Annotated in this window: 93 protein-coding genes and 3 pseudogenes (2 of these 96 cut by a window edge); 2 read left to right on the forward strand and 94 right to left on the reverse strand. The window is 30.3% G+C overall.

Annotated features, from left to right (window positions below):
* The 46 genes and pseudogenes from OREMA_RS0108655 to OREMA_RS18360 all read right to left on the reverse strand — a co-directional run.
* On the reverse strand, window positions 1-3,095 hold the 5' portion of the coding sequence (locus OREMA_RS0108655) for a DUF726 domain-containing protein (protein ID WP_018248875.1). Its footprint begins 631 nt before the window's first position; the window shows 3,095 of its 3,726 coding nt (coding positions 1-3,095); the start codon lies at window positions 3,093-3,095; the stop codon falls past the left edge of the window.
* 567 nt (window positions 3,096-3,662) lie between these two features.
* The gene (locus OREMA_RS17500) at window positions 3,663-4,241 is read right to left on the reverse strand and encodes a GGDEF domain-containing protein (RefSeq protein ID WP_018248876.1); all 579 of its coding nucleotides are present in this window, start codon (window positions 4,239-4,241) and stop codon (window positions 3,663-3,665) included.
* A gap of 253 nt (window positions 4,242-4,494) precedes the next feature.
* Window positions 4,495-5,781, reverse strand: a complete 1,287-nt coding sequence (hflX, locus tag OREMA_RS0108665) for a GTPase HflX (protein WP_018248877.1) — start codon at window positions 5,779-5,781, stop codon at window positions 4,495-4,497.
* A 327-nt stretch (window positions 5,782-6,108) separates the two neighbouring features.
* The gene (locus OREMA_RS0108670; RefSeq protein ID WP_018248878.1) at window positions 6,109-6,813 is read right to left on the reverse strand and encodes an ABC transporter permease; all 705 of its coding nucleotides are present in this window, start codon (window positions 6,811-6,813) and stop codon (window positions 6,109-6,111) included.
* Entirely contained in the window at window positions 6,806-7,465 is a 660-nt protein-coding gene (locus OREMA_RS0108675) for an ABC transporter permease (protein ID WP_018248879.1), read from the reverse strand. The genes OREMA_RS0108670 and OREMA_RS0108675 overlap by 8 nt, the downstream gene beginning before the upstream one ends.
* The gene (locus OREMA_RS0108680) at window positions 7,462-8,604 is read right to left on the reverse strand and encodes a betaine/proline/choline family ABC transporter ATP-binding protein (protein ID WP_018248880.1); all 1,143 of its coding nucleotides are present in this window, start codon (window positions 8,602-8,604) and stop codon (window positions 7,462-7,464) included. Before OREMA_RS0108680 ends, OREMA_RS0108675 begins: the two co-directional genes overlap by 4 nt.
* A 54-nt stretch (window positions 8,605-8,658) precedes the next feature.
* Window positions 8,659-9,558, reverse strand: coding sequence for an ABC transporter substrate-binding protein (locus OREMA_RS0108685; protein WP_018248881.1), 900 nt, complete (start codon window positions 9,556-9,558; stop codon window positions 8,659-8,661).
* Between the two features lie 58 nt (window positions 9,559-9,616).
* Window positions 9,617-11,101, reverse strand: a complete 1,485-nt coding sequence (locus OREMA_RS0108690) for a phytoene desaturase family protein (protein WP_018248882.1) — start codon at window positions 11,099-11,101, stop codon at window positions 9,617-9,619.
* A 17-nt stretch (window positions 11,102-11,118) separates the two neighbouring features.
* Window positions 11,119-11,376 carry an isoprenylcysteine carboxylmethyltransferase family protein gene (locus tag OREMA_RS0108695; RefSeq protein WP_276324744.1) on the reverse strand — a complete coding sequence of 86 codons (258 nt, stop codon included), beginning with the start codon at window positions 11,374-11,376 and terminating at the stop codon, window positions 11,119-11,121.
* A 274-nt stretch (window positions 11,377-11,650) separates the two neighbouring features.
* Complete coding sequence (locus OREMA_RS17505; RefSeq protein ID WP_018248884.1) at window positions 11,651-13,189, reverse strand: aldehyde dehydrogenase family protein; 1,539 nt, start codon at window positions 13,187-13,189, stop codon at window positions 11,651-11,653.
* 13 nt (window positions 13,190-13,202) lie between these two features.
* Window positions 13,203-14,726: a phytoene desaturase family protein gene (locus tag OREMA_RS0108705; RefSeq protein WP_018248885.1), complete on the reverse strand. Its 1,524-nt coding sequence runs from the start codon at window positions 14,724-14,726 to the stop codon at window positions 13,203-13,205.
* Window positions 14,727-14,780: 54 nt separating this feature from the next.
* The gene (locus OREMA_RS0108710) at window positions 14,781-15,404 is read right to left on the reverse strand and encodes a methyl-accepting chemotaxis protein (protein ID WP_018248886.1); all 624 of its coding nucleotides are present in this window, start codon (window positions 15,402-15,404) and stop codon (window positions 14,781-14,783) included.
* A gap of 45 nt (window positions 15,405-15,449) precedes the next feature.
* Window positions 15,450-16,661, reverse strand: a complete 1,212-nt coding sequence (locus OREMA_RS18355; RefSeq protein ID WP_018248887.1) for a PDC sensor domain-containing protein — start codon at window positions 16,659-16,661, stop codon at window positions 15,450-15,452.
* A gap of 387 nt (window positions 16,662-17,048) precedes the next feature.
* Window positions 17,049-18,152 (reverse strand): FprA family A-type flavoprotein, encoded by a 1,104-nt coding sequence (locus OREMA_RS0108720; RefSeq protein ID WP_018248888.1) that lies wholly within the window; start codon window positions 18,150-18,152, stop codon window positions 17,049-17,051.
* 292 nt (window positions 18,153-18,444) lie between these two features.
* Window positions 18,445-19,092, reverse strand: a complete 648-nt coding sequence (gene pdo, locus OREMA_RS0108730; RefSeq protein WP_018248889.1) for a protein disulfide oxidoreductase — start codon at window positions 19,090-19,092, stop codon at window positions 18,445-18,447.
* A gap of 241 nt (window positions 19,093-19,333) precedes the next feature.
* On the reverse strand, window positions 19,334-19,582 hold the full coding sequence (locus OREMA_RS0108735; RefSeq protein ID WP_018248890.1) for an AbrB/MazE/SpoVT family DNA-binding domain-containing protein: 249 nt from the start codon (window positions 19,580-19,582) through the stop codon (window positions 19,334-19,336).
* Between the two features lie 100 nt (window positions 19,583-19,682).
* The gene (gene hcp / locus OREMA_RS0108740; protein ID WP_018248891.1) at window positions 19,683-21,308 is read right to left on the reverse strand and encodes a hydroxylamine reductase; all 1,626 of its coding nucleotides are present in this window, start codon (window positions 21,306-21,308) and stop codon (window positions 19,683-19,685) included.
* Window positions 21,309-21,330: 22 nt separating this feature from the next.
* Window positions 21,331-21,945 carry an NAD(P)H:quinone oxidoreductase gene (gene wrbA / locus OREMA_RS0108745; protein WP_018248892.1) on the reverse strand — a complete coding sequence of 205 codons (615 nt, stop codon included), beginning with the start codon at window positions 21,943-21,945 and terminating at the stop codon, window positions 21,331-21,333.
* A gap of 612 nt (window positions 21,946-22,557) precedes the next feature.
* The gene (locus OREMA_RS0108750; RefSeq protein ID WP_169331534.1) at window positions 22,558-23,538 is read right to left on the reverse strand and encodes a tyrosine-protein phosphatase; all 981 of its coding nucleotides are present in this window, start codon (window positions 23,536-23,538) and stop codon (window positions 22,558-22,560) included.
* Window positions 23,539-23,799: 261 nt separating this feature from the next.
* The gene (locus OREMA_RS0108755; protein ID WP_018248894.1) at window positions 23,800-24,330 is read right to left on the reverse strand and encodes a flavin reductase family protein; all 531 of its coding nucleotides are present in this window, start codon (window positions 24,328-24,330) and stop codon (window positions 23,800-23,802) included.
* Window positions 24,331-24,527: 197 nt separating this feature from the next.
* Window positions 24,528-25,382, reverse strand: a complete 855-nt coding sequence (locus tag OREMA_RS0108760) for a 2-oxoacid:ferredoxin oxidoreductase subunit beta (protein ID WP_018248895.1) — start codon at window positions 25,380-25,382, stop codon at window positions 24,528-24,530.
* Complete coding sequence (locus OREMA_RS0108765; RefSeq protein WP_018248896.1) at window positions 25,382-27,079, reverse strand: 2-oxoacid:acceptor oxidoreductase subunit alpha; 1,698 nt, start codon at window positions 27,077-27,079, stop codon at window positions 25,382-25,384. The genes OREMA_RS0108760 and OREMA_RS0108765 overlap by 1 nt, the downstream gene beginning before the upstream one ends.
* Before the next feature lie 64 nt (window positions 27,080-27,143).
* On the reverse strand, window positions 27,144-27,362 hold the full coding sequence (locus OREMA_RS0108770) for a hypothetical protein (protein ID WP_018248897.1): 219 nt from the start codon (window positions 27,360-27,362) through the stop codon (window positions 27,144-27,146).
* Between the two features lie 17 nt (window positions 27,363-27,379).
* Entirely contained in the window at window positions 27,380-27,601 is a 222-nt protein-coding gene (locus tag OREMA_RS0108775; RefSeq protein ID WP_018248898.1) for a hypothetical protein, read from the reverse strand.
* Window positions 27,602-27,632: 31 nt separating this feature from the next.
* Window positions 27,633-27,986 (reverse strand): encapsulin-associated ferritin-like protein, encoded by a 354-nt coding sequence (locus tag OREMA_RS0108780; protein ID WP_018248899.1) that lies wholly within the window; start codon window positions 27,984-27,986, stop codon window positions 27,633-27,635.
* Between the two features lie 210 nt (window positions 27,987-28,196).
* Window positions 28,197-28,541, reverse strand: coding sequence for an STAS domain-containing protein (locus OREMA_RS17515; protein WP_018248900.1), 345 nt, complete (start codon window positions 28,539-28,541; stop codon window positions 28,197-28,199).
* Between the two features lie 20 nt (window positions 28,542-28,561).
* Complete coding sequence (locus tag OREMA_RS0108790; RefSeq protein WP_018248901.1) at window positions 28,562-30,553, reverse strand: FapA family protein; 1,992 nt, start codon at window positions 30,551-30,553, stop codon at window positions 28,562-28,564.
* The gene (locus OREMA_RS0108795) at window positions 30,546-31,790 is read right to left on the reverse strand and encodes an ATP-binding protein (RefSeq protein ID WP_018248902.1); all 1,245 of its coding nucleotides are present in this window, start codon (window positions 31,788-31,790) and stop codon (window positions 30,546-30,548) included. The genes OREMA_RS0108790 and OREMA_RS0108795 overlap by 8 nt, the downstream gene beginning before the upstream one ends.
* A complete protein-coding gene (locus tag OREMA_RS0108800; RefSeq protein WP_018248903.1) occupies window positions 31,774-33,420 on the reverse strand; it encodes a PP2C family protein-serine/threonine phosphatase in 1,647 nt (548 codons plus the stop codon). Before OREMA_RS0108800 ends, OREMA_RS0108795 begins: the two co-directional genes overlap by 17 nt.
* 156 nt (window positions 33,421-33,576) lie before the next feature.
* Complete coding sequence (locus OREMA_RS0108805) at window positions 33,577-33,837, reverse strand: hypothetical protein (RefSeq protein WP_018248904.1); 261 nt, start codon at window positions 33,835-33,837, stop codon at window positions 33,577-33,579.
* Window positions 33,838-34,094: 257 nt separating this feature from the next.
* Window positions 34,095-35,351 carry an HD-GYP domain-containing protein gene (locus tag OREMA_RS0108810; protein WP_018248905.1) on the reverse strand — a complete coding sequence of 419 codons (1,257 nt, stop codon included), beginning with the start codon at window positions 35,349-35,351 and terminating at the stop codon, window positions 34,095-34,097.
* A gap of 56 nt (window positions 35,352-35,407) precedes the next feature.
* Window positions 35,408-36,664 carry an HD-GYP domain-containing protein gene (locus OREMA_RS0108815; RefSeq protein WP_018248906.1) on the reverse strand — a complete coding sequence of 419 codons (1,257 nt, stop codon included), beginning with the start codon at window positions 36,662-36,664 and terminating at the stop codon, window positions 35,408-35,410.
* A gap of 24 nt (window positions 36,665-36,688) precedes the next feature.
* Entirely contained in the window at window positions 36,689-37,030 is a 342-nt protein-coding gene (locus OREMA_RS0108820) for a hypothetical protein (RefSeq protein ID WP_018248907.1), read from the reverse strand.
* A 176-nt stretch (window positions 37,031-37,206) separates the two neighbouring features.
* On the reverse strand, window positions 37,207-39,225 hold the full coding sequence (locus OREMA_RS0108825) for a methyl-accepting chemotaxis protein (RefSeq protein WP_018248908.1): 2,019 nt from the start codon (window positions 39,223-39,225) through the stop codon (window positions 37,207-37,209).
* Between the two features lie 141 nt (window positions 39,226-39,366).
* Window positions 39,367-40,203: a CheR family methyltransferase gene (locus tag OREMA_RS0108830; RefSeq protein ID WP_018248909.1), complete on the reverse strand. Its 837-nt coding sequence runs from the start codon at window positions 40,201-40,203 to the stop codon at window positions 39,367-39,369.
* A 65-nt stretch (window positions 40,204-40,268) separates the two neighbouring features.
* A complete protein-coding gene (locus OREMA_RS0108835; RefSeq protein ID WP_018248910.1) occupies window positions 40,269-40,916 on the reverse strand; it encodes a hypothetical protein in 648 nt (215 codons plus the stop codon).
* 14 nt (window positions 40,917-40,930) lie between these two features.
* Complete coding sequence (locus OREMA_RS0108840) at window positions 40,931-41,131, reverse strand: aspartyl-phosphate phosphatase Spo0E family protein (RefSeq protein WP_018248911.1); 201 nt, start codon at window positions 41,129-41,131, stop codon at window positions 40,931-40,933.
* Window positions 41,132-41,478: 347 nt separating this feature from the next.
* On the reverse strand, window positions 41,479-42,528 hold the full coding sequence (locus OREMA_RS0108850; protein WP_018248913.1) for an IS30 family transposase: 1,050 nt from the start codon (window positions 42,526-42,528) through the stop codon (window positions 41,479-41,481).
* Between the two features lie 194 nt (window positions 42,529-42,722).
* Complete coding sequence (locus OREMA_RS0108855) at window positions 42,723-45,884, reverse strand: BTAD domain-containing putative transcriptional regulator (RefSeq protein WP_018248914.1); 3,162 nt, start codon at window positions 45,882-45,884, stop codon at window positions 42,723-42,725.
* Between the two features lie 245 nt (window positions 45,885-46,129).
* Window positions 46,130-47,485 carry a putative bifunctional diguanylate cyclase/phosphodiesterase gene (locus OREMA_RS17520; RefSeq protein ID WP_322785789.1) on the reverse strand — a complete coding sequence of 452 codons (1,356 nt, stop codon included), beginning with the start codon at window positions 47,483-47,485 and terminating at the stop codon, window positions 46,130-46,132.
* Window positions 47,471-47,638 (reverse strand): annotated as a pseudogene (locus OREMA_RS19380) (hypothetical protein); the annotation flags it as partial. The pseudogene OREMA_RS19380 and the gene OREMA_RS17520, both read right to left, overlap by 15 nt.
* 26 nt (window positions 47,639-47,664) lie before the next feature.
* Window positions 47,665-48,207, reverse strand: coding sequence for a PAS domain-containing protein (locus OREMA_RS17525; protein ID WP_018248916.1), 543 nt, complete (start codon window positions 48,205-48,207; stop codon window positions 47,665-47,667).
* 856 nt (window positions 48,208-49,063) lie between these two features.
* Window positions 49,064-52,219, reverse strand: a complete 3,156-nt coding sequence (locus OREMA_RS0108865) for a BTAD domain-containing putative transcriptional regulator (RefSeq protein ID WP_018248917.1) — start codon at window positions 52,217-52,219, stop codon at window positions 49,064-49,066.
* A 204-nt stretch (window positions 52,220-52,423) separates the two neighbouring features.
* Entirely contained in the window at window positions 52,424-55,588 is a 3,165-nt protein-coding gene (locus OREMA_RS0108870; RefSeq protein WP_018248919.1) for a BTAD domain-containing putative transcriptional regulator, read from the reverse strand.
* Between the two features lie 39 nt (window positions 55,589-55,627).
* Window positions 55,628-58,789, reverse strand: coding sequence for a BTAD domain-containing putative transcriptional regulator (locus OREMA_RS0108875; RefSeq protein WP_018248920.1), 3,162 nt, complete (start codon window positions 58,787-58,789; stop codon window positions 55,628-55,630).
* Between the two features lie 108 nt (window positions 58,790-58,897).
* Window positions 58,898-59,491 carry a helix-turn-helix domain-containing protein gene (locus OREMA_RS18360; protein WP_018248921.1) on the reverse strand — a complete coding sequence of 198 codons (594 nt, stop codon included), beginning with the start codon at window positions 59,489-59,491 and terminating at the stop codon, window positions 58,898-58,900.
* 903 nt (window positions 59,492-60,394) lie between these two features.
* Between OREMA_RS18360 and OREMA_RS0108890 the strand changes: the two genes are divergently transcribed.
* Entirely contained in the window at window positions 60,395-60,643 is a 249-nt protein-coding gene (locus OREMA_RS0108890; RefSeq protein WP_018248922.1) for an AbrB/MazE/SpoVT family DNA-binding domain-containing protein, read from the forward strand.
* 249 nt (window positions 60,644-60,892) lie between these two features.
* Here the strand turns inward: OREMA_RS0108890 and OREMA_RS19430 are convergent.
* The 5 genes and pseudogenes from OREMA_RS19430 to rd all read right to left on the reverse strand — a co-directional run.
* Window positions 60,893-61,021, reverse strand: a pseudogene (locus OREMA_RS19430) (diguanylate cyclase domain-containing protein); the annotation flags it as partial.
* Window positions 61,022-61,164: 143 nt separating this feature from the next.
* The gene (locus tag OREMA_RS0108895; protein ID WP_018248923.1) at window positions 61,165-62,100 is read right to left on the reverse strand and encodes a DUF1722 domain-containing protein; all 936 of its coding nucleotides are present in this window, start codon (window positions 62,098-62,100) and stop codon (window positions 61,165-61,167) included.
* A 91-nt stretch (window positions 62,101-62,191) separates the two neighbouring features.
* Complete coding sequence (locus tag OREMA_RS0108900) at window positions 62,192-64,117, reverse strand: methyl-accepting chemotaxis protein (protein WP_018248924.1); 1,926 nt, start codon at window positions 64,115-64,117, stop codon at window positions 62,192-62,194.
* A 165-nt stretch (window positions 64,118-64,282) separates the two neighbouring features.
* On the reverse strand, window positions 64,283-64,657 hold the full coding sequence (locus OREMA_RS0108905; protein ID WP_018248925.1) for a desulfoferrodoxin: 375 nt from the start codon (window positions 64,655-64,657) through the stop codon (window positions 64,283-64,285).
* 67 nt (window positions 64,658-64,724) lie between these two features.
* A complete protein-coding gene (gene rd / locus OREMA_RS0108910) occupies window positions 64,725-64,883 on the reverse strand; it encodes a rubredoxin (protein WP_018248926.1) in 159 nt (52 codons plus the stop codon).
* 235 nt (window positions 64,884-65,118) lie between these two features.
* Here rd and OREMA_RS0108915 point away from each other — a divergent pair, with 235 nt between their 5' ends.
* On the forward strand, window positions 65,119-65,538 hold the full coding sequence (locus OREMA_RS0108915) for a bacteriohemerythrin (RefSeq protein WP_018248927.1): 420 nt from the start codon (window positions 65,119-65,121) through the stop codon (window positions 65,536-65,538).
* A gap of 80 nt (window positions 65,539-65,618) precedes the next feature.
* Here OREMA_RS0108915 and OREMA_RS18365 read toward each other — a convergent pair whose 3' ends face one another.
* The 43 genes and pseudogenes from OREMA_RS18365 to OREMA_RS0109150 all read right to left on the reverse strand — a co-directional run.
* Window positions 65,619-66,446: a PAS domain-containing protein gene (locus OREMA_RS18365; RefSeq protein ID WP_018248928.1), complete on the reverse strand. Its 828-nt coding sequence runs from the start codon at window positions 66,444-66,446 to the stop codon at window positions 65,619-65,621.
* Window positions 66,439-69,003 (reverse strand): diguanylate cyclase, encoded by a 2,565-nt coding sequence (locus OREMA_RS18370; RefSeq protein ID WP_018248929.1) that lies wholly within the window; start codon window positions 69,001-69,003, stop codon window positions 66,439-66,441. The genes OREMA_RS18365 and OREMA_RS18370 overlap by 8 nt, the downstream gene beginning before the upstream one ends.
* A 499-nt stretch (window positions 69,004-69,502) precedes the next feature.
* Complete coding sequence (locus tag OREMA_RS0108935) at window positions 69,503-69,703, reverse strand: hypothetical protein (protein ID WP_018248931.1); 201 nt, start codon at window positions 69,701-69,703, stop codon at window positions 69,503-69,505.
* Between the two features lie 151 nt (window positions 69,704-69,854).
* Window positions 69,855-70,346, reverse strand: a complete 492-nt coding sequence (locus tag OREMA_RS0108940; protein WP_018248932.1) for a ferritin family protein — start codon at window positions 70,344-70,346, stop codon at window positions 69,855-69,857.
* A gap of 115 nt (window positions 70,347-70,461) precedes the next feature.
* The gene (locus tag OREMA_RS0108945; protein WP_018248933.1) at window positions 70,462-70,773 is read right to left on the reverse strand and encodes a hypothetical protein; all 312 of its coding nucleotides are present in this window, start codon (window positions 70,771-70,773) and stop codon (window positions 70,462-70,464) included.
* 137 nt (window positions 70,774-70,910) lie between these two features.
* Window positions 70,911-71,099 (reverse strand): hypothetical protein, encoded by a 189-nt coding sequence (locus OREMA_RS0108950; RefSeq protein WP_018248934.1) that lies wholly within the window; start codon window positions 71,097-71,099, stop codon window positions 70,911-70,913.
* Window positions 71,100-71,114: 15 nt separating this feature from the next.
* The gene (locus OREMA_RS0108955; RefSeq protein WP_018248935.1) at window positions 71,115-74,606 is read right to left on the reverse strand and encodes a UvrD-helicase domain-containing protein; all 3,492 of its coding nucleotides are present in this window, start codon (window positions 74,604-74,606) and stop codon (window positions 71,115-71,117) included.
* Window positions 74,607-77,534, reverse strand: coding sequence for a PD-(D/E)XK nuclease family protein (locus OREMA_RS0108960; RefSeq protein ID WP_018248936.1), 2,928 nt, complete (start codon window positions 77,532-77,534; stop codon window positions 74,607-74,609).
* Between the two features lie 720 nt (window positions 77,535-78,254).
* Entirely contained in the window at window positions 78,255-80,792 is a 2,538-nt protein-coding gene (gene pglZ, locus OREMA_RS0108970) for a BREX-1 system phosphatase PglZ type A (RefSeq protein ID WP_018248937.1), read from the reverse strand.
* 124 nt (window positions 80,793-80,916) lie between these two features.
* Window positions 80,917-82,275 (reverse strand): plasmid pRiA4b ORF-3 family protein, encoded by a 1,359-nt coding sequence (locus OREMA_RS0108975; RefSeq protein WP_018248938.1) that lies wholly within the window; start codon window positions 82,273-82,275, stop codon window positions 80,917-80,919.
* 136 nt (window positions 82,276-82,411) lie between these two features.
* Entirely contained in the window at window positions 82,412-85,915 is a 3,504-nt protein-coding gene (gene pglX / locus OREMA_RS0108980; protein ID WP_018248939.1) for a BREX-1 system adenine-specific DNA-methyltransferase PglX, read from the reverse strand.
* 287 nt (window positions 85,916-86,202) lie between these two features.
* Window positions 86,203-86,505, reverse strand: coding sequence for a nucleotidyltransferase domain-containing protein (locus OREMA_RS0108985; RefSeq protein WP_018248940.1), 303 nt, complete (start codon window positions 86,503-86,505; stop codon window positions 86,203-86,205).
* Window positions 86,505-86,906 (reverse strand): nucleotidyltransferase substrate binding protein, encoded by a 402-nt coding sequence (locus OREMA_RS0108990; protein ID WP_018248941.1) that lies wholly within the window; start codon window positions 86,904-86,906, stop codon window positions 86,505-86,507. The genes OREMA_RS0108985 and OREMA_RS0108990 overlap by 1 nt, the downstream gene beginning before the upstream one ends.
* Before the next feature lie 223 nt (window positions 86,907-87,129).
* Window positions 87,130-90,723: a BREX system P-loop protein BrxC gene (brxC, locus tag OREMA_RS0108995; RefSeq protein WP_018248942.1), complete on the reverse strand. Its 3,594-nt coding sequence runs from the start codon at window positions 90,721-90,723 to the stop codon at window positions 87,130-87,132.
* A gap of 43 nt (window positions 90,724-90,766) precedes the next feature.
* Window positions 90,767-91,348: a DUF1788 domain-containing protein gene (locus tag OREMA_RS0109000; protein WP_018248943.1), complete on the reverse strand. Its 582-nt coding sequence runs from the start codon at window positions 91,346-91,348 to the stop codon at window positions 90,767-90,769.
* A gap of 110 nt (window positions 91,349-91,458) precedes the next feature.
* Window positions 91,459-92,061, reverse strand: coding sequence for a DUF1819 family protein (locus OREMA_RS0109005; RefSeq protein WP_018248944.1), 603 nt, complete (start codon window positions 92,059-92,061; stop codon window positions 91,459-91,461).
* A 393-nt stretch (window positions 92,062-92,454) separates the two neighbouring features.
* On the reverse strand, window positions 92,455-92,694 hold the full coding sequence (locus OREMA_RS18375) for a hypothetical protein (protein ID WP_018248945.1): 240 nt from the start codon (window positions 92,692-92,694) through the stop codon (window positions 92,455-92,457).
* Window positions 92,695-92,748: 54 nt separating this feature from the next.
* Window positions 92,749-93,165, reverse strand: a pseudogene (locus OREMA_RS0109015) (head-tail connector protein); the annotation flags it as partial.
* A gap of 41 nt (window positions 93,166-93,206) precedes the next feature.
* Window positions 93,207-93,416, reverse strand: a complete 210-nt coding sequence (locus OREMA_RS0109020) for a hypothetical protein (protein WP_026188953.1) — start codon at window positions 93,414-93,416, stop codon at window positions 93,207-93,209.
* A gap of 360 nt (window positions 93,417-93,776) precedes the next feature.
* A complete protein-coding gene (locus OREMA_RS17555) occupies window positions 93,777-94,100 on the reverse strand; it encodes an HK97 family phage prohead protease (RefSeq protein ID WP_018248948.1) in 324 nt (107 codons plus the stop codon).
* 198 nt (window positions 94,101-94,298) lie between these two features.
* Window positions 94,299-96,194 carry a hypothetical protein gene (locus OREMA_RS18845; RefSeq protein WP_018248949.1) on the reverse strand — a complete coding sequence of 632 codons (1,896 nt, stop codon included), beginning with the start codon at window positions 96,192-96,194 and terminating at the stop codon, window positions 94,299-94,301.
* On the reverse strand, window positions 96,187-97,071 hold the full coding sequence (locus OREMA_RS0109035) for a leucine-rich repeat domain-containing protein (protein ID WP_018248950.1): 885 nt from the start codon (window positions 97,069-97,071) through the stop codon (window positions 96,187-96,189). The genes OREMA_RS18845 and OREMA_RS0109035 overlap by 8 nt, the downstream gene beginning before the upstream one ends.
* Before the next feature lie 1,392 nt (window positions 97,072-98,463).
* Complete coding sequence (locus tag OREMA_RS0109050; protein WP_018248952.1) at window positions 98,464-98,643, reverse strand: hypothetical protein; 180 nt, start codon at window positions 98,641-98,643, stop codon at window positions 98,464-98,466.
* 132 nt (window positions 98,644-98,775) lie between these two features.
* Entirely contained in the window at window positions 98,776-98,940 is a 165-nt protein-coding gene (locus tag OREMA_RS18850; protein ID WP_018248953.1) for a hypothetical protein, read from the reverse strand.
* Between the two features lie 52 nt (window positions 98,941-98,992).
* Window positions 98,993-99,517: a ferritin family protein gene (locus tag OREMA_RS0109060; protein ID WP_018248954.1), complete on the reverse strand. Its 525-nt coding sequence runs from the start codon at window positions 99,515-99,517 to the stop codon at window positions 98,993-98,995.
* A 35-nt stretch (window positions 99,518-99,552) separates the two neighbouring features.
* Window positions 99,553-99,978, reverse strand: coding sequence for a hypothetical protein (locus tag OREMA_RS0109065; RefSeq protein WP_018248955.1), 426 nt, complete (start codon window positions 99,976-99,978; stop codon window positions 99,553-99,555).
* Window positions 99,979-100,093: 115 nt separating this feature from the next.
* Window positions 100,094-100,936, reverse strand: a complete 843-nt coding sequence (locus OREMA_RS0109070; RefSeq protein ID WP_018248956.1) for an ABC transporter permease — start codon at window positions 100,934-100,936, stop codon at window positions 100,094-100,096.
* Window positions 100,929-101,696 (reverse strand): ABC transporter ATP-binding protein, encoded by a 768-nt coding sequence (locus tag OREMA_RS0109075; protein ID WP_018248957.1) that lies wholly within the window; start codon window positions 101,694-101,696, stop codon window positions 100,929-100,931. Before OREMA_RS0109075 ends, OREMA_RS0109070 begins: the two co-directional genes overlap by 8 nt.
* A gap of 12 nt (window positions 101,697-101,708) precedes the next feature.
* Complete coding sequence (locus OREMA_RS0109080; RefSeq protein ID WP_018248958.1) at window positions 101,709-102,698, reverse strand: ABC transporter substrate-binding protein; 990 nt, start codon at window positions 102,696-102,698, stop codon at window positions 101,709-101,711.
* Window positions 102,699-102,812: 114 nt separating this feature from the next.
* The gene (locus OREMA_RS0109085; RefSeq protein ID WP_018248959.1) at window positions 102,813-103,439 is read right to left on the reverse strand and encodes a tetratricopeptide repeat protein; all 627 of its coding nucleotides are present in this window, start codon (window positions 103,437-103,439) and stop codon (window positions 102,813-102,815) included.
* A 150-nt stretch (window positions 103,440-103,589) separates the two neighbouring features.
* Window positions 103,590-104,141, reverse strand: a complete 552-nt coding sequence (gene pssA, locus OREMA_RS0109090) for a CDP-diacylglycerol--serine O-phosphatidyltransferase (protein ID WP_018248960.1) — start codon at window positions 104,139-104,141, stop codon at window positions 103,590-103,592.
* Entirely contained in the window at window positions 104,134-104,775 is a 642-nt protein-coding gene (locus OREMA_RS0109095; protein WP_018248961.1) for a phosphatidylserine decarboxylase family protein, read from the reverse strand. The genes pssA and OREMA_RS0109095 overlap by 8 nt, the downstream gene beginning before the upstream one ends.
* A gap of 386 nt (window positions 104,776-105,161) precedes the next feature.
* Entirely contained in the window at window positions 105,162-106,004 is an 843-nt protein-coding gene (gene dapF / locus OREMA_RS0109100; RefSeq protein ID WP_018248962.1) for a diaminopimelate epimerase, read from the reverse strand.
* A gap of 166 nt (window positions 106,005-106,170) precedes the next feature.
* Window positions 106,171-107,652 (reverse strand): tetratricopeptide repeat protein, encoded by a 1,482-nt coding sequence (locus OREMA_RS0109105; RefSeq protein WP_018248963.1) that lies wholly within the window; start codon window positions 107,650-107,652, stop codon window positions 106,171-106,173.
* 360 nt (window positions 107,653-108,012) lie between these two features.
* The gene (locus OREMA_RS0109110) at window positions 108,013-109,296 is read right to left on the reverse strand and encodes an alpha-amylase C-terminal beta-sheet domain-containing protein (RefSeq protein WP_018248964.1); all 1,284 of its coding nucleotides are present in this window, start codon (window positions 109,294-109,296) and stop codon (window positions 108,013-108,015) included.
* Between the two features lie 625 nt (window positions 109,297-109,921).
* Window positions 109,922-110,101, reverse strand: coding sequence for a hypothetical protein (locus tag OREMA_RS0109115; RefSeq protein ID WP_018248965.1), 180 nt, complete (start codon window positions 110,099-110,101; stop codon window positions 109,922-109,924).
* Complete coding sequence (locus OREMA_RS0109120) at window positions 110,091-110,573, reverse strand: hypothetical protein (RefSeq protein ID WP_018248966.1); 483 nt, start codon at window positions 110,571-110,573, stop codon at window positions 110,091-110,093. Before OREMA_RS0109120 ends, OREMA_RS0109115 begins: the two co-directional genes overlap by 11 nt.
* Before the next feature lie 77 nt (window positions 110,574-110,650).
* The gene (locus OREMA_RS0109125) at window positions 110,651-111,487 is read right to left on the reverse strand and encodes an Rpn family recombination-promoting nuclease/putative transposase (RefSeq protein ID WP_018248967.1); all 837 of its coding nucleotides are present in this window, start codon (window positions 111,485-111,487) and stop codon (window positions 110,651-110,653) included.
* A gap of 127 nt (window positions 111,488-111,614) precedes the next feature.
* Window positions 111,615-111,806: an RHS repeat-associated core domain-containing protein gene (locus OREMA_RS18855; RefSeq protein WP_157280055.1), complete on the reverse strand. Its 192-nt coding sequence runs from the start codon at window positions 111,804-111,806 to the stop codon at window positions 111,615-111,617.
* A 356-nt stretch (window positions 111,807-112,162) separates the two neighbouring features.
* Complete coding sequence (locus tag OREMA_RS0109135) at window positions 112,163-112,453, reverse strand: hypothetical protein (RefSeq protein ID WP_018248969.1); 291 nt, start codon at window positions 112,451-112,453, stop codon at window positions 112,163-112,165.
* A 35-nt stretch (window positions 112,454-112,488) separates the two neighbouring features.
* Window positions 112,489-113,481, reverse strand: coding sequence for an RHS repeat-associated core domain-containing protein (locus OREMA_RS0109140; RefSeq protein ID WP_211205756.1), 993 nt, complete (start codon window positions 113,479-113,481; stop codon window positions 112,489-112,491).
* Between the two features lie 256 nt (window positions 113,482-113,737).
* The gene (locus OREMA_RS0109145; protein ID WP_018248971.1) at window positions 113,738-113,980 is read right to left on the reverse strand and encodes a hypothetical protein; all 243 of its coding nucleotides are present in this window, start codon (window positions 113,978-113,980) and stop codon (window positions 113,738-113,740) included.
* Window position 113,981: 1 nt separating this feature from the next.
* Window positions 113,982-115,343, reverse strand: partial view of a glycohydrolase toxin TNT-related protein gene (locus OREMA_RS0109150; protein WP_083900098.1) — the 3' portion only. Its footprint extends 366 nt past the window's final position; 1,362 of the gene's 1,728 nt are visible here — the last part of the coding sequence; the start codon falls outside the window, past its right edge; its stop codon occupies window positions 113,982-113,984.

The raw sequence follows: 115,343 nt of genomic DNA on the forward strand, positions 1-115,343 counted from the left end.
TTGCGAGCATAATACTTCTGAGCATTATTTAATTTCTTCTTATCAATACTTCCTTTTAAAGAGACATTGCTTCCAAAAGGTCTTCGGCCCATAGACTGATATAAGTTAGTAATCTCTTCTTCCATATCTTCAATCGGATTAGTGTTAAATAAAGATCTTTTCAATAATAATTTCAAGAAATGTCCATCATCAATTTCTACTTTAATTTCTTTACCACTTTTCAGAATAAAAGATAAATACCTTTTAGATGAGCTAATATCTTTAATTTTATCAATTCTAATTCGATTATTAGCTGAAGAGTAGATATATCTTTTAGTTATTAAAGCCCCCTCTTTAAAGTTTCTGTAGCGACTATATAAGAATAATATATCTTCATATTCATCTATATCAAGATTGGCATATGAGCTTATATGATCTTCTAACCTATCTTTCATATTATCTGGCTGATAGTATATATCTTCGCCTAAGGGCTTTTGTCCAAAGATTTTTTCCATTTGAGGATAAAACTTCTTTATTCTTCTTTTGAATTTCTTCTCTAATTCTCTTGTATCTTCAACAAGAACCTTTTCTTCATTCTCATCTAGGCCTTTAATATCTGAATTATAGCTATAATAATTTAGATCATTAGCTTCAAAGTGATTATCTTTAATATCTTCACCTAAGATAGCAGCACTATTTATTACTAATCTTAGTGCAGATTTGTTCTCCTTAAATTGATTATTTTGAATTATATTACTCAGACTATTACTTGCTTTAATTCCAATCCCATTACCATCAAACTTATTTTCTTTAATGTCAGCATTAGAGTCACAATAATAAATCCCTAAATAATAGTTGGCAAATTTGTTCTGGCTGATCAAATTATCTTCTTTACTATTGTAAATATAAACGGCACAACTAGAATTCTTATATTTAAAGATGATAAAGCTATTAGAATTTATTTCACAATGCGAATTATTTAGCTTTAAGCTGATATTACTATTATCTTTAAAGCTATTATTAATTATTTTACCTTTTGATCCTTCTAAATAAATACACTCAAAATTCTCTACAAAACTATTCTCTTCTAAAGTTAGCTTTGACTTTAGTATATTAACCGCTGTCTTGTTAGTCTTGGTGAATTTATTATTCTTAATAGCAGAATCTTTGCTTTCTCTAATATCCAATACCATTTCACAATCTTCAAACTCATTATTAATAATTCTGAGTTGGTCTTGCTTAGATTTAACTACTATAGCCTTCTTGCTATCAATAACCCTATTATCTTCTAATAATAACTCTGGTGCATGTTCTGTAGTAAGTATATCTCCTGTAAAAGATTTGACTAAGTTATTGATAAGCTTGACTTTAGAATAAGCTGCTTTAATTAACTGCTGCTTTGACTTATTTACTGTATTATTAGCCAAAGTAACTTTAGAATTAGTAGCTGTAATCAGTTCTCTTGCTAATTCTGTAATTAAAGAATTAGATAATTCAATCTCAGTCTGATTGAGATTAAATAAATTATATCCTTCTTTAATAACTGTATTATCAATAGCAATCTTATCATTTTCAGATTGCAGAAAATCTCTAGCCCCTTGTAATTCACTACCGATAAATTTAATATTTGAATTCTTAGACTCAACTGCATTCTTAGGCCCTAAAATATTACTATATTGAAAATCTAATTGAGAAGATGCTATCTTTAGCTGATAACTCTCTCCAATTAAATCACTTTCAATAAAGGAAACTTGAGAACTATTAGTTATTTTTAGATCCTGATTGGTCAGCTTAGTTCCATAAAAACTTATTTCCTTAGAGTTATCTAAGTTTAAGAAATAATCTTGATCTTTTTTACCCTTTTCATCTCCAGCAATAAAATTGACAAATTCTAGCTTTAGATTTGAACAGTTTTCTAAAGTTAACTCTGTATCTTTAAAGATAACATTCCCATCAGATTTAATCTCAAGATTATTCAAATCAGCTAAGATCAATTCACCTAATTCATAAACACCTTCCTCTAAAAAGACTACTCCTTCAGAATGGGATAACTGTCTTATAATATCACTTTTACTACTTTCTGCACTAATAACAGTTGCATTTTCAATTCTTTGTTGATAATCAAAGCCTTCAAATATATCACTAAAGTATTTCACATAATCATTATGAGCATAACTACAGCGTATATTTCTTGCTCTACTACTTCTAATTATATTTCTTCCTACAGGATTATTTAGGAATAACTGTAATCCAGCTCCAAAAAGTGAACCTGCTACACCACCGGCAGCTCCTGCTAAGAGAGCCATTCCTAGACCACCTGTTAGTGCTCCAAAAGCAGCACCCAAAAGCATACCAGCTGCTCCCAAATTGGAAGCAGTATCATTAATATTAGCTAGATTAAATAAGAAGAATAATACCATATCCGCTTTACTATAATAGTTATTTACAGATAAACTCTTATTTCTAGACAATAAACCTAGGTATTTATCAGCCTGAATAGCCCCACCTAATAAATTAACTGATAGAATTTGATCTAGAGAATCCTTTTTATCCAAAAATCTTAAAGTATTATAAATCACCTGACTACCTAAAGAATGGCCCACTAAAATATATTTCTTATTACTATTATAGATATACTTCCCTAACTCTCTACCTGCACTTTCAGCATTTTCAACAGCTTCTTTCCAACTTTTTGAGACATTATTGCTGAAATTCTTTCCAGTAACCATCTTCTTAGCTGCTGAACCTATATTAATTTCATCAGGTAGATATTTACTAACTTTATTACCTGCTTTAGCAACCTGTTTAAGCTTACCTAATTCTCCTACTGCTCCTCCCACTAAGGGTTTTGCTACTAAACTAAGTGTACCTAAAGCTGCATCATTAATCAAACTCATTAACTTCCCAGCTTTCCAACGATAATGATAACAGCTCTTATCTCTAACATGATCACTAATAAATTCATGCCAATCATAGTCATCTTTATTCTCAGTTAAAAAACCATTAATAAAGATTATTTCTTCCTTAGTATTCCTACTATAAATCGGGCTTAGAATATAACTAGAAGAACTTTCATCTAAATAAGCATCCTCAACTACTACCCTACTTTCAGACATTTAATTTGCTCCTTTCTCAATTAACAGATTAGAATAATATTTCATCTAAACTACTTGAAGTTAGAATGATTTTATATCACAAAAAAACATCTCTGTTTCTTCTTAGTTTAGAAGTATTTTTTCATTTAACCTTTCAAAAAATAATAAAAAGCTTAATTTTTTCAATAATTCTTCTATTAAAGAAAAATCTACTGCTCTTTTATTTTTATCTTGCTATAACTATGATTTATTGCTTTACTTTAATAATCCTTCGATATAAAACCATAATTTCCTTTATTTTAAATAAAATTAAAGGATAATATTACAATATTATCTTTTAATAATCACTTTAGCTTTAATTCAACAATTAAACCTAATAATACTTGATAATTTTTATAGATACTCACTTCTAAAATGAAGCCTAAGTATTATATTTTTTGATGTTAGAGATTAAGCAGTTGCTTCTTTCCAATACCTACCATCTGTCTTCCAGCCCTGGTACTGTAGATTTGTCTTTCTATAAAGATCTATTTAAATTGATTTTAAAGCTGAATAGATATAATATGAAAAATTTTAATATAGTTCATATCAATGATTAACTATACAATTCTTACCTCTTTTTTTAGCCTGATAAAGTGCTTTATCTACTCTTTTTAAGGCATCATTAATCTTACTATTACTCTCATCTAAACTATAACAGCCAATAGATACTCCACAAGTCAATTCCTGCTGATATGAATAAGTTATCTGATTGATACTTCTTTTTAATTTTTCTGCTACTAGCTCTACCTCTTTAGATGAACAGTTAAATAGTGCTATTATGAATTCATCACCACCATATCTAGCAAGCAAATCTGTTTTACGAATAAGCTCTTTAGCCTTTCTAGCTACATCTTTAAGTACCAAATCACCTATCTGATGTCCATATTGATCATTAATCTCCTTAAAATCATCTATATCTAGCATAAGTAATGAATATTGCTGATTTGATTTCTCTAATACTGATACTAAATATTCATAATTATAAGCTCCGGTCCTTCCATCTCTAATTGCCTTTTGATAGGTCTTTTCAGCTTTTACTTTATAATACTTGAGCTTCTGTCTTAAATAGAAGTTATGTATGATGAACAGTAATATAATAGTAATTAATAATATGTAATAAAACATTTCCTATCCTCCCAAGAATTAATTTGAACCATAGCTAATGAAAAATCTCTACTTCTTATTTTATATAGTAACATCTCTAGGTGGACAGTTTATGTCCAGTTGATACTTTTTAACTGATTTTATAAGCAGAATAACCAATCTCATTGTATAATCTAAGATTTAATTAACTACTCAAAACCTAAAAGCGATAAAAAAGACCACAAGCTAAGCTTGTGGTCTAAGAAATAATCTTCTATTTAATTTAATAATCTAATTATATTCCTACTCTATTTTTAACTCTATCATCTACTACATAATCCCGATATCTTTCATAATCACTCTCTTTACATTCTAAAATTAACTTAGTACCCTCTGCTTCATAACTAGTTGCAGATATATTAGCATTCTCAAAAAAATAAGAGACTATCTCTCCTTGATCATAAGGAATTACCATTTTACATTGAATATAATCTTTAAATAAATAGTTACTAACTAATTGAAGCAATTGATCTATTCCTGTTCTTTCTTTAGCAGATAAATAAACTCTATCTTCTACTAAATGAGGAATTACTGTATCTGTTAAATCCCCTTTATTAAATGCATAAATAATAGGAATATTTTTGACTCCAATCTCTTTTAATGTCTTATTTGTAACATCAACCATTTTCTGATATTCATCATCTGAATAATCAACAACATGAATTATTAAATCAGCTTCTGCAACCTCTTCTAATGTAGATCGAAAGGCTTTAACTAGATGATGAGGTAATCTATTTATGAATCCAACAGTATCTGTCAGCAGAAATGATCTATTATTAGATAAATTTATCTTTCTAACCGAAGTTTCTAAGGTTGCAAATAACATATCCTTCTCAAAAACCTCTTTTTCCAAAGATTGATTAAAGGTCTCAAGCATGGTATTCATCAACGTAGACTTCCCAGCATTGGTATATCCAACTAAGGAAACAATAGGAATCCCACTTTTTTTGCGCCTTCTCCGTTGGATTTCCCGTTGTGAAACTAAGCTTTCTAATTCCTTCTGCAAAGCTGCTATCTTATCTTCAATCCTTCTTCGACTAAGCTCCAGATTTGTCTCTCCTGCACCTCTATTTACTAATCCGGCTCCTCCACCTTGACGATCATACTGCCTTTGACCAACTAATCTAGGAAGCATATACTGCAGACGAGCCACCTCAACCTGTAATTTTGCTTCTCTTGTTTTTGCACGCCGAGCAAATATATCTAAGATTAACATAGTTCTATCAATTACTCTTACCCCAAGTCTATCTTCAAGAACACGAATTTGAGAAGGAGATAGCTCATCATTAGCTATTACTACCTGGGCAGCTGTGTAACCTACTAACTCACCAAGTTCTTTAATCTTACCGCTACCAAGATAATGGGAATTATTAATATGAGCTAAATTTTGGCTTAACTCCCCAACTACTTCTATATTACAGGCAGTGGCTAAGCCTTTTAATTCTTCCATTAAATAGTCAAAATCATCTTCTTGACCTTTAAGGTTTACACCTATTACTATCGCTTTGTTCTTTTTAGCCATCTAAAATCTCCTTTCTTATTACAGTTGCGAAAACAGAAAAAGATTGTAAATGAACACCTTGTTCACCTACAACCTCTCATAATCCAGAATATATATTTCTATTTTGAAACATATCAAAATACTCTCAGTAAAGATAAAATATTTATTGACAAGTTTTACTTTTAAAATTACATATTAATATTAACATAGATCTTTGAAGACTTCAAACAGAATGAATATTATATTTGCCAGTTTTAAATAAAAGCTCTAATCCTCTCCTTTACATACTAAGACTGATTAGCTAAATAAAGTTACTAGTTATTTATAATAATAAAAAAGAAGCTACAACTATCTTTGCAAACCTTTAGAAACTAAGATTTTTTCTAAACTTAAAAATAAATAATAAGCCACTAAAACCAATAAAGCAGTAGGAATAGCACCAGATAGCATTAACTGTGAATCTAAGAAACTGATACCTGTAAATATTTGATCACCTAATCCACCTGCACCAACTAAAGCACCCAAAGCTGCAGTTCCTATATTTATAATCAAAGCTATTCTAATACCAGTTAAAATAAAGGCTAAGGCATTAGGTAACTCAACTTCCCAGAAAATTATATAAGGAGATAATCCCATACCTTTAGCAGCATCTAATAAGTCTTCACTCACAGAATCTAATCCCACAATTGTATTTCTTGCTATAGGCAAAATCGAATATATAGTTAAAGCTAAAATGACAGGCTTCATTCCAATCCCTAAAGTACTCATAGCTAAAGCTAAAATTGCCAAAGAAGGAATTGTCTGACCTAAGCCAATGATATACATGAATAGAGATCTAAATCTCCTAAAACTATCCCTAGTCAACAATACACCTACAAATAAACCAATAACTGTCGCTATGAACATTGATATAGATACCATAATTACATGCTCTAAGATAAGTTCTGAAATTAAATCTAAATTATCTATAAAATAATTAAATAACACACTATTAAAATATAAAAATATAAGTGCTAATAAAGAGATCAGTGTTAGATAAGTTTTATTAAGCACAATCTTTCTCCTTTCTTAAAGCTACAGGGGTAAGTATATATTCCAAACCATAAAATAAAGCATCTGTTATCATAGCCAATAATGACACTAATAAAGCACCAGCCATAATTTTCTCCTCATATACCTGCTCTATTCCTCTTTGTATAAACTCACCTAATCCCCCAGCTCCTACATACACTGCTATGGTAACTATACCTATATTCATAACCACTGCAATTCTTAATCCAGCTATAATTCCTGCTAAAGATAAAGGTAATTCTATTTCCAATAATCTATTCCACTTTGATAAGCCCATCCCCTTAGCTGAATCAATAATTGCTGAATCAATATCTTTAATTGCTGTATAGGTATTACTAATAATCGGTAACTGAGAGTAAAGTACCAGAGAAATAATAACCGGTATATTACCCAATCCTACATTGAAGACAGATAATAGAGGTAACATCAATCCAAAAAGAGCAATACTAGGAATTGTCATTACTATATTCGCTATATTAATTGCTAAATCAGCCCATTCTTCTTTTCTAGAAATAAATATGCCTAAAGCAATACCAATAATTGCCGATAATATTGTTGCAATTAAAACAAGATAGAGATGTTCTAGCATCAGAACAATTGATTTCTGCCAATTATCTATTAGAAAATCAATCATAGTCCCATCTCCTGATTTCTTCTATAATTTTTAGATAGATAATCTTGGATGTCAGTAAAATCGATAGCTCCAACCAAAGTTCCGTTTTGATCTACTATACAGAGCTTAGTGACCTCATTAGAAACCATTATTGTTAATGCTTCCTTTAGGGTTGAAGTATAAGTTAATCTAATATCTAAATCCTTGATTAAATTAATAATTTTTGATTCTTGCTGAAAGGGATTTTTTAGTATATCCTCTCTAGAAATATAACCCAATGGTCTTCTATCTTCAGAGCAAATCAATAAGTAATCTCTATTATTCTTCTTCATCAATTTTAAAGCATCTTTAACCTCTAAATCATCATATTTATAACTTATAGAACTCATAGCTTCCTTCACTCTGACCAGATCTAATACCTTCATTGCCCTTTCTGTACCGATAAACTCTTCAACAAATTTATTCTTTGGGTCTAATAATATATTCTCTGGGGTATCAAATTGTATTAATTCTCCCTGATTAATAATAGCAATTTTATCTGCCATCTTTAATGCTTCATGAATATCATGGCTAACGAAAATAATTGTTTTGTTTAACTTCTTCTGTAAAGTTAGAAATTGATCTTGAATATTCTTGCGATTAATCGGATCTATAGCACCAAAAGGCTCATCCATCAATAGTATATCTGGATTAGCTGCTAAAGCTCTAGCAACACCTATTCTCTGTCTTTGACCCCCTGATAGCTGATGGGGATATTTATCCTTATAAAGAATAGAATCGAGATTCATCATCTCTAGTAATTCTTCTATTCGTTTCTCAACCTTATTCTGATTCCAACCTATCACCTTGGGTATCATTCCAATATTCTCACCAATTGTCTTATTGGGAAATAGGCCTATCTCTTGAATAACATAACCTATCCCTTGTCTTAATTTAACTTCATCTTGAGTATCTATTTTTCTATTATTAATTAAGATATGGCCTCTATCTAACTCTTCTAATCGATTTGTTAGCCTTAATAAGGTGGTCTTCCCACAACCAGATGGGCCCAAAAGAACAACTAACTCTCCTTGATTTATCTTTAAGGAAATGTCATTTACTGCTGTTATTTTATGAGCTTCATTAGTAAACGTTTTGGATACATTCACATATTCTATCAAGGATATCCCCCCTTTTTTACTTACATATAAATAGCTAGTAAGTTCAAAGTAAAACTATTCGATTAATCCTTGCTCTTTTAGCCACTCTGCTGCTACTTTAGAAGGATCTTCATGCTCTATATCTACCTGGCTATTTAATTTCTGAATCTGCCTAGTAGTTAACTTAGTAGTTAATACTTTTAATATACCTTCAATCTCAGGATGTTTATTCAGTACTTCTTCTCTAACTATAGGGGCTGGATTGTAAACGGGAAAGAATCCCTTATTATCTTCTAAATTTATGAAATTAAAAGCATCAATCCTACCATCAGTAGAATAACCCATACCAGAATCTATCTTATCCTCTTTTAAGGCCTTATAAATAATACCAGCAGACATCTTCACTACCTGATCAAAATCTATCCCATAAGTATTAGCTAAAGCCTGTAGTCCATCAGGTCTATTATAAAATTCTGAATCTGTTCCAAAAGACAGAGCTATCTCGCCAGTCTTAGCTGCTAAATCTGATATACTAGCTATCTTTAATCTTTCTGCTTGATCTTCTCTCATCATAATTGTATAGGTATTATTATAATTTATCTTATCAAGCCAAATTAAGCCTTCTTTTGCATCTCTTCTTTTGACCCAATCATATACCTTCTCAGAATCGGTCATAATCTCTTTATTACTCTGCTTGAAATAAACTGTATAAGCTGTTCCAGTATAGTCATAGTAAAGATCTACCTCTTTAGTTTCTAAAGCTTTTCTTGCCAATATTGATTTAACACCTAATTGAGTATCTATTTCAAAGCCATTATCTTCTAATAATAATTTTGCTAGATTGGCTAAAACATATGCTTCAGTATCTGCTTTACCACCAATTACTATCTTCTTAGACCCTTTATCACTACTACACCCAATTAAAAATAAGTTTAAAATAATTAAGATAAGTAATAAAATACTAATCCTTCTCATTATTCTCCCCCCAACTTATTACTACTATATATTTTTTATTCTAAATCCTTTAATACTATTAATATTCTTTTATAATCTTATCTCTCACCTGCTGCCCAGATAGAGTAACCATTGGCATTCCACCGCCAGGATTGACACTTCCACCAACAAAATATAAATTTCTATATAATTCACTATGTTTAGGAGCTTTAAATCCCTTATTCTTCTTACGATCAGCCACAACCCCATAAATAGAACCACGATTAGAATAATATCTAGTCTTTATATCTTCTGGAGTCCACATATCTTCAACTACAATATGCTCTCTTAAATCTTTTAGACCCATTCTTTCCAATTTATCTAAGACTAGCTCCTTTAATTCCAGATAATCTTCGTAGGTAAAGGCCTGGTCTTGAAGATATGGAATGTGAGGCAAAACTTTAATATTTTCACACCCTTTGGGAGCCTGACTTTTATCAGTTTTACTACTAGCAACTAAATAAATTGTAGGGTCTTTTGGAAGCTCATATTTGTTAAATACAGAATTGAAATGATCTTTAGGATCTTTAGAAAAGAAGAAGTTGTGGTGTGCTAACTCTTCATATTCACAATCAAGCCCTAGATGTAATACAAGGCCTGAACAAGCCGGTTCAAATTTCTTTTCATATTTATCAACTAAACCATCCTCTTCAGCTAATAATTCTTTATAAGCTGGTATAACTTCCATATTAGAGATGAAGATATCGCTCTTCACTAAACTATCATCAGCTAATCTAATAGCGATTAATTCATCTCCTTCTTTGACTACTTCTCTAACTTCTGTATTCAAATAAATCTTTACTCCTAATTCTTTAAGTAATCTTTCTAAGCCTTTTGCTAAATTATACATCCCACCTTTAACATACCAGAGTCCATATTCCATCTGTATATTTGGTAATAGATTCAACACCGCTGGTGCATTATAAGGAGAAGAACCCACATATTTAATAAAAAAATCCATAATTTGCTGCAAATATTTATTGCTTAAATATCTACTAACACCTTGGTGCATAGTTGAAAAAAAATCAAATTTAATAATAGCATTAAATAATCCATAACAAGTAATGACTTCTCTAAAAGAATCAATCCCTTGATCAAAATATCCTTTTGTTGCTAAGTCAGAGAGCTTTTTTGAATAGACTAAAAATTTATCTAACTCTCTTATGTCTTCCTTATTAAGATTGGAATTTTGGGCTAAATTTTTTTCAATATCTGCATATAAATCAATCATAGTACCATCCTCAAAAAAGGATCTCCACTGCAACTTAATCTCTTCAAGTTCTAGATAATCATCCATTCTTCTTCCAGCCTTAGTAAATAAACCTTCAAAGATATGAGGAAGAGTTGAAATAGAAGGTCCAAGGTCAAACGAAAAGCCATTCTTCTTTAAAATATTTAATTTCCCACCTATCTTATCATTCTTCTCGTAAAGTTCTACCTCAAAACCCTCTGTTGCTAGTGATATAGCGGCAGATATACCACCCAAACCAGCTCCAATAATAATTACTTTCTTGTCTCTGCTCATATATTTCTCCTCTCCTCCTAATATATATAAGGAAATATCTTATAACGCTTATTCTTCCAGCTAATATACCTCTTTCCTATTATCTCTTCCATATATCTTTCTTCCTCTTTTATTCGCCTGCTTAATACCATAGATATAATTGGAATCACTACTATAATTCCAATTATATTAACAAAAACAAAAATTAATCCTGATGTCAATAGAAGTAAACCTAGATAAGAAGGATGTCTAATCATCTTATAAAGATCTATACTGACTAACTTCTGTCCTTTAATCGCTCTAAGCTATCTATTAAAATTTTCTTTTAATAAATCCAACACTTAAAAAATAAACCTATTAGATAAATAACCAGACTAAAACTTCTAATCCAACTTCTTAGAAAAGAATTTATATTTCCTATAACAAAAATTAAAAATAACCCCCTGTCAAATGAATAGAAATTACTGATAATTGATTTCTTGCGAGAGGGAAATATCAGAAAACAAGATAACCATAATATACCAATTAGCACAAAAGAAATATTCTCAAAATTAAACTATAATAGTACATTCATCTAACATCCTCACCTCTTATCATAGCAAAGATAATCTTAATCATTCCTTTTAACTTCTTTGCTAAGCTTATATCAGAGTAATTAATTAAAATAAATTCTTTTATCAAATTATATAATTTGGAGGAATATGGAAAAAAATTAAACTCCTTCTCTCTTCTACTTTTATTAATTGATACGGCTGTTTCTATAGAAAAGGAATGTAAACCTTCGGGACCATGATACTTAGCAATTCCACTATTTTTTACCCCTCCAAAAGGGAGATCTGGATTACCGATATTTTTTAGTACATCATTAATGTAGTTATTACCTACCTTTAGTTTATTTACTACTCTCTTAGCTTTATTTAAATCATTACTCCAAACACTAGAATTCAAGCCATAATCAGAGTCATTAGCTAAATTAATAGCTTCTATTTCTCCCTTAAAAGGCATAATTGCTACTACAGGACCAAAAGTTTCTTCTTGCATCACTAACATCTCATGATTTACATCCTTTAAAACTATTGGACTAAAAAAATTACCCTGCTGCTTAATCTCTGTCATCAACTCTGCACCTTTAGCTACAGCATCTGAGATATGCCTTTTAATGACTTCAAGCTGCTTTGGATAAGTAATAGCACCAATATCAGAATTCAAGCCACTTCCTACTTTTAATTTATTAGTTCTTGCTACTACCGCTGAAACAAATTCATTATAAATACTTTCTTCTACATAAACCCGTTCTATTGAAACACAGTATTGACCAGTATTAGCAAAAGCTCCATAAACTGTAGCTTCTACTGCCCTATTGAAGTTTGCATCAGCAAAAACTATCATTGGATCTTTACCACCCAATTCTAATTCAACTGGAATTAAATTCTCCGCTGCTTTAGCCATAATCTTCTTTCCTGTTACTACACTTCCAGTAAAGAAGATCTTATCCGGTTCTGCTTTAATTAACTGCTCTCCAGTATCTGCTCCTCCTTGTAAAACTTGAATCAGATTAGCTGGCATTTTAGCCTTAATAACTATTTCTTGAATTAAATTCCCCACTAATGGAGTAATTTCTGAAGGTTTTAATAAGACTACATTTCCAGCTAGTAGCGCTGAAATAGCTGGTACTAAGGACAACTGTAGGGGAAAATTCCAGGGTGATATAATTGCTACTATGCCTAAAGGCTTATACTCAACATAAGATTGATGATTAAAGAATAATAAGGAGTTCTTTCGTTTTTGGGGTTCTAAGATCTTTTTTGCATTCTTCTCATAGTACTTAATTATCTCTAAAGTAGGTAAAATATCACTCATCAGAGCTTCAAGATTTACTTTTCCAGTATCTGCTACTACTCTTTGGATTATCTCTTCTAAATCATTAATTAATAACTCTTTTATTCTTCTTATACATTCTATTCTATCTTCCAAACTAGAAGATCTCCAAAGACCAAATGCTTGCTTAGCCTTTATTTTAGCTGCTTTGATTTCATTAATAGTTGCTTTAGGATATACTCCATTTACCTTCCCATTAATAGGATTAGTAGAAATTAAATTATCAGACACAGGATCAGCCCCTTTACTTGCTAACTTCTAAATTAATACCTTCTTGTTCATAATGAGCAAAATTATATTTCTTAGCAATTTCTTTAGCCACAATTCTACCCGATTCATAAATAGTAGGTAAACCACTACCAGGATGGGTTCCTCCACCCACTAGCCACATATTAGAAAACTCTTCAAATTTATTATGAGGTCTAAAGATCAGCATCTGATCTAAACTATGAGTTAAATTAAAGCAAGCACCATAGCCTACTTGTAATCCTTCTTTCCAATTTAAAGGAGTTATAATCTTTTCATATTTAATATGCTCTTCAATATCTTCTAATCCTGCCCTCTGCTTTAATAGAGCTATAATTAAATCTCTAAATTCTTCTTTATTCTCCTTCCAATCAATGTCTGCTTTCAAATTAGGAGTAGGGACTAAGATATATAATGTAGAATGTCCCTCTGGTGCCAAGGTAGAATCAGTTATTGCTGCATTTTGAATATAAAAGGAAGGATCTTCAGATAAAATCCCTAAATCTTCTATCTCCTTTAGATTTTTTTCATAATCATTAGCAATAAAAATGTTATGATGTTCTAAGTGATCATAAATTTTATCTATGCCTAAATAAAGCATAAACGTGGAGCAGGAATACTTCTTTTTGTCTAGATTTTTGTCACTATATTTTCTACGTTTCGCATTGGGAATAAGCTTTCTCATCGCATAAGCAAAATCAGCATTTAAAACTATCTCATCAAACTTTTTATATTTATCATTAGTTAATTTTAACTCACTAGCCTTCTTATCATTAATTTTAATCTCTTCAACCTCTGATTTTAGTTCTAATTTTCCTCCTAACTCTAAGAATAATTTTGCCATCGCCTCCGATAATTCATTTATTCCACCAGTTACATGATAGATTCCCCATTTATACTCTATAAAGGATAGTATACTAAAAAAAGAAGGACAGGTATAAGGAGACATCCCTAAATATTTAGATTGAAAGGTAAAGGCAATTTTAATTCTTTCATCATCAAAATGATTACCTAAGTCATCCCATAAAGTTGTAAAAGGTCTAATTATCGGTAGTATCTTTAAATTTTCTGGTGCAAATAAATCAAAAATATTATTATAGGATCTCTTGAAAATCGGTAGAGTTCTTGATATTTTATTATTATTATCTTTTACATAACTATCAAAGCCTTCAGCATCACTAGGGCTCAACTTAGAAATTGATTCTTTCATTTCCTCAATATTATTGCTAGTACACAGGCTGCTACCATCACCAAAGAATAACTTATAATGTGGATTTAGTAGTTCTAGATCTACATAGTCATGTAAATCTCTACCACATTCAGCAAAAATCTCTTCTAGCAAAGATGGCATCATTAGAAATGTTGGTCCTATATCAAACTTATAGCCCTCTGCTTGAATTGAAGAGTTACGCCCCCCAACCCTATCTTTTTGTTCATAAATTGTAACTTGAAAGCCTTCTTTAGCCAATAATAAACCTGCTACTAAACCACCTGGTCCTGCTCCAACTATTCCTACTTTCATTATAGATTCGACCTCCCTTTTTATCTCAAGCTAGATTAATTATTCGTCTATTTTCTACTTTAATTCAAACTTTTCTATTATCTCAAATAATCCATTAGATTCTTCTTCTAAATAGTCACTGGTCTGATTAACTTCTTCTACCATAATCACATTATCTTGAGTTAATGAATTCAATTCTTCTATAGCTATCTGAATCTGTTCAGCTGCTGAGCTCTGTTCATCCATAGCAACTGCAATCTCCTCTATCCCCCGAGATGTCTTCTGGCTATTTTTGATAATATTCTCTAATGAATTATCTGCTTCTACAATTAAACTACTCCCTTCATCAATCTTATTAATGATATTATGAATTAAATTTTCAATCTTCTTAGATGAATTAGCAGTTCTTAAAGCCAAATCTCTTACCTGTTCTGCTACAACAGCAAAACCTTTACCATGCTCACCTGCACGAGCAGCTTCTATTGCTGCATTTAACGAAAGTAAATTGGTCTGAGCAGCAATCTCATTAACCAAAGCGATAATATCAGATATTTCTTCACTCCTCTTACTAATATCTTCCATTGAATCAATGGTCTTCTTTATAACCTTAGATCCCTCTTCAACAAAATCAACCGTATTCTTTGATAATACATCGGTATCTTCAGAATTAGCTGCTACCTCTTGAATAGAAGCAGTCATCTCCTCAATAGTAGCGGATAACTCTTCTAAAGCAGATGCCTGATTTTAAGTTCTCTCAGCTAGATTACTATTATCACTTGCAATTTGATTAGATGATTTACTTACAGACTCAGCCGATGATCTTATCCTCTTTAATATTCCATTTAACGATGATATAGTCTTATTAATATCATTAGACATCTCGCCTAACTCATCATTTGACTTAAATTCTACTTCTGAGCTTAAATTATTATTAGCTATCTTATTCATGATACTTTGCACCTTTTTAACTGGTCTAATTATTAAAAAGAATATTAATAATCCACTTAACAGAATAATAACTAAAGCTATTATCCATGTCATCTTATATACCTTTTTTATAAGGTTATTCAAAGGTTCCATAACCTCTGCCTCATCTACCTCTGCAATTAAAACCCAGTTATGATCTTTAATTTGCAGTGGAGTATGATAACTTAAAACCTTAATATCACGATAATCTTTAATTGTATCTACTCCTTCTTCTCCCTGTAAAGATTTTCTTACACTTGAAGTATTAACCTCTTTTTTTAGGATATCTTTGCCATTACCAAATCTAGAATTTGAGCGCATTAAGTAATCAGAACCTACTAAGTAGGTCTCTCCACTCCTACCCATTCCAGTTCTCTCCTGCATAATATTATTAATCTTATCTATTGGAACTTGTAGGGCTATCACACCTCTTAGTTGATTATTTTTATCCTTTATCGGGGCAGAGACAAAAGCAGCAATACCTTTACTTGCTTCATAATAAGAAAAATCAATTATACTTAATTCTTTTCTTCCTTTCTTATAAGCCTTGGCTAGACCTGAATCACGATAAACTCCATTCTCCAAATTAGTAGCATAATCATCTTCTTTCTCTACAGTATAAATAACATTTCCCTCAAGATCCATTAAGAAAGCATCATACCACCCATGTTCCTCTTTTAATAAATCTAGATAATCACTAACCGCTTTATCTAACTTTTTATTAACCCTTCTATCATAATCACTAAAATTAATTCTTAAAATAGGAGACTTTGCTGAAATACTTAGATCACTTAATAATTCATCAAAATATCCTTCTATAGCCTTTTTCTTTAATGCACTAATTGCTTTCAATTCACTTTCAGACTCATCAACTAATGTTTTAGAATAGTTTTGATAACTATAATACGATGATATACCCAGACTAATTATTAACATTAGTATAAAGAAAAATATTAATTTAAAACCAATACTTATCTTGATCTTTTTCATGAGTTATCTCCTCCTAGGAACCGAACTTATCAAAAATATTAGCCTAAAAATGAACTTTATCAGATCAATAAAGAGAATAATCATCTTGATAGAGTAATGAATATTCTTAGTAAAGTTCCTACTAGCCTTTATTTTAAATTTGCTACTCAACAAATGATAAAAAAGTCATCATTCTTTCCACTATATCCATATCTTTTTTTCCACTAATATTAAATCTCATTCTCCAAAATATAACTCATGTCTGTTATAGACTATAATTAAAATCATTCCTAAAGCAAAAGGACTTATAGCAACAAAAAAGAATGAAAATAATTAAAAGATGAATCAGAATTTCTAATATAAGATGAGAGAAGGAATTATCTAAGTTAAAGGAATAGCTTGACTAAGCTATTCCTTTAACTTCTTAGCTATATTTTTAGCTAATAACTTAGCATCATCAAAATCATCATTATCAGGTGAACATTTCATTTCAATTGGTGGGTCAATAAAATCACAGCCACTCTTAGCAGCAAAATCCTCTAATCTACTCAAAGCTCCTCCACTCCAACTATAAGAACCTATAATCCCTAAACTATGATTTTTAAGGTTTTTATTCTCCAAAATTCTTAATAAGTAATCCATTGGCGGAAAGATACCAGTATTATAAGAACAACTTGCTAAGATTAAACCTTCATATTTCCAGATATCATTTATTATATAGGAGACATGAGTTGTAGAGATATTATAAACTCTAATATTCTTAATTCCCTCTTTAGATATATTTCTAGCCACAGATTCTACTAACTTTTCAGTATTACCATACATAGAACCATAAACTATAACTACACCTTCTTCAGTCTCTTGTTTACTCCAACGACTATAATCATCAATAATTCTTTGAGGATTATCTCGCCAAATAGGACCATGAGTTGAAGCAACCACTTCAATATCCAAACCATCTAACTTAGATATTGCTCGTTGTACCATAGGAGTATATTTACCGATGATATTAGAAAAATATCGCCTAATCTCATCTTCATAAAATTCAATATTTACTTCATCATCAAAGATTCCTCCATCCAAAGTACCAAAGCCACCAAAAGCATCACCAGAAAATAATATCTTATCTTTACTATCATAAGTCATCATTGTTTCTGGCCAATGAACCATTGGAGTTAAATGAAAATTAAGTTTATGCTCTCCTAAATCTAAATGGTCACCATCACCTATAATTTTTACATTATCAACAATTTTATAGAAGCCTTCTAGCAAGCCAATTGTTTTTTTATTTCCCACAATCGTTATCTCTGGATATGCCTCTTTAAAAGCCTTGATTGCTCCAGAATGATCAGGTTCAATATGATTGATTATCAGATAATCAACCTCTCTTTCACCTAAAAGATCCTTTATATTTAATAAATAAGAATCAATATGAGTATTTTTCACTGTATCAATTACTGCTACTTTCTCATCTTCAATTAAATATGAATTGTATGATACCCCCGATGGCAAAGGTCAAATCGCCTCAAATAATTCTGTACTCCGATCATTAACTCCTATCCAATAAATATCATCAGTTATAGAAACAATATTACTCATATTCATCTCTCCTCTGCAGAATTTATTTAAAAGATTTAATTCCATAGCATAGAGCCTATATCTGCCTTATATTTCTTTAAAACAAACCTTATATTTCAAGGTAATGGGGAGGCCTTCTTAATAAAATTTGTCCAGTATTTATCTCCTTATAAAAGACATAGGCCCTATGTTATAGAAACAAATCAATGAACCATGAATTAAATAATTATCTTCGTAAAGCAAATAATAGCCTTTCTATCTCATCTAAAATATCACTTTCTGTCTTAGCTCCTACAAAAGATTCCTCCCCATTAATTATGAGCTTAGGTATAGAGCGAACATTATTCTTAGCTGCTAAATTTGGAAAAGCATTAACATCTATCATATCAGCAGTTATATTATCATTTTCTAATGCTAACCTTTGAGCCGAAATTAGAGTCTTAGAGCAATAAATACAATCTAAACTAACAAAAACCTCTAAATGTACCTTATGATCTATAAGAGCTATTCTTTGCGATAAATTAAAATTTAGTGCTTCCTTTTCACCAGATACTTCTAGTAAGCAGGTAATAAAAGAATTAATCTCATAACCTATCGGAGCACCATAGAATTTAATCCCACTCTCTTTATTATCTTCATCCAAGATAATAATCGCTGGTACTTTGTCAATCTCATATCTTTCAGCTCTTGATTTGTTAGCCTTAATATTATAAATCTTCAAGTCTATTTTGTCTGATAAATCTGAAATTTCTTTTAGAAATTCTGTTGCTTCACTACAAAGCTCAGATTCATCTTTAAAGTAAATAATATTAACCTTTTTTTGTAGCCACCCCAAATAATCTCTTAATTCTTTTTTTACCTTATTGCTAAACATAGTCTACTTCACCTACCTTTAATTTGCTAATTTTAGAATATATTCATAGGCTGCAGCCAAATCAACAATCCTCTGCAATTATTAACACATCATAAATTTCATTAGATCAGATCCCTAAGCTATAATTTGATCTTTAAATTTTTTACTTATAATAGTAAATATCAACTTTTTTCATTTCCACTAAACCAAAGTTATTTAAATTTGGCTATAAATTTAATGAATTATCAAAATAGAAAGCTTATTATTCCTTAACTTCTAAAAGTTGCTCTAAGCAATTACTACAAATCTTCTTATCTTCAAAGGTAACTACATTATCTGATTCATTACAAAATACACAAGCTGGCTTATACTTCTTAAAGATGATCTTCTCCTCATCTATATAAATTTCTAAAGGGTCTTTAACTTCAATCCCCATTCTCATCCTTAACTCTTTAGGTAATACTACTCTTCCTAAACCATCAACATTTCTAACAATACCTACTGATTTCATGATAACACTCCCTTTCATTTTAATTTAATATAGCTACTAGCTTGATTTATTTTAATAAAGATAAATGGTAGAATTAATTCTACCATTTATCTCTTATAGATTATCCCATCATTTCCATTAAATCTTCTTCAACTGTAGAATTAGCTTTAATATTAAATTTTTCAATCAACACCTTTAATACATTCTCAGATAAAAATGCTGGTAACTTAGGCCCTAAATAAATATTTCTTACTCCCAAGTATAGTAAAGCTAATAAGACCAATACAGCTTTCTGCTCATACCAGGCTATATTATAAGAGATAGGCAAATCATTAATATCTTCTAATTCAAAGACTTCAGCTAATTTCTGTGCAATCAAAACCAAAGAATAGGAGTCATTACATTGACCTGCATCTAAAACTCTTGGAATACCTCCAATATCACCTAAATCCAGTTTATTATATCTATACTTAGCACAACCTGCAGTCAGAATTACTGTATCTTCTGGGAGTGACTTAGCAAAGTTTGTGTAATAATCTCTATCACTATCACGCCCATCACATCCTCCCATTACAAAGAAACGTTTGACATCTCCATTCTTTACAGCCTCTACAACTTTATCAGCTACACTAAAGACTGCATTATGAGCAAAACCACCCATAATATGACCTTCTTCTATCTCTTGTGGAGCACTACATTCTTTGGCAGCTTCAATGATCTGTGAAAAGTCTTTTACTCCACCTTCTACTCTATCATCTATATGAGCTACCCCCTCAAAACCAGCAACTCCTGTAGTATAAACTCTATCTTTATAAGAATCCTTTGGCGGGACCAAGCAATTTGTTGTCATTAAGATTGGCCCATTAAACTTTTCAAACTCCTCTTTTTGAGCCCACCAAGACCCACCATAATTTCCTACAAAATGATCATATTTCTTAAAAGCAGGATAAGAATTTGCTGGTAGCATCTCACTATGAGTATAGACATCTACTCCAGCACCCTCAGTCTGCTCCAATAATTCCTCTAAGTCCTTTAAATCATGTCCACTAATTAAGATCCCAGGATTCTCCCTCACACCAATATTTACTTGAGTAGGCTCAGGATGGCCATATGCTTGAGTATTGGCCTTATCAAGTAAAGACATTGTATTTACTCCCATCTTACCACACTTAAGTACTAAAGCAACTAACTCATCAACTGATAAAGTATCATCAGTAGTAGCTGCTAATCCTTCTTGCATGAAGGTCATAATTTCATCATCCTTCTTATCAAGTACATAAGCATGATGGGCATAAGCTGCAATACCTTTGATTCCATAGATTAATAACTCCCTTAAAGATCTAAGATCCTCATTTTCTGTAGTTAAAACCCCTACTTCTTGAGCTTTATTATAAATATCATCATCACTCTCTGGTGTCCAATTACTAGCTTCTGTTAAATCTTCTTTAACTAATGCTTTTATATTATCTCTTAAGCTTAATCCTTCTCTGATAGTATTCATAAAATATTCTGAATCGAAGTTGGCATTAGTAATAGTAGCAAATAAGCTATCCATAATAAACTTGTCCACTTCTTTACTGCCTTGATTTAATTCTTTAGCCTTAAGATTGTAGATTGATAAATCCTTTAATAAATAAATCAATAAATCCTGTAAATTAGCCACTTGATCAGTCTTACCACAGACCCCCATCAATGTACACCCTTCATTTCTAGCTGTCTCTTCACATTGATAACAGAACATTTTCATTAATAAAATCCCCCTTTTAGATTTATTTAGCTAACTGCTTAGCAGTAATTTCTGCTACATGCTTACCTTGAAATCTAGCTGCTGCCAATTCATTCTCGCTAGGCATTCTACTTCCATCACCTGCAGCAATAGTTGTCGCACCATAAGGAGTTCCACCACTGATCTCATCCATTGTCATCTGCCCTGCAAAACTATAAGGCAAACCTACCACAATCATACCATGATGCAATAAAGTAGTGTGAAAGCTTAAAATAGTAGATTCTTGACCACCATGTTGAGTAGCGGTACTTATAAATACACTACCAACTTTGCCAATTAAAGCACCTTCTTGCCACAAACCTCCAGTGGTATCTAAAAACTGTCTCATCTGCCCAGCCATATTACCAAATCTAGTTGGAGTTCCAAAGATTATTCCATCTGCAGCCTCTAAATCTTCTAATGTACACTCCTCTATATCTGCAAACTGATCTTGCAACTCCAAGGCTCCTAATTCTTTAAGAAAATCTTGATCCATAGTTTCAGCTATTCTTTTTAATTCTACTTCAGCTCCTTCTACCTCTTTAACACCTTCAGCTACAGCTTGAGCCATTTTATAAGTATGTCCATACATCGAATAAAAAGCAACTAATATCTTCAAAATAAAAACCCCCTTCTTAATTTTAAATAACAATCCTTCAACTTAAAGGATTAACTCGCCTAAATACACTCTATCTTTTTTATTTCGATCAACTGCATTGATTTTATTTACAAAATATTATAGCAAAATATTCTTAAATAACCTCCCTCCTTTATTTCAAAGATAACTTTTAAACTTTAATCAAGAAGTTTTATATAGAATTTAACTTTATTTCTTTCTTTAAACATATAATAACATCTGTCACTCTCTAGCTATTAACAAATGAATAACAAAGTAATCACAGATTCATTTTTTTAATTTTTTATACTATAATAATCCCAAACAGTCATAAGATACAATTTAAAACAATCACTTCTACCTAAGATATAAAGTGGCTTCTTAATTTCAACGGAAGGTTATGCCAAGTCGATTCGGTAGTACCACGATCAACATTGCGTCTTAATATAAAAGATCGTGGTTATGCCAAGTCGATTCGGTAGTGCCACGATCAACATTGCGCATTACTATAAAAGATCGTGGTTATGCCAAGTCGATTCGGTATCAGATAAAAATAGATATGCCTATGGTTATAACCATAGGCATATCTATTAAGATTAGATCTACTACTCTACTTTAGCTCTTAGCTGAAAGTTTATCTTTTAATTTTTGAATTTGATCATTAGTTAATTTTAATCTATTTTTAAAATAACTATCAGTTAGCTGAGTTAAATTTCTCTTAAAATCAGCTCCTAACATCTGTACAAAAGCATAAGCAATTAAGCTTTCATCACGATACTCACCAATTCCTAACTTATTAGATTCTTGGTAATCAGTTACTATTTCTTCCCAAGTAGCCCCCATCAGCGAAGCCAAAACTGCTGATATAATTCCAGTCCTATCAGTTCCTATTCGACAATGAATTAAAAATGGAGGAGAATTATTATCATCAAGTATAAATTCAACAATCCTTTTTAACAAATTAGCAAAGTCATCACTGTCAGTTATATAGTAGAACATATCATAATTATAACCTTTATTAGTGTAGATAGCATGGTCATTATCTACAATCTTTTTATAATAATTTAAGTCTGTTGGAATATTCTCTTCACTATCAGATAAGTTAATTATAGAATTGATTTGCTTAACTTCTATTAACTCTTGTACCATCTTAAGCCGTTTATTTTCTAACGGATGATCAGCTCTTGATGCCTTAAAGGGGTGATATGATCTATATAATATATTTTCACCTATATCACCTGAATTAATCGCCCTAAAGTTAGTCAATTCCTCATCAGATTTATACTCTAACTTATACTCTGCTATTTTAGAGTTAAGCTTTTTAATTTTAGTAAATTTACTGTTATCTAAATGGATAATCTGATTATAGCCGTTGATGTAATTATCGTAGAACTTATGCTCTAAAGATAAGGATTCTGGAGCTTCTAAAGAATGGCTACCATTGATTATAAACCTAAACTCTGCCTGTCCAGAACTACCTGGAATATTTACTTTATGGATATCTTTTTTTAGGAACCATAAACTATTAGAAACCTTCTTTAAATCAAAAGTACTCCTCCAAGCAGTAAAGCTTCCCTTTAGTGAAACTTTATTCACAGCTATACCTCTTAATTTTTTCTGATATACTCTTTTCTCAAATATGAAAAAAACTTTATCATTATTAACTACATATCCTTTAAGCTTATCCTTATAAGTAATCTGGTGTATAATTTTCATCACCATCCTATAATCTTTAATAAAAATTAAGGCTTAACACCAAACTTTGTGGTTAATATTAATTCTAGATTTAAATTTTATAAATCATTTTATTGGTGTTGCTTTGTGTTAAGCAGTGCTAAAAATAAGGTTTTAAAAGGCTTATTTTTTCTTACTATTTAAATAAGTAGGAGCAGATTTAGGTGATTTACCTTTAAGTACCTGATAATAATAATCATAGGTCATAGGAGTTTTATCATTAATCATTTCCGAATTAACTATCTTAGAGATAAATAGTGTATGAGTCTCAACCACAACACTATCAATCACTTCACATTCAATATTAGCCACAGTATGTTCTAATAGGATTGGAGCACCAGTTACCCCATATTTATAATCTAAACCTTCAAACTTATTGATCTCTCTACCTTTTCTAAAGCCAAATCTACCAATAAATTTCATCGGAGTCTCTTCTGCTAAAATAGAAATACTCAAAACAGCACTATCTTTAATAAATTCATGAGTTAGATGATCTTTATTAATACAAACTGCTATCGTTGGTGGCTCAGCACTGGTCTGAGTAATAGCATTAGCAATTAATCCATTTATTTCATCTCCACTTTTAGAGCTAATCACATATAAACCATAATTAATCTTCATCAAAGCTTCTAAACTAATCTCTTGTGGATCCACAGACTTCACCTCCAAATTAAATCAAATAAGTGATCATATGCCTATAAAAAATATCCTTGCAATGATTGGCTAAGTAGAAATCTTTAGTTTTAGAAAAAGCAGCTATCAATATAGAATACTCTACATTCCAACCATCACAAGAATCTAAGAACTCACAACTAATAAAATCTCAATTTCCTAAGAGTTAACAATCATTTTTATTTAAACTCTTGTAAAAAGTCTACTAACTTCTCACTCTTTTGACTCTTACCGGCTAATTTTTTTCCTTTAATCTGAGGATGCTTCTCTCTAAATAGAGGTCTTTCATTCTTATAGATAATACCTAATGGAATCTTATCTCCCCACTCTTCAGCCTTCTCTAATGCTTGCTGGTAATTACTAGGATCATAAGATTCATCTAAGCTATATACTCTCTGACTATACCACTTATAAGTGTTAACTTTATTAAAAGAGACACAGGGTTGTAAAATATCTACTAATGCATATCCCTTATGATTTAAAGCAGCCTTAATCATCTCTTTTAAATGCTCTGAATCCCCCACAAAGCTTCTAGCTACAAAACTAGCCTCCATAGCAACTGCAAACTTAATAGGATTAAAAGGCTTAGCAGTGATTCCATTTGGTTGTACTGCAGTCTTTGTCCCCTCTCCAGAAGTAGGAGAAGCCTGCCCTTTAGTCAGACCATAAATTTGATTATCATGAACCAAATGGGCTATATCGGGATTTCGCCTAATATTATGCAGAATATGATTTCCTCCTTCTCCGTAGGTATCACCTTCACCTGATTCTACAATGACCTTCATCTCAGGATTAGCAATTCTCATCCCAATTGCTGGTGGTAAAGCCCGACCATGAAGCCCATTAAATCCATTAACCTTAATATAATGAGGCATCTTAGCAGCTTGACCTATTCCTGTAAACATAGTAAGCTCTGATGGTTTTAGATTTAATTCTGCAAGTGCCTCTGCTAAAGCTTTTCTTAAAGGAATATCACCACAACCTGGACACCAAGCAGTCTCTCGATCAATTTCATAAATACTGATATTAGACATTATCTAATCACCTCTTCTGCTCTATGATAAATTTCTTTTCCACTAAATGGTCTACCATCATACTTTAATATCTGGTAATTTGCTGCAATTCCACTTTCACTTCTAATCAATTTAGCAAATTGTCCTGTAGCATTATTCTCAACCACTATTAATTCAGCTGAATTATTATTAATTAATTCTATCAATTTTGATGTTGCTAAAGGCCATACATCACTAAAAGATAACAGCCCTATTCTATTGCCTTCATCTTCCAATAACTCTCTAGCCTCTAAAAGTGGGCCATAAGTAGATCCCCAGCCTACAAGTAAGTAATCGATCTCTTCTGGACCTATATATTTAGGTTCTAACAAATCTTCAGCTATTAACTTTTCTAACTTCTTAGCTCTCTTATCAACCATCTTAATTCTAGTCTCAGAATCTTCTATAATATGCCCCTTTTGATCATGCTCATCACTATCAATTAGGACTACATCATCAACTATCTGACCTGGATAAGCCAAGGGAGAAATACCATCTTCAGTAAATTGATAACGTTTGTAATCCTTTATCTTAGCTGCTTCTTCATCACTGATAAATCCATCTTTGATCTCTAAAGCTTCAAAGTCAAAATCTTTAATATTCTTCTTTGAATCTGCTAAAAATTGATCACTTAAAATAACCACAGGCATTTGATAATTTTCAGCTATATTCATTGCTCTAAAGCTCTGATAAAAAGCATCTTCATTATCCCTTGGAGCTATTACCATTAATGGAAAATCACCTTGTGATGCATTAATCGCAAATAATAAGTCACCTTGCTCTGTTCTAGTAGGTAATCCTGTCGCAGGACCAGGTCGTTGCACCTCTGCTATTACTAATGGAATTTCAGCAATTCCAGCTAGACCCAAGGCTTCTACCATCAAAGCAAATCCTCCACCAGAACTCCCTGTCATTGAACGTATTCCACTATAAGAACCACCTAAGGCCATCATAATTGCAGCAATCTCATCTTCTGCCTGCTCTACAACTATCCCTAATTCATTCTCTTTACTTGCTATATAGTTCATTACTCCAGTAGCTGGTGTCATTGGATATGCAGAATAAAATTGAACCCCACCTGTAATTGCTCCTAATCCAAGAGCTTGATTACCATCAATTAAGATTTCATCCTTTCTTGGAGAAACTTCTGGCAGCTTTAGCTTAACCTCTAACTCTTCATAGCCTTTCTCTAAAGCTTCTAAATTGGTCTTTAAAACATCTTCACCTTTGCTAGCAAAGTAATCCTTTATAACCTCTTTACTTAGATCTAAATCTAATCCTAATAACTTTAGTACTGCACCAACAAAGACAATATTAGCAGCTTTATGATTACCAACCTCTTTGGCAACTTTTTTAGCTTCTATGGATATTAATTCTTTATCCAAATCTTCCATTATACCATCATATAAGATATAGCCATCATCACTCACTTTATCTTGATGGACCTTAATTGTCTCTTGATTTAAAGCCAACAAAATATCTTCTTTAACCTCAGGTCCGCTGACCTCTTCTGTACCAAATCTAATACTCATAAAATTATGTCCACCACGCACTCGAGATTCGTAATCTTTACTAGAATAAATATTAAACCCCATTCTGAAAAAAGTCTTAGATAAAATCTTATTCAAAGTTGCTAAACCTTGACCTGCTTCTCCACCTATTACCAAGTTTAATTTCACTCATATTACCTCCTTTAAGATTAATTTCAACCATATATCGAACTATCAATGAATATAGCTTGAATCAGACTGGATCATAAGTATAAATAACTGAAAGAAATCCTTTAGCTACTGACGAAGCTCTAACATAGCTATTAATATCAACAAAGTCTCTTCCAGATGAGCCTAAATCAACAAGATTACTCCCATTCACTTTTATTTCTGGTCTATTTATTGCTTTTTGATCAATAAGATCCCAGCCTTGATTATTAAATGGCAGTAAAGAAGAATTTACAAGGGTCATTAAGATCACCTCAATTTTTAATTTATTCTATTAATTTCCTTAAATTGATAGGCCCTTTCTCTAGTTAATAGATTTAACTCTTTAATATATTCTTCTAGCTCTTGTTGAAAGTCTTGGATTAATTCCAAATTACTCTGTTCTTTAATAGACTCATTAACCAACTTTGCTTCTGTATATCTCATCTTTCTAATGCATGATGCCATCTTAGAATTTAGAAAACAGATAGTCTCTTCTTTCATATTTATCACTCCCATTAAGAGTAAATATCGATTATTTTAGCCCCTTGATACCTAAAGAATTATCTAAACTACCTTCACTCTGACTATGATCATGTCCCTCATCTTCTATAGCAGTAATATCACCTTTTGTAAATAAAAATTCACGTAAGTACTCATCCCATTTAGTATAATTTCTCCTTAGCCACTCTAACCCCATACATGCATGCTCTATCTCCTCATCACGATTATGCTCTACTATTGCTTTTAATTGAGGATCACTAGTAGCTGCTGCCCTTTGGTTATACCAATCTACTGCTTCCATCTCTTCAATTACACTTTGAATCATTCTATGAAATTCTTTTACCTCTTCTGGTAGATTTGTCTCATGATATCCTTCACTTGCCATAATTAATAGCCCCCTTGTTTTTTAGGTGATAGGTTATAGGGGTTAGTAAGACCTTTCTATGTCCTAGCTCCTAACGCCTAACTCCAAAACTATCGAATTATCATTCTATAACCACAAATTTAAATCTCGTTCTAAAGTTGAATGACTATAATTATCACTTATCACCCCCATAAAGTTATTTGCTAACTAATAAAAGTAATAATCAACTCTCTAAATCCTCTCTTCTAATAAATTTATTGCTTCCTCTAGTGTCTTAACAAAGACATCGTCACCTAATAACTCTTTTAAATTTAGAATATAAAAGATCTCTTCTACATCAGAGTTTAAATTGCTAATTAGATAACTAGCATTTTTATTATCTTGAAAGAGCTTAATTAAATTTCCTATTCCTGTAGAATCAACAAATTCTACACCTGCAAAATTAAAGATAATCTTATCATAATTTTTATTTGTTTCTTTAGTTTTAGCTACTAAAGTATCTACTGTAGACATATCCAATTCACCCTGCATATCTATAATAGCTATATCTTTTCTCTGCTCTACATTAATTTTCATTTTAACTACCTCCTATCAAATCAAAATAAAGAGATCTTAGCTGATTTATCAAGATGAGCTGAAATTTTATCCCAATTTTTTTGGAATTTATACCTTCTATTCCCTATCTTTATTGATGTATTTATAAATAATTTATCTGCTATCACCTTCTTATCTTCTGGAACAATTACTTCAACTTGACTACCTGATGAACTACCTAGCTCTTTTACTTTCACATCTTCATCAGCTTTAATCTTGCCCCCTCTAAAGAAGCCAGGCTGTCCACTTATCTCAACCCTCGCGTTAGAGGTTAGCTGAGAATTGTAAACCCCTTCCCCTGTAACTAAAATATCTCCGCTAGCAGTTAACTTTGAATTTTGAATATAACTAACTATAATTTGGGGATTAGACTTTTTTATTGAGTCTAAAATATTACATACTAAAGTAATTAATTCTTTTAAATCTTTCAGCTCTGCCAAAGTATTAATATAACAGATACCTGTCAAATTAAATTTCTCCTTTAACTTAACAATTAATAGTTTCATCTCTTCAAATACTTCATCAATCTCTATATCTTGATTTAAATCATCAAGGCTTTTTAATATCTTATAAATATCACTAAACTTACTACTAATTAATAGTTGAATAACTTCTTTATAACCTTTAAGTTTAATATCTTCAGTCTTAAAGGCTTGGTTAGACATTAACTCCTTTAAGGCCAAATTCAAACTTTCAAGCCTTTCTGCAAGCTTTCTTAAGTGATCATAAGCCTCTTTGTAATAGACTGATAGCTTGCCTACAATAATTTCACTACCAACTACATTTCCTTTAATTTTCACACCCTGTTCAGCCTCTAAATAAGCGCTATTAACATTACGCTTAACTATAATCTTTCCTGTAGCCTTAACTCGAAAATTATCACAGACATCTCTAGATATAATTACATCACCATTAAAATTAATATTTCCCACTGACATATCTACATCACCCAAAATATCTAAAACTTCAATTACACTAAGTTTGCCTTTATTAATAGTTGGTCTACCAGATTTCAAAGCTACTGCTTTATTATCTACTAGCTCCACACTCTCTTCATCTATTGACCACTCTATATCTTTGGGTGCTTCAACCTCTATCTCTTCACCGAAGATATTATATCCACTCTCTCCTACAACAGCAGGCTCTTTTTTAGCTATCAATTCTCCCTGTTGGACAGAAGTAACTTGATTCATAGTAAAATAATCAATCTTATCTTTGTCATCATCTTCAGTAATTTTCTCTTCATTAAAAATATATCTAATCACACTATCCTTACTTTTTACAGGCTCTTTACCATCAGCAATTAAAAACTCTTCATTAGTTTCTGCTAAAGCTTGCTGTATCTTTGTATGTTTTAAACCATAACTAATCTTTAATTCTGATAATTGATCATAGATATCATCTAGTTCTACTTTTTTAGCTTCAATCTCTTCAATCTTTTCTGCTACAACTATATACTCTTGTGAAGAAGATGGAATTAATTTAGGTTCAAAATGGCAGCCATTTTCTTGAATCACTGTTATATACGCCGAAAATTCATCCTCACTTACTCTAATTTTAACCTCTGAAACTGCTTCTCTATCAACAGCTTCTACCTTTACTTCTTTATCCTCAGATAAGATAATCCAGTCATCAACTTCTTCTTGATTAAGATATAATTTGATCCCCTCGCCTGCTTTGATAACGGGATATCTTTTCTCAACCTCCTGAGTTAAAGAGAGGATATTATTTTTCAACTCAACTGAATTTTTATCTTCATTTTGATCTTTAATAGTCTCTTTCTTATCTAAGCCATCTTCTTTATTCTCTTTTCTATTGTTAACAGTAAGTTTTACTTTGGCCTCCCTTTTCCCAAAACCCAAAAACCCTTCTCGTCCTTCTTCCAAAACCTCTATATCTACCTCTTCTCTACTGCACTCTAACATTTCTAAGCCCTGCTCTATAACTTGACTAATACTTTCCCCCCTAAAAATCACTGAAACAGATTTACTCATTACCTACACCTCCTTCTTTTACTCCCTTTTCTAAAATCACTATTGTCCCCCTCTTATCTGTCTTCAAAAATAAGCAATCACTTGCCATAAACATCACTGAAAAGCCTTGTCCCAAAGAAAAATTCTCAGATCCAGAATAATTCTTCATTAAAGTCGCCTTTGGCAACTCTTTAAAATCGATTCCCGTGCCTTGATCACTAACTATAATCCTTAATTTATTCTGATATTGATTGACTAAAAGCTTAGCTGCTCCACCATGCTTTAATCCATTTGTCATAGCTTCAGAAAGAGCTAAAGTCAAATGAAGTTCTTCTTTATTTCCAAAGTTAAACTCTTCAATCTCAGCCTTAAAGATATCTCTAATAATCTTTATATCTTCAGCTTTCTTAATATCAGCACTAAATAATCTGCTCCCTTTCTCTAAAAGCTTACTAAGTTCATCTTCTTTAAAGATTAATTTAAATTTCCCATTAGTGGCTGCTTCTATCACATCACGATAGATCTCTAACTCCCTAGCTTTATTTCTTCTTTCCGTATTAATTATATCTGTAACATCAATTGCAATCATACCAGCAGACTTATAATCCATTGGTACAGCATGTAAATCATAAATTCTTTCTCCTGTTTCATCTACAGTCATTTCTCTACTATAATGCCCATCTTTTAACGATTTTTTAATGAAGTTACTTAGATAAGATTCTCCCAAAGTTATTGAACCATAACCAGTTAAATTCTTGATCTTACCCCTATCATATTTAAAGACATCTGCTATCTCTAACTCATCCAATAGTTCTGACTTCTCAATCTCTGCTTTTAACTGCTCTCTAATCAATTCCTGACTATCTTGAGGTAATGACTCGGTTAGTTTATTTATTATTTCTTTAGAAGAATAAGTTAGTAATTCAAAGTCCTCTTTACTTAATCTACCTCTCTCTTCTTCTTCTCTAATCACTTTTGTAATATCAAAGGATTGATAAGGTGCTATCCCCTCTAAATTAACTGTTTTTACAATCACTTCTAAATCATTAATCAGTTTAATCTTATATTTACCTCTAGGGACATCACTCTTTAAAACTATCCCTATGGGGCTTAGTAATTCTAAGACCCCAGAAAATAACTCTCCATTATCCAGATGCTCTAATTGAACCTTAAATCTCTGCTGAGGACGCTTAGCTAAAAATTTTCCACTAATTATATCTTTGCAATTTATTCTCTTATCACTATCTGTATTTTTCATTACTCTCCCCCCCTAAAAATTTACAGATGATTAGACTAATATCATCTGGGAAAGGAATGCCTTCTGAAAAACTATAAATCTCTTCTACTAACTTTTCTTTTATATCTTCAGCAGATAGTTGATTGTTTTCTATCAATATCTGATTTAATCTATTTAATGTAAATCTCTCTCCTAGCTTATTCTGAATATCAATTAAACCATCGGTATAAATCAATAATATATCGCCATGGTTTAATTTTAATCTATGCTTAGCATAACTATAGTCTTCTTTTACACCACATAAAATTCCACGTTCAGCCAGATTAATTATCTTCTTCTCCTTCTTAGACCATAATATAGGTTGGTTATGAGCAGCATTACTATAGATAAAACTCTTATCAACAAAATCAAAGGAGCCATAAAATGCAGAAACAAAAGTAGGACTATTCTTCAAATCATGGTAGAGATTATTATTAATATTCTTTAAAACTTCAGATGGACTCTTATCTAATCTACTTAAAATATTTAAAGCACTATGAACTGTTGCAACTATTATTGCTGCTGGAATCCCCTTGCCCATTACATCAGAGATGAATAGATTTAACTTATCGTTAGTTTGCTTAAAAGCAAAATAGTCTCCTCCCACCTCTTTAGCGGGATTGTAATAAATTGCCAATTCTAAGTCCTCAAGTTGGGGAGTCTGTTTAGGAATAAAAGAATTCTGAATCTTAGAAGCTATCTCAATCTCTTTATCTAATTTATTCTTTTCTATTTCTTCTTTTAAAATCTTTATCTTAGTTATCCCACCCTTTAAATAAATAGAAAAAGCCTGTATTACTTCTTTAACAAATTTACTATAATCTTTTTTCATATCCATCACTACTATGATTCCTAAGATTTTTCCTTCAGCTCTTAAAACCTCTACAAAAAAATTAAAAGGAGTCTCTGAAAATTCTTTGTCTAAAATTTCGTCTAACTCTTCTCTATTAAAATAACCTTGACTCTTGATTAATCTTTTAATTAATCTAAAACTTTTACCCTCTAATTTATAATTGAACTCCTTCTTTATATAACTATTATCATCGAAAATATTATTCAAAAATATAAAACCATGGGTAGAATCAATTCTGAGTAATAATGTCTTTAATAGCTGCTCAGAAAACTTATCAAAGTCTTCTAAGTCTCTCATACTTGCAAAAATAGTAGATAGTTTATTGACTTCATGGATAGATTGGTATTGATCTTCAAAATACTTCTGCTGCATCTTTTGATAACAATACTGGCATTGTTCACTTATCTCACTAATTCTATAGATAATATAGCTATTATTACTGCTACTGACTTGCTGTAAATTGACCTCTAAATATAAAACATCACCATCAGCTAAAGTATAATCACTTATAAATTTATATCTTTTAGTATTCTTCTGATTATTAATCTCTTTACTAGCCTCATAAATCTGTCTAATTCCCAAAGACTTAAGATTATGCCCTACTAAGCCTTTATCATCTTCATATTCAAATAATTTTAATGCAACTTGATTTACCTTAACTATCTCCTTAGAATCAGCATCTATAATAATAAGAGCATATTGGCAAAACTCACAAAAATGATTATTATTTAGAGGATTGAATCTCTCTAGATCAAACAAATCTTCACCTCCAGCTACATAAGATCATAAATCTCTAAAAGCAATAATCTACTTTGAAATTATCTATACTAGATTTCATTGATGATAATTCCAAAGTTTTCTTCAATGATTATATGGGCTTTTGGATAACTATCCTTTAATTAATATCTTCAAGTTCTAACAAAATACCTCTTGATTCATATTTTCTTCAATTAAGTCTCTCCCTTTATTGCTTAGCCAAAACACCTTTTTCTCACCATCAACATCTCCATCTAATAAACCTAATATCTTGGATCTCTCTAAGGCCTTTAATAGATCAATCTTATTAAAACCCTTTTCCTCAATATCATAAAGACAAACAGGAGTTCCAGCTAAATAGATACACTTCAAAATCTCTTTATCATTTAGTTCACTAATTAAATATCTTTTATTTTTCACTTAAACCACCTCTTTGATATTATTTTATAGTTAGAAGATACTCTAAACGTAAAAGCTACTGCCTATCCAAGAGACAACAGAATATCATAAGCTATCCATAAGCCCAAATCTATAGATAAAATACTATCTTATCTGCATTTTAATTTATAGTCATCCTAGCTAAATTAAAATCTAAATCTATCATTTAAGTTATAATCTAAAAATTTTTAACTAATCTCGAATAAAATATTCAAATATTCCCTAACTAGCAGACTCAACTAAAGGGTATTTGAATATTCTGTTATAACCTCACCCTGAGCTTTATTCCTGATAAAATTAAGCTCTCTATAATTGTCATTTACTACTGTTACAATCTCACTATCTAATGCTCCACTTTCTACCATAGAGGTTAATACATCTAAAGCTCTATCTTGGCTCATAGCACTGCGATAAGGTCTAGTTTCTGTAATTGCTGAAAAGACATCAGCAACTCCCATAATCTTACTGCCAGTAGGTAATCTATCTCCTTGCCGATGAAATGGATACCCTCTACCATCTACACGTTCATGATGATATGCTGCCCATTCCTTAATCTCTTCTAAGGGCTTAATTGGATCTAGGATCTCATAAGTATAAAAAGTATGGGTTCTGATAATATTCATCTCTTCTTCTGTCAGCTTAGCTGGCTTTTCTAAAATTTCTTTAGGCATAGCTAACTTACCCAAATCATGAAAATAACCTGCAATCTTCATTCTTCGATAATCATCTTCGAGCCATCCCATTAATTCAGCAATCTTTTGAGCAGTAACTGCCACTCCTTTAGAATGGGTAACAGTAAAGCTACTTCTAAAATCTATTATCTTACTAAATAGCTTGCTGAAATTAAGCAATCCATCCAAATTTAATCTGATCTTTATAGTATTGAACTCTGACATTAACATTCTCTTAATAATATTTGGTCTAACACTCCTAAGCCAAAATTCTTCTCTTTTAGCTAGATTCAAAAAAGCTTCAACAAAAGTTGGATTAAATCTGACCCCAGAATGTTCTTTGATCTTCTCTATTATATTAGTTCTCTGATTTAAGATATCAAACTCTCCATCAATTAAGATTGCTATTCTATCAGCCAAACTTAAAATATGACTTTCAATAGGTACTGGATTTCCGCTATAAAATAGGCCGTGACCATAATTCCATTTCGAATGATGATAGCGGATAATAGGAGCAATATTAGCTAGGGGAGCAAATTCTTTAATCAGTAGATAACCTATTTCTGCATGCTTAGGCTTCTCTCTAATATCAAACTCTAGTATCTCGGCTCTATCCTTATATGAAAAAGCACCAATATCATGAATAGCTGCAGCTAAGACCATATTCTTCCTCTGTTTTTCACTAAAATTTAGCTCTTCAGCTAATCTATAACTAATATATGCTACTTGTTCTTGATGAGTAGTTGAAGTATTATCAATTATATTAATCACATGTGATAAACTTAGAATCATATCAAACAAGGGAATATCAAAGATCTTGTCCATTACTTTCACCTTCCTATTATCACTCTATTTGTAAAGAAAATCTGATAAAATAAAGATTAAAATAATTCCTGATATTCTTTCACAGCATTCTCTTGTGCATCTTTGCGCAAGAGATTTACTTGCTCATAATTATCTATTAAAATAGCAACAATTCTACCATCTAACTTATTATCTTCAACCATAGACTTAATAATCTCCAGCACCTTATCTTTCTCCATTCCCTTACGATAAGGTCGATCCTCACTTAAAGCAGTAAAGACATCAGATACAGCCATAATCCTGCTACCTTCTGACATCTCTTTCTTATCATGACGAAATGGATACCCCTTACCATCTAAACGTTCATGATGAAAAGCTGCCCATTCTTTAATATCACTTAATGATTCGATTGGGTCTAATACATAATAGGTATAAAAGGTATGACTCCTTATAATATTAAACTCTTCTTCAGACAACTTACCAGGCTTCTCCAAGATTTCAGTAGGAACAGCTAATTTCCCTAAATCATGAAAATAACCAGCAATTCTCATCTTTTTGCATTCATAATCTGACCAACCTATTAATTCCGCTAATTTTTCTGCTACTATAGCAACCCCTCGGGAATGAGTTAAGGTAAAAGGACTTCTAAAGTCAATAATTCTACTGAATATCTTACTTAAATCTAATAGCTCATCGATATCTAAGCTAATCCTATTCTGCTTAATCTCTTCAGCCAAAACTCGTTTTATTAAATCTGGTGTAACACTACTTAACCAAAACTCTTCTCTTTCTGCTAATTCTAAGAATACCTTAACCAACTGTGGATTAAACTTTTTAGCTGAATTAATCTTTATCTTCTTTATAATTTCATCTGCTTGATTCAAAATATTCTCTTCACTCTCAATCAAAATAGATATTTTATCTGCTAAATGTAGAATTTGACTACTTAAAGGAAGCTCTATTCCAGCCAGATTAGTATTTTCGCCATGATTCCAATCAAGATGATGGTATTTGATTATCTTTGAAATTCTAGAAAAGAACTTAGATTCTGCTAATAAAGCAGCACCTATCTCTGAATGCTTTAACATTCCACTTGTATCAAAATCCAATACTTCCAACTTGTCTTCAAAAGAAAAGGCCCCAATATCATGAATAATCGCTGCCAAAATTAACTCTTCCCTCTCTTTAGAATTTAATTCAAAGCCCTTAGCTATCCTAAAAGATATATAAGCCACTTGTTCTTGATGAATATTAGCAGAATAATCTAAAATGTTGACTATATTTGCTATCGACGTTACCATCTCGAACAGATTAATATCTATCTTTTGCTTCATATTACTAACCTCCAGACAATCAAATTAACTCATATCTAAAAATGACTTAGGTAAGGCAATATTTAATTTACCCAATTCAAAATCTCCTACTCGAATCGTAGCTTCTACAGTCTTATCATCTAGATAACCTCCAGCTGCTAGCTCTTTAATATTAAATAAAGCTACTGTACCTTGATCACAACTTTCCTTGACATCATTTGCTACCAGACGATTATCTCCATCTCCCTCTCTACGGAATAGTTCAATATCTCCTGACTCTAATACACAGTTATATATCTTCACAGCCAAATAGCCAGGCTGATCTCCACTATCTATTATTTCAAAATTAACTTTTTTAAATTTCTTTTTAGCTTTAAGCTTTTCCATTGCTACACCTCCTCAACATAACCCTTCTATTTCTTTAACTCTAGCTTATTAATTTAATTAAGTGGGAAAGCAAGATAATATATGATACTGATATTCGGGAGGTAAATTCTATTATCTAAGGGGAAGAATGTCGATACCATATATTAATCCTTACTTTCCCATGCTCCAGGATTTATTTAAAAATCTATATCTAAATTATCAATTTCATCTAGATTAATATCTTGCTCCTTAAGAAACTTCTGCTTCTCCTTCTTGCTCATTGATTTCGATTCAGAATCAAACTTATCTTTTAAGAAAGCAATTAACTCTTTATTCTTTTGCTCTTTATCATTAACTTTAAATTTGCTAATGGTCTTAGTCATCTCCATAGCTTTATCATTCAACTCTTCACTGGAGCTAGCTATCTCCTCTACCATTGCTGCATTATCTTGGGTACCTTGATTAATATCCTCCAAAGCATCTTGAGTCTGCTCTATTGCTGCAGCCTGTTCACCAGCAGAGTTAGAGATATTAACAATAGAATTATGAACTTTAGAGCTATTATCAATAATCTTATTTAAAGTGTCACCAGTCTCACCTATCAGTTGATTACCTTCCTCTATCTTCTTAATTATATTAGTTATTAGCTTAGCTATCTCACTAGCTGATTTACCTGTTCTTTCTGCCAAATTCCTAACCTCATCTGCTACTACTGCAAAGCCTTTACCATTCTCATTAGCCCTTGCTGCCTCTACTGCTGCATTCAAAGCCAATAAATTAGTCTGTGAGGCAATCTCATTAACTGTAACTATAATCTCAGAGATCTTCTCACTATATTGATTTACCTCATCCATAGCCTCAATCGTCTCTTCTACAACCTGTGCTCCCTGATCAATGACCTCCATAGTCTCCTCAGATAACTTATTTGCTTCTTCTGAATTATCAGCCACCAGCTGCATTGATGCACTAATCTCTTCTATAGTGGCAGATATCTCTTCTAGTGAGGAGGCATTATTTTGAGTCCTCTGCGATAATTCATCATTACCCTCTGCAATCTCATCAGAAGAGTTAGCTATAATTATAGCTGCTTCCTTAATTCGATTGATCAAAGTACTTAAAGAATCAATCGTTTCATTCAAATCTTCTGCCATTCTTCCAATCTCATCCATACCTCTGCTCTTTACTTTCTCTGTCATATCACCTTTGGCAACCTTGGATAGTACTCGACTTATTCTATTAATTGTCCTTGATACAAAGGTGGTTACTAGAAATACCACTACAAATATAATTATAATCAACATGAAATATCCTTTACTAGATTCAGCTACGAGCCTATCTGAAATACTAAGCATCTCAGATCTAGGAACCGTCAAAGCCAAAGACCAACCTACTCTCTTAATCGGATGATAAAATACATACTTCTCTTCACCCTTAAAAGTATATCTGCCAAATCCTTCTTCACCAGCAATCATTCTTCTACCTATCTCTAATAATCCTTGACTATTACGATCATTATCTAAGATATTTACTCCATTAGAACTTGGATGGGCAAAAATATTCCCTCTCTGATCTACTAAGTAACCGTAGCCAGTTTCACCAACCTTTAAACCTCTTATCTCTGCTGCCAATTTTTCTAAAGGAATAGCCTGTCCCAAAAATCCTATTAGCCTATTATCTTGGTCAGTTAATGGAGTAATCATCACAATTATACTCTGACCATCTAGCCTTGATTTAATTGGATCACTAATTACAAAATTCATCTCTTCTTTAGCATTTTTGAAATACTTTCGATCACTTAAGTTCAAAGTTTTTTCATTATCTAAGCTCCAAGCACTCCCCTTAGTATCTATTAATAAGATAGCATCTTTTGCTTTATCTCCTGCTTTTTGCTGAGTTGTGGTAGCATTATCAACCTTACCTAATCGATTTAGTAAACTATCTATCTCTTCTTGATTTTGATTCCAATTCTTATCCAAATCCAACATCTGAGACATTACAATCAATTCATTCTCTTGAGTATCTAGCCAATTATCGACTAGATTAGAAGTACTTTTTGCTTGCTCCATCCCACTGGACTCTATCATCTCTACTAAATTCCTATTAATCACTTTAGTATTATTATCCATCGTCCAGAATATAACCACTACAGCTGGAAGCAAAATAAAGACTAATAATTTATTACGCAAGGTTATTCTTCTTTTCAAAAATTCTAACATAGTACTAACCACCCCTAATTTGATAATTTTTTTATGAATATAATAATTAAAATTCCTCTTATATAAAATTAATTCAGAATATTAAGAAAATTAAAATTTTATTAAACCATGCATTAGAACTTAAACCTCACCAAAAAAGTACTAGTCTAGTTTCTGATAAGTAGTTATATTAGCAACCCTCCACTTCTTATCAAAACTATCTATAGCAAACATAGTATCAGAGTTCCCCAGAAATAAATAACCCCCTTCTCTTAAAAGCTTATAGAATTTATTACTAATCTTCTTTCTAGTATGGTGGTCAAAATAAATAAATACATTTCTACAAAATATAAAATCTAATTTAGATTTTATAGGATAGTAACTTCCTGGCTTTAGGTTTACTTTTTTAAAGACTATCTTCTCTCTTAAGTTCTTTCTGATTTTAAAATAAACTTTATTATTCTTTTTAATTAACTTGAAATACTTATTAATTATTGCTTCAGAAACACCCTTTAGTTCTTCCTTTGAGTATACACCTTCACAAGCCTTATAAAGCACCTCTTTGTTAATATCAGTAGCCAAGATCTTAAAATCCCAATCTTGCCCATCAAAATATTCACTCAAAACTATAGCTATGCTATAGGCCTCTTCACCACTAGAACATCCAGCACTCCAGCACCTGATTTTTTTTGTATCTTTATTAGCTTCCAGCTCAGGTAAAACCTTAGAGATAAGATAATCAAAATGATGATCTTCTCTAAAAAAACTTGTGACATTGGTAGTAACAAAATTTATTAAGTTATCAAACTCTTCCTTCGAGTTAATTAAAAATTTATAATACTGATCAAAATTCTCTAAATCTAACTCTATCAATCGGCCAATTAATCTAGATTTAAGCATTGCTTTCTTATTCTTCTTCAACTTGATGCCAATAGAATTATAAACTAACTGGCTTATTTTTCTAAAGGTTCTATCACTAATACAATATTCTTTTAGCAAGATACCATCCCCTATTAATTAGCAGGTTATGTGATTTTATAAATCTAGATTAAGATTAGTACTAACTATAATTCATTCTTAACCTTTAAAGCTTCTTCATAGCTTAAATCCTTTATTTGGTCAATAGGCATTAGATCCATTAACTTTATAATTGGAATATCAGCTAAGATCTCTAAAATTTCCAGGGGAATCTCCCCTATCTCTTCTTCCAATTCACTGGCATTGATCTCAAGTCTTTCTTCCTTCCATCTATTTCTATTACTTCTAGTAAAACCAGTAGAAACAATTGTCTTCCATTGATCTAATTCCATCATTCCTTTTTCATAAAAGTGATTATTTCTTAATTTATTTAAGCTATTAGATAATCTATGCTTCATATTCAAATCTACTTTATTCGAAAATAATAGATTCTCATCTGTGACAATCATATCCCCCTGCTTCATTATGGTATCTTCTAACCTTTCTTTAACAAAATTTACTATTGCCATCACCAATAAATCTTCATCAATAAACTCCTCATCCACTAAATATAACATTCTCTCTTCAATTTCTTCTAGAATTTCATCTTCACCATAATTATTAGAATCGTTAATACTTCCTAAACTTAGCAAGATTGATTCTAATAAAGATTTAAAGTCATTAACCTTAGGATCAGCAGTTAACTTATTCCAACTATTTAAAGACTTGATTAGTTCATTAATTTCAGAGACCATTACTATCACCCCTTCTATTTATAATTAAAGATATTAAAATGATCATTTTCATTATTTATTTGACAGCTCTTCATATAGTTTAGTATTTCTTGGTCTAGAGCTCTGCTGATTGCTTGTACATCATCATCTAATAGATTCCCTTTTTTAATAGCAAGGGTTACCATCTTATCCTTTAACAGATCAACCTCTCTTCTAACACTATCTTTTGTAGCCATAAATAAACTTCACCCCTCTTCTTTATATCATCTTAAATTAATGTAGAAATAATAGGAGGGCTATAAAATTTGGCTATTATATATATTTTCAACTCTTAAGCTAAATCTAATAATTAGAAATATTATCTCATCTTTTATTTGAATTACTTGCTTTTCTATCTTTATCATAATTATAGCACCCTATTCTATCTAATTAATCACAATTAACTTACAATTAAGTCACAAAGAATAAAATTCAAAAAATATTCTGATAATAAGTAAATTTAATAGTTAAAACTTATTAAATAAAATATACTTAAATTGCAATATTAAATTGAACTAGTTTCAAACTGTAATAATTTGGTTAATTAGTTATATAGAATTTCTCTTAGTTGATCTTCAAAAGCTTCATCAGGAGTTAGGTATCCTAAAATTTTTCTTGGTAGAGTATTACACCAGTTTTGAACTCTAGCAATAGATTCAATAGAGAATTCACTTATACTTCTGCCTTTAGGTATAAAACGTCTTATGAGACCATTATGACGTTCATTGGTACCTCTTTCCCATGATGAATAGGGATGAGTAAAATATACTTTTGTATCAACTATTTCTTCTATAACACCTAGCTCTGAAAATTCAGAGCCATTATCGCAGGTAAAGCTTTTAAATACATTAGAAAAAAGCTCTCCAGAGTCTTTGATTAGTTTTAATATAGCATTTTGAACAGATTCAGCTGTTTTACCAGGAATTTTACGAATGATTTCTTTACGAGTCATGCGCTCTGTCATAGTGAGTAAAACTTCATCATTTTTATTCTTTTTACCAATAACAGTGTCAATTTCCCAATGCCCAAATTCACTGCGATCATTAATATTTTCAGGGCGTTCATCGATACTTGTGCCAAGTTTCTTTTTATTACGCTTAAGACATTTTGATTTTGAAGAACGTTTAAGCTTCAATGGCAAATCAATATTGCTAATCTGAAGTAGTCCAAGATCTATATAGTTATATAGAGTTTTAGTGCATACCATCTCTGACTTTGAGAATTTGTTATGCAGCTTTGCTGCACCACAAATAGAATCAAGAGATTGTTTATGCTCGCAAAATAACTCTATAACATAATCAATGAATGTTTCACATTCTAAAAGCTTAAATTTCGGTCCGCAATTTTTACGATTAGATTCATAAACTTTTTGACCAGCGTCAGGGAAGTAAATCTCTACAGTTTTATTGCCTTTAATTTGGGAAACTGTACCACGCTTTAACTCGTTTCTAATTGTATTAGAAGCTCTACCTAGACGTTTTGCAATAGCATAAGGCGACATTCCTTCGGAATGTAACAATGCAATTTGACCACGCTCATAAGCATTTAGGTGTTTATTTTTTCGGGATTTTGGTGTATCATTTAAGTAGTCCATAGTGTGCACCCTCCTGTAATTTTTTGTTTTGTGGTGATTCAATTATATTACAGTTTGGTCCACTATGGGCATTTTTTTATTAATTTTTTTATTAGTTCAATTTAATTATACAATCAACCTAAATAAAATATATTAATAAAACTCAGAACTATTGAACTTAATATGGAAAATAAAAAGCACCAAAAGGTGCTTTTTTAAATGATAATTGAATGATAATAATTTTTTATATTACTATTAGGACTAATATTTAAATCTTCTTCTAAAACTTTTTTGCAAACTTGATAGGTCTTAATAGCAAATTCTCTTCTATTAATCTGATCATAACTCTTCATCTTATATAAATAAGCCCGTTCAAAATATTTATCAATCTTCAAAATTCTATTAGCTAAATTAATATTAGCCTTATATTCTTGATTATCATAATAGTAAGCCAATACTTCATCAGCCACTTCTACAAACAAATTCTCTAAGCGTTCTCTCTCCCTTATAATAAAATCACTATAAAGATCACCAGCTAAGAAATCTCCTTGATAAAGGTCAACTGCCTTCTTATAATAATTCATCCTAATTATCTCATCTCTAGCCTTATTACCTCTTTCTATTAATTCTTCAAAAGTTTTAACATCATAAAAATAGGAGAATTGATTAGATAGCCCATAAGATAATCCATTTTTAACAATAAAATAACTATCTGTCCTAGACTTTCTATCTGGCTCTAAAATCTTATTTAAACTATTCAAACTAACATTAAAGCTATGAACTGCAGATTTTTGATCTTTATCTGGCCATAATATATCACAAATTCTATCTCTAGGAATCATCTTATCGTAGTTTACTAGAAATAATTTAAATAATTCCTTAGCATTCTTCCGCTTCCATTCACTTGAATCAACTTTATATTTATCTCGATATAATTCTAATCTTCCAAAAGCCTTAATCTTCAATGAATATCCTGGAGCCCGATCAAAGGAAGCTAAATCAATCTTCTTCAATATTTTATTAATATATTCACTTTCAATATTATTTTTCTTCGCTTCAATTAGCATCGGAATGATTCTATTTGGATCTCTAAAGCCAAGCATAGAAGACTTAATTAGTAATTCCTCACAACCCCCTTCTTTAATGATTTCTAAGCCTTGCTGTAAATATTTATAACAAGATTCTTTATTTTCATCTTTATAATTCACTAATGCCAACAACAATAAGGTTGAAGCCAAATACATTCTATTATTTAAACTCATTAACTTATCTTTAGATTCCTCTAAATAATAAGAGCAACTTTCTCTATCACCTTTAAAGTAACAGCTAGTAGCTATTACCCTTGAAATCATACTACTTAAAAATTTATAGTTTCTCTCCTCTAATAACTTTAAATCTTTTAGACAACTCTCTATACTCTGCCCACCTTCTCCATAAAAAGAATCAGCAAGAAGTGATTTAGCCCTTAATTCAAACTCATGCCAGAAAAGATTGAGTTTTTTGCTATCTAATACAGCTTTGAAGTTAAGATAACTATTCTTCAAATCTTCATATCCTTCTAGCCCTAAGAACTCATAAACATTGCTCAGATAATAGTTGAAAAATTCTTCTATCAGCTCACCTCGATTTGAGTTTTTATTCCAAATATACTCTAAAGCCTCATACTTCTCTCCCCTGATTAGTCTAATCACTACTGGCAAAGTGATAGTATAAAATAATCTACAATCAAAAAAGCTCTTTCCTTCTAGCTCTAGACTGTCAATTAATTCTTGGCACTGTCTGAAGTTCCCCTTAATAAGACAGATATATGCCTTTAACTCCTTATAGAGTTCTTCTTCAACTTGACTATCTGCTAGTCTCTTCTCTGCTTCTTTTAAGTTAGAATCTATAATATTCTCTATAATCTCTAAATATAAGAGCTCTCTTCTTTCCTCCACAGAAAAAGATTCTTTAAATTTATTTAGCTTATCTATATATACTAGCAAATTCCTAGACATTAAAAAGGAATATATCTTAGCAATTTTAAATAAGACCTTGATCATAAGTTCATCCTCTTCATTCACTAACATATCTTCAGCCTGCAAATAGATTCTAAGTGCATTATCAATTTCATCCTTCTTAAGATAAAGGTCTCCTTGGTAGATGAGCAATCTAGGATTTGAAGCTATCTTATCCTCTGGAAGATGATCTAAACACTTCTCTAATAGATTAAATTCTTCATTTGCTAACCATCTATCGGAATTTTTATTGATTAAATTTATTATTTCTTTATCTTCTTCTGTATCTAAAACATGATAGGCTAAATCCTCATAAAAGTTTAGATCTTCATATACCTCTCTTACTTTCTGTTGTGAAAATTTCATATCATAGAGGTTATTGGCCTCTTCTCTTAAAAATGATTGAAAGATATTATGATATCGAAATATATTCTTTTCTTCTCTATAGATAAATACTCCTCGATTGATCAGTTCTTGAATTATCTCTTGACTATTATCTATCTCTAATAATTTATTACATATATCAGTATTAAGGTTTCTTAAAATTGATGTCTTTAAAAGAAATTCTTTTAAAGTTGGATCACCTGATAATTTGTCCAAAACCTCATACTTTAAATAAGTAAATATCACCTTAAAACTGGCTTTATCATTCAAAATTTTCTCTAACCCAACTCCCTCTTTAATCCTCCTAGCAATCAAATCAACAACTAAAATCCAACCTTCACTAATCTCTTTGATCTGTCTAATCTCACTTTTTGAAAGGCACAACTTATACTCTGATAAAAATAACTCTTCAATCTGATAACTATCTAGTATAAATTCTCTATCTTCAATTTTCATTGCCTTAGCCATTAATTCCCAATAATCAAACTTTGGATAATTAATATAGCCTTGATTGATAATTATTAAATGAAAATTCTTTTCTAACATATCTATAAATAATTCGAAATAGCAGCAAAAATCATCACTTAAAGAAATTAACTCAAAATTATCAACTATTAAAAATATATCTTTTTTAAGTTCTGCTAATACTTTAATTAAAGATTCTATAAACTCTTCTCCCTGAATTTCACCAGCTTTAAATTGAGTTATGATCTTTTTAGCTCTTTCAAATTTATCCGCATAATCAAACTCTAAAAATGATACTATATTTTCCCAAAATTCAAAAATACCCGTTTTACTCTTTAAACTATACCAATAACTACTCTTAGGGTAATTCTTGTGGAAAAATTTAGCTACCTGCTTTGTCTTTCCATAACCCGACTTACCCTCAATTAGGGTTAATGAATATCTTGGAATCTTCTTTAAATTTTCTATTATCTTCTTATTTTCCCAATGATTATTTCCTCCTGGCAAATAAAGCTCTGCTCTGTTTATCATATTAACCCTCCCCACTACTTTCTCTAACAATCAATCCTAATAAAAACACAATTTACATATATAACCATCAAATTTCTACATTTATCTACTTTTATTATAACAAAGATTGCTTTCATAACTATTACATATCACTTACAAAAGCTTTACAAAATTGAATTTAAAGAGAACTGTCATAAAGAAACATAAGTCGACAAAATACTCCTAACACAAAAAAACCACCCTTTCAGGTGGTTTAATAAACATATTTAATTCAAAAAATATTCTTCTACCTCTTTAGCACTTACTGGTTTAGAAAAGAGATATCCTTGACCTATATTACAACTATTATTTCTCAAAAAAGATAATTGTTCTCTAGTTTCAATACCTTCAGCTATGATACTAAAGTTTAAATTATTCCCCATATTAATAATAGTCTTAGCTAAAACCTGCTTTTTAGCTTTAGTTACTAGACCATCAATAAAGGACTTATCGATCTTGAGACTATCAATCGGTAGATCACTTATAATATTCAATGATGAATATCCTGTTCCAAAATCATCAATTGAAACAGTTACACCTATCTCTTTTAATGCAATTAATTTATGATTTAGGTCACTTACATTTCTCATTATATTCTCTGTTATCTCTATCTCCAAAAATTCCGGTTTTAGAGATGTTTCTTCAATTACTTTTTTTACACTATCAACAAAATCATCTTCTTGCAACTGTCTAATCGATACATTAACAGCTACACGAATAGGATCAAAACCAGCATCTTGCCATCTTTTATTCTGTTCACAAACTGTACGCAGTATCCATTTACCCATAGGAACAATTAATCCTGTCTCTTCTGCTATTGGTATAAACTCAACTGGAGATATCATTCCTTTCCTAGGGTGCTTCCATCTAATCAAGGCTTCAATTCCAGTTAATTTCTCTGTACTTAAATCAAATTGGGGCTGATAGATCATAAATAGTTCATCATTTCTGATGGCTTTTTTCAGATCATTCTCCAACTCTATCTTATTATAATATCTCTTCTCTATTTCACTATTATAAAACTTATAATTTCCTCCTACTCTCTTTTTAGCTTCATACATGGCTATATCAGCATGTTTTAGTAAATCTTCTAAATCCTCTCCCCCTTCTGGATAGCTACTAATCCCTATACTAGCAGAAGTAGCTATGCTATTTCCTCCTACCATAAAGGGATAAGAAATCTTGTCAATTATTCTTTGCGATACTTTTTTTATTATAGCTTTAGATTCTTCTTCCATTAGAATAATAAATTCATCTCCACCTAATCGTGCTACAATATCCTTCTTTCTAACTGAACTCTTTAACCGTTTTGCTACTTGCTCAAGAAAGATATCGCCTGTATTATGGCCTAGAGTATCATTGATTAATTTAAATCTATCTAAATCAATAAATAAAATATTAAAGTTCTTTATCTCAGCTTTAGATATCAACTCTTCAATATAATTATAGATATAATATCTATTGGGCAATCCAGTTAACTGGTCATGATTTGCAATATACTCAATCTTATCCTTCATATCTTTCTCTTCTGTAATATCCTTGGCTATACCGTAAACACCCACTAGCTCATTATTAGCTTTCATAGGAAAGACCTTCACAGCTAAATCTAAACTTTTATTCTCCTTATTTAAAATACGACATTCAAAACTTTGTGCTTCTCCATTAAGGGCTTTCTGATAATAGCCCCATACTTCCTTACATTCCTCTTCAAAGACTAAATCTTCAAAACTCATCTTTAATAGTTCTTCTTGATTATATCCAGTTAACTTTTGTGAAGCAGAGTTAACTGAGGTAAATTACCATCAGAATCAGAGGCAAATACTGAATCAGGATTATATTCAAATAAAGATTGAAAACGTTCTTTATTCTCTTTAATACTATTCTCTATCTCTTTTCTTTCTGTAATATCTTTAAATACTGTAATAATCACTTCATCACCTGAAATATTAGTAATTTGACAAGCTAACTCTACTAATGCCTTATCACCATCAGCTCTATCAATCTCTATCTCGTGCCAATCTAAATCCCCATCATCATATACCTCATTTATCCTATCTATTAGCACTTGATTATAATCTGCTGATATAAAATCAAATACCGACCTACAAATTATATCTTCTAAAGATTTGACTCCCAAAGTATCTAGAGCTAATTTATTAGCATATAGAATTTTCTTCTTTTGGTGAATTAAGATTGGTTGAGGAATTGATGCTATTAAATCTCTGTAAGTCATATTTTCCTGCCTTAAAAAAAGGATACATTCTCTCATATTACTTATACTTCTAAACTTCTTATCCTTCTTCATCAGATCCCACCTCTTTCTCGTGTGCAAATATTATAATTTTAATCTATATTAATACCATAAAATTTCTGATATTTAAATTCAACCTTTAACTCAACCATTGTTTTCAATGTGATTTTAAACCATATTGACCAGATTATTCTAAACCATATTGTCAAAATAAAAATAAGGCCCAGGAAAAATCCTAGACCTTATCTTCCATAAATACTAGTTCATAGATTATTAGATGTAAACTAAATTTGATAATCTTATTTTAATTCAAATCTTTTTAAATATGCTGATTGATAAGTTTTCCTAAATATTCCTACACACATACTTAAGCAATTTCTCCTATAATGAAAAATCTTCATTAACTTCAATTTTTGTTAAATCTCTACTTTAATAATAAGTAAATATTTTGATGCTTAAAATATCAAATATTAAATTTTATCCCTGTTAAATCTATTAAAATATTCCTTCTATAGCTCTTTTTATAATCACTAGTACTAAAAATTTTATTAGTAGGGAGGTTTAGTCAACTAATCTAATATAAATTATAGATTGGAAGACTATTTAAATTGGAATCCAAACGATAATAGTTATCGTTCTTGATTAAATTATACTACTACTTTCCATCATTGTCAAGATTATTTATGTATTTCTTGTCGAATTTTGAGTTTTTCTTCTTTGCTTATTTTTTTTAGTGTCAACTTTTACTCCTAAAGATCATATATTAGCTAAAGATTAGTAGACTTCATTAAATAATGATCATGGATAAGTAAGGAGTAAATAAGTTAACTAGTTATTCCTTACTGCAACTTTACACCCAAATTAAAACTTTTTATTTACAAAATAACAAAAAGAGCCTATTCAGGCTCTTTTAGAGTGTTATCTCTTGATAGTATCCTTCTATCTCTTGATTAGGTGATATATTCAATTCCTCTGCTAAAATTTCTTTACATCTTTGATAAGTCTTAATTGCATAGCTACGAAGATTAAGTTGATTATAAGACTTCATCTTATATAAATAAGCAGCTTCATAGTACTTATCCAACTCTAAAGCTCTATCTGCTAATTCTATAGATTCATTATAATCACCATTCTGATAATAATAAGCAATGAGATCATAACTTATCTCCAAATACATCTGTTGTAACTTCTTTCTCTCTTTAATTATCTCTTGATCATATAAATCTCCAACAATAAAGTCCCCTTCATAAATATCTAGAGCCTGTTGATAGTATTTTATCTTTATTAACTTACTATCAGCTTGCTTACCTCTCTCAATTAATTCCCCAAATATGTCTACATCAGATCGATAAGTAAAATTATTAACCAAGCCATAATTATCTCTATCTTTTATAATAAAGTAAGGTTTCTCTCCAGCTTCTCTATTTGGATTTAAAACCTTATTTAAACAAGATAGATTAACTGAAAAACTCCGATAAGCATCTGCTTGCTCAAGATCTGGATATAATATCTGACAGATCTGATCCTTAGAAAGAAAATCACCACGATGAACCAAAAAGAGTTTGAATAAATCTTTAGATTTTTTACGAACCCATTTACTCTCATCAATTAACTGATTTCCTCTATAGATCTTAAGCCGTCCAAAGGCTTTAATCTTTAATGAATATCCTGGGGCCTGATCTAGCTCACTTAGATCAACTTGATCTAGGAGTCGGTTGATATAATCAACCTCCACACCTTGCTTTCTGGCTTCAAGTAATAAGGGAATAAACTCATTTGCATCCTTTGGCAGTAAATAATTTGAGCTTATAAATAAAAAGTCGTACTTTTCTTCTTTAGCAATGCTTAAGCTCTTATTAATATAATTAATAAAATTATTATTTTCCCCTTTCGCATAATAAACTGCTGAAATTAATAATAATGAATGAGCTACTAGAAAGTCATTATCAGCAACATCAAAATTTTCAATAGAAACTTTAAATAACTTTAAAGATCTTTCTAAATCCCTTTCATAATAATATTTCATTGCAATATCTTGATTGAATAATCCTATATAAAGCTTATCTTTTCTCTTTTCAGCAAATTCTAAACCTAACTCACTATACTCTAGTACCTTCTCTAAGCTACCATAAGAGACTTCACAAGAGACTATAGTTTTTAATAGTTCCACTCTATACCAAGATGCTTGATAAGGACAACTATCAATCCTACTTAATTTATTCAAATAGAATTCTTTTAATTCTTCTCTTGGCTCAATATAGAAGAACTCAGATACCTGTGCCAAATAATACTCAGCAAATAATTTAATTATATAATTGTCCTTTTCTAGCTGCTTTAAAATATATTCTTGAACTTCATAAAAATTCCCTAAAAAGAAATTTAGAAAAATAGGTATTAATAAAGTAGTATAAGTATATAGCTCTTCAATAGGTTTATCAATCTGATTTAACACTTTTTTAGCACTTCTAAATTTACCCTTAGTAAATAATAAATTAGCTAATAATTCATTATAATACTTACTACCTTCCAACTTAGCAATTAACTCTGTTGCCTTCTTATTATCTCCCCTAATAATATTTGAGATTACTCTTAAATAAATCAACTTTTCTCCTTCAAATTCTGATAGTTGACCTTCAAATTCCATTAACTCTTCTACATAATCTAAAAGCTTATTGGAATTAAAAAAAGCATAAACTTTAGCAACTTTAAAAAGAGCTCTCTTTAAATGCTTTCTATCTCCACTTCTGCGAAATAAATCTTCTGCTTGCTGATATTTAGCTAAAGATTGATATGGATCATTTTTTGACAAGTATAAATTACCTTGATAGAGGTAGAGAATAGGGTTATCATCAAAATCTTCTTCATCCAAATAAGTAAAAACTTCTCTTAAGACTCTATATTCTTTGTAGATTAATTTTTCTTCATTTTTTGCCATAATATCAAATAATTTATCTTTATGATTAGCTTCACAGCAATAATAAATCGCTTCTTTAATCATCCCTAATTCTAAATAAGTATCTATTAAATCACTATAATCAAATTCACTATAAAGCTGTTTAAATTTATCCTTTAAGAAATCTCTAAACAAACTATAATAACGATAGCTTTCTTGATCTATCTTCTTTACTAGCCCAAACTTATCATTGATAAAATTTATAATCTCTTGACTATTATCTATCTTCAAGAAATGATTACAAATCTCAATATCCAATTCTCTTAACAGAGAGGTCCTCAATAAAAACTCAATTAAACTTTTATCATCTAATTTTCCAAGTACTTGATAACTAAAATAAGTATCTAATACTTCAAAGTTACTATAGTCATTAAGAAATTCTTCTATATTATCTCCATCATAAGCCTTCGCAATAATATCAACTGCTAACAGCCAGCCTTCACTCTTATTATATATCTGCTCTAGCTCAGATTTTGAGAAATCTAAATTATACTCTAACAATAATAACTCCTTTAACTCTCCTTGATCTAGAATAAATTCATCCTCTTTAATAAACTGCGCTCGCCCTATAACATTCCATCTATCTAATTGTGGAAAACAGAGGTCTTCTCTTGAGATCAGTACTAAATGAAAAGAACTAGGCATTAAATTTATAAAATAACTCAAACTATTAATTATCTCTTGATTATCAGCAATTATTTCAAAGTTATCAATTACTAATAATAGATCATTGTTAAAGTTATTAAAGATTACTTCTACTAAATCATTGATTATATCCCTAATATTTAATTGACCTTGCTCACAGTCATTTATAATCTCTTCCATATCTCCTTCTAAATTATCATTATAAAAAATAGTTGCTTTAATGATCAATTTCCAGAAGAGCTTAGTATTTAATTCAATGTCATCACTCAAATTAAGCCAAATAAATTCCTTACTAAAATTATTGGTTATAAAATTAGACAAACTACTTGACTTCCCAGTTCCAATTCCTCCTTTAATAATCGTCAAAGGATAACTCTTGATCTTAGTATATTTATTATGTAAATCTTTATCATACCATTTATTAAAGTGATAATTAGGCCTTATAAAATACTTATTTGTATTATTCATTACTCCCTCCAATAGTATAAAACAATAATACTGCTCCTTTATTAATAGTTCTAAAAATCATTATATTTCTAATTAATATTATCATAGCTATAGAAAATTTTATAATAATCTCATTTATATAATAATATATCTTACTTACATAATAATTACAAAAATAATTTTATAGCTACAAATAAAGAAGAAGAGCTATATAGCCCTTCTTAATTACTTTATTAATTTATAATATTCTTCTATTTCAGAATTTGGTTTGATACTTAGGCAATTTAACAGATTATCTTTACATTCTTCATAAACTTCAATCGCTAAACTAATTAATCCTAACTGCTTATATGATTTCATCTTATATAAGTAAGCACTCTCATAAAGGGAATTTACCGCTAAAATCTTATTAGCAATAGTAATACTAATACCATAGTTTTCTCTTTTATACTCATATTCCATAACCTGATGGCATATCTCTAGATATAGTCTCTTCAACCTCTTTCTCTCTTTAATTATTTTAAAATTATCCTGATCCTCATTTAGAAAATCATCTTGATATAGATTTATAGCTTGTTTGTAATAGTTTATTCTTATTACTTCCGCTTTAGATTCTTTTGCTTTATCAATTAGTTCTTCAAAAAAAGAAACATCATATAAAGTAGAAAAAGTATTAGAAATTCCATATAAGTTGCCATCTTTTCTAATAAAGAAAGGTAATTCTCCTCTCTTTCGATTTGGTTCTAATACTTTATTCAAACTACTTAATGTTACTGAAAAATTAAGCTTAACCTTATCTTCACCCTTGTCAGGCCATAATTCAGTACAGATTAATTCTCTAGATAATAGCTTACCATAATTAAGCAAGAATATCTTAAGCAGCTCTTTGGCCTTCTTCCTCTTCCACTCTTGCTCCTTAATTTCTTCATTACCACGATAAACCTTAAATCCTCCTAAAGCCTCTATCTTAATTACATATCCCGGTGCATGATCTATTTCTCCTATATTCATCTTAGAGAATAATTTATCAATATACTCCACCTCTATTCCTGCTGCTTTTGCCTTTAATAGTATTGGCAGAAATAGATTAGGGTCTGCAGTTAACGTAAAATTTTTCTGTAAGAATAGAAAGTCAAACTTCTTTCTTCTACATATTTTGAATAATTCTCTTGCTGTATCTTTAAACAGATCATTATTGCCTTTCTTATAATTAATCAATGATAACCAAGCTAAAGGCCTACATAAGAACAAATTGTTATTTAATTCAGAGAACTCATCTCTGATATCTATCAATAGCCTTTCAGCTTTATCTATATTGCCATTGAAATAATAAGAAATAGCTGTGTAATACTTAAATATACTGATAAAAAATAGATCATTTCGTTTCCTAGCATGTTCTAAACCTTCCTTTGAATATGAGATAGCTAATTTAATATCTCCATTAAATAAATCCCAAACTATTAAATACATCAGTGAATGAAATCTATGAAAAGAATTTCCCACAAATAAATTTTCATTATTTTCTTTTAATAATTCCATATACATTTTTTTTAGATCTATTTTAATAAAAGGAGCTAATAGAAAGGACTGTATCAAATAGAAATCTCCAAATTTATCAACAAAAATATTAGCTTTTATAAAACCATTTAATATATAATTTTGTAACTTGTACATATTACCTTTAAGTATATTAATTAATGCTGAGAAAACAATCGTATTATAGAAATGATAATCAATAATTTTTCTTCTATTATCCTGATCTAAGTATAATTCTATTTTATGCAAATCACCTCTAATAAAAGATATATGGGCCTTTATCTCTTGAAGAACATTACTCTCTACATCAATATCTAGCGCTTCTTCCTCTACTTCTATTAGATCACTTGTAATTACTTTAATTAAAATATTAAACTTTTTATACTGTTGTCGATCAGCTTGAGAAAAGAAAGTCTTATACTTATCTAAATCCTTCATATAATCTATAGATTTATTAGAATTAGTAAATATCAATAACTTGATCATCTTCTGCAAAGCCTTAATTATACCTTCTATATCTTGACCTTCTCTAAAAATATCTAGTCCATATTGATAATTGCACATTGCTTTCTTTATATTTAAATTATTGAAATTCAAGCAACCCTTGACCAAAAACAAATATGGATTCTTCAATAAGGTATCCTTAGATACCTTATTCTTAAATAAATTTCTTAAAAGATCACTTTCCTTCTCTATTAAATAATCAGAATTGTCAACTATTAAATCAAAAACCTCTTGTTTATTAAAGTTAGAGGTGTGATAAAACATTCCTTGAATATCATCAAACTCAGCATAAGCATTTCTAGCTTCTTTTTCTAAAGCTTCATAATCATAAAGATCTTTGGCCATTGATTTTAAAAAGCTCCTTAATATATTATTATATTTATATCTCCCTTCAGAAATTTCTTTAACAAAGCTACATTCAGAATTTAATCTTTCTAAAAGTTCCTGGCTATTACTTATGCCTAGCATTAAATTACATATTTTTAAGTCTAACTCATCTAAGATCGATGTCTTAATTAAAAATTCTACTAACAAAGGATTATCCGCTGCAAAGTCTCCAGATAACTCTTCTTCAAAATAATCAAATATAACCTTAAATACATCTCTACCTTCAATAATTAAATCTAAATTCTTCTTAGTTTGGAGATTCTTAGCCAATAAATCTACTGCCAATAGCCACCCTTCAGTCTTTAGATAAAACTCCTTTAAATTTGATGGAGAAAGTGAAAGATTATACTCCCTTATCAATAACTTATCTAACTGTTTCTGATCTAAAGCGAAATTCTCTTCATCAATTACTTGTACCTTATCTTTAATAATTCCAATTGATACTTTAGGCCAATTAATAACCTTTCTAGTAATAAACACTAAATGAATATTATCAGGAATCCATTCCACAAATAAATTCAATGATTCTATAATAACTTTATTATTTAGCAAATCTAAATAATCAAAAACAATAAAGATATCATCAGCTAAACAATCAACAAAAGCATTACTTAACTTTTGGATAAATACTTTAATATCTAAATTATTTTTAGATAACTCAGCTAATAGTTTCTTCTTTCTCTTAATAAAGTTATTATCTACTTTGATAGCATTAATAAAATCTATCCAAAAAGAATGTAAATTAGTTTTATTATCTATCAAATACCAGCTTACTCTCTCTATACCTTTTTTTTGAAAGTAAGTTAATAGACACTTCCTCTTTCCAGAACCGACTTTAGCTTGAATAACTGTAAGAGGATAGTCTTCAATCCCATTATATTTATTATAGATATCACTATTATGCCATTCACTAAAAGTAAATTTTGATAACTCTGATTTAAAATCAATGCTTAGCCCATTCACTTAACCACCACCATTATAGCTATATTAAAGCCTTTTACATTAATTTGTAATTAATTTGTAATAATCCTCTATTCTTTTATCTATCGTAATATTTAATTCATTGCTTATAATATCTTTATATTCTCTATAAGTTTCAATTGCAAAATTCCTTAAACCCAATTTATAGTAAGACTTAATCTTATGAAAATATGCATCTTCATAATAATTATCAATATCTAAGATCTTATCTGCAATTTTAATAGTCTTTCTATACTTATCCCCTTTACAATAGTAAAGCAATAACTCACTACAGATATTCAAAAATAATATCTTTAACCTATCTCTTTCTTGATTTACGAAATCAAGGTGCAAACAATCCCTAATATAATCTCCTTTATAAAGGTCAATAGCCCTTTGATAATAACTAATCCTAACTATCTCCTCTTTGCAAGATCTTCCCCTGCTTATAAATTCTTCAAATAATTCAACATCATAACTATACCTAAAACTATTATTTAATCCATAATAACTACCATTACTTTCAATAAAATAACTATCTTGATCCGATTCTCTCTCTGGTTCTAAGACCTTATTTAGTGAATTTAAGGTAACATAAAAGATATTTTCAGCATCTTCTTGAGCCTTATTAGGCCAGAGTAAAGAAGAGATCTGATTACGATGGATCATCGAGTTTGAATTAACTAACAATAATTCAAACAATTCCTTGGCTTTTTTTCTTTTCCATTGACTTTCTTTAACCTCTTCTCTTCCACGATATAATTTTAAACCACCAAAGGATTCTATCTTTAATCCATAGCCAGGAGATTCTTCTATACCTTTGGCATCAATCTTTTCTAATAATTGATTAATATAATCTACCTCTAAATTAAACTTTCTTCCTGCTAATAATAGTGGAAGTAATAAGTTAGGATCTCTAACCCCAAATAAAGTAGCTCTCAAAAAGATGTTATCATAGCCTTCTTCTTTTGCAAGCTTAAGAGCTTTTTGAAAAACATCTTTAAAAACTTTAATATTATCACTTTTATACTCTGATAAAGCTGACCATAATAAAGCATAGAAGAGATGAATTTTACTATTTATAATTTTAGCAACATTAATACTCTTCTTAAAAAATATCTTTGCTTTCTTAAAATCATTCTTGAAATATAAATTAACTCCCATACATCTCAAAAATGTACACTTCCCTAAATTATTATTATTATCAAAACTGTCCTTTAAACCTTTAGCAGCATATTTTAAACCATCTTCTATAATACCATAAAATGCTTCCCATAAACTTAATTTATATAATAACTGAAATCTAAACCAAGGAATACCGAAAGATAATTTATCTAATTTTTCTATTAAAGATAAATACTTATTCTTTACTATATTTAAATCATAAAAATCTAAAAATTCACTAATATTTAATAGAAAATAATCTTTTAAACTCTTAATAACTAAATTATCTGATCTTATACCCTCTAAAATATACTTTTCTGCTTTTAATATCTCTCCTGTTGATAAAAAATAAAATATAGGAACAAAATAAGTATATAAGAAAACACAGCTAAAATCATCTATTTCTAAGTCTAGAAAAGCAGTGTCTAAAGCGATAAATTTTCCTTTAATTGCATTGAGATGTATCTTAGCTTCAAAGTGAAAACTATGATCATGATCTAATGATTTTAATACTTCCTTTGCTTTGTTGACCTTGCCATTATAAATATAATAACCAGCCTTATAAGAAAGAAATTTCTTCTCCTGAGACTGGCTAAAGTGATCTTTATAATTATCTAGTTTATCTAAATATCCTTTTAACTTATTTGATGTAAAGAATATATAATATTTAGCCAGCCTAAATATTATTTCAATTCTTTCTTCAAGCTCAACAGAGTTATTTTCTGCTTTTTGATAACTTTTTAAAGCAAGCTTAATTCTTCCTTTATTAAATAATAAATCACCTTTATAAATGTATAGGATAGGATACTTATTAAAAATATCTTCAGATAAAAATTCTAAAACTTTCTCTAGAAAATCTAATTTTTGCTTAAAGAATTCTTCTTTAACTTGCAATAACTCAACAAGGTCCTCTTCTCGCTCTAATCTCATACTATGATAGATTAATTTCTCTAAATTATCTTCCTTAAGATAAATATCCTTAGCCTTAATATGTAGATCTTGCTCGTTATAACTATTAACAAAGTAATTTTCTAAAAAAGAATGAAAAATATTATGATATCGATATTCTCCTTGCTCTATTCTTTCAATAAAACAACCCTTATCAATTAACTCTTCTAATAATTGTTGACTATTATTTATTTCTAAAAGTTGATTGCATATTCTAACATCCAAGTCTTTTAAAACCCTAGTCTTACTTAAAAAATCATTGTAGACAGCTTCTTCCTCTAAATCATCTACTAAGTCATATTGAAAATAATCAAAAATTAATTTTGAGGTGTTCTTATTAAAGCAGTCTTCAAAATCCTCACCTTTCTTAAGCCTTCTTGCTACTAAATCTATTGCTGCTATCCAACCTTCTGCCCACTTATTTAGCTTTTTTAGCTTATTGGCCGATAAAAGAAGATTATAGGTACTAGCCAAAAAATTCTCTACTTCTTGATTATTTAATAGAAAATCTTCTTCTTTAACCTCAAATAACTTTCCAACTACCTTCCAATAACTCAATTTAGCTAAAGGAACCTTCTTTCTACTCACCACTACTAGATGAAAAGATGCTGGTAAAGCTTCTATAAATTTACCTAATAATTTTAATATATTTTCATTTGCCGAAACTTTATCAAAATTATCAATCACAAAAATACTTTGATCAATAAATTCTTTATCAATCAAAGTATTTAATAATTTAAGTAATCTATCTAAGCTAAGCTTTTCTTTGTTAAATTTTTGAATCAGATTATTTAGTTTCTCTCTTTGATGACTATTATTATATTTTAAGCACTCTAAGATATTAAGACAAAAATTAATTTCATCTACATTATCTTCTTTAATACTATAATAATAAAGTTCTTGATCCCAATTCTTTTCTAAATAATCCAATAAAGTAGTTGTCTTTCCAGTACCTAATCTCCCTCTAATAATTGTAATTGGAAATTCTTTAATAAAGCTATACTTCAACCATAGTTTTTTATTCTTCCATACCTTATTCTTAATCTTAGGTAATATATATTGTGACTTCAAAATTAATTTATTGTCTATCAAATTATACCTCCTACTTTTATTAGCAAATTATATCTTTAACCAGACACAATTCTATCAGCTTAGAATAAATATATTAATTACGTTAGTAAGCCATTAACTATCAAAGCTTTATAATATCATATCTAATAGTTCTTTAATATTAACTTCTAGAGCACTAGCAATTAATTTTAAAGAATTTATTGTGGGATTACGTTGGTCTTTTTCTAGAGAACTAATATAGGATTGTGATAAATTTGATCTTTCAGCCAAGTCTTTCTGAGTCAAAGCATTTTCTTTCCTTAATAATCTGATTTTACTACCAATACTTCTATATCTTGAAATTTTTTCCTTGATATCTTCTTCAATCTCTATACTGTCAAAATTATTTATAATATCTGTAATATCCATGGCAGCAGTTGTGGCACCAATTATTTCGCCTTGATTATTAATAATTGGGTCTGCTATTATTTTGTAAGAAATATCTCCCCTACTTAACGGAAATTTAATAACTGCTATCTCTCTAGTTCCAGTTTCAATAACTCTTCTCTTCAACTCTTGTAATTTAAAGCTTCCTGGATTAGGATCAATCTCATAATCAGTCTTCCCTATTACCTCCTTTGCAGAAAAATCTGGATAGGGATTGAAAATCCATGTATATCTAAGTTCTTTATCGACTCTGGCTAAGATAATTTCTTTATTTTTCAATATTTCTTTATAACTCATATTATTCCTTTAACTCCTTCTACATTATTATTAAATCATTTGTTGTATCTCTTAATAAATTTTATACTTTCTATTCTTATTAGTTATTTATTAGTTACTATAAAGGAGCAACTTTCAAACCACTTAATGTAAATGATTAATTTTAAATTATTCTATACTGATGATGTAGATATCCAACCTTCGCACCCCAAGAATATTTCCTCGGAAAAATCATCCGCGGGGCATGGTAAAAATAAGATTTTAATTTACTTTTTAGAGTTGTTTATATACATGTCTTAAATACACAAGAATATTAACCTGCATGAACAGCCTAATTATAGGATTTATAAATTAATGTAATCATTTTTGCTCATTTATAGTTAGTTATCTATTTTTTATCTATTCTTAATTTATTTTATATTTTCCTTCTAATATTACTATTGTGGTATGTTTAATTCTTTTTTATTCTTATATTAAATTAAAGCTTAGCTTTAATTTATACTTCTCTAACTATAAATAATCAATCTAATATCATTAATATGATGTCTTCTGCTAGTAAAAGAAATGGTACAATAGATAGATATTGCGACAGTTTCGGCGCTAGGAGATAGGCGATAGGTATTAGGAAAAACTAACGCCCAACCCCTATGACCTATCACCTAAAAGTATCGCAATATACCCATAAAAAGACACTGTTTATATTAAGATTTAACTAGCACAATGCGCTAATATAAATAAAACCAAAGAATGAATTCTTCTATATAACACAAATATTAATTTTTTTCTTTTTAATATTGATAATTATTACTATTAATGTTATAATTAAATTAGAAAAGGAAACAAATCACTTATAATCAAATAAATAACTTTTACATCCCTCCCTAAAAATAAATTTAAATTAATCCTAAAAAGGGGGTATAAATAATGAAAGCAACTGGTATCGTGCGTAAAATTGATGATTTGGGTAGAATAGTTATTCCAATTGAACTTAGAAGGACTTTAAATATTGATGTGAAAGATCCTTTAGAGATTTATGTAGATAATGAAAAGGTGATCTTTAAGAAATATGAACCAGCTTGTACCTTCTGTGGTAACGCTGATAATACTATTAATTTTAAAGACAAAATTGTCTGCCATGAATGTCTAGCTAAGATTCATAATCAAGTTGGTTAATATCTAAAAGCCAAAAAGAGAAGTAGATTGTATTAATACAATCTACTTCTCTTTTTATTTTAAATTATATTATTGATCAAATAATCGCAAAAAGGAATCTACTAACTTAGGATCAAAAAAAGCTCCTCTTCTTTAATTCACATAAGATATAACTCAACAAAATAATAGTTATTGCTATAATAAATAGCATTATTAACTCCTCCCCATAAGATTATAGCCACTTATAACAATAAAAAATCATAACTAATTTTAAGCTACTGCCACCCTATTTCTACCATTTTTCTTTGCTTGATATAAAGCTTTATCAGCTCTTTCAATTATTGTCTCTAAGTCTAAATTACCTTTTGTATAACTGACACCTAGCGCTACTGTTAGCCTGCTATTAGGCTGCGGTTCTTCACCTTCAAATCTATAGTTTTCTACCTAATAACCAATAAGGTATCAGATAAAATTAGAGTATATTATGAAATAAATTAATTATCATTCTATCAGCTTCAAGATTATAAATTTTAGACAATATTCTATATTTGGAGCATTAGCTCTGAACTCTTAACTTCCATTAATTCTCTGGGATAAGGATTAAAAAATCGCTGTTTCTTTAAATGACTAACCTGATAGTTATTAATCCAAGAACTTATCATATATTGAAGTATACTTAAAGGTGCTTGATTTAGCTGATATTCCTCTAAAGATTTTAAAAAGATATCCTTTTCTGTTGGCAATAAATATTTGGAAAAGAATCTAAAGCAATTTAATAAAATACTTATACTATTGGCAACATTAATCTCTGATGATAAGGCTTGATATAGTTTTAATTCATATTTTCTTAACACCCTTGCTAAACTATCCCTTGAGGAAGTTGATATTAAATCATTTAGTTCTTCTATATATTTACTACCATAAGCAAATATAAGTAATTTGTTCCCTTGATGAAAATTAAGTAAACTATCTAAAGAACTAGATTTTTGAACTCTACGAAATCTAGCCCATAAAAATATCTTTCTCAAAAATTCTTCTCTAATACTAATATCATCAATTCTACTATGACTTTCTATTATTGACTTAGAGTTTAGTAAGCTTATTGCTTTAATAAATAGTCCTATCTCTTTACCAAGATAAAGATCACCATAGGACTTATAAAATTTACAGTTCATACTATTACAAGAAGATAGCTCACCTTTTAATATAAATCCATCTATTTCTGACAGAAGATCAACTAAATCTTCATTAAGTACTTTTATTTCTTCTATCAGTTTATTTTGATTGTATAAATTATTCTTCTTTATCAATATCTCTTTTAATTCAGTCAAATTAAGATCTGCTTCAGGGCAGATAGTAATGATTTCAAGATAGTCTTCTAATTTTTCAAAAAAAGTATCATTATGTTTATTGCAATTACTACAATCATAAGCTAAACATTTACTAATAACTAATTTGGGCTTTACAAATTTATTCACTCCTATCTCCCCCTTTCAACTAAACTATTTGGTAGATTTATTATAAATCTCTCCCTTTACCTGAATCCTTTATCTCGATCAGTTTAATTATCTAATCTACTTCAAATTCATGAACTAAATTTTTAACCTTGTTAGCTACTTCTGATAATTCCTCTGCAGACTCAGTAATTTCATCAATAGCTTGAATAATATCTTTAGTAATAACTTTTATCTCACTATTTTCATCATTTAATTTCTTCATAGAAATATTAACATTTTGAAAATCATTATTTGTATCTGTAATAGCTTGGTTAATCTGCTCAAATAACTCTCCTGCTTGATCAATAATTTCTTTCCCTTTGTTCACCGCTTGATTTGCATCTTTTGAAGACTCTATAGCTTGATCAGATGTTAATTTAATATCTTCTATTAGCTTTGATATTTTAGCAGTAGACTGACTGGCATCTTCAGATAAATTTCTAATCTCATTGGCTACAACATCAAAACCTCTACCACTTTCACCTGCCCTAGCTGCTTCTATAGAAGCATTTAAAGATAATAGATTGGTCTGTTCTGTTATCTCCTTCATTAACTCTACTACATTCTCTATCTCTTCTAATCTTTTGTGTAAGAGATCTATTTTTTTATTTGAAGATTCTACTTTTTCTTTTATAACATCTGTCTCAACAATCACTTCATTAATGGTCTCTCTACCTTCATCACTAATAGCACTTACTTCTTCTGAAGCAGAACTTACTGTAGCAAAATTATTATATAGACCTTCCAACCTGCTACTCATACTATTAATAGTCTCAACAACATCTTGAATAGTAGCATTAGACTCTTCTGCTGATGATGCTAATTCTTCACTATTAGAACTTAAAAAGTCTATAACTTCTATAAGTTCCTTGATTAATTCACTCAAATTAATTATTGTATTATTAAAAGAATCTGCCAAATCACCAAATTCATCTTCAGATTGCTTTTCAATTCTGATCTCCAAGTTTCCTTCACTTAATTTCTTCATCTTATCCTTTAAATTATTTATATTCCCTATTATTCTTCCACTTACTAAGCTGGAAACAAAGATTGCTAACAAAATACCCAAAAATATTATTGTCAAATCAAAGTAGAGTTGCCTTTTTAATTTATCTTTAATTATATTTTTATTTGAAACCACCTGTAAGATAACATCATTATTTATACTAGCTAATTTAATCATATTATAAGTATATTTCTTCAAAACTCCATTCTGATTTTCTTCTTCAATTACTAACTTTGAATCTGACTCTAATTTATTATTAATCATATCTCTATGACCTTTAGGAAGATTATAATCAACCTCACCTAAACTTCTTAAATCTGCTTTATCAAAAATTCTAACCTTATCAATTATCTCTCCCTTTTGGATATCCTTTATTATACTTTTAAAGTTAGAATCTTTAATAATATCATTGAAATCTTCAGCATACCATGCAATTTCTAAGATATAATCACTATTAGCAATAGGTTGATAGCTAAACTTCTTCAATCGATTTGTACCTACCTCTAAGCTCATCTTCTCTGTAACAAACTTCCCATCTTCTCTTACCTGCTTCAAAAAATATTTAAATTCACCACCAATAGCTTCAATTAAATTCAATCCTAAGTTTTCTTCTACCGTTGACTTAACTAAAGTGCCTTCTCTATCAATCAAATATATATCAGATACTCCATAGTTACTACTTAAATGTTCTAAATCTCCATTAGAAATATCACCATTAAGCTGTTTATACTCTTCAATTAAATTATTAGATATTTCCTCCATCTTATAGTTCATATTAGCATCTATAATCTCATAGCTTAGATCTAATAATTGTATAGACTGTTCTACTTTAGCTATAGTCTTTCTCTCAGTTGCCACATACTCCTCGATTAAATTATTTCTACTAATATAAATATCAAAAATATTAGTTATCGACAAAATAACAACAACCATCAAAACAAGCTGCAACATTAACTTATTTCTATAAGAATATTTAATATTAAATATTTTCATAATTATCAACTCCATTCTAGGTAGTGACAATAAATATAATAATTTATAAGCATTATAGGGGATCTTACTCCCTCCTATGATAAGACCCCCAATAATACTTACAAAAAAATTTATAAATGAGAAAGTTGTAAATTATCTTTACAACTTTCTCTAAAAGATTATTCTTTACTCTTTCCACAAGCCATGTATATTACAAAACTCTCTTACCTCTATAATATCTTCTTTAACCACATTAAACTCTGCTATCGGTTCTTGATCTGCTTCTAACTCGGCACGAAGAACTTTATCTTCAGTTAATACTTCAATAAATTTAATTAGATGATCTTCTACCATTGGATGCAAAGTACTTCCAACAGTAACCTTGACTCCACCATCAATTTCTTCTAATACTGGAACATGCTTTTCAGTACTGTAGTCAGCTGTCTGTGCCTCTAATTCTTCCATTTCCTCACCACAACAAACTATAGCTACTCCTCCAGATTGTAATAACTCTACTACATTACCACAATGATTACATTTATAAATATTTCTAACTTCCACAGCAATCCCTCCTAGTTATTATAATCAGATAACAGTCTAGCTTTTAGCTATAAAAGCAAACTAATAATTATTCTTCTTCAAACATATCCTTTCCTACTCCACATAATGGGCATTCCCAATCATCTGGAATATCTTCAAAAGCAGTACCTGCTTCAATTCCACTATCTGGATCCCCCTGTTCAGGATCATATACATAGCCACATACTGTACAAACATATCTTTTCATCGTTAACTCCCCCTTTTATAGATTACTTTTACTTTTCTATATCATATCATGGCTTTATATCTAGTAATTAACAAATCAATTACAAATTAATCACAACAGCATTTATTTGAACATAATTATAAATTTCTTTATACTTTTGGCTCTAAATTCAAAAGCAAGGAGGAAATCAGAAGTAACTCTAGAAAGATATCATTATGAATTCAACTAAATTTATAGCTAAAGGAGGAATAAACCTATGATTATAAAGTGGAGTGATGACCTAAATATTGGTATTGAAAAAATCGACAAACAGCATAAAGAAATTTTTACTCAAAGTAATTACTTTTTAAAAAAAATAAAAGAAGATAAAGATAATCCCACTGAGTTAAAATCAAATATAGAAGATTTATTCTATTTTTTAACTGATTATTTTATAACTCATTTCAATGATGAAGAGAGATTACAACAAAAATATAATTATCCTAGATATGAACAACACAAGAAGGTTCACAAAAATTTTATTGAAAGAATCAATCAAATAAAATATAGTTTCTGGAATGAAGATCATGATATAGATTATCTTAAACATGAAATTAAAGATGAAATATTAGTTTGGCTAAAGGATCATATCATTAAAGAAGATAGATTAATTAGCGAGTATATTAAGGAACAGTAAAATATATATTTATTAAAAATCTAATTTCAAATCTATCACATATAAAAAACACCAGCAATCTAATAGATTGCTGGTGTTTTTTATATTTTTAAAGAGTCCTTGATAAAATCATAATTATCATCATCTTTTATTAAATAAGATATAACAGATATTTCAGCTTCAATCCTTTCACTACTACTAAGCTTAATATCTGTGTTATTAACTAAAAACTCAACTTTATTAGCTATCACCTCTAAATCACCTTGATAAATATCATCTATTAAGATTATAAATCTACCCTCTGTATAATGGATAGAAGTATCAATAAAAGCTAAATTATTTTTTAATGTATTTGCTATTGCTTTCAATAGCTCATTACTTAATATCGAACTATAATTTGCGACTATATTAAATAAATTTATTACTTCTATAACTATAATACCTGCAGAAATACCAAATTCATTTACTAGCTCAACCTTCTTATTGATCTCTTCTTTTAAAAGATTCTTCTTCCGTTCAATAATATTATAATAATCCTTTTCTTCAGTATTATCTAGTTTAGAACCACTATCATATCTAAAGATCTCTACTGCTCCAATAATCTCTTCCTCTTCATCTCTAAGAGGTAACATTCTTAATAAGATCGGAATTCTATATCCATCTTTATGGCGCAAATAAACACTCTTTTCTAACTTCTTTCCCTCTTTTATTGTAGCTAATAATGGACAATAATCTTTACATAACTTGAGTCCATCCTCATCTATATATTCTAACATATCAGTAAAACAATGTTTATTTAATACTTGTTTAGACTTATAACCGGTAATTTCCTCTGCTGATCTATTCCAATGAGTTATTCTTCTATTATTATCTATGACAGCAATCCCATCAAATAGATCATCACTAATTAATTCAAAGTAATTATTCATTATCTTCACCTCCACTTTCATTCATTAAATCTACAAATATATTCACAATTTTTGGATCAAATAAAACACCAGAAAGATCTTTAATTTCCTCTATAGCTTCTTCTTTGGAAAGTGAACCTTCATAATAATATTTTGAATTAATGGTATGATAACTTCTATGAGTAATTGCATCATAAATATCTATTAAATGCATGATACGAGCTAATAATGGAATATCCTCTTCTTTTAATCCCTCTGGATAGCCTTCTCCATTCCAGTCTTCATGATGATAAAGTATTTCATTAGCAATAACCCTTAATTCTGGAAAGCTCTTAGCAATATTGTAACCCACTTCACTATGCTTCTTTAAATTTTCAAATTCATCTTTATCAAATAATCCTTCTTTTTTAAATACATCTTTAGAAAGGGCAAGTTTACCTATATCATGATATTTAGCCAATAAAATTAATCTCTCTATCTCTCTGTCAGATAGCTCTAATTTCTGTCCAATCTTTTCAGATAATTCTATTAATCGAAAAGTATGGCCTATACCTTCATAATTAGATGACTGTAGTTTATCTGTTAAAGATTTTAATAATGGGTTATCTTGACTATCCTTTTTATCCTTCTTATCTTCATACATCATCTTTTCAGCTTTATTAAAGGTATCCTCTATCTTCTGCCTTTCATCTGTTTTACTAGCAACTCCCAAGGCAATTTGAGGAGGTAAAGGTTCAAAATTAGAATTTTTAAATTTATCTTCAATTCTTTTAATAACCTTTTTGGCCTCTTTATTAGCAGTTCTAGGCAGAATGATACCAAACTCATCTCCACCCCAACGAGCTATAATATCCTCTTTTCTTGTAGCATCTTCTAATATATTCGAAATTTCTTTTAATAAATTATCCCCTGCTTCATGGCCAAAGACATCATTTGTTAACTTAAGTCCATTGGCATCTCCTATAATTATACTCAATGGCAATTGACGCCGAGTATCCAATCGATGCAATTCCTCCTCAAAAAACTTACGATTATAAAGGCCAGTTAAAGAATCATGATAACTTAAAAATCTCATCTGTTCTTCTAACTCTTTACGATCACTAATATCAATAACTGATACAATACTTCGATTAGTCCTAGGTATCAATTTAACCTGTAAGATAACAGTCTTAATATTTGATGATTTATCCTTTAGCTGCAATTCATATTTTTTAGGAGCACCAATACAATGATCTCTTCTCTGTTGATGATAAGATAATATCTTATACAGATCACCTTCATTAATAACTAACTCAGTACTGCTCATCTTTCCTTCTATCTCTTCTTTCTCATAACCCAACAAATCAACAAACTCCTGATTAACTAATGAAATTGTAGTATCCTCTTCAATTATACACTTGGCAGTCCCTGTATTTTCAAATAATACTCTATACTTCTCTTCACTTGCTTTAAGCCGATCTTCAGCAATCTTCCGCTTTAAAATATTCATAACCAGAATAAATATCACAAAACACAAAGCAATAATAACTATACTTACAATCCAAATCTTCTTCTTATGAGTTCTGTAAAAGGAATAGGGCTGATTAACCACCTTACTATTTGAAGGTAATTCAGTTCTATTAATTCCCATCCTCTGCAATTGCTGATAATCAAATATAAAATGATTAGGAGCAACTTTTATCTCTGATTCTTTTCCTTTAAACAGATCTAAGGAAATTTCTGCTGCCATCTTCCCTTGAGTATAGCCACTACTTAGTTTTCCACCTACAATACCATGACCAATATAAAAATCCCAAAAACTATATATAGGTAAGTCACTATGTTCAACAATCTTACTAGATACCCTTTCTACCACAATATTATCCCCAGAATTATCCTTTAGAGAAGAACTTAAAATTATAACACTATTATCAGATATATTCTCTAAAATATCATCTATTTGATTGATACTATTAGGCTGATATATAGTTAAACTTATAGGATCGGGGATATTTGATATTGCATTTTTAATCAGTAGCTTAAGATCCTTACCAGTAGTAGTACGATCTAAGATAGCCGCAATATTAGTAGTTTGGGGATGTAACTTTAATATAAGATTAATCGTAGCTTGGATATCAATATCCTCTATAATCCCTGTATATGATTCTTTGTTGGCCCAATTATACTTATCAATATTAGAAACACCAGTAAAAACTACCGGAGTATTAGGAAACAGCTCTTTCCCATATCTAAATAGAAATTCTAATGCATCATTATCAGAGACAATAATCATATCAAAATTAGTATCTTCATACTTATATTTGAAAAAATCATATATTTTTTTAAAATAACTAGGTTTTAATATTCTTTTGGTAGATAAATACTCTGTCTCTATATCAATTGTTAGATTTGAATTATCAAAAGTTTCCCGAATCCCCTTATCAATATCATCAGTCCAAGTAAAGCCTCTATTATAAGAGTGAATAAGTAAAACATTCTTCCTTTCATAACCTTGAGCCTTAGAATTATAGGAAGAAATAATCAAGAACAGAATCAATAATATAGAAGAAACAACTATATATTTAAATCTATTTTTCAATTTAACATCCCTCCTTTCTAATCATCATAGTTAATATTATCAAAAGCTTAGGAAGGCTAAACAAAATTTAAAATACTTTAAATTAAGCTAACACAAATTATAAATTATAGCTAAAATAAAAAATTAATAGTAGCTATTAGCTAAGATTAATATGACTTATATTTTATAAGAATAATCGGGTAAATCAACCACCCCAAAAGAAGAAAACTGATCGTTCCACCAATATTAACCCTGATTATTTTATAATTTTTGACTAAATTAAATATAAAAACTAAAAGGTTAAAAATTACACCTGATAAGTATATCCATTTCATTTTCTTCACCTCTTTTACTAAGAATAGTAGGTTAAAACTTCTTGTTAGAAATGATAACTATTATTAATTATATTATAGTTATTTTGAAATATTTTGTCAACTTATCTTTTTCCAAAAACTTAACAAAACATTTCTAAATCAAAGTTTAATACCACCTTACTACTTAGACAAATCAAAGGGTTGATCTATAATTTATTAAATTTAATCAACTCTTCTTTATAACAGGATTGATATTTATTTTGCTCCTGGTCCAATTTTTCAGGAATAATTCTGCTATGTTTCTTTATTGAATGCTCTTCAAAACAATTTTTACAAATTATATACTTTAAGTTAGAAAAGACAGTATGTATTAACACATCATTAGAACCACATTTAGGACAATACATTTTATTCCCCCTAAAATTATAAAGATATAGTCATAGCTAGGTTATTCAAATACAAAAGTATATTGATTTATCCAAAATATTTATCAGCAATAAAAGTACTAATTAGTACTTTTATTGCTGATAAATATTAATTAACATCTACTTTTCCTTTCTAATAATCTTCTAAATGGTTAAATTCTGCACTCTCAACCCATTGATCTGGCTTTTCTAAATGTTCTACAATATTATCCATAATTATCTCATGGCGTTTCTCCTCTTTAGCTAATTTCAAAAATACTTCTTTTACTTCTACTTCACTTATACTTTCTGCCTTATCTCTATAAAAATTATAACTGCTTCTTTCCATTTCTACTGCTTTTCTATAAACATTTATATCTTCTCTTGTTGGTTGCTCACTATTAACAGAAATATCATTAGCTATTTCTTCAAAAACTTCTTTTGCCTTTGGTAAAATATCAGATTCAATATCAAATACCTCTTCTTTTCTAGATAATGATCTAACAATCTCTTCATGCCTTCTTTCTTCCGCAGCCAAATAATTAAAGATTCTCTTTAAATTCTTATCCTGAGTTCTTTTAGCACATTCTTCGTAATAATCTTTATTTATCATCTCGAAATCAATTGCAAATTCATAGATATTCATTTAACTCCTCCTTTTATTTCTTTTTCTATATAATAACATTTAATACTACCGAAATAATAACAGTTCAATTACAATTCTCTAACAAACAATATTTAATTAATAACTATAGCTTTATTTATTCTGCTCTATATATTTTCACAATAAAAAAACCTCCCATAACAGGAGGCCACTTAAATTCTACATCATACCCATATTTTCTATATACATATGAATTAAATAACTCCCCTAATCCCTTCTTAGCAGTATCTACTTTATCAGTATACTTCACCTCTCCTATCATAATTTCTTCAATTTCTCCATTACCCTTATCAACTACTTCCAATAAGATATCTGCTCTACCTTGCCAGTAAATATTATTTATACCTGTAGCAAAAATTTTATCACTTAAATCTTGACTTCTCTTTTGAGATCTTAGCCTTCTATTCAAATATTCACTATCACTGCCTTCAACTTCTTCTAAACTAACCTGCCAAGATAATTTATTAGAACCATTAGAATCATGATAGATATTATATTTCCTCTTTCCTTCTTCCCAACTAGCTATCCAATTGCCACTTCCATCTATTAGATTAAAGTTAGCTTCACTTGTATGCTCTTTAATAACATATCTAAATCACGATAGTCTAGCTCCTTGCTATTAGCATTAGTTAAAGCTCTAACTGTTTCTCTTAGCAATTCATAACTACCATCATATTCATCTGGGATTATCTCAGTCTCTCTCTTTAAACTCTCTATAATTTCATTCTTATTCATGACTTCACCCCTCTACTATACCTTTTGTAATCTCTTACCTTTCGTAGCATTAACAAGATAAAGATATCCTTTCACTTCCTCCTGACCACTTATCTCTTTCACCGCTTTTTGATATATCTTGATTTGCTCTCTATACTTTTCTATTATATCTTCTGTCTGAATAATTCTATTAGTCTTCCAATCAACTACTGCTAAGCTTCCATCCTCATCTTTAAAGATTAAATCGATAGTTCCTCTAATCTTCTTAGCTTCAGTTTCTAAGTAAAAAGGCACTTCTGCCCTGTACTTAGCTTCAATTACCCTCTTAAATTGATCACACTCTTCTAGTCTCGAAATTATCTTAATTATCTCATCCTTTAAATTTGCATACTCTTGATGTTGAGGATACAAGTTAAAGAGATAATCTAAATCTACTTCTAAACCTTTAACCATCAACTCAATAGCTTTATGAACAATACTACCTTTTAAACTACCATAATTAGTAGTTGATAATGATAAGCTAAGTGATTGATTAGCTTTAACTTTATCTTTCTTTTTTAATAATTGAGAAGGTGTTACTACCTCTTTACCATAATTAAAGTCCTTGGCCAGATCTAAGTTAATATCTTCTTTAGAATCTACATCTTTAGCATCTTCACCCAAATCTAGCTCCTTCTCACCTTTAGTAATCTTTATAAACAACTCTCGATCTTTTATCTTAATTCCAATCCTATCACTATCCTCTTCACCTTCCAAAAACTCTGCTAAATTATACTTTAACCCAACCTCTATTAGCCACTTAAAGCTATTATAGATCTTAGGCTTATCTTGATCGACTACCCCTGATAAGAATAACATCTCTTCTGCCCTAGTAACTGCTACATAGAAGATCCGTTTTTCCTCCATCAATTCTTTATCTTCAATCTCTTTTCTTAAGATACCATAACTAAAGTTCTCTTCTCGTTCTAAGCGATCATTATAATATCTCAAACCTAGATAATCCTTATTCTCTACCTCATCACAGATAATTGCTGATCTAGTTCCCCTTGCTCTACTATTCATATTGGCCATAAATACTACAGGAAACTCCTTACCTTTAGAAGCATGGATAGTCATCAATTTAACCTTACCTCTCTCACTTCTATCTTTGATCTCTCCTGTTCCTTCCTTCTCCTCAGTACTGATAAGTAGCTCTAACTCTTTAACAAATTTATATAAATCACCTTCACTACGATAACTAAAGTCAGCAGCCTCTGCTAATAACTTCTCTATATTAGCTAGACGCTGTTCACCCTTAGCCCCTGCCAAATAGCTCCCATACAACCCACAATCTATTAAGATAGTATTGATTAAACGGTCTATACTCAACTTATTCTTTAATTCTAACCACTTATTAAAGCTCTTTTCAATCTCTGGTTTTATTTTAAATACTCGCTCTAATAAGCTCTCATCTGTAAATCCATAGTCTTTACTATCAACAGTCAAGCTAAATAGTAAGTCATCACTTAAAGCAAATAAGGGACTTCTCATCAGTCCAAAGCTATTTAGATCATCTTGAGGAAAGACTAAACTCTTTAAGGCTAAGTAGATATCATAAATTTCCTGTTGTTGATAAAATCCTAAGCCACCTACTGTTTGATAAGGAATTCCATACTCTTCTAAAGCCCCTTCATACTCCTTTAACCTACTTCTACTTCTCATTAAAATAGCTATATCTCCATAAATCACTGGAACTTGTCCTTCTTTTGTAGCTATTTTCTTGCCCGAACTATTGACTAACCACTTTATCTTTTTAGCGATATTCTCTCCTTCTAGCTCTGCATTACTATAATCATCATCACTATCAGCTTTGTTAGTAAGCAATATCTCTAAATGAGACTCTAAGTTATCCCTAATCTCCTCAGAAAATATAACTCCTCGACCATATTTAAGGTCTTCATAGGAAACATCATAGTCATTCTCTTCTATCATTATCTCTTTAAAAACAGTATTTACAAAATCAATAATTCCTTGGTTAGAACGGAAATTATCCTTAAGGTTAATAATCTCATCCTCGGCTCTATCTGGTGAAATCTGATCTAAGACTTGATTAAAGATTCTAACATCAGCCCTTCTAAAACCATAAATTGATTGCTTAGGATCTCCTACTACAAATAGTTTATTTTTACCTAGTTGCTGATAATCAGAATCCCTAGTGACTAAAGGACTGATAATCTTCCACTGTAGTGGGTTGGTATCTTGAAATTCATCGACCATAATAAAGTTAAGCTCATCTCTTAACTCTTCTACTAAATCATAATTTTCTTCAAATAATTGTACAGTCTTCTCTTCTAAATCCAAGTAGTCTAAATAGCCTTTACTATCCTTTAAACTCTGATACTCTTCTTTAATCAACTGATAAATCTCTAAAAGTGACTCTAAAATTTCAGGATCTACTAAGTTATCATCATCTTCATTAACTATAATTGGACTTCCACTATTTTTAGGCATCAAGCTTAAAATAATATCTCTTAATTCTTTATGTAGCTTATTAACAGCCTTTTTACTATCATTACCACCTTCCCAATCTCCTGCTTTCATCTTCCCCCAAATACTAAGGCCTTTATCTTGCTGAAAATCATAACAACATTTAATCAATTCAAAGTACAATTCTAATAACTCTACCTTATTCTCAATGTTTTGATCCTTAGAGTACTTACTTAGCTTCTTAGCTATCTTAGGATATAAGTCAAGTATCTGATTAACTACTATAACACCTTCTGATTCTTTTTTGGGATAATAGTCACCTAAAGCCTTAAATATCCCGTTAATTTCTTCATTTCCTAGATACTCTCTTATTACCCTCAGATTAATATCATAAAGCAACTCTTTTAAATCACCATTTATCTTAGCAATACCTCTACTGCTCAAGACCCCATCCAGCCTATCTCTAATCCTTAGCATACTCTTAAAAATATTAACTAGCCTAGACTTACCATATATAAAGGTCAAATCCCAGAGTTTTTGATAAATTTCTTGATCTGATGAATTTCTAATCTTCTCTATAATATTGATAATTGCTTCATCTTCTAAATTTTTCTCTTCTATCCCCTCTAAGACTTTAAAATCCGATCTCACCTTGGCCTTAAAGAAATATCTTCTTAAAATTTCACTACAAAAGGAATGAATTGTAGAGATTCTACCCTGATTCAAATTATCTAAAATATAAAAGATCCATTCTGACTCTTTTGTACTTAAATTATCTCTATTTTCACTTAGATACTTCTCAAATCTCTCTCTAACTCTATCCTTCATCTCTCCTGCAGCTTTTCTAGTAAAGGTAATGGCGATAACCTTATTTAAAGCATCCTTCTGATACATCAAACCACCTTCTTCAACTGGCCGGAGAAGTATCTCTAAATAACGTTCTGTTAAAACTCTAGTCTTACCACTTCCTGCCCCTGCATTAATTGCTAAATTCCTATCTAAAGTAAGTACTGCCTGTGCCTGCTGATCAGTAAAGACCATACCTCGAATTTCTTTACCCATTTAAAACTCCTCCCTTCTACAGATCATCTGACTTTGGCAATAGCTACAAGTACTCTGCTGATCTCTAACGGAATAATTACCACCTTTTATCCCTTGAATACAAGCTTTGATTAACTCTTTAGTCTCCTCTAATTTTAACCTAAACTCTTCATTCTTCTTATCTTGATTACTCTTTTGCATTACTCCACTTTTGATTACATTTTTATAACCGATCTGATCATCAGGTTTTAGCCCATAATAGCTACCAAAGGCGACCTCTTTCCCGAAGTGTTTCTCTACTGCTAGAATATAAAGAGGAATTTGAATCGGATTAGTAGTTAGAGTCTTATTAGAAACTTTTCCACTCTTATAATCGATTACACCATAGACATCCTTATCTTCACTATGGTCTATCCTGTCAACTCTTCCTGTGAATTTATAGTTTTTAATCAATTCTAAGTCTTCGAATTTCCATTCTGCTCGTTCAAAGTTAAAGTCATCAATCTTTGTTCTACCTAACTTTGCTTTCTTCTCTGCTGTTAAAAACTCTTCAAAGACTGGTCCTAATTCTTGGTTCTGCAAATAACGGTGGCCTTCTGTCTGCCAATAAAAATTATCCTTAAATAATGGATAAGAACTGATAACTTCATGGGCTACCTTAAGTAGTGTTTCTTGAGCTTTCTTGTAATTATCATCATTGACCCTTTCACCTAGATCATCATAGAATTTCTCTACTATCTTATGTAAAATGGACCCTCTTTCTATAGGGTGTAGCTCTTCATCATATTCAACCTCACCTAATTTAAAGAGATAATCAAAAAGGAAGGCAAAGGAGCAACTTCCATAACTCTCTAATAAATGAGCTGAATAATTAAAGTCTTTATCAAATTTATCCTCTAACCACTTTAGATTATCTTCATCTTTAAGTAGTCCTCGATAATTGCTAAATTCCTCACTATTCCTCTTTTTATTTAATTCAAAGCTATTCTTTAAATTTTCAAACCATTGATACTCTTTTGCTAATTTAACTTTATCCTCTTGATCCAATCTGTTTCCTATAGTTTTTTGGGCTTCCTTAATAGAATAAAAGACTTTATTACCTGTCTCAGCTTTGATCAGAAGTTCTTGACTGTCTACTACTCTAAATAGTTCCTGTAAATATGATGTTAATAAAGAATTTTCCTCATCTTGGGCAGGTGAATAGGTAATCACTACCTCTTTCTTAGCTGATAAGATATTATTAAAAAGAGTATATCTCTCTTTAACCTGCTTATCCTCTAAGTGAATATCTAGCAAGTCTAAATATCGCTGTAATGGATTTTGGCTTAAAGTAGGGTATTGACTATGGCTCATTCCAATTAAAAAGATATAATCAAAGTCACCTGCCCTTAACTCTAGATTACCTGTAACTTTAATTCCTTGCTTAGCTCCTAACTTGTATTTTCCTTCTAATATAGCCACCTTTAATAGTTTAATCCATGCTCTTAGTTCTTTTTGTTCCGCTGTAAAGACCTTATTTAAACTTTCGATTACCCCTTCTATCCCTTTGCAAGCTGCTAATAAATCATCCTCTTCTGCTAAGTCAACTTCGACCCCAAAATTTAAAGAGGTTAATAATTCACTTAACTTCTGAACAAATTTACTAAAATTAGCCTTCTCTTTTAAATCCCACTCTAGCAACTTTCTAAATAGTTTTAAGATCTCTTTTATTTCTCCCTGTTCAAGTTTTTCACTTTCCGCCTGCATTTTGTTAATTAAAGTCCAACCTTTAACCTCAAACCTTAACCTCTTTAGTATCAGCTCTAACTCATCAATAAATGATCTTGCTAAGCCAAAATCTATAAAAGAGTTATCTACTACCGCCAATAACTCATCATTATCAAAGTTACCATCTAAAATCTCCAATAAAGACAAGACTGATTTTGCCAGTGGCGAAGATAATAGGGGAAGAGAAATTCCATTAGTATAGGGAAGGTGATAATCATTAAAAACCCGAGGTAAATCTGGTAGATAATCTTCAGGACTGGAAAAGGACACTCCAATCCTATCAAGAGCTACACCTTCTCTAGCCAATTCTCTGATTTCTTTAGCTACAAAGTTCAACTCATCTATCCTATTTTTACTCTCTACTATCTTAAGCTTATTTTCCATATGTTCTTTCCAGTTATATTTTTTCTCTTTAATCTGATTGGAAAATATATCTGCTAGCAATTGATTATCTTGATTAATTTTATTATCTAAAAGAAACCCTTCTGCTTTTAACCTATCTACTACATTATCTAGATTAGCAAAGAGTTTTTTCTTCTCTTGATGATAATCTATTAAAACCACAAAGTCTTCCATATAATCTGCTACCTTCAAAATTAACTCTAGCTCTACTCTTCTAATCACATAAAATCTATCTAAAAATATCCTCTTAATCTCAGGATAAAGATAGCTAAAGTCTTCTACTGTTAATCTAGCTAAAAGTAATTGATAAGCCTGCCATTTGCTAATAAAGCCTTTCTTCTGTAGTTTCTCTTTGAATAGATGGTAAATCTCTATTATCTCTCTTAAAACGAAATCCTCAACTTTATACTCTGATAAGTCTATCATTTCTGCATCAAGATTATTGATAAAATCCAAGAGATACTTAGTAGAATTCTGATCAAAATAAATATAATCTTCTTCTACTAATACTTCTTCCAATATATATTTAAGCTCACTATCCCTCAAGATCTGATAACTGCCATCAACTTTAAAATACAACTCTCTAAATAAATGATCTATAGAAACGATATCCTTAACTTCTATCCCTTTACTAACATCATTTCTTAAGACCTTTTCATTGATCGTATCCTCCATCTCATAATAAGGTACTACATATAACAAATTATCTTCTCTCAAATAGTAATCTAAGCCCAAATCTTGCAATGGATTAACATCACTATAAATTAATTTTTTAGTCAAATACATCACCCTCTTATAGTTTTTCTAGGAATATTATCTTATCTAACTCTCTATATTCTATACTTTTAATCTTCACCTACCCAAAAACTGAGTGATAATCAAAAGGCATCTCATATTCTTTAAAGATAGTAGATATTTCTGATATATACTGCATACCTTAAGCTCCCTTCTACTTGTTCCTGAAAAAATCATCCCTTGTTTATCGTGTAAACTAGCTATTTTATAAAACTTTCTGTAAAATCTTCTCTTTAAGTTCTTTTAATACTCTCTTCCTACCAATCTCTATCTTTTCTTCTTGCTTTTTCAATCTTAATCTTATTCCTTCAAAATCTAATTGATAATTTACTAAAAAAATTCAAAATCTTTTTTGACGCAGACTAAAATCTGATTAATTTTTGATTTAAAACATTTAATAATTTTATCTTTTATATTTTAGTCCGCTCTTATCACCCCAAGAGTACTTCCTCAATCGACAAAGAGCATCTCTTTCAGGGCGCTGTATAAATCTGTGTCTTATGAAAGTTTAAAGTCCAGAAATATAATATGAAATATTTACTGCTTTCTATATAGTTGAATTTTCTTCTTGAAATAGTTGATTTCCTGCTGATGACTAGAAAAAGCCATGAGATAATCTCATGGCTTTTAAACTACTACAATGATATTTAATTACTTATTAAATCACCTTAAATTATAATTGTACCTCAAATTTAATAATCTAAATTATAACAAACTTATCCTAAAACTAATCTTCTCATATATTTTATTCTCTTCCTCATCAACTAGCACCAAGTAATAATCCTTATCTCTTTGATAATCTAAATCTTGCAAAGTAAACTTCTCTTTAAAACTTCTCTCCTTAGAACTTTCAGAATCACTATCAGCAATAATAATATTTTCATTAGAAATTCTATTACCCATTTCATCTTCAAAGTACAACCTTACTCGCCTCGGAATTAATTTCTCCTTAATCTTTTCACTTTGAAAAAAGTTGAGATAGAATATATTATTAGTAATCTTTTTAGAAATACTAGTTAACTTAATATCTACTTTCTTCACTTCATTTTCACTATTTTGACTCCTATCATTCTTAAACTTAATTACTGGAATAACTATTTCCTGTAATGAAGCTCCTCCATGAACATAATTCTGGCCAGCTCCCTGCTTCTTAAATCGATTAACTCCCCGTGGTACAATAGTAGTTAATCCACTATTATCTCCAAATATATAATCTAAATTAACCCTTAAAGTCCCTTCTATATCCACTTTATCTCTGCTAATTATAAATCTTCGCTTTTCTTCTAAAGCATCTATCTTTACACTATCTGTCTTATCACTCTCTTCTAATGGTCTACGCCGATAAATAAAACCATGATCGGCAGTAATATAAATATTAGCTGCACTCAATCCATGCTTCAAGGTTCTCACAATCAAATCTAACTCTTCATAACTCTCTTCTACAGCTTCAAAAACCTCTAGTTCTGTTGCAGCATGATCCCCTTTGGCATCAATTTTATTATGATAAATATAAACTAGCTTCGTCCCCTTCACTACATCACGTAAATCGCTTCTACTCATTTGAACTACATCTTCATACCTTAAAGCTACAGATTCTTCTTCAGTTCCCTTTAATATCTTCTCCCTATTCTTTAATCCTTGAGAATTTATCCCATTTACAATAACATCGCCCTTATCATTGATATCTAACTTTTGATGGGGCAGCAGACTGGCCATTCCTAACTTTGTATAAGAAGGAAGGGTCCCTTGCATAGCATAAAGCTCCGTTGCTCCCTTTACTTCTGCATTGAGTAATTGACTAAATTCTGCTGCAGCTTCATATCGTAAAGCATCAGAGATAACCACATAAACCCTTTCTCCATCTTCTACAGTTTCTTTAATAAACTCTCTATAGAAATCCTTCTGCTGTTTGATTCCAGAAATCTGCCAATCATCTATCAATTCTTCTTCAATTACATTAGACCATTTTGTAGATACTTCTTGTAAGTACCAGTTAGTATATAGATTTTCAACTCTATCCTTCAACTCTATGATTAATTCCTTATCTTCTATTTGATCATAAGCTAAATAAAATTTACGATATGCTTTATCAATTAAGTAGTAATCTTCTAAATAGGTCTTAAAGAAATCATAAGACTTTTCTTGTCTAATGATTTTATTATACTTCTTCTGATACTTAAATAGTTCTATTGCTTGATAGATAGCTTCATACACTTCCTCGAACTTCTCATACCAATGTTTAGTCCTTCTAGCAATAATAATCTCCTGGTACCTATCAAATTCATCTAAATCATCTAATAAATTAGCCTTCAATCTATCAATAATAGCCAAATCAAAATCTTCAAAACTATCACAATCTAGATAATTATCTACCTTCCAATTAAAGATATATTCCTTAAGATTGATCTCTTTTGCAATCTCCCTAGATAAGTCCTCATAACTTCTAGCATGATCACTATGGCTCATCCAGTGATCAAGAAATACTATAGAATTATTTTCCCTTTCTGCTACATATCCTTCCCACTCTTTAGGAAAATCCTCTTTCAAATTATGATGTAAATTAGTAGTAATAAGAAATCTCATTAATCCTTTAAGACTCTTATCTTTAGCTATGTAAGCATAATTATCTTCTATCAGTCTCCAAAAACTATTCTCATCACCAAATTTTTTAATATCCACAAAATATCTATTATCTTCCTCATTAAAACCTTCCATTAATATCTTTTTAACTGCATTCTCTAAACTAGGCATCTTTAACATGGATAATGCAGATATAATTGCTATATCAAAGTTCTCTTCTCGATAATCATTAAGATTATATTTCTTTAATCTCTTACGTCGCTTTTTACTATCAAAAAACTTCTTATATTTACTAAAAAGATACCTCAAAGAATAATCCTCTACACCAAACTCTTGCATAATTAAAGTAATTTGATTTGCGGTGAAAATATCAGAATACTTCTGAATATCCAATAACCAATTCTCCCGTTTAGCAGGTTCTGGCTTATCAGAATAGATTAGATAATTAGATTCCTGGTCTACAACCTCTAGTTGATACTTTGTTTCAAAATTATTATTTCCTGTTAACTTCCATAGTTTAGCATTATTTAAATTCAGTTCTTCTATATCTTCAACAAATTCTTTATCTTCATCATACCAAAAAATAATATGTCTTTTCTTAGCATCACTAAGCTCTCTTGTAAATTTTTCTTCTAGTGTTTTTTCAATTTTATCTAACTCCATAACTTCACCCACCCTTATATTAAAACCAGATAATAGTTTTTTAGATATTAGATAATAGATATTAAAACCTACAACCTATTGTTAAGTAAATAACTATCTGTTATCTGTTATCTGTTATCTGATTTTATAAATACTCTGGATACTGCTCTGGTGATTCTCCTTTTTTCTCAATCATCTCTGCTTCTACTACTTTCTTTTCTTGAGTATTAAGCTTTTCTAACCTAACATTAAACCGCCATTCATCACCATAATCAAATAAATAAAGTATTTGTTGACCTTCTTCTAATCCTAATTCTCCAATTTGAACTTCATTAACTGGAATACCATCATAATCTTGTGGAGCTGTAAATTTGGGTTCAGTCCAGGGCTGACCCGTCATAAAGAAAGCATATAAATGATCATTATTAAAATCAAAAGCATTTTGAATAATTTGATGTAAATCAAGTAGAGTATGGGTAGAAGATATTTTGATTTTTCTCCATAATCCTCTCGCTAAAGATACCTTGAAAATATAATTACCTTCTATAAAACCTTTACTTTGCCCTTTACTAATAGTCTTTTGCAATTCTCCTTCATCAAAGAGTTCTTTTAAAGGTTCAAGGAATTCTTCCTCCTGCCATTCCTCTACTTCAGGTTCTTCTATCTCTTCCTTTTCTGCAGCATTTATAAAACCTTCTGTACCAAAGATACGCATCAATTCATCAATTGGATCTTGTTCTATCTCACATATTGGTGAACCAGGTACTACATTCCACTCTCCCATAGCTTCTCTATAAGGCAAATTCCATCTTTCTAAGTGTCGTTCTTCTTTTAATATCTTCGCCATCTCAATCCCAAACTTTGTAGGTATTAGTATCTCAGCAAATACTGCTCTTTTAGAAGATAGACGTTTAGTGGCTGTCTCATCAATTACTACCTGCCAAAAACCAAACAATTCAAAATAAAGCAAATAATATTCCCAATCCCACATCATTCGTCGCAGTTCGCCATGTACAGTATCTTTCAGTTCTATCTTTTGACCAGCATATGATTGAGATAAAAACTTCATCACAGGAGTAACAGTATATACATCAGCCTTAGCAAATGTTCCTCCTTGAAGTTCCCTCCAATCAGCATCAACCCAGAAGGATTCAAAAATAAAAAAGTACTTTTCTGTTATAGTCAATTCTCTATATTTTTTCAAATTTTCTGTTGGTTTTAATAAAATTTTAGTCTTACCCTTAAACTCCTTTTTATATAGCTTCCCCGCTAAACTCAAACAATAAAATAAATGTAATTGTGGATATCTCTCTTGAGGAGTTCTAGAAGTTACATCCTTAACTATATTAGTCATTAAGTGATTTAATTTAAATAAATCTTTTCCACGTAAATACTGTTTAGTCTTGGTCAAAGTAATTTTATTCTTCTCTAAATAGTTAATAAAAATAGTAAAATCACGCACTAATGAAGTTGGACTATCTTCAGATATTTTTAATTTTTTCATTTTACATTCTCCCCGCTTTAAGAGCAGATATTAGATTATAGATACTTTTTGTTAAATAAAGAACAAATATTATCTATTATCTATTATCTATTATCTATTATCTATTATCTATTATCTATTATCTATTATCTGCCCTCTAAATTTTAGCTAATAACTTCTTAAATTTCGGATAATTCTTCTTAACTCCATCATCTAAATCAATTTCGATCTGCTGATTAGCTACATGATTTAATTCCTGATCATACTCTAATATCTCCTGTAAATCACTCTCGATTTCACTTAACTTCTTCTTAGCCTTACTCTTCTCTCGACTAGACATCTCTGAATCAATAATTCCTTCTAGTCGTTGCTTTTCTGCTTCTAATTTTTTCTGTAATTTATGAAGATAATCTATTCTAATCTTAGATACCATTCCTTTATCATAGCGGTGCATATAAATTAAAACATTAAAGGCCTTACCTCTACTATCGCTTTGGAATAACCAATAAATTGGACATTTATTATATCTTCTCGTATGATCACGATAGAATTTAGACTTGGTAATAAAATATTTTCTTAAAGTTTCTCGAGAGTTACTATTACGCTTACTCAAAGTTTCAGAAATAAAGTTCAAATTCTCTTCTAAATTCTTTTCACCGAAGGTAACCCTAACAAATTCTACAAACTTAGCTACTATATCATCATCAAAGTATTCGTCCTTAGTAATTGGAATAATTCCATCTTCATCAACAGGGAATGTCTGATACTTACTTGTATCAAATTCTCCTCCTGCATAAGCTAGTCCCTCTACATCCAATGAATAACGTCCTAGCATACAACCAATAGCATAAGAGATAAAGCTTTTGATATCCCGTTCTCTATCTGCTTTTCTAACTGTTATATCCTTCTCATCAACCTCTGGACTTAGTTCATCTTCTAATCCATAGATGTCAATGAAGATACGGTTTAACTCTTCTTCGTTTTCTTTAAGTTGGTAGAATTGTTCTTCTGCAAATTTTGACCAATTATTGAAGGCATCTTCGATTGTTTGTGCATTGTCTTTGTGTGTTAGCAATGGGTGTTGCTTGAAATCCCATGATGTTTCGAAAGAGTCCCAGTCGGTTTTGGATATTTGAATACACTTTGCTACTAATTCGCTAATTATCTTTTCATTACTTTTATTTTCTGGAAAAATCACTGGAATTTTAGCTATATCACCGGGTTGATAATTTAAAGTAGGGTTACTTATTGACAAGGACAATTGTGCTATTTTAGTACTTAAAAGGCCTTGTATATATTTTAATATACTTTTATCTAAAAATATTGAAGAACCTCCTGAATCAAACAAATAACCTTCCTCAACTATTCTTGAAGAAAATTTATAAGATGTTACCGAAGACCATGTAATACATGGTGAAAAATATTTATCTTGACTTCTTACTGAAGCTTTTTTTCTTCCACTTTTAGTTTTATTATTTTTTATTTCAAATCCATCATTTTCCCAATTAATAACATATTCATTAAATCCTTTCCACTTTCTATAACCTCCTCCTTTACTATAAGGAAACCATTTTAATCTACTTTCTTTTGCTTTTTCTCTATTTTTAAAGTTAAAACCTATCTTATTAAAATTAACTTCATTCCACAATCTTAAAAATCTATTGTTATCACCAGTAGTCATTCCAGTCTTGGGTTTCGAAATTTCTCCCAAAGATGTCCCTTCATTAAATATTTTTTTAACTTTGTCACTTATCCAATAAGCAATTGGTTTGCCAGAAATAATTTCAAACTCAATAATATTTGCAGAATATTCATTCTGATTTTTGAAATATTGATTCCTTTTTTCTTCAGCATTGTTATAATCAACTAACCTTAAATATTTAGCATTGTACTCTTTATTAGAATAATTCTTAATTACAAAAGATGTAGTTTGGACTATCTCTCCTCCTATTTCTTCAAAAGCTTTTGTTCCTAAATGTAACATTGTGTCAATTGTAGTGTTGTCAAGTAAATCTTCTCTTAAACCTTCAAAACTAGATAAAAACATCCACGAATGCATAGTTATCATAGCTATGTAACCATATTCAACACTATAATCTATACCTTTTTCCATAAATACAGCAAATAAATCTCTATAGCTATTCTTAAATTTTTTCCTTAAATATTTCTTTAATTTAGAATTCATACTTCTATTACCCATATAAGGTGGATTAGTACAAACCACCTCATACTTCTGCCCCATTATTTTAGCCTGTTTAATTAAAGCCAATAATATATCTTCAACTCTATCATAAAATAACCCTAACTTATCCTTTAACATCTCTAATTCTGCTTCTATAGCCTCTTCATCAATTGCCTCAACTTCTAAAATAGAACCATATTCTTTAGCATCCTCAAAAACTTCAATTAAATAATTTATATTCTTAGCTCCACTATCTTTAATTATCTTTAATTCAGCTTCACCGATACTATTACTCTCTTGAATTGCCGTAATATTCAACTCTAGTGGTTTTCTAAAGATACGGCGATTCTTCTCTCTAGCCTTCATCATTACTGCGAAGTAAGCCAATTGTGCTGCTCGATCATCTATATCCAATCCATAAAGATTATTCTCTAAAATTAATTTTGGTATATCCCGACTAGAATAACCTACTGATTGATAAATCTCATATAAAACATCAAAGGCATAAACCAAGATATGGCCACTACCACAAGCAGGGTCTAATACCTTAATCTCTTCTGGTCGAATATCCTTAGCTCTGATCTTCTCTAATTCTTCTGCCACCTCTGGCTCCTGTTCTGCTTCTTCCAGATAATACTCCCACTCTTTCTTTAAGTGCTCCTTTAAGTCATCATTTAAGTTACCCGATTCTAACCATAGTTTACCCAAAGAATTCTCAACCATATACTTAACTATCCAATCTGGAGTAAATAACTGAGTTGCAGCAGGTATCTCTTCCTTTTTTATCTTCTTCTTACTAGCAAAGACCTCATCCTTCTTTTCAGAGATATAGAACTGATACAACCACCCAATTATCTCTACTCCCTCTTGCCAATCTTCCTCTTCAATTTCACTTACTAGCTTAGTAATTACCGATTTCTCTGCCAATAAATTATCTGGTAATAGTATCTCAGTATAATCAGCAATCTCTTCAAAGATAAAAGGCATAATCTGATTTAATTCATTACATTGCTGAATTAATAAATACTTATATAACTCATCAGTCTTGTTCTCATCTTGGTATTGATAAACCTTCTCCCGATCAATATCCAAGCCAAGATGTAATGCCTCCCGAATAATATCTGGCTCTGCCTTGCTACCTTCAATTGAAGATAAGACCCTAACCCCTGTCGGTAGATAATTATTAACCTCCATATAGCGTAAAGCCACAAAACGATTAAACCAGGTATAAGCAACCTCTTCCATTACCTGCTCATAACCTTTATTCTTTATCTCTTTAATTAACTCTTCTCTCTCTCCAACCTCTTTAGGACTTAACTCTCTTTTGGAAGACTTAAAAGCTAAATAACCTTCTCCTCTATCTTCCCCATCTTTAATTCCATCTTTGCTAATCCCAATCTGATATGCTTTCTGCTTTACCTGTTCAATTAGTATATTTCTAGCATCAACTGCAAAATTCTTAATTGCCGTCTTATCCAAAACACAAAACCCCCTTTAAAAGCAGATAATAGTTTTTTAGATAATAGATTATAGATATTTTTAGAACCGACAACAGATTGATAATCATTATCAATCTGTTATCTAATATCTGTTATCTAATATCTGTTATCTAATATCTGTTATCTAATATCTGTTATCTAATATCTGTTATCTAATATCTGTTATCTAATATCTGTTATCTATCATCTGTTATCTATCATCTGTTATCTATCATCTATTATCTATTATCTATCATCTATTATCTATTATCTATTATCTATTATCTATTATCTGCTATAAATAACTACCCCTTCTTCTTCAATATTCTTAATTAATCCTTCTTTAGTTAAGCTCTTGACATCTACTAAATCAATCTTATATATAATATCTAACTGTTCTAAACTATCTCTTAATAAATTCAATTCCATATCACTAATATCTTCAGCATAAACGGCTATATCTATGTCAGAGCTTCTACTGTAATCTCCTCTAGCTCTAGAACCGAAGATAACAGCCTCTTCTATTTTATCAACTTTTTTTATCTTATTGACTATTGCCTCTAATTCTTTATTCTTTAAGCCAAATTTCATTATTCTACTTCCTCATCTTTTAGTTTTTCATAGACAGATTTTAAATTATCAAAATGTTTCTGCTTAATCTTATCATAGATTCTTTTGGCTCGTTCTTCATCATAAGTATGGGAAGTTAAATTTCTATCCTTAAGCATATCAATCCAATCATCACCATTCTCTATTAAACCAAAAGAAAAAGCTTCTCTAAAGGTAGTTCGAGGACTCTTCGCCCCTTCAATTCCTTGATATTCTAAAAAGAATTTCATCACCTTCCAAGCTAATTCATAATTAAACTCAAACCGTTGGATAACTCCATCAATCATCAATGGATTAATAGACTCTTCTTTCAACCCCTCTTCTAATCTATCTAAAGCCTGTTTAAAATCACTAAGTTTCTCCTCCCAACGCAATTGCTTCACCAAACCACCCCTTATCTATTTATCTATTATCTATTTATCTATTATCTATTTATCTATTATCTATTTATCTATTTATCTTTTATCTATTATCTTTTATCTATTATCTTTTATCTATTATCTATTATCTTTTATCTTTTATCTTTTATCTTTTATCTATTATCTATTATCTATTATCTATTATCTGTTATCTATTATCTATTATCTGTTATCTGTTATCTGCTCTCTAAACTAATTTTATTCGTTTATCTGCATCAAGTTCCCTCTGTAATTTCTTTCTGATTACATCAAGCACCTCTTCAATATCATCTTTCTCTTCAATAATCTGTGCCCCATGTAAAATGTATGCTAAGCTAATTACTTCTGTCTCTTTAACCTTATAATCATCTTTTTCTGGAGTTTCCTTGACAGAACTCTTATTATCCTTATTCTTCTCTTCCTCTTGCTTATATTTAAGCTCTAATTCTCTAACTTTCTTCCTAATATCCTCAATAGAACGTATCTTTAAACGGTCACTCTCTTCTTTCATTGCAATTACTTGATACAAATTATTAGCCCTATCAAGCCTATCCAATAAATTAATAAATCCTCTTTTAATCTTTTCTTCAAAGACCTCTGGCAACTCTTTCTCAGCCAACTCATCTTTAACTATCTCATAATCATTCTTAATTACATTCTTAACAGGTTTACTCTCTTCATCCAATAAATCAGCGAATTTATCATTAAATTTATTTCTTAATTCTGGTATTCTATAAATCTCAGAATAAGGTTCTTCCATGGCTAATATATTCTGTAATTCTTCTATTAAATTGATTATATCTTTCTCCAATACATAGGACTGATTATCTTTATAAACCTCTATTGTATCCCAAGCCTTATCATAGTATTTCTTCTGATCACCAGTTAAGAAGTTCTTAAGCAACTCTGCATCCTCTTCATAATCTAATAATTCATCTTCATTCTCAGCCAAAGCACTATAGAACTCAAAAGCATCTCTGATTTCTAGAATAGACTCCATAGCCCTCTTACCTCTTTTTAAGATATCTTCACCTGGATAATCTTTATCTCTATTTTCATTATAAATATTCAATAAATCATTAATTCCAGTATCTCTAGCTTCTATCTCAACCCTCATTTCTTCTTTAATAGCTTCCATCAATCCATCTTCATCATTAGGAAATGCTGTCTTGGCAAAAAGATCTCTGGCTAGATTTCTGGCCAAATTAATTAATCTTTGTTCTACTTTAACTCTCTTAGTGATTATTAACCCTTCCATATAATTATTTCGAGTTAAATAATCAATTAATCTTCTATTATCCTTCTCAATACTTTCTCCTTTATACTGCAACTTAATCTCTTGAGCCTTAAACAATTCAACTACTACTGCTGCAATATCTAACTCTTTCCAACCATAAGGAGCACTCTGAAAATCTTCCATTACCTTCTTTAAGCTTGTCTTCAGATTTCTTTCATTTCTTCTACTAATATATCTTCTGATCTCATCAATAGCTAAATGATTAGCTATCTGATCATCAAAGTTAAGCTGATTATTATTACTGTTAATCTTCTTTAATAATTGACTCTTATCTTTGGTAAACTCTTCAATATAATTTAACTTCTTATAAATAGTTTCAATCAGGAATTTAAAGCCTTCATTAATTCTCTTGACTGGATCACTAGATTTAACTTCTAATCTTTCACTCTTAACATAAATCTCTGCCTCACCTAAATCCTGAATCAATATCTCTTTAATTCTAGAATTTCTCTCATTAGATTCTCGTCTTTTGGCACTCATGATTCTCTCTATCTCTTCAGTCTTGGCCATACCACCTTTTTTTCTTAAGTACTTATCTAATTTTAAGGACTCTTCTAACTCATCCATTAAATTTCCTTCTGGTAACTTAAAAATAATATTATTATTGGCTGAAGAAGCCAATCTTAATTCTTCTTCACTATCAAGACAAAATGGAGTTACTATTCTAACACCTACTTCCCCATTTGGACGACCTCGATGTTGCTTATCTATAATTTTATTAAAAGGGAAATTATATTCTGTAGAATAGGCATATTTTCTATCGGGATAAATATCTTCAAATACATATTCACCAATCTTATCTATAACCATATCAGGATCTATCTTTGTACTCTTTATTTCCCGATTAATGTCCTGTTCTTCATTAGTCAAAAACATATATTCTGGACCATTCTTTTGAATTAATGTTTCTTTGACCAATCTTTTTAATGAGTTTTCTATCTTTTCTTTTAAATCTATCTTATCTTCATCAATATCACTGATCATTAGTGTGGTAATATTCTCAAGATTAGCAGGTACTTCATCAATATATTTGATCATAAATAAAACCTTTAACACTTCTACATCCTGCTCTTCTAGCTTAGAATTACTGTCTTCTGCCCTTTCTTGAGCTTTCTTAATCACTCTACTTACACTTGCATCTAAGAAGTCTTTAATTGATTCATAAAAGGCTGAAAAAGGTACTAGCTTACCTAACTCATTATCAACATAAATCAATGCTGATTCTTGGAAAGCACTAAGTAATGACCGCTCACCTTCTGATAAATGCTTCCCAGAAGCACCATGTAATCTAATCGACTCAAAAACCTTCTGCAATAAATCAAATTGATAAGGAATAAAAGGATAAATATTAGCAAAGTTATCTTCATCAACATAATTCTTCATCTCGGCTGTATCAGCAGAAAAAGTAATTAAATTCTTTAAAATTGAACTCTTATTACCGTAAAGTAATCTCAAAGTATCCTTTACCTCATCTTTTTTATCTAATATCCGCTTTTGTATAACCTCATCTACATTAGCACTAGATAAACTTAATCTCGTATCAAATCTTCCTTGTATTTTGGAGAAATCTCCGCCTTGTACCTTAGTTATTGAATCAATATCCTGCTGTGAAGTTACTAATACCCAGGCTTTACCTCCACAATATGTACCTAAATCTTCAGCTACCGTCTGTAAGTTCAACATTAACTGTGTATCGTCACCAATATATTGGCCAATTTCATCAACTAAAAATACTAGATGATGATTATTGCTTTTAGCCTCAATATATTCTTGCACCAATTTTGCAAACTTCTCTACACTTAAACTATAGTTATTCTCTGCACTATAATACCAGTTCCTTGCTGTTTCTTCACTCATTTTCGTAGTATTAACTAGTGCTTCTATAATTGCATCCTCTTCATAATAAAAATCATGCCTTCTATCTTCCCATTCATCGCCTATGATTTTTTTAAATTCTGCTTTAAAATCTTCATATGTACTATCTCTATCCATAGTTCTTTCTAAATCAGCCAACCATGGAATATCTCCACAATAGCCCAAATAATCATTAAAAACCTTCATAAACACTTTAACTATTGCATCTTTTTCTGATTTACTATCAGCATCACTTTTAGAATCAATATTAAACAATATTACATCCGTTTCTATTTCTCCTGACTGCTCAATAGCCTCTAATAATTTATCATTCTTAAATTTATCTTCAAAAAAATCAATGGCTGCCTTTTCTTCTATTTCTTTATTTTCTAACAAATAAGATAATATTTTAATAAAATGGGATTTACCAGAACCGAAGAATCCAGAAACCCACACACCCATCTTATCAGTTAAACCATCTATTCCTTTCTTATATGCATCATAAAACCTTTCAAAATACTCTTCTAATTCATGAGTTACAACATACTCCTCAAGCTCTTGCTTTATATTTTCTTCATCACTCTGTCCTACTTTAATAACTCCTTTTATATCACGAGTAATATCCTTCTTAAACATCTGTTTAAGTTTCATTGCCTTATCCCTCCTCTTGATTATCCCCTTACTAATAAATTTATTACTTTTCAACTAGCCTAAAGGCACGATAGTAATTATCGTCTTTAAACTCACCAAACAACTTTAAAGTAGCCCCATCATAAAGCCCTGGAAAGAACATTACTACAGGAACTTCATCCAAAGCAGCATGAAGATTATTTAATACAGTATGAGATCTAATTATAGGCCATGCCTTCCCTACTCCAGTTAAAAAGACAATATGATTATCTTTGACTTTCTTTGTAATATACTTTACTAACAAATTATTATCATCCAATAATCTAAGTGTTCTCTTAGTTCCTTTTAATACTCGATCACTTCCTCCGCGTTTTTCCATCTTTATTGTCTTTTCTAAATACCCTTTATCTTTTAATATATTTAACATTATTTGATATAAATCAAACTCAATTATCTTAATCTTTAAATTACCATTGTTAATTTTATCTTTAACAAATTTTATATGTTCCCTTAGCAACAATTCATCTTTAGGTTCATAATCAAAGACATAATACCCAATCTCATTACCTAAACCTCTACCTTCTATAAAACTATCTTCTTTTATCTTTGGTAATATCTGATCTAACCTTTCACGAATATTACTCATCTTTACCTCCATTTTTCAATATTTTCCTATTATCTATTATCTATTATCTATTATCTATTATCTATTATCTATTATCTATTATCTATTATCTATTATCTATTATCTGCCCTTCATCCCAGCATTGATTCAAGATATTCTTCTTCATTCTTATCTATAAGATGCTGCTTTAAATTCTGATTAATAATTGGCCTAACAATCTCGCGTTCATCTTGATCTTTAATAAAACCAGCTTCAAACAATATCCTAATAAAAACTTGTTTTAATTTATAATAAGTATAATCCTTCCATCCAGCTACCTTTTCACTCTGTTCTGCCTTCTTTTCAAAGAAAATATTAAAATCCTTGTCATGTAAATAAGGATCTTTTATTAAATATTTCTCTCTATATACTTCTTTCATAAACTCAAAAAAGAGTCTATCATTTTTTAGAATTGAATATAATGCTATTTGCTTACTAGTATCAATAGTACCATTTAATAATTGATCAATTAAGTACTCATCTAATACATTAATTCTTTTAATTGTGGCTCTAGCAATCGTCTTCCTCCTAGTTAATGTATTGACCTGAAAAATATTATCATCTACTGCTTGTCTTCTTATTTCTTTATCTGTTATATCTGATTCTCTAACCTTTAATTTAGCAATTTTCTTTAATTCCAAATATAAAAAAGGAGTGGATTTAATTCCTGTGCTATACTTATTTTTTTTCTTCATCTATCTCTTCACTTCCTTCTAAATTTAATATTTCATGGCCACATTATCACAATATATAAACTTATACACAACCTCCAATAATCCTTTAAATATCAATCACTAAATTAATTTTTATACTCAAATTATATCTTTATACTTTACAGCAAACCACTACTTTATACTCTCAAATTCAGTCTTCTTAATTTTTAAATATAAGCAAAAAATACCTGCCAAGGATTTCTCCTCAGGAGTCAATAGAACTAAAATCATATTAAATTAAATTTAATTATATACTTACTCTTATCAAAACTCCCTATGATAGCTAATCCTATATTCCCCATCACCAAACTCTAACCTTAATTCATCTCCCCTCTTAACCTTAGCGTTAAGTCTCTTCTCAACCTTATAACCAGCCTAATCCAAATCACTTAACACTTTATCCAATAAATGATTAATACTATTCAACGATTCATTCTGAGGAAACTCCAACAAAATACCATCAATCATATAATTAACCTCAGCCAAAATAAAAGCTCCTGTCTTAAAATAAGGATCCAAGCCTGGCTTCCACTTCCTCAACCCCAAAATCAAAATACTCAACAATGACAACCAGCCTATAACCTTACTTACAACATCAATAACAATCTCACTCATTTCAATTCCTCCATATTCTTAGTAAAGTTAATAATTGTTCGTCTTTTCTTATCCCTAGTAAGATATTCTCTTATAACTGCTCAACAACTCTTCAAACCCATCTGATACTGCTGCTATTTCACTTTGATCCTCATACCAATAAGCAACCAACAATTTAATCACCTGCCGAATATCCTCAGGCACATCCTCTGCACTATCTCCATAACCACTCTTATATTCAACATATATATAATCAGCAGGCAGATTCTCAGCCTCAACCTTAAACCCTAACAGCTGATAAGCCTCACTAATCTCATGTACAGTTCGCTCAAGTAGAACCCAAGGTAGCTTAGGCTTTAAAAATAACTGCATCCATCTTTGTGTAATCAATGACCGCCCAGTTATATTTTCAACCGCTTTAGTAGCTGCCTTAATATATGAATCCAGTAAACTATCCTCACTATTATTATCAATCTGTAAATGCTTCTTAACCTCATCTACACGCTGGTCCTGCTAATAAATCTAAAGGCATACTAATCTATCTCCTCTTCAGTAATTAGCTCAATTAATTCTTCTTTATCAATAGTAGCTAGATCACTAATCCCTCTTTTTAAAATTTCTTCACTAACTTTCTTAAGTAATTCATCTTTATTTAAACCACTATAACCACTCATCTCTAATAATTTCGCTACTTCTTCCAAATCAGCTACCTTGTATTTCTCTTTATCTAATAAAACCCTCAACACCTTTCAAAGTGCTAAGGGCTTTCATCTTAACCATAATAGTTACCTCCTCTATTTTCAATTATTATATTAAGTTAAACTCATTATTTTCATAAAGAATATAATTGAAACCCCTTTTTGAAACCACGAATCTACATAAACGTACACGAATTCAAAAAAATCTTAATTAATATTTAAATATCTTTAATCTTCTACTTCTATCCATAATCAGTATTAAATAAAAATATTAAAACCCATAATATCATTTTACTAATTAAAACTACATAAATTTAATCATTTTATTGTTCTTTATTTAATGTTTTTATTCGTGATCATTCGTGATCATTCGTGCTTATTCGTGGTTCCAATAGATCTTGGATTTTATGTTTGTGATTCAGTTGACTTACTATACTCATTAATCACCCCATCCTTCATCAGAATCTTTACATCTTTACCTAAGCTTGTGTCACTAATTTGCCCCTTAACAAATAAACCTTTTTTATCCTCTCTCATCTCAATTGATTTCCCAATAGGATTATAGGGATCATGTTGCCAACAGATCTTTACTCTACCCTTATTTTCTTCTAATGTCTTTGCAAAAGCACCTGATTCAATTAAATCTCCAGCAGCATAACCAGTAAAGACACCTGTCTCTTCATCGAAATCTTTAAGCTCAAAGGGAATTCTTTTCGTTTTATACTTCATATAAAAACACCTCCTAATGTAAAAAAGCACCCAGATAACATCTGAGTGCTTTTTCTAAATATGTAGTTTTTCTATTTTAAATTATATCAGTTATGCCTTTATTATAACTATCATTTTTATATCAATATTAATTCAATATAATTATAGATCTATAATCATCATAAACTAGTTCAAATAAAAATATTCATCTATTAAAACTTAAACTCCATAATATTCTTTTCTATTCATATACTTCACTTCACTATTTTCATGCACTATTATCCATCCTTCTCTCTTTTTAGCCTTTTCTCTTTCTACCTCTTTTTTCTTTTCAGATTCTTGTGCATACATTTTTCTCTTTTTTTCTTCTTCTGCTTCTCGTTGCTTTCTCTCCTCTTCACGTTGCTTTTTCTCTTCAGATTCTTTTTTAGCTTCTTCTTTCTTTTTATCTTCTTCTGTCATAAAACTTTCAAAAAATTCATGACTCTTTTTAGTATCAGGGCAATTAAATTGTTTCGGCTTAAAGTTTGCTATCAGTCTCCTTTTACGATCTAGGTTTGTTAAATCCTTATTATTATCTTTCTTATATGCAATCTGCTTATATCCTCCCAGTTTATTAATTACCTCCTCTAAAGTTTCTTTGCATCTATTTATAAGTTGGTGAATTGCATTCTTTTTATCTTCATCTCTTGCTTTCTCCTTTTCTTTTTCCATACTTACTACTAACCTATCCATTAAAGGAAATATCAGTACATCATTATGTTCTTGAATCTTAGTTATACTGTTATAGATCGGTTTTTCCTTATCTAAAACTAATCCATATTTTTGATTATACTCTTTTAGAAATTCCTCACTTACATTATCTAAAAACCTACCTTTTTCCTTTGCTTCTGCTTTTATCTCTTCTACTGGCTTGCTGTCTGTTTCTTTAGATTTATTCTCCAAATCCTTCTTTATATCTTCTATCCCCTTTATCTTCTCATCTAATACATTCTTTTCATTAGGAATAGCCACTATATTAGCTTCAAAGTATTTAGCTATTTCATAGATACTCTTTATTTCTTTATTATTATTCTTTTTATCAGTTTTTTTAACAGCCTTATCTTCAAAAGCTTCTAAAATCCATTTTGCCTCTTTAGAAGTAATATTATCCTCATATAAGCCAAACAAATCTCCTTCATTATACCTTCTTCTAGCCAATCCTCTTCTGGTACTTTCTCTATTCCAAGCCTCTTTACAACTATTATATCTTAATTCATACCATGCTCTAGTTCTGGCTTTAATTGCTTTTTCTTTATCACTATCTACTTCACTATCTTTATTTTTTACATATTCACGTATCTTCTTAGGAGAAGTATAACCATCTTTAAATAATCCATTTGCACCAGCATTATAGGTCATAGAAAAGACGGCACCTTTTTGATATTTGCTTAATTTAGAAAAATAATCCCCATAACTTCTATCTATCGCTGTCTTAGCAGAATCATATTTACTCTCTGCTATCTCTTTAAATAATTTATCAGCATAATCGGTATCAGGGAGTTTAAAGGTGATTAAATGGCGTATTATATTGTAGTATATTTTCCTTATTTTATTGTATGTAGCTGTGTTTTGGTCTAGATTATTATATAATTTTTCATTAATTTCAAATTCATTAGGAAAACTAAAACTTTTATTGCTTACTCTTAATGATTTCAATGTCTTTTGCAACCAAATTAAAACCTTCTTTTCTTCCTTACTTAATTGTTTAACCTCTATCTTATAATCAGTAACTAAATCTTCGAAAGACAGACTACTATCCTCTTCTTCTGTTCCACTACCATTTTCATTCTTTAACACCTTAAAAGTCTTCTTAGCATTATAATTAAAGTCATTAGTTACTACATCATTTACTTTATCAATCCAACCTTTGATTGTAGTCCAATTGTTAACATACAAGTCTAATCCATAACCTATAGCATAATTCTCTTTACCATCAAAATGGACTGACAGAGCAAAACCTTTTTTCCAGTCAGAATAAGTTGTTCCTTCCTCTAATTTGAATAATAAATCATTTTCAAAACTCTTGATTAAATTTAAACTCTCACTAGCTAAGTTATCTATCTTTTTACTCATCTTTGTCCTCCTCTATAAAATTTAAATATTCTATATCCCAAAGATATTCAGGATATTTAGCAAAAACGATACCGTCAAATACTTTTCTATCTATGTTTAGCTCAGTTAATTCCAAATTTTTTATAAATTCTAATCCTTCAATTGTTAGTGGATTTCCACCTACATATAAAAATAAATGTTTAGCATTTAACCCTTTAAGATTTTTCAATCTATTATTAGTTAAATATAAATGAATTAATTCATTCATATTTGATAAAGGATTTAAATTAACTATTTGATTATTTCTTAAACTTAATTTTCTTAAATTAATCAAATGATTTATAGGAGCTAAATTCTTGATTCGATTATTACTTAATGTTAAATATTCAATTTTATTAGTAATATGTTTCAAAAAGTCTATACTTTCTAAATTATTATTTTGTAAATTTAAATTATTTAATTCTTTCAAGTATTTTAAATTAGAGTAATCTTTAATATTTTTATTTCCTTCTAAATTAATATAAGTTACATTTAAAAACATTTTAAAATTATCTAAATTTCTTATATTAGAATTAGGTACAGATATGGCATCCAATAACAAAGCATTTTGTAAAGATACTTCTTTTATATCCAAGTTATTAGTATCTTTTAACCTTTTAAGAACCCATTTTTTTAAACTAGATTCTTTAAATTTAATAAAATATTGCCCGTCTTTCTGATACAAATTCCCCTTTTGTAATTCTCCCTTTAGATTAATCCCCACTTTTTTATATTTTTCTACTACATTTGAATTCTGATCTACTGAATCAATTGGTTGTCCACTTGTAGCTACACAAACATTATTAAATAAAAATATCAAACTTAATAAACTGGCCAAAATTAATAGCTTTATCTTCATATATATTCTCCTCTCTATTGTTATATGATCAATACTGCCTTAGTAATCATTTCGCTCAAATAGTATCTTAACGATATATATATTGCTATTACCTAATATATATTACTAAACAAAGTATATTGTTATATCTTATATAATTCAATTATTTACCTCTTCTTTCTTTCTACATAAGGAAATATATACCTCTATAAATATCCATAATTTATAGATATATCCTTCGCAATAATAAAAATAATATATTTAATTAAATACTAATGAATGGGATTGTCAAAGCAGCACAACCACCTGCTATCACAATCCCTAAAAGCAGACGCCCAGTTCCATTCCTTCCAAGCAAGATAGCTACAACCTGTTAGCACCCTGCGAGTCTTATCAGACTCTTCGTGAAAAACAAATCCGGTCTCGTATCTATCTTGCTTTCCAGTCATTACACTAGGCTAGAGCATCTCCCTCCAGCAAGCCCATTGTTTCCCTCATTCCCTTTCCCCCAAACCCCCTATCCCTTTCCTTCAAGTCTTAACAGACTTTTCGTACTATCGTCACTCCCTTCCCAAACAGGCTCGACAGACCACTTCGCCAATAAGGTTGCATTAAAATGGGGGACAGGGAAGATTGAGGGACACGATTTGAGGCGATGAGAAATGACGCATCAGTTTCTCATCTGTCCTCAGCTTGCTTCCGGGAGATAAAAGATTAAAGATCAATATAAATAGAGTGTTAGTTTATGTTATTACTGCAACATAGTTCTCCATTACATTACGAACTATATAGCAGCCCCATCTATCTAAATAGAGCAAGGTTGGGGAATTAAGCATCATGACTATGACTTAATATCTCTGTAATAAAATGAATATAAGCTAGTATAAAGTAATTAGTAACTATCTGCCAATATAACCGTCATAGCCATCATGCTTGGTTCTCTCTAAAAACAGTTCCCCATCACACCATCCTGCTAATTACATGCTTCCAATCGAAAACATTAAGGACTACTCATACTTGTATTCCTCCTTGACCTTTTCTCCTTACAGCATTAAAAGAAATTGCTGGTGTGTGAGGATAATATGTTTGGAAATAACTTATGTCATATACCTAGTATTTTTCATCATTTATTGAAACTCTGTATATTTTTAGCATAAAACAGACATACTAGTAGTATACAAATAACTTAATTAAGGCGGTGGTTTTATGCAGAAACATCAACAATTATCATTAGATATTCTCCCTACAAAATCAGACTATATCCAGCTGGAAACTTCGAAAGAATTCCACTCTTCTTTGAAAAAGAAGATTATTACGAATCAAACAAAGAATAGAGCGAAAAGGGATTTATAATTAGCTCCCCCTCGCTCCATTTAAAATCTTACACATATTTTACTAATTATTACATCTTCTCTATCCCTTAATATCCTCTTCTTTATCTTCTATAGATAAAATATATAAACCATCAAGCATAATTTCAAAGATAAATCTATAGCCTACCAATCCCAATAATAATCCACAGCCTAACTTCCAAATCCACTCTCCGAATAAATCAACTACAGACCAAGTAATAAATATCCAACCCCTAACCATACTAAACAGAGTAAAATTTCTTTGATTTATTTTTAATCACTTTACTACTTCACCTCAATTCACTAGATAATTAATGATAAAATAAAAAAGCACATCCCCTTTTATGAGATATGCCCTAATATCCATTAATTCTTAATCCAATTTATCCCTTATTTCTTCTAAGATAGCCTTTATTTCAACAATAGCATCTAAAGCAGCAAATAATTTTTTAATAAACTTAAAACCAAGATAAATTATCCCTATCAACAATAATAAATTAACTATTTGAAACAAAATTGTTATTATATCAAATTCCAAAATGATAATCCCTCCTTTTTAAATAACAACATAACAGGAGGCCACTTAAATTTTACATCATACCCATATTTTCCATATACATATGAATTAAATATAATTCACGGACTGCATGCTGCATTTCATCGTGCATTGCATTGAAGAATATATCTCTTAAATAAGGGTTATTAGTCATTAAATAATAGCTTTTATACTTCTTATAATCTGCAGTTTCATCTATAACCCTCTTTTCTAAATATTCCTGATAATCTTGTGCATCTAATTCAAACTCATATTCATATTGAGAAAGAAATTTATCACCTGTCAATCTTTCGTAAGCTTTTTGTAACTGATAAGCATGCTCTCTTTCATCTTTAGCAAACTCATTAATCATCTCAGCAGCAAATTCATTTGGAGCTATATCTGCTAAAGCTCTATAATAAGCAGAATCTCTCAATTCATTTTCAATTGATAGATACATCTCCTGTAATAAAAAGGATAAATCTTCTCCATTAACTTCTCTAACATTTTCCTTTCTCATTTTCATCAATTCTCTAGTTATCTCTAATATATCTTTTTGGGTTAAGTTATTAAATTTCATACTTCTCCCTCCTTTCTTAATAACATTATATTCCATTAATCAAAATCAGTGTATAATACATTGTCAGAATCTAAGTAATCTTCTCCTGCTTCACTTTCCCCTTTGGAATTATAGAGTGAAGTAGATAGTATATAAATTAAAATAAAAAGCACTATTATAACAACTATAATTACTATAGTGAAAAAGATACTAATTGCAAGAAAACTTTGATTAGAACTTTCTTCTTGATCAGGATAACCCTCTTGGTCTACATTTTTTGAAAAAGGAGGTAAAACTGGACCTTCATCATCTTCTTCCTTTAATAAGTCTCCATATGCCAAAATATCTGCTATAAATCCTAAAGCTGTAGTAATTACACCAAGAGTATCTGCAAAAGTTACTCCTGATAGCCTAGTCTCTTGCTGTTGTAGAGTCTGGTTTGTATTATTTAATAGAATATTTTCTATCAATTTCATAAACATAAACTCACCTCCCTTTACTTACTAGTCTATTTAGATTCTAATAATTTGGTGAAATAAAAAAAGATTAGAACAATCTAAAAAAGAAAAAACTCTCTGCAATAAGCAGAGAGTTAGACTATAGATTCCATTTAATCACTTTCTTTTCCAACCAAACTATCAAATAATATAACAATCCTGCAACTACACAAAGAATAATCACACTGGTCATAACTAAATTTAATTTAAAGACCTGACCTCCATAAACTATTAGATAACCTAATCCCGCTTTGGAGACTAAAAATTCACCTACTATAGTTCCTACTAAAGATAATCCTATATTAACCTTCAAGGCTGAAAAGATCGTCGGTAAATTTTCCATCAAAACTACCTTTTTAAAGATTTGAAATTTATTAGCTCCTAAAGTACGTAATAACTTAACCTTATTCTGGTCAGTCTCTTTAAATCCATTATAAACCATCATAATGGTTACTATCACAGATATTAGTAATGCCATTCCAATAATAGCTGTAACACCATTTCCTAACCAAATAATTAAGATAGGTCCTAAAGCCATCTTAGGTAATGAATTTAATAGTACAATAAAGGGATCAAAGACCTTTGATAAATAATCTGACCACCACAAAGTCACTGCTACTATCAAACCTATGATTGCTCCTAAGCCAAAACCAATTAAGGTTTCATAAACTGTAGTCCAAGTATGTTTGATCAACTCTCCATTTAATGCCATCTGATAGATAGTCTTAAGAATTTGTGAAGGATAACTGGTAATAAAAGGATCAATCAACTTATACTTAGCTGCTAATTCCCAAACTAATGTAATAACTACTAAAATAGATAATTGAGATAACTTAACACCTATCTGCTTTAATCTAAGCTGTTTTAAATATTTAGCATGTTCTGAAGTTACTGCACCATTAGTTAAGAAATTATTATAATATTCTCTGATTTTTTTAAACATAGATATCAAGCTCCTCCCACATAGAATTAAAATAACTACTAAACTCTGTTGACTCTCTTGCCTTAAAGGTTGAAAAGTTTCCATCTATGCTTAAATCAATTTTATACTCTCTTTTAATCCTTCCTGGCCTTCCTGTAAAAACAAGTACTCTATCAGACATAGCAATTGCTTCTGCTATATCATGGGTTACTAAAATTACGGTCTTCTTCTCTTCTCTTAAAATTTGGGCTACTTCATCTTCTAAAGCTAGCTTAGTATGATAATCTAAGGCTGAAAATGGTTCATCCAATAATAATATATCTGGTTCAATAGCTAGGGTTCTAGCCAAAGCCACCCTCTGTCTCATACCACCAGATAATTGCTCTGGATAATGACCTTCAAAATCATCTAAGCCATAATCCTTAAGTAGCTGTTTAGCTTTATTTCTAGTTTTTGAATTAAGCTCTCCTTTAATCTCTAATCCTAATAAAACATTATCCAAAATACTTCTCCAGGGAAAGAGATAATCTTCCTGTAACATATAACCTACTCTTTTATTAATTCCTTCTATTTCTTGGCCATCAATAATAACTTTACCTTCAGTAGGAGATAGAAGTCCTGATAGTAATGATAAAGTAGTACTTTTTCCACAACCACTCGGTCCAATTAAACTAATAAATTCATTCTCCTCTACAGCAAAGGATAAATCTTTCAAGGCCTCGGTTTCACCATCTAAGGTATGATATTTCATCCCCACCCCCTTGAACTCTACTTTTGACATGATTATCCCCCCTTAATCTACCAACCAAATTACCGATTTTGCAAATTTAGTATTAACAAGTAGGTTATAATCAATCTTTTCATCTAATTCCCCTGCTTCAATAATGATATCTTGCCAATGATCAAAATCTTTTCTGTGTAAAATAGGATTGTGAGCCCAAGTCTCTTGTGATTTATATCTATCAACTACTTTAACTAAAATATCAAAATCTATATTAGGAAATGATGGCCTAATTACTTCAGCAATCTCTTCAGCAGAATGAGTATAAACCCATTTTTGTGCTTGATAAATAGCCTTTGTAAATTTTAATATTGTTAATGGATTATCCTCAATATACTTCTTTCTAGCCATATAACAAGTATAAGGTACCTTACTGCCAAGTTCACCAAAGGATGCTACTACATGTCCAGCACCCATTGCTTCTAACTGTGATGCTTTAGGTTCAAATAACTGAACAAAATCTCCTAATCCATTCTTAAAAGCTGGAGCATTTGCTGTAAAGTCTAAGTTAGTTACAATCTCCACATCTTCAAAAGGCTCTATCCCATTATGGCGTAAAGTATACTCCATCACCATCTCTGGTGCTCCACCAGGTCTATTACCAACAATCTTTTTACCTCTGACATCCTCTAGACTAAAATCAGGCATTTCTTCTCTAGCCAATAAAAAAGAACCTGCAGTCTGAGTTAATTGAGCAAAATTGAGCAAATAATTATCTGCTCCTTCTTTAAGAACATAAATAGTAGTTTCAGGTCCAATTAAAGCGATATCAGCATGATTAGATAATAAGGTTGTAGCAGCCTTGTCACCACCCCATGCAGTAGACAATTCAATCTCTAATCCTTCTTCTTCAAAAAAACCTTTATGTAATGCTACATATTGAGGTGCATAAAAAATAGAATGTACAACCTCACTTAATCTGACTTGTGTTTGAGCAAATACAGCTGAACTAATACTCAAAATCAAGAGAATTATCATTGAAAAAGTTAATATTTTCTTCACCAAATCACCTCCAATTTAAATTACACCATATCTTATTCTAAATAGAATAAATCTGTGCATAGAAAAAGGCTAAGTTCTAATTAGAACTTAGCCTTTTTAGTATTTGATTTCAAATCAAGAATTATCATCATCTAAAAATAAATCTGCTGCTTTTCTACCTCTACCTACATGATATAAAGCTTTGAATATATTTCCTGTTTTATAGTAATTAGCTCCTAACAAGAAATGTGTATATTCATTATCATCTAACTCTAATGACTTCATTAATGATTGATGTGCTTTATCATACTCTTTTAATTTATGCTGTACCACTGCCCTATAATTATAACCCCATATGTTCTTTGGATCTAAATCGATAATCAGATCAAACTTATCTTCTGACTTCTCATAATCTTTGCTAATATAATAAGCAAAAGCTAAATAATTAGCAGCTATTATAGGTGGGGATTCTTTCTCTAGAGCAGCCTCATATTTGGGTATCATCTCCTGTAAAACTTCAATTTGTACTTCTTCTTCTTTCAAATCTCTAAATATCTTTGTCGCTTCTTCAATTTCTCCTAAATTAGCATAGGCTACTGCCAACTCATATTCAGTAACTAACTTCGACCTACCTTGTTGAACAAGTATAAATTTCTTTTGAGCAATACTTTCCCATTCATCATAAAATTTACTAACTGCTAAAGAATTTGTTGAAAAGATTAACAAATAGATAAGTAATAATATCACTATCTTTCTTCTCATTTAAATTCCCCCTTGCTTGTCAAACAAGATAGAGTAATACTATAAATATTCAACATTCACTTAAGAAATACCTTCTTTGATATATGTAAAATAACGGTAATTTAGAATGATTTGATGTAATAATAAAAACTCAAAGTAATTACTTTGAGTTTACAACTTAGGAATTTTAACTTTGCTAATCATTAAATAAGACAGAAATATTATTAAAACTATCCATATCTCAATTGGAATCAGATACTTTAAAGCAAAAAAGGAGATAAAGGCCAAAATACTCCCTGCCACTGTAATTGGAACTCCTACATAAGCACCATCAAAATCACTAATATTATATCTGGCTAACCTCAAAGCACCTGCTATCGGAAAAACTAAAACAAGTAAAAGACCTAAACCTCCTAAATCTAATAAAGCAACATTCCATACCAATATAGCAGGAGCAATACCGAAAGAAATAATATCTGATAAAGAATCTAATTCCTTTCCTAAATCACTTACTACATCTAAACTTCTAGCAACTCTACCATCTAAGACATCAAATAGTCCAGCTAATAATACAAAAAATGGAGCTAGCTGAAATTCCCCCTTGATTATAGCCAATAAAGCAAATATTCCACAGGACAAATTACACATGGTGATCATACAAGGAACCCATTTTAAATCAACTGTTTCTCTATCAATTCTTTCTTTGAAAAATTCTCTAATCATTATTTAATACCTCCCCAATAATTGACTTACCTCCCTTTACTTTATCCCCAGGCTTAACCTTTAATTCTACATTAGAAGGTACAATAATCTCTGTACAAGAACCAAATTTAATCAACCCAAACCTATCTCCTTGTTTAATAGTATCTTCTTGATTTACCCAACAGACAATCCTCCTAGCTATAAAACCTGTTACTTGGTTTACTAAGACCTTAACTTTATTATTTTCAATTCCTACATAATTTTTTTCATTAATTTCTGAGGCATGGCTCTTAAAAGCAGGTAAAAACTTTCCTGCGCGATAATCTCTATACTTGATCTCACCATCTATTGGGCTCCGATTAATATGAACATTGAAGATAGATAAAAAGATATTCACTTGCTTGGCTTTGCCCTTTATAAATCTAGGCTCATCTATCTCTTTGATCTCCATAATCCTTCCATCTGCTGGTGATAGCAATAGCTTATCATTTATTATCACCTTTCTTTCTGGATCACGAAAAAAGAAGATAATAAATACTAACAAAAAAGCAGGAATTATACTTAAAATAGGCAAGAAGATGTAAAATAGTATCATGAATATAGTTAATACTATAATATAGGGAATGCTCTCTTTTGCTACAGGCATTCTAAACAATTTATTCACTCCCTTCTCATTTAATTTTAAAGTTATAACTACTATAAATTCAACTTTATAAAGTAATATCCTGCTTATAAAATAAATTTATTATTCCTAAATTAATATAATATATTCATTGGCTTAAAAACTTTATTACAGTCTATATTGAAAATCTAAATCAAAAATTCCTCCCAGATAGAATCCGGTAAAATTTATATTAGCAACTATCAAGAATTATCATCAGATTAAATACTATTAGTCTATCCATAAGTATTTCTTAATAGTATTTTAGAATTTGACTTGTAGATTTAACGATAGACTAAAATTTAAATTAACAATCAACTTCAAAAAGTAAAGAGAGTAGGCCAGATTGACCTACTCTCTTTACTAATTAATATTATATTCTATAATTTCCATTCCCCTACAAATACTTCAGTAGCTGGGCCACTCATATAAACACGGTTATTATCTTCAGACCATTCAATTACTAAATCTCCACCTGCTAAATGAACTGTGACCTTACGCTCTGTAAGTTCATTTAAAATAGATGCTACTGTTGAAGCACAGGCTCCAGTTCCACACGCTAATGTAACTCCTGCTCCACGCTCCCAAACCCTCATTTCAATCTCATCTTGATTTAAAACTTCAATAAACTCTACATTAATATCTTCTGGGAATAGTTCATGAGTCTCAATTTGAGGTCCCCAATTAGTTAATTCAATCTTCTCTATATCCTCTACAAAGATAACACAATGAGGATTACCCATTGATACAGTAGTTATTTCAAAGGTCTCTGTACCTACTCGTAACTCTTCTTTGATTACTTGCTCTTGCTCTTCACCTAACATTGGGATTTCATTTCTTCTTAAAATAGGTTCTCCCATATCAACTGTGACTAATTTTACTACTCCCTCTTCTAAGATTATTTCAGGCTTAATCATTCCTGCTAAGGTCTCTATCTTAAGTTGAGTCTTGTCTGTTAATTCTCTTTCATATAAATATTTTGCAAAACATCTAATAGCATTTCCACACATCTGTGGCTCACTACCATCTGGATTGAAGATTCTCATTCTATAATCAGCCTCAGCTAAATCTGATGGTAGAATTAATACCAAACCATCTGCTCCAATTCCAAAGTTTCTATCACACATCTCTTTGGCTAATTGAGATGGATTCTCCACTTCCTTCTCCAGACAATCAATTAATACAAAATCATTACCTAAACCATGCATCTTTGTAAATTTCATCTCTACTCTCCTCCTTAATGTATTCATATAATTATATGTGTTATTCTTTAAGTTGACATTGTATGTAAGCTATATTATCTATTTTACTAGGCTTTGTACTTGAAATCAAGGAAGAATTTATTTTCGATATTAATTATCATTATTAATATTCGATCTTATTCTCCCTTTAAAAATCAAAGTTATCTCTTACTTGCTCTAATACTTTCAAGACTCTCTTATTATTATCATAAGTACTATAATCCTCTAAGATTCTATTATACCATTCTAAAACTACTTCATCCTCTTTTAGATCTGATAAGATATCAAAGACTAATTTAATCGCAGCTGGACTCCATCTGCTCTTAGAGTTATTATAAGCTTTCTCAATTGAGTTAAAAGCTTCTCTATAATCATCAAGTTGGTATAAGATCTTAGCCTGAATATATAATATATCTTCATTTTCAGGATATAAGCTGAGAACCTGTTCATAGTAATATTGAGCTTCTTCTAAATTCTCATTACTTAAATTAATATCACCCCTTAAACAATCTACAGCTCCTGGAGATACTATAAATAATATTACTAAAGATAAAACAAGTACTATGCTACCACCTAAAATAAGATATAACTGTTTAAAGATATTCTTATAATAAAGCCAATAACTATTGCTAGTCTTATAACTGCGTCTAAAAATAATCATTATAAAATAAATTTTCATAATCGCCTCTATAGTGGTTGAACCCCACCAAGTAAATAGATAGTTCTCAATAAAATAGGATCCAGAGATAAGAATAAAGAAGGTTAATACATTAATAAGTATAATACTAACCTCTGCCTTAGCCTCTTTAGGCTTTGCCTTTAACATATCAAATATTTTCGAATCAATTGTAGCCTGAGTTGAATTTTTCACTAAGTACTTCACAAAATCACTATATATCTCTTTACTTTGGGCTTTTAGTGATAAAGATCTCTTTTTCCCCCTAGAGTCATGATAGATTATCTTAATATTAGCATAACCAGCTAAGCAGATTCCTTTGAATTTTATCTTTTTTACATCTTGCCAAGGAATACTTCTTTGCTTAAAGATAATACCTCTTTCATTTAAACGATATTTATTATATCTTATCTCTCTTCTTTTCTTAGACAATTTGAGTAATTCAGTCATCTTCTCTTCACTAAGATCAGGAATTTTCTGATTAATAACTTCTATAAACTCATCTGCTTGAGCAAGCAAATGCATATTTAGCGAAACCTGAGCTAGATCTTTATTATTAAAGATAAGACTTAGTATTCTATTATCCTTCTTAAACCTAAAAAATCTAAAAAGTGGTCTCTTCTCTTCTACTATATATCCTGCTAGCTCTGACCAAGAAAACTCCTTCGTTTTACTGAGACAGCAATGATTATTAATAATTATAGTTTTTTCATCGATAATAACTATCGCTCTTCTTACTATCTTTAAGAACAACTTAACAATTGCTATCATTATTAGAGTAAAGATTACTACTATACCTATTACAACTAAATGTAAAGTACGTTGGTAACTATGATCAGGTCGCAAAAATAAAAGATAGATAAAAGGGATATAAAGTAATAGAAACATAAAATAGATTAATATTTTTTTATTCTTTAATTTCTGAGCTGCCTTAGAATAATATTCTTCTCTCATCTTTTAACTGATTATAAAAGACTAATTATTATTAAACTAGTACTTTATAATCTAATCCCACCCCCAATTAAAATCTTAACTATAAAAATTATGTTCGATAATTTATATGTGGATATTTTCATCCTCATCTAATTAATTCTATATTATTTAAAATATTACCTTTGATAATTTTGATTTATTTCTATAAAAGCATATAATTGAATATAAATCAATTTTGGCTATTAGTATTAAATTTAACTATCCCAAGAAAAAACAGCCCTAGATTTAGGGCTGTTTAGGTAAATTTTATCTTATAGCTTTTTAATTGATAGATAGATTTAATATTTGCCTATCTATTCTTTAGTTTCTACATAAGGCTTGTTACTGGGTCCAAACAGCCCATTCATTACCAGAAGCACGAAGGTTCCAACCTGAACCTGGACTCCAATTACCAGGGCCAATTTTTACCGCTAAGCTATTATTAACTATCGCAGCATACTTACTACTATCTGCTGCTTGAATACTTACAGAACTTGTAGAAGTAATACCTTTCTCTTTTCTAAGGCTAATTAGAGTTTTGATCGTATTCTGTAAGTCACTACCCCAATCAAAATAATGTGGCCAATATACACAAGGTGTTCCTGGATGGGTTAAAATATAAGCATATCCTTTTCCTAAATGGCTACTTTCAAAAGGCCAATGCTCTTGTCCTCCATTTGGTGAAGGCCCTGTATCATGATTATCAAGAAAAGTCACTGACATTTGAGGCCACCATCCAATTGCTCCAATTGGCCCCCCACTAGAATCTTGCAATCTCCAATACTCACTACGGGAGGTTGCAAGCATCAATTGCCATTTGGTAGTAAAGTCAAAAGCAGTTGATTTCCCACCTGTAGCATCAATCCAATCCATCAACTTCTGTCTATGATAATTGACATTATCTCCTGAAGCATAATAATCACCAGTTATATCTGGCCAGAACTCCCCTACCGAGAAGTAAGGTGTTGTAGAGTCATTGTAAAGTCCATTATAATATCCAGAATATCCTTTGACATAGTCATAACGCCAACCTTTAAATCCTACATCATTTTTTAACCAGTTCATCCAATATTGAATCTCTGTTTGCACATCATAATAGGTGTGATCAAGATCACGTCCAGCACTATAACCATCACCTGTATCATAGTTTCCAGTTCCATAACCCCATTCATCATCACTAGTTACTGCATCACTATTATCATCAAAGGCAGGATTAGAAAAGTCTGCCCAATCTGTTGTTCCAACTCTATGGTTGATAACAATATCTGCAATAGCTTTTATCCCTCTATTATTTAATGCACTTACTGCTGCTCTGAGTTCTGATTCACTACCATGATTTGAATTGAGGTTGTACCATTGATTAGGTAAGTAACCACAATCATCTGTAGCAGCTGAGGCAGGTGGGAACCAGACCATAGTAAATCCTGCATTATCTATGTCATTAGCATGATTGGTGATACTGTTCCAAGTTCCATATTGCCAAGAATTCCAATGAAATCCTTGTAGCATTATATCAGATCCTGATCCAGAATAAGCAGCTTCTACCGGCATAACTATTCCCAAACACAACAGAACAAAACTAAGCCCCAATGTTAATAACCAGTTTCTCATTCTGATTCTCATCATTCTATCCTCTCCCCTTTTTAATTTGAAGCGACTAAAACCAGACCAGGCCTGTCCATCTTTAGAACAGAATATTTAATCAGCTACAACATAAAGATCACCTCCTAATAAAATAAAAAATACCCTCTTTAAATTATTCATAAGTATGAATAATTTTTATTTAGGGGTATTATGCTTATATACTTATATGAAATTATCAATTTTATTAACCACACCATAATACTATAAACTAAGGTCTAGGCTCCTATTATCTTTAAAACTTATTCTTATAAGCTTTTTATTTGTAAGCTAACATAGCTTTTATACTACTTACTATTATATAAACCTTCTGAATGAAATCTTAATTAAAAGGAATCTATCTCAAGAAATATTTCAGCTATCTAGTGAAGGAAGTATCTTGAAGAATATAGTGGAATGAGCTAACAATTAATTCGACTTGTGAGTAGTATCTTTAATATTATTTTACATATTATGTAACATTATGTCAAGATTATTTTCTTTATTTTCTGAAAATTTATTTGGATATCAGCTATTGTTGTTTTAAAGTAATATCTATAAGAGTACTTAGTATTATGATATATCTGCAATATACAGATTCTGACTCTGCCCAGTATACTTATAGTTTTTGTTAGCAATCATTTTTAACTTCAATCTGATTCAGTCTTGCTAAGTCTCCACCGAAAGGCAAGCAATCCTGATTCATGCCAACTTTAGTACTGGTACTATAGATAAAGTTGACTTCTTTAACACTACCATCATGAGTATGTTCGATAGTCTTAATTTGCTTATCATCTCCATCATAAGACATTGACCATCGCCTTGATTAGATTTTTGAATTCACCTTTATCAACAGGTTTATATCCTTTGAATACTGGAAGCAATCCTTCATAAAATGCTTCGTCAGAGTTCTCCCAATCATCGAACTTACTGTGAATTTTAATATACTTGGCTGAGATAGGCTCAGGAATGATTAGAGTGATATTACCTCGATAATCTTTAGCAAATCTCCAACTATCTGGATCTAATTTACTATAATCTGAGTTCTTATCACTATAGTAGATATCAAAGCTTCTCTTAGTCAATCTATGATTCTCTATTCCGATAGTCTTTAATTCAATCTTACTGATATTATCTACTATATTGCTAAATTGAATCCCTACACTTCCAGCAGAATAATCTAGGCTAATCTCTATATCGCCAGTATCTACTGGAGTATCATAGCCATCTATTATCTCTAATCCCTCCTGACCAAGATGATCATTCAATACATTACCTGGCATACCTGGATTACTTAAATAAAAGTCTCCTTCTACTAAAAAAAGACAACCCTTTTACAGGTTGCCTGACAAATGCATCTTTAAATGCTATCTTTTACTTTTTCTATCTGTCTTTTAGATAATCCAGTCACTTCACTTACCTTTTCTATATTCATTCCCATCTTCAATAAATTAGTAGCAATCTCTATCTTGCCTTTTTCCATACCTTTTCTCTCAGCTTTTTTCAATGCCATCTCTTCATCTCTTAACCATTTCAACCTAGCTTCATAAGCTTCTCTCTCTTCTTTAGTCAAACCTATAGTATCTAATACATTGATTGCTTTTTTGATGCTTTCTAATTCTGCTAATTGGGTAGGGATTTTATCTTTATCATATTTATCTGCTCTCTTTAAGAACTCTGTCCATCTATCTAAAGCAGTCTGAACTTCGCTTAAGTCCTTATTATACTTCTCTAGCTCAATAAAGTGAATCTCTAAGTGGTCTATTAACTCTTCTTTTGATTCACGATTCAATAATTGATAGATATTATGATATTCTTTCTCTTCTAAACAGTTAAAATTAAGTACATTAATTACTATTGTCTTTTCTAGCTTATCATAATTAACCCCTGATTCTAACTGTCCTGTATATAATCTTGCCCAGTAATATAATGCCCTTTTATCATAATAATCTTGGTCTGTAATCTGCATCTCGATATTATACCAAACGCCTTTCTCATCAACTGCTTTGAAATCAAGAATCGATAGTTTATCATTTTTGAAGTTTTTGGAATTATATGGGTTCTTTAGGATTAAATCTTTAATTGGCTCATCTTTGTCTAAGACTGAATTGATAAAGGAAATTAGAATATCTTTATTCTCTTCAGTACCGAATAATTTTTTAAAGGCAAAGTCTACCCTTGGATTTAATCTGCACATTTTAGTTAAACCTCCTCTGTCAGCATAGTAGTTTAATTATATCATAAGGATTGGAGGAAATGAAGATGAGTTTAATCTTGAATGATGGCTATGAAGAGTTTGATTTCTGTGGCTGATCCAACGATAACTATCCTATCTCAGAATCATAATATCTCACACCATAGTAATACAGTCCAATGCTCACAACTTGCTTCTGTCCTGTATACTTATAGTTTTCCTCATTATCATTCTGTATCTCAATCTGATTCAGTCTTGCTAAGTCTCCACCAAAGGGCAAGTAATCCTGATCCATGAGAACTTTAGTACTGGCATCAGTCATTAGTCTTGTTGAGCCTAGATTATCTTGGTGGAAGTATGTTATATCAGTGCTAACTCCGACGATCCCGTTAACCTTGGTATATTGCTTGTTTAGTGCGAAGATATATGAGGTATAGTCTCCACTTTCATCTTCAAAGATCACCTTGCCACTGACACTATAGACAAAGTTGGTCTCTCTCTTACTGCTATCGTAGCTATGTTCTAAAAATTAGTAACGGATAACTAGTGACAAATGACGAGTAAATTCTAAAATAAAAAAACAAGTGAATAATGTAAGTAATATACATTTACCACTCACTACCCACTTGTTTATACCTCCTTACCTACTACTTACTAAGCATTACTATTTTATTGCTCTTATTTATTTTGATTAGAATCTTTATCTCTTTTCTTAAACATACTATTATAGATTTTCCCTGCTCCAATCAAAGCTGCAATTAATTCGAATATCTTTAAAAATATTAAAGTTCCTATTATCATTAAACCATATTCTAATAAAAACCTTAAAAAATCACTAAATGTTCTAACATTTGAAATTAATGAACCAAAACCAATTATAAAAAAACCAATACCAAACATAATTAAAAATGGTTTCATAAATCTCTTGAATTTTAATATATCAAAAAACTTTTTAAATTTATTATTCATCGCTAACTCCTTTCCAAAAGACTAACAAGCAAATTTTATTTTTTTGAAGTTTCCTTAGTGTTTTGAGAATAAATATCCACATTGATATTAATACCAAAAAACTTTTCAAAAACACCTGTAGCTTCTAAATAATGATAAGTTCCCTCACTATCTTTGTAGTTTGCTCCGGCATGTCCATATGCCCCTGCTCCTAATGCTGTTCCATATAATCTAAATTTCACATTAAAATTACTAATTCGACCATGAGCATTTATGCCACCTTCCCATGTTGTTGCATAAGCTCCTGCTGAACTATGAAAACCTCTGTCTATGAGATTTAAATTCTTATGGCCTTCCGTTACTTCTATTCCAAGTCCATATTCAGCAACTCCTGTTTCTGTATCTAAACGAAATTCACCTTCAAACAAACTATCAGAATCACCCCATTTAAGTGTCTTGAAGTTAGTATCAATACCTGCTATTCGTCCTCTTCCTCCAACATCATAATACTCCATTTCACCTTTACCCATATTCATCTGTACAACACCATTGGGATTATCTTTATTATTATCTGTTCCTAAAGCTGTTTTAGAATACTTTGTACTTACATCTAAATTATTGCTGAATAAAGTTTTAAATGTATCCTTGACCGTATTCATGCTATTTTCCCAGAAATTATTTACCCCATATTCCCATCCATTTTTCATAGGTTCAATGACTTCTTCATTCCATATTCCTTCAAATATATTCTCATATTCAAATACATCAGATGAGACATTACCTGTCGGGTCTGTATACCTCAACGGATTATTCATTACATAAATATACACATTCTGACTCTGTGGCTTATCCAACTCACCACGATAACTATCCTCAGTAATAAATCTACCTATACTTGGATCATAGTATCTCGCTCCATAGTAATACAATCCAATACTCGCTACCTGTTTCTGTCCTGTATACTTATAGCTCTCACCACTATCATTCTGTACTTCAATTTGATTTGGTCTCGCTAAGTCTCCACCAAAGGGCATATAATCCTGATCCATGACAATTTTATCACTACTATCAGTCATTAGTCTCGTTGAGCCTAGGTTATCTTGGTGGAAATAAGTTTTCTCTGCAATCTATACTCCTATTTTATTAATTTTAATATTAAAAATAATAAAGAACCTTAACAGAACATCTTGTTTTCTATCAAGGTTCTTTATTTCTTGTTTTATTAAATCTCTTTTATTACTGAACTAAAAACATATAAAGTTAATCCCTTCCATTATTATAATTTGATGTAAATTTTTATTACAACTATATCAACCCTTTATATCTTAATAATTTAATTAACTCATTATAAAAATAATCACATGCATCTTCCTCAAATTCGAATGTTCTTAATCCCGTTTTATTTCCTCTTTCACTATAATACACTTCCCATATACCATTATTTTCATTTAAAGAAAATTTTTCATTTGGTAGCCCCCCATTTAAATTATAAAAATGTTTCGGTATCTGCTTATTCAAAAGTTTTTGCTTTAATTCACATTTTTTCATACTAAGGTCCTACCTCCTTTAAATATCCATCATTTAACAAATCAAGTATTTTTCGATCGAATTTATATTGCATCCCCATTCCAGGTTCATTAAACCAAGGAACTGCTCTTCCTGCATAAACATTTTCAATTGGTTTTAATGTTTCATAAATATAATATGGTGCATTAGTTGTTGTTCCTGGTGCCAACGCACGAGCCCAATCTGGAGTACCTTCTTGAGCAACAAAACTTCCAAATTCATTACCATACCTATCAATTCTAAATCCTTTTGGTAACGTTATATTTTGTTTGCTTAAAAATCCATTATTACTTGGCCATATTATATTTCCATTTTTATCAGTAAACATTTTTCTTGTATTAAAATCATCTGCCCAATCCATTAGTTCCTTAAAAAATCTTGCCCCACCATCAGCATCATCAACTAATTTACTCGCTTTATACTCAGAATAAGCTGCTGTTCCCATCTGTACAAAACTTATAAACTCTAATGCTGTTTTTGCATCTTTAGCCACTTGTAAATCAGCAGCAACAGGATCAGTTAATTTCCATTCAAAGTATTCATCAGTTTGTCTATATCTATTTATTAACCAATCACTTTCGTTCATTTCTTTGCCACTTAAATATGCCATTTTATAATAATTTAACGAATTAGCTGTCTGCTCATTTAATGTTCCAGTAGGTTCTAAATTTGCACTTGCTTGAAAATCTGCTATATATGAAGAGGCATCATTAGAATTAGCCATTTGCCAATATGTTTCTAATGATTGTTGACCTATTAAATCTTCTTGAGTATCAAACCATGTAAAAGGATTATACCATTTAGATTCTTCATTCCAATGCCCAGTCGGATCAATATATCTGAGAGGATTTGCTAATACATAAATATACACATTCTGACTCTGCGGATCATCCAGCTCACCCTTATACGTATCCTCTCTAGTAAACCTACCAATCTCAGGGTCATAGTATCTTGCTCCGTAAAAATACAAACCTATCGATACAACTTGCTTCTGTCCTGTATACTTATAGTTTTCACCACTATCATTCTTTACCTCAATCTGATTCGGTCTCGCTAAATCTCCACCAAAGGGCAGATAATCTTGATCCATGATAACTTTGCCATTAGCATTAGTCATCAATCTTGTGGAACCTAGGTTATCTTGGTGGAAGTATGTTATATCAGTGCTAACTCCGACGATCCCGTTAACCTTGGCATATTGCTTGTTTAGTGCGAAGATATATGAGGTATAGTCTCCACTTTCATCTTCAAAGATCACATTGCCACTGACACTATAGACGAAGTTAGTCTCCTTAACACTCCCATCATGAGTGTGTTCTATAGTTTTTATTCGCTTATCATCAGC

It is taken from the genome of Orenia marismortui DSM 5156 (assembly GCF_000379025.1).
Lineage (GTDB): Bacteria > Bacillota > Halanaerobiia > Halobacteroidales > Halobacteroidaceae > Orenia > Orenia marismortui.

Bases quoted from the DNA above. Each gene is read 5' to 3' on its own strand.
- OREMA_RS17500 (WP_018248876.1), bottom strand. From the start codon at position 4,241: ATGTTTTATTACATATTATTAATTACTATTATATTACTGTTCATCATA.
- hflX (WP_018248877.1), bottom strand. From the start codon at position 5,781: ATGGCTAAAAAGAACAAAGCGATAGTAATAGGTGTAAACCTTAAAGGT.
- OREMA_RS0108675 (WP_018248879.1), bottom strand. From the start codon at position 7,465: ATGATTGATTTTCTAATAGATAATTGGCAGAAATCAATTGTTCTGATG.
- OREMA_RS0108685 (WP_018248881.1), bottom strand. From the start codon at position 9,558: ATGAGAAGGATTAGTATTTTATTACTTATCTTAATTATTTTAAACTTA.
- OREMA_RS0108690 (WP_018248882.1), bottom strand. From the start codon at position 11,101: ATGAGCAGAGACAAGAAAGTAATTATTATTGGAGCTGGTTTGGGTGGT.
- OREMA_RS0108705 (WP_018248885.1), bottom strand. From the start codon at position 14,726: ATGAAAGTAGGAATAGTTGGAGCAGGACCAGGTGGTTTAGTAGCAGGT.
- OREMA_RS0108710 (WP_018248886.1), bottom strand. From the start codon at position 15,404: ATGACTGCTTCTATTCAAGAGGTAGCAGCTAATTCTGAAGATACCGAT.
- OREMA_RS18355 (WP_018248887.1), bottom strand. From the start codon at position 16,661: ATGAAAAAGATCAAGATAAGTATTGGTTTTAAATTAATATTTTTCTTT.
- pdo (WP_018248889.1), bottom strand. From the start codon at position 19,092: ATGTTTAGCAATAAGGTAAAAAAAGAATTAAGAGATTATTTGGGGTGG.
- OREMA_RS0108735 (WP_018248890.1), bottom strand. From the start codon at position 19,582: ATGAAATCAGTAGGTATTGTTAGAAATGTTGATGGTTTAGGAAGAGTA.
- hcp (WP_018248891.1), bottom strand. From the start codon at position 21,308: ATGAAAATGTTCTGTTATCAATGTGAAGAGACAGCTAGAAATGAAGGG.
- OREMA_RS0108760 (WP_018248895.1), bottom strand. From the start codon at position 25,382: ATGTCTAATATCAGTATTTATGAAATTGATCGAGAGACTGCTTGGTGT.
- OREMA_RS0108770 (WP_018248897.1), bottom strand. From the start codon at position 27,362: ATGACCCTTGTAAATTCTTCTTTACTGCCATTTAATAATCAAGGCTGG.
- OREMA_RS0108775 (WP_018248898.1), bottom strand. From the start codon at position 27,601: ATGAAAGAAGAGACTATCTGTTTTCTAAATTCTAAGATGGCATCATGC.
- OREMA_RS0108780 (WP_018248899.1), bottom strand. From the start codon at position 27,986: ATGGCAAGTGAAGGATATCATGAGACAAATCTACCAGAAGAGGTAAAA.
- OREMA_RS17515 (WP_018248900.1), bottom strand. From the start codon at position 28,541: ATGAAAATTAATGTAGAGCAGAGAAAAGATATAGCTATTATAGATATG.
- OREMA_RS0108790 (WP_018248901.1), bottom strand. From the start codon at position 30,553: ATGAGTAAATCTGTTTCAGTGATTTTTAGGGGGGAAAGTATTAGTCAA.
- OREMA_RS0108795 (WP_018248902.1), bottom strand. From the start codon at position 31,790: ATGAAAAATACAGATAGTGATAAGAGAATAAATTGCAAAGATATAATT.
- OREMA_RS0108810 (WP_018248905.1), bottom strand. From the start codon at position 35,351: ATGGACAAGATCTTTGATATTCCCTTGTTTGATATGATTCTAAGTTTA.
- OREMA_RS0108815 (WP_018248906.1), bottom strand. From the start codon at position 36,664: ATGAAGCAAAAGATAGATATTAATCTGTTCGAGATGGTAACGTCGATA.
- OREMA_RS0108820 (WP_018248907.1), bottom strand. From the start codon at position 37,030: ATGGAAAAGCTTAAAGCTAAAAAGAAATTTAAAAAAGTTAATTTTGAA.
- OREMA_RS0108825 (WP_018248908.1), bottom strand. From the start codon at position 39,225: ATGTTAGAATTTTTGAAAAGAAGAATAACCTTGCGTAATAAATTATTA.
- OREMA_RS0108835 (WP_018248910.1), bottom strand. From the start codon at position 40,916: ATGGTCTCTGAAATTAATGAACTAATCAAGTCTTTAAATAGTTGGAAT.
- OREMA_RS0108840 (WP_018248911.1), bottom strand. From the start codon at position 41,131: ATGGCTACAAAAGATAGTGTTAGAAGAGAGGTTGATCTGTTAAAGGAT.
- OREMA_RS0108850 (WP_018248913.1), bottom strand. From the start codon at position 42,528: ATGGACTACTTAAATGATACACCAAAATCCCGAAAAAATAAACACCTA.
- OREMA_RS0108855 (WP_018248914.1), bottom strand. From the start codon at position 45,884: ATGATAAACAGAGCAGAGCTTTATTTGCCAGGAGGAAATAATCATTGG.
- OREMA_RS17520 (WP_322785789.1), bottom strand. From the start codon at position 47,485: ATGAAAGCTAATAATGAGCTAGTGGGTGTTTACGGTATAGCCAAGGAT.
- OREMA_RS17525 (WP_018248916.1), bottom strand. From the start codon at position 48,207: ATGAAGAAGGATAAGAAGTTTAGAAGTATAAGTAATATGAGAGAATGT.
- OREMA_RS0108865 (WP_018248917.1), bottom strand. From the start codon at position 52,219: ATGAATAATACAAATAAGTATTTTATAAGGCCTAATTATCACTTTAAT.
- OREMA_RS18360 (WP_018248921.1), bottom strand. From the start codon at position 59,491: ATGAGTTATAAAGAAATATTGAAAAATAAAGAAATTATCTTAGCCAGA.
- OREMA_RS0108890 (WP_018248922.1), top strand. From the start codon at position 60,395: ATGAAAGCAACTGGTATCGTGCGTAAAATTGATGATTTGGGTAGAATA.
- OREMA_RS0108900 (WP_018248924.1), bottom strand. From the start codon at position 64,117: ATGAAAATATTTAATATTAAATATTCTTATAGAAATAAGTTAATGTTG.
- rd (WP_018248926.1), bottom strand. From the start codon at position 64,883: ATGAAAAGATATGTTTGTACAGTATGTGGCTATGTATATGATCCTGAA.
- OREMA_RS0108915 (WP_018248927.1), top strand. From the start codon at position 65,119: ATGATTATAAAGTGGAGTGATGACCTAAATATTGGTATTGAAAAAATC.
- OREMA_RS18365 (WP_018248928.1), bottom strand. From the start codon at position 66,446: ATGAATAATTACTTTGAATTAATTAGTGATGATCTATTTGATGGGATT.
- OREMA_RS0108935 (WP_018248931.1), bottom strand. From the start codon at position 69,703: ATGTATTGTCCTAAATGTGGTTCTAATGATGTGTTAATACATACTGTC.
- OREMA_RS0108940 (WP_018248932.1), bottom strand. From the start codon at position 70,346: ATGAATATCTATGAATTTGCAATTGATTTCGAGATGATAAATAAAGAT.
- OREMA_RS0108950 (WP_018248934.1), bottom strand. From the start codon at position 71,099: ATGAATAAGAATGAAATTATAGAGAGTTTAAAGAGAGAGACTGAGATA.
- OREMA_RS0108955 (WP_018248935.1), bottom strand. From the start codon at position 74,606: ATGGGTAAAGAAATTCGAGGTATGGTCTTTACTGATCAGCAGGCACAG.
- pglZ (WP_018248937.1), bottom strand. From the start codon at position 80,792: ATGGAGTTAGATAAAATTGAAAAAACACTAGAAGAAAAATTTACAAGA.
- OREMA_RS0108975 (WP_018248938.1), bottom strand. From the start codon at position 82,275: ATGAAAAAATTAAAAATATCTGAAGATAGTCCAACTTCATTAGTGCGT.
- OREMA_RS0108985 (WP_018248940.1), bottom strand. From the start codon at position 86,505: ATGAAATTTGGCTTAAAGAATAAAGAATTAGAGGCAATAGTCAATAAG.
- brxC (WP_018248942.1), bottom strand. From the start codon at position 90,723: ATGAAACTTAAACAGATGTTTAAGAAGGATATTACTCGTGATATAAAA.
- OREMA_RS0109000 (WP_018248943.1), bottom strand. From the start codon at position 91,348: ATGAGTAATATTCGTGAAAGGTTAGATCAGATATTACCAAAGATAAAA.
- OREMA_RS0109005 (WP_018248944.1), bottom strand. From the start codon at position 92,061: ATGAAGAAAAAAAATAAGTATAGCACAGGAATTAAATCCACTCCTTTT.
- OREMA_RS18375 (WP_018248945.1), bottom strand. From the start codon at position 92,694: ATGAGTGAGATTGTTATTGATGTTGTAAGTAAGGTTATAGGCTGGTTG.
- OREMA_RS17555 (WP_018248948.1), bottom strand. From the start codon at position 94,100: ATGAAGTATAAAACGAAAAGAATTCCCTTTGAGCTTAAAGATTTCGAT.
- OREMA_RS18845 (WP_018248949.1), bottom strand. From the start codon at position 96,194: ATGAGTAAAAAGATAGATAACTTAGCTAGTGAGAGTTTAAATTTAATC.
- OREMA_RS0109035 (WP_018248950.1), bottom strand. From the start codon at position 97,071: ATGAAGATAAAGCTATTAATTTTGGCCAGTTTATTAAGTTTGATATTT.
- OREMA_RS0109050 (WP_018248952.1), bottom strand. From the start codon at position 98,643: ATGGTTAGGGGTTGGATATTTATTACTTGGTCTGTAGTTGATTTATTC.
- OREMA_RS0109060 (WP_018248954.1), bottom strand. From the start codon at position 99,517: ATGAAATTTAATAACTTAACCCAAAAAGATATATTAGAGATAACTAGA.
- OREMA_RS0109065 (WP_018248955.1), bottom strand. From the start codon at position 99,978: ATGTTTATGAAATTGATAGAAAATATTCTATTAAATAATACAAACCAG.
- OREMA_RS0109070 (WP_018248956.1), bottom strand. From the start codon at position 100,936: ATGTTTAAAAAAATCAGAGAATATTATAATAATTTCTTAACTAATGGT.
- OREMA_RS0109075 (WP_018248957.1), bottom strand. From the start codon at position 101,696: ATGTCAAAAGTAGAGTTCAAGGGGGTGGGGATGAAATATCATACCTTA.
- OREMA_RS0109085 (WP_018248959.1), bottom strand. From the start codon at position 103,439: ATGAGAAGAAAGATAGTGATATTATTACTTATCTATTTGTTAATCTTT.
- pssA (WP_018248960.1), bottom strand. From the start codon at position 104,141: ATGATTAGAGAATTTTTCAAAGAAAGAATTGATAGAGAAACAGTTGAT.
- dapF (WP_018248962.1), bottom strand. From the start codon at position 106,004: ATGAAATTTACAAAGATGCATGGTTTAGGTAATGATTTTGTATTAATT.
- OREMA_RS0109105 (WP_018248963.1), bottom strand. From the start codon at position 107,652: ATGAGAGAAGAATATTATTCTAAGGCAGCTCAGAAATTAAAGAATAAA.
- OREMA_RS0109110 (WP_018248964.1), bottom strand. From the start codon at position 109,296: ATGATGAGAATCAGAATGAGAAACTGGTTATTAACATTGGGGCTTAGT.
- OREMA_RS0109115 (WP_018248965.1), bottom strand. From the start codon at position 110,101: ATGTCTTATGATGGAGATGATAAGCAAATTAAGACTATCGAACATACT.
- OREMA_RS0109120 (WP_018248966.1), bottom strand. From the start codon at position 110,573: ATGCCAGGTAATGTATTGAATGATCATCTTGGTCAGGAGGGATTAGAG.
- OREMA_RS0109125 (WP_018248967.1), bottom strand. From the start codon at position 111,487: ATGTGCAGATTAAATCCAAGGGTAGACTTTGCCTTTAAAAAATTATTC.
- OREMA_RS18855 (WP_157280055.1), bottom strand. From the start codon at position 111,806: ATGACTGATGCCAGTACTAAAGTTCTCATGGATCAGGATTACTTGCCC.
- OREMA_RS0109135 (WP_018248969.1), bottom strand. From the start codon at position 112,453: ATGAATAATAAATTTAAAAAGTTTTTTGATATATTAAAATTCAAGAGA.
- OREMA_RS0109140 (WP_211205756.1), bottom strand. From the start codon at position 113,481: ATGGATCAGGATTATATGCCCTTTGGTGGAGACTTAGCGAGACCAAAT.
- OREMA_RS0109145 (WP_018248971.1), bottom strand. From the start codon at position 113,980: ATGAAAAAATGTGAATTAAAGCAAAAACTTTTGAATAAGCAGATACCG.